This is a genomic window from Rhodoferax sp. P1_F3, from assembly GCF_056405715.1.
In genome coordinates this window covers 1-113231 of the sequence record NZ_JBFUBO010000004.1, presented here as the reverse complement: position 1 = coordinate 113231, position 113231 = coordinate 1, and the positions used below count along the sequence as shown (strand labels likewise).

Here is a 113231-nt window from a genome sequence, read left to right as displayed (position 1 = left end):
AACGAAGGCTATGTGTTCTGCGCAGCCGTGGGCCCAACGGGACCCGCAGAGGCTGCCGCATGAGCCAGTTGCCCGCCTGGCCCCGCACCCTGTTTGGGCGAATGCTGCTGGTGCTGTTTCTGGGCCTGGCGCTGGCCCATGTGCTGACATTTGCGCTGGTGCTGACCGAACGCGGCATGGCCATGCGCCAGATGATGGTGGCCTACCTGGCCAGCGACGTGGCCAGTTCCGTGGCCGTGCTGGAGCGGCTTCCGGCCAGCGAGCGTGCGCAGTGGCTGCCCACGCTGTCCCGGCGTAACTACCGCCTGGTGCTGAACGGACAGGGCAGCACCCTCGCCCACCCCTCGGGCCTAGCTAATGCTGCAGCCACGGCCGTCGCCGCCGCTCTGACACCGCCGCGCGCTGTGCAGGTGCTGGCTTCTGGCCTGCCCGAGGCGCGCCAGCGGCTGCAACTGCAGTTGGTGGACGGCACGCCGTTGGCCGTGGAGCTGGACGAGCCGGGGCTCAACATCTCGCCCTGGGCCTGGGCCGCGCTGGCGCTGCAACTGGTGCTGCTGGCAGTGCTCTGCGCCTGGGCCGTGCGGGCCGCGACCCGGCCGCTGCAAGCCCTGGCGGACGCCGCCGATGCGCTGGAGCCCGCCACCGCAGGCCCACGGCTGGCCGAGGCTGGGCCACGCGAGGTAGTGCGCGCCGCAACCGCATTCAACCGCATGCGCGACCGCATCCAGGCGCATCTACAGGAGCGCATGCAAATCCTGGCTGCCGTGTCGCACGACCTGCAAACCCCCATCACCCGGCTGCGGCTGCGCGCCGACCTGCTGGACGACACGGTGCTGCGCGACAAGCTGCATGCCGATCTCGCCGAGATGCAGGGCTTGGTGGAAGAAGGCATTGCCTACGCACGCTCGGCCCACGCCGCCCGCGAGCCGCTGCGCCGTGTCGACCTGCACGCCCTGCTGGACAGCATTGCGCTGGACTACGCGGACGCGGGCCAGCCCGTGCAGCTGCTGCCCGCCCCCGCCGCCAACTGCAACACCCGGCCACAAGCCCTGCGACGGCTGGTCTGCAACCTGGTGGACAACGCGCTTAAGTTCGCGGGCAGTGCGGACATTGCGCTGAGCGCGGATGCACATGGCGGCTGGCTAGTACAGGTGCTGGACCGCGGCCCCGGAATTCCGGACGCTGCGCTGTCCGAGGTGCTACAACCCTTTGTAAGGCTGGACAACTCGCGCAACCGCGACACCGGCGGCACCGGCCTGGGCCTGGCCATCGCCACCGAGCTAGCCCAGGCACTGGGCGGACAACTGACGCTTGCCGCCCGCGATGGCGGTGGCCTGGATGCCCGAGTACGGCTACCTGCCTAGAATGGACAGCGACAGCATCTCCTCCACAATTTATTGCCAAATAGGCCCCTAGCCCCCATGAACATTGCGCAAGCAGCTACCAAAGATATAGCAATCACCATCGCTGCCGCCCAAAGCACGTCTGTGCCGCTGGACGTGGCAGCCAATGTGCAGGAGCACCTGCGCTTTGTGGAGGCGGCTGCCGACCATGGCGTGCAGTGGCTGGTGTTCCCCGAACTGTCTCTCGCCGGCTATGAGCTAGCCAACATGCCGGGCCTGGTGCTGCACGCCGACCACGCGCTGCTGGCGCCGCTGCGCGAAGCGGTCCGCCGCACCGGCATGGCCATCACCGTGGGCGCGCCGACGATGTCTGACTTCACCCTGCCCTCCATTGGCGCGATCACACTGCGGCCCGATGGGCAACACAGCGTGTACCGCAAGTTCCATCTGCATGATGGGGAAAAGCAATTTGCCGCGCCGGGGCTGGAGCCGGTGCATCTACAAGCCATGGATACGGCGAACATCGCCAGCGCCATCTGTGCAGATACCAATTTCCGGTCGCACGCAGCTAGTGCGGCACAAGCCGGTGCGAACGTCTACGCGGCAGGAATACTGACTTCCGACAACGGCTATGCCGCGGAAGCCCCTCTGTGGGCCAGCTATGCGCGCGACCACCGCATGGTGGTGGTGATCGCCAACCATGGCGGGCCGTCGGGCGGCTATGTGTCTGCGGGTAAGAGTGGGATTTGGGATTCGGAAGGGATACTGGTGGTGGAGGCACTGGGGGCTGGGGATTGGTTGGTGATAGCGAGTGCCGATAAGGACTCACTTTGTGCACCATGCTAGAGCTTGACAGCACGATCAAGGACAGACATGCCGCCTGAACAGACGAACCGGAAGTGGTCTACATTGGTCCTGCACCTTCCCATTCTTCTCACCGCGCTGCGGGCAGCACTCTCGCCCGTGCTGATATTGCTGGCCTTACTGGCGCCGGACCGAATGGCGTTTGGGCTGTGCCTTGTTGCAGGGTTCTTATCAGACGTCTTTGATGGCATAGTCGCCCGTCGGCTGGGCGTAGCCACACCGAACCTGCGACGCTTGGACAGCATGGCGGACAGCCTTTTCTACATTGCCGCTGCGTTTGCCGTATGGCACCTGCAGCCCTCTGCAATTACCGGGCGCCAATGGGAGTTGTGGACTTTGGTGGCCCTGGAACTTGCGCGCTACACGTTTGACTGGATGAAATTTCGCCGCGAGGCGAGTTATCACATGTGGTCATCCAAGCTGTGGGGTATCGCGCTTTTTGCCGCTTTTCTTTCCTTGCTCGGTTTTGGAAGCGATGGTCCTCTGGTCGATCTGATGATCTGCATCGGCATCGTTGCTGATATCGAAGGGCTGGCTATTTCCATGACATTGCGTACTTGGCAAACTGATGTGCCCAGCATCTTCCACGCAGTGCGCCTACGCCGCCAGAAGCAGTCCTAAATCCATCCCAACATCCGCCCCACCCCATGCCCCACTACTGGCTCATGAAAGCCGAACCCGCCGAAGCATCCGTCGACGATGTGCTGGCCATGCCCAATGCTACGGTGCCCTGGACCGGCGTGCGCAACTACCAGGCACGCAACTTCATGCGCGATGGCATGCAGGTAGGCGACGGCGTGCTGTTCTACCACTCCAGCTGTGCCGAGCCTGGCATTGTCGGCATTGCGCGCGTTGCGTCGGGTGCCTACACCGACCCCACGCAGTTCGACCCCAAGTCCCCCTACTTCGACGCCGCGAGCAAGCCCGAGGCGCCGCGCTGGATCCTTGTGGATGTGCAGGTGCTGCGCAAGACGCGCAACCTGACCTTGCCCGAGCTGCGCGCCGACGCCGACTTGCAAGACCTTATCGTGCTGAAGAAGGGCAACCGCCTGTCCATCACGCCGGTGGAGCCCCAGCACTGGCGCACTATCCTGCAGCGGCTTGGTAGTCCGGATTTGTAAGAAAACGACCCCTAGCCCCCGTAGCGATTGCGCTAGCAGCTAGCAAATCAATAGCAACAAGAACGACCAACTCAGGCCTGCTTGCTCTCCAGCAACTTCACCAACGACCACAGCACCCGGTTCGCCGGCGTGGCAATGCCCAGCGCCTGGCCGCGGCGCACTACCAAGCCGTTGAGGTAGTCGATTTCGCTCTTCTTGCCACGTGCCAGGTCTTGCGCGGTGGAGGAAAACTGCCCCGGCATGGTGTCAAAAATCATGCGCACGGCGGCGTCCACGTCGCCTGCCACCTGCACGCCCTCCGCCTTGGCCACCGCCAGGCACTCGTTGACCACGTCGCGCATCACGCCCTGCACGCCCTCGCCCACCGCCGTCTTGCCATACGGTAACTGGGTGATGGCGGAGACGGCGTTGTAGGCGCTGTTGAGGATGAGCTTGAGCCAGAGCGCGCCGCGCACGTTGTCAGACACTTCGGCAGCGATACCCGCAGCCACCAGTGCTGGGGCCACTTGGGCTGCAGAGGGTTCGATGACCAAGTCCCCCCGGCCATGGTGCTTCACATGACCGGGGCCCGCCATCTCGGTCGCAACGTAGACCACGGCTGCGGCCACCGTGTGGTCCGGCAGCACGGTGCGCAGGCGGTCAGCGTTGTCCACACCGTTTTGCAGACACAGCACCAGCGCATGGGGCGCCAGGTGCGGACGAATCAAGGCGCCAGCGGCTTCAGTGTCGGTGGACTTGACGCAAAACAGCACCAGGTCTGCGCCCTGCACGGCGCTGGCTTCCGTGCTGGCCGACAGGCGCACCTGTTCGTCAAAGGTTTTGGTCTCCATGCGCAGGCCATGGGCTTGGATGGCTTGCACATGGGCGGGCCGGGCGATCAGCGTCACGGCATGGCCGGCGCGGGCCAGCATGCCCCCAAAGTAACAGCCGACGGCGCCAGCGCCCATGACGGCAACGCGAAGGGGGGCAGCAGCGGGAGAAGACGGTGGCATAGGGCAACTCGCAGGTGGGTGGGTACGCGCCATTCTAGGCAGCCCCGCCTTCCCCTACACTCGTACCCAACACTCCCAACCCCATCACACCATGACACTCGCAACCGATCTGGAACGCTTGGCTCTACAGGAGCAACGCCTGCAATTCGATGCCTTTGACCATGTCACGGCATGGACACTGGGAAACAACATCAAGGCGCTGTGCGAGGCGGCCGGTGTGGCACTGGCCATCGAAATTCGCCTGGCCAAGGAAACGGTTTTTTACTACGCCATGCCGGGCACCGGCCCCGCCAATGCCGACTGGGCGCGCCGCAAGCGCAACGTGGTGGAACTGCTGCACACCAGCTCCTACGCCGTGGGCCTGAAGCTGGAGCAAGAAAAGAGTTCACTGGAAGAGAAACAGGGCCTGCCCCTGCGTGATTACACGGCGCACGGCGGCAGCTTCCCTATCCGTGTGCGCGGTGTGGGCGTGGTGGGCGTGGTCACTGTGTCCGGCATTCCACAGCGTGAAGACCACGCCATGGTGGTGAAAGCCTTGGCTGCGCTGAGCGGCGTGCCGCTGGCCGAGGTGGCGCTGGGCTAAACCTGCGAAGGCTGCGCTTGGGCCATCAGAAAGGTGGCCTCAAACTCTTCGGCTGGAATGGGTTTGGAATAGAAGTAGCCCTGCAGCAGGTCACAGCCCTGCTGCGTACAAAACTCCAGCTGTGCCTGGGTCTCCACGCCTTCCACCACGATCTGCATGTTCAGTGCCTTGGCAAAGGCAATGATGGCCATGAACAGCTTCTCGCTCTTGCCCCCTTCGCCTACCGATGACACAAAGCCTTTGTCGATCTTGAGGATGCTGATGGGAAACAGTTTGAGATGGTCCAGCGACGAGTAACCGGTACCAAAGTCGTCCAGCGACATGGCGACACCCTGGGCAGAGATTTCGGACAATAGGGACACCGTGTCCGTGGTCACCTCGATCAACATGCTCTCCGTGATTTCCAGCTCCAGCGCATTGGCTGGCAGGCCGCTGTGCGCCAATGCGGATATCACGGTATGCGGCAGTTGCGCCTGCTTGATCTGTACCGCAGACAGATTGATGGCCAGCGTCAGATCAGCCAAGCGGGGCGAATAGCGCTCACGCCATGCCTTGAGTTGGCGGCAGCCCTCATGCAACACCCAGGCACCAATGTCGACGATCAGGCCCGTCTCTTCGGCAATCGCTAAAAAGACCGCCGGTGACAGCACGCCTAGGCGAGGATGGTGCCAGCGCAACAGCGCCTCCATGCCACGCAGGCTGCCATCCGCAGAGCGAATTTGCGGCTGGTAGTAGATTTTGAGTTCGTCTTTCTCCAGCGCCCGCTGCAGATCATTTTTGATGAGCGAGCGAAACTGAACGGCCTCTTGCAAGGACACTGAATAGAAACGACTTTTGTTGCGGCCATCCAGCTTGGCTTGGTACATGGCCAGATCGGCGTACTTGAGCAGGTCGGCAGCGTTGTCGGTGGTGTTGCCCAGTACCGCAATGCCGATGCTGGCGGTGATGGTCTGCTCGCTAGACCCAATAAAGATGGACTCGCGCAATCTGGCATTGATGCGGTCGGCCAGCACGATGGCTTGTTCATCGTGGTCCAAGCTGGTCATCATCACCACAAACTCATCACCCCCCAAACGGCACAGCAGGTCGCCATCGCGTGCAATGAGCGTCAGGCGGCGTGCCACCTCCACCAGCAGCTGGTCCCCAGCGTCGTGCCCCATCGTGTCATTGATGCTTTTGAAATCATCCAGATCTAGCAGCAGAATGGCCAGCCTGCCGTCACTGCGGCGCACCCGGGCCAATTGGGCTTCCAGCGAACGCTCAAAACCGCGGCGGTTCATGAGCCCGGTCAGCGCATCGTGCTCGGACAGGCAGCGCACCTGCTCCAGGCTGTAGCGCAGGCGTTCTTCAATCTGGAAGCGTTGGCGTGCCTGCACCACCACCCGGGTCAGGTGGCGGCTGTTCACTTCGTCTTTCAGCAAGAAGTCTTGCGCGCCCGCCTCCAGGCACTCTTCGGCCAGGCTCTCGTTCTCATACCGGCTGAGCATCACCACGGCCACACTGTCATAGGCACCGCCCCGCAAGGCACGCAGCACTTCCAGTCCATTTTGGTCGGGCAGGCGGTAGTCGAGCAGGATCGCATCGAACTTTCGGTTTGACGCCATCTGCAGCCCTGCAGCAGCTGTCTCCGCATAGCTCACATCGCAGGGTACTGAGCTTTTGCGCAGGGTGCGCGTAATGGCAAGCCGATCCAACTCATCATCGTCAATCAACAGCAGCGAGAGTTCAGCAATCATGTATTCCTTCGTCGCTAAGCGATCAACTCCACCACACGCCAGTAGCCATGCAGCATCTCCATGGCACGCAGGACACCGTCTCCAACCTGACTCTTGATGATGTAACCCGCGATGTTGTGTTGGTAGGCAATGGCCTTGTCCTCCTCGGCTTTGGAGGTAGTCAGCACAAACACCACAGCGCTGGACAATGCCGGGTCCTTGCGGATCTCGGCCAGCACTTCCAAGCCATTCATGCGCGGCAGGTTCAAGTCCAGCAGTACCAGGTAGGGCCGGTGGGACGCGTTGCACTCGCGCAGTTTGGCCAGCCCTTCCATGCCATCTCGCGCACGCACAATAGGATTGGTGATCTGCAGCTTCTTCAGTGCCCGCTGGATGCCCATGACATCCACATCATCGTCATCCACCAGCAGCAGGGTGACATCTTTGTCGGTTTTATTGGCTTGCATTGTGGTTCTCCTCAGTCGGGCTTGATAGGCCAGGTAAAGCGGAACGCGCTGCCCAGCTTTCCGTCAGACTCCAGCGTGACAACACCCCCCACCGTCTCTACCGCCTTCTTCACGATGGCCAGACCCATGCCACTGCCCTCGACTTCGTCACGGGGCTTCAGTGTCTGAAAGATGGTGAACACGCGTTTCTGGTGTTCGGGGGGAATGCCGGGGCCGTCGTCGCGTACCAAAAATTCGTAGCCACCGGCACAGGGCTGTGCCTGCACCCAGATGGTTCCCTGCGGTTTGTCATGGTGCTTGATGGCGTTGTTGATCAGGTTGCGCAACACCAGTTCCAGCGGCACCTTCTGCGTGCGCAATACGGGCAAGTCCTGCGCGGCAACCAGTTGAATATTTTTCTGCGAGGCCGCCAGCTCAAAAATATCGCGCACCAGGTTGCCGGTGTTCACGGCCCCCACCGGATTGTCAGACTGCCCCACGCGCGAGTAGGCCAGCAAGTCGTCCAGCAGCATTTCCATGCGGCCAATGCGGCTGCGCATCAGGCGCAGATGCTCCTGCGTCTCATGGCTCAACGAATCGCCCAGGTCCTCAGCAATCCAGGTGGCAAGCTGATCCACCCCGCGCAGGGGCGACTTCAGGTCGTGCGAGGCCACGTAGGCGAAGTTGTTCAGATCATCATTGCTGCGTGTGAGCTGCCCCACCAGGTTGCTGAGTTGCAGCTCCGACTGTTTGCGGGCCGTGATGTCCACAATGGCGGACAAAACCTTGAGTCCTGTGGCGGTCATGATGGGGTTCAGGCCAATCTCGACCGGGAACTCACTGCCATCCTTGCGCAGGCCATACAGGTCGCGGCCACTGCCCATGGCGCGCGGGCTTGGGTCAGAAAAATACGCCGCGCGGTGGTGGGGGTGGCCTCCGCGAAACCGCGAGGGCAACAGCATGTCGATAGACTGGCCCAACAGCTCGGAACGGGAGTAGCCAAAGATGGCCTCAGCCTGGGAGTTGACCATTTCAATCACGCCTGACTTGTCAATCATGACCATGCCGTTGGGCGCCATTTCCACCACCTGGCGGAACTGTTCCTCTTGCCGCTTGCGCTCTGACAGATCGACGATAGCCGACACCACCTTGATGCCCTCTGCGCTTTTGATGGGGGTGAGACCAATTTCGATGGGGAATTCGCCGCCGTCCTTGCGGCGCCCAAACAGGTCGCGGCCAATGCCCATCAGCCGTGGGCTGGGCTGGGCCACGAAACTCGCCCGGTGGGCCGGGTGCACACGCCGGAAACGCTCGGGTAGCAGCACCTCGATGGCCTGGCCCAGCAGCTCTGTTCGGGAATAGCCAAAAATGGTTTCGGCCTGCCGATTCACCATTTCGATCAGGCCGCTCTCGCCAATCATGACAATGGCATAAGGCGCCATTTCCACAATCTGGCGAAATTGCCCCTCCTGCCCCTGCACCACCGCATCGTCCATGCACCTCCCCCGCTTTTATTAAAAAAGCAATGCAAATAAACCCTGCGCGCGGCGTTGCTCTTTATAAGCTTAAGGCTTTGGCAACATGGTGCCGCGCGTTGGGCTGACTATGGCGGATTCTTGATCTTTGTCAAGACACCAGATGCTGGCCGAGGCGACGCTGGATTAACTAGAGCGCACCGCGGGTGAGCTTGGCGTAATCAGCCTCCAGCTTGGCGCGGTCGACGGTTTTCAGCGCAGCGTCAAAGGCGTTGCGCAGCTCCAGGCCCGCAGGTGTGCGCTTGAAGCACACGTGCAAGGACAGCTCCGCAATCGGCTTGGCACCAAACGCAATTTTGTCGGCACCGCCAGTATGGGACAGGGTGTAGTCCAGCACATTCTTGTCAATGACGATGCCTTTGATCTTCCCGCCGCTGAGCTTGTTGACGTTGATGGCATCGCTGGCCGCCACTTCCACGCGCTGGTGCTTGTCCTTCACCAACTGGTCAAACGCCTCGCCGTTGGAGTAACCATCCACCACGCCCAGGCGGTAGTCGGCCAGGTCATTCAGCACACTCCAGTTGATAGGCGCACTGCGCAAGGATGCAATGCCAAGCACACTCATGCCCATGGGCTGCGACAGATAGCAGGCCTGCTCACGCTCCTTGCTGTAGTACTCGGGAAAGTAACCGTCAAAGTTGGGATCTTTCTCCCCCTTCTCCAAAGTGACCGACCACTCGAAGGATGCGGTCATCAGCCGGTAGCCCGCCGCCTTGGCCACCACCGAGGCCACGCGGGTGGATACCCCCGACTGGGGCAGCAAGGTGCCGGTGTAGGGCGGCCACTCCAGGGTGGACAGACGGATGAGTTTGGTGGTCTGCGCGAACGCGCCCGACGCCATCAGCAAAGACAACCCCAAAGACCAACCCAGGCACCGCATAAGCATTCCCCGATCAGGCCGACAAGCACTTGCCGTAGCCTGAGATGAACCATATCGGCAAGTACCGGATGCAGATTGGCGCAGTGCGACCCGGATTGCCTCAATTGCGACGCGCGATCGCACCCCAAATTGGGGTCCTATTTTGGTGCGTTGTCGCCGAGATACTTTTGGTAAATGGCTTTGAAGTGCCCGCTCTTCTTGATGGCGGCCAAGCCGGCGTTGAAGTCGTCGCGGATCTTCGCATCGCGAAACACCGGGCGGTAGTCCATGGGGTTGAGCTTCACAAAGCTGTGTTCGGTGACCGGCCCCAGCAAAGTACCCTCGGTGCGCTCCACCTGCGCACTGAAGTACTTGAAGATGTTGCGATCACTCAGCACCAGGTCGTAGCGTTTTTTATGCAGGGTCAGCACCTGCAAGGCCTGGTCATTCTGCTCAAAGTAATGCCCCGCAGCCTTCACGGGGTTCAACCAGTCGGGGTAACGCTTTGCAGCCCCCACAAAGGCAATGACGGTGAGGCCACGCAGGTCTTCGGGCTGGCGAATCACCAGCTTGCGCTCTGCCAGGCTGATGAAGACGTTGTCGTAGAACACGCCAGGGGCGCCGTAGAAAGCACCGCTGGGCTGCAAATCCGTGCCGAGGTCTGACATGGCGGCGTCCACCTCACGCAGCTTGAAAGCCACGGGCACCCGCATGAACGGAAAGTACTTGGGCTTGAGCACATGACCTCGGTAGGCCAGGGCCTCACGCATCACGTCCACCTCGATGCCGGAGTTGGTTTCCGGAAAACAAAACGGAGGGATGCGTTCGCCAAACGCCATACTCACCTCGTCTGCCCAGGCGGCGCCTGCCAAACTGCCCCAAAGCACCAGGGTTGCCAGCTTGAAAATGCGCATGGAATGCCTCCCTTTCGGTTTCAGCGGCGCCGTGCGGAGCGCACGCCGCTCAGCTCACCCACAATCTTCAGCACCCGGGCCAGCTTGCCGGACTCGGCCACTTCCACGGTAAATGTCATCCATGCCGTACCTTTGACGGACTGGGTTTGCACGCCGATGACGTTCATCTTCTCCTTGGCAAACACTTCGGAGATATCGCGCAGCAGGCCCTGGCGGTCATGGGCCTCCACAGCTACGTCTACCGGGTAGACATTGCCGTCTTTGCCTTGGGGCACGCCCCACTCCACCTCGATCAGGCGGTCACCACTGCGGTTCACCATGTTGCGCAGGTTGGAGCAGTCCGAGCGGTGCACGCTCACGCCCTTGCCGCGCGTCACAAAGCCGCTAATGAGGTCGGGTGGCGCGGGCTTGCAGCAGCGCGCCAACTGCGTCATCAGAGAATCGATGCCCACCACCAGCACGCCACCCTTGCCGCCGGCCGCGCGCGGCTTCTTGAGCGGCATGTAGTCATCTTGCGTAGCGGCCGGCTCGGGCGGGCGCAGCAGCATCTCGATGTTGCGCAACGAAAACTCGTCCTTGCCCACCACCTCAAACAGCGCGTCGGCGTTGTTGAAGCCCAGTTGGCTGGCCAGGTCGTCCAGCTTGATGGCGGTTTTGCCTTCGCGCTGCAGCAGTTTTTCAACTGCCTCGCGGCCCTTGGCCATGGTCTCGCCCATGGCCAGCGCGTTGAACCAGGCACGCACCTTGGCGCGCGCGCGGTGGCTGACCAGGTAGCCCAGCTCGGGGTTGAGCCAATCGCGCGACGGGCCACCTTCTTTGACCGCCGACACTTCCACGGTCTGGCCATTCTTCAGCGGCGTGTTTAGCGGCACCATGGCACCGTCCACCTTGGCGCCGCGGCAGCGGTGGCCCAGGTTGGTGTGCACGCTGTAGGCAAAGTCCACCGCGGTGGCGCCTTGGGGCAGTTCCACAATGGCTGCGTCGGGCGTCAGCACATAAATGCGGTCTTCAAACATGCCCGCGCCGTCGCCCCCGGCATGCGCACCCGACAAATCACGCTCCCACGCCAGCAGCTGGCGCAGCACGGCGATCTTGGCGTCGTACTCGCCCGCCGCCGTCACACTGCCGCCATAGCCCTTGGCACCGGCCTCTTTGTAGGCCCAGTGCGCGGCTACGCCGTGTTCGGCATGGTCGTGCATGGCCTGGGTGCGAATCTGCACCTCAATCGGCTGTGCCCCCGCATCCCGCACGACGGTGTGCAGCGACTGGTAGCCGTTCGGCTTGGGCCGGGCAATGTAGTCGTCAAACTCGTCGGTCACCGGTACAAACTGGCTATGCACCCAGCTTAAAGCGGCATAGCAGTCGGGCACCGTGGGCACTACGATGCGCAGCGCGCGAATGTCATACACTTGGTCAAACCCCAGCGACTTGCCGCGCATCTTTTTGACAATGCTGTAGATGTGTTTGGGTCGGCCCTGCACCGTGGCCTGGATGCCCTGCGCGGCCAGCTCGTCGGCCAGTTGCTGGCGCAGTTTTTCGATCGAGGCCTCGCGCTCGGCGCGCTTTTCGTCCAGCAACTTGGCGACCTGCTTGTAGGTGTCGGGCTCCAAAAAGCGGAACGACAGGTCTTCGATTTCCCACTTGACTTCCCAAATACCCAGGCGGTTGGCCAGCGGGGCAAACACCTGCAGGGCCTCGGACGCCAGGCCCGGCGGCACGGGCAGCTTGGTGGCCGCAAAGTGGCGCAACGTCTGCAGTCGCGAAGCCAGGCGCAGCATCACCACGCGCAGGTCTTTGGAGAACGCCAGCAGCATCTTGCGTACGCTCTCGGTCTGCGCGGCGGCCGTTTGGGCCATGGGCGCGGCGTTGCCACTGTGGCTGGCCGAGTTTTGCGTCACCCGCGCCATGCGCTGCAGGCGCACCAGCTTGGTGGTCTCCAGCGCCAGGTCGGCAAAGTTGTCGCCAAAGGCCTTGGCAATCACCTCGTGCGGCTTGTTCAGGTGGTCACAAGCGTAGACCAGGTAGCTGGCCGCCTGCATGGCCTCGGACCCGCCGATGGTGCGCAGGATGGCAGCCACGGCATCGGCGTGCAACAGCACGTTTTCACCGGTGTCCAAGGTCTGGGTGGCCAACAGGGGTTCGGCAAAGGCACGCGCACGTGCCAGGGCACCGGCCTGTTCGGGCAGGCTGTCTGCGGTGGCCGCGATGACCTGCGGGGTGGCCGAGGCACTGTGCTCGGCATACAAACTTTTCATGCAACGCTCACATCATCCGGGGAAGCTACCCCAGCAAAAAAGAAGCCACCGCGTCGACCTGGTCGGCCGCGATCAGGGTGGGGGCATGGCCCACACCGGCAAATTCGACCAGCCGCGCCTTCGGGCCGCGCTGGGTCATGGCCTGCGCGGTAGCGGTTGAGAGCAAATCGGAATTGGCGCCGCGCAGCAGCAGCGTTTGCGCGGTCAGGCTGTCGTACAACTGCCAGAGCTGGGCCTCGCCCTGCGCGGCAATCTCTTGCGTCACCGCACCAAACGGTACGGCGATAGCCGGGTCGTAATGCAGGGCCACGCGACCGTCGGTGGCTGGCTTGACCATGTGGCGCGACAGCTCCAACCACTGGGCTGGCGTGTGCGGGCCAAAGCTTTGCGAGATGGCCCACATGGCTTCGGCTGCCTGCTGCAGGCTGTCGAAGGTTTGCGCCTTGCCCAGGTAGGTGCCAATGCGGGCCAGCGCCTCCCACTGGAGGGTCGGGCCTACGTCGTTGAGCACCAAGCGGCGCACCGAAGCACCCACGGTCTGCGCATGGGCGCACACCGCCATGCCGATGAGTCCGCCCATGCTGGTGCCTACCCAGTCCAGTGTGGCGGGTTTCAGGTGGGCCAGCAGGGCTAGCATGTCGGCTGCGTAGCTGGGCAACTGGTAGCCTTGGGGGTCTTTGAGCCAGTCGCTCTGGCCGCGGCCCGCCACATCGGGGCAGACCACGCGCAGCGGCTGCGGGCTGCGCGCCAGCAGCGTCTGGGCCAGCACATCGAAATCGCGCCCCTGGCGCGATAGGCCATGGACGCAGACGATGGTGTGGGTTGCCTCAGGCGCACCCCATTGCCAGTACGCCATGCGGTGCCCACCGTTGGCGTCAGCGCAGGGTACGTAGTTCAGCGTAGGGTCAGCCATGGTGGAATCACTCGTTTGATAATGACCACATCCTAATGGAAACCCCCTACTCTTTTGGAAGGAAGCAGCATGTTGAAAGGTAAAACCGCCATCGTGACCGGATCCACCAGCGGCATCGGTCTGGGCATCGCCAAGGCGCTGGCCGCCCAGGGCGCCAACATCGTGCTGAATGGCTTTGGCGATGTGGACGGCCCCAAGGCCGAAATCGCCACGCTGGGTGCCCAGGTGGGTTACCACGGGGCCGATATGAGCAAGCCCGCCGAGATCGAAGCCATGGTGCAGTACGCCACCACCACCTTTGGCGGTGTGGACATTTTGGTGAACAACGCCGGCATCCAGCATGTGGCGCGGGTAGAGAACTTCCCAGTGGAAAAGTGGGACGCCATCATCGCCATCAACATGAGCAGCGCCTTCCACGCCACGCGCCTGGCGCTGCCCGGCATGCAGGCCAAGAACTGGGGCCGCATCATCAACGTGGCCAGCGTGCACGGGCTGGTGGGCTCGGCCGAAAAGTCGGCCTATGTGGCGGCCAAACACGGTGTAGTGGGCCTGACCAAGGTGACCGCACTGGAGAACGCCACCAGTGGCGTCACCTGCAACGCCATCTGCCCCGGCTGGGTGCTCACGCCCTTGGTGCAAAAGCAGGTGGATGCGAAGGCCGCCGCCCAAGGCATCAGCAATGCCGACGCCACCAAGCAGCTTCTGGGCGAAAAAGAGCCTTCGATGCAGTTCACCACGCCCGAAGAGCTGGGCGCGCTGGCCGTGTTCTTCTGCTCACCAGCAGGCGACAACGTGCGTGGCGTGGCCTGGAATATGGACGGTGGCTGGGCCGCACAATAAGAGCCTTTTAGGCCGCCAGCCCTCGTGCGCTATGCGCCAACAGCTCCTGTTTTTATAGCAGTACAGCCTAACTGGACTGCTTGAATGCCATCACGGCCTGGTTGCGCAGGGTGCGCAGCAGGGCCAGTTCCTTATCGTCCAGCTCTAACGCGCCGCGCACGGCTTTGTCGGCGTAGATCAGGCCAAACGGCGCACCCTTGATCTGCAGCGGCAGCAGCAGGAAGGTGGGCGCGTTGATGTGCAGGCGGTACCAGTCGGGCAGGCGCTGCACGATGCGCGCCTCCGAGGCATCGCTGATCATGGTGTCCGCGCCCTTCACGCTGACCACACCAAACAGGTCGGGGCTATCCGATTTCAGGTGCGTCTTGAACACCTTGACGCAGCGCTCCACGCCCTCCCCCAGGCCAAAGCGGCCCACCATCATCTCGGTCTTGGAGTCGCGCATGCAGAAGATGATGCGGTCGAACTCCATGGCGCGGTACATGGTCTCCAGAATCATGCGCAGCACGTCACTGAGCTTGAAGTCCTCCACCATGGCGTTGGTGATGTCCTGAATACCGGCGGCCAGGGTCTCAGCCACCTGGCGTGCGCGCAGCGATGCGATTTGGTCGGAGTCGGCTGCGGGCGTGGCCTGCAGCTCCAGGCTACCAAACTGTGATTCTTCGGGCTTGCTGGGGCGCAGCATCTCCACAGGCGGCTCGGCGGGTTTGAGCAACTTGGCGGCGGCGGACCCGGGCGCAACCCGAATCTCCATGGCCGCGGCCAGGTCCACCAGCTTCTGGCGTGCCTTGTTGGTGGCGGCCAGCACCTCTTTGGCGCTGACCCCCATGGCGGCCATGTACTTGCGGGTAACCAGCGACAAGCGCGCTTCCCGCTCCTGCGGGTCGCTGTGCAGCAGCACATCGGCCATTTCGTTGGAGGCCAGCGCCACCCAGCGCACGCGTTCGTTGCTGTCGGCCGGTGCGCGCTGGGGTGGCTCACCCGCGGGCTTGCGCATGCAGCGCTGGATGTCTTCTGGCAGGCTCCAGGCCCTGGCAATGCCCAGCCCCAGTGCCTCAAAGCTCAGGCCCAGCACGCTGATGGCCGCGGATATTTCTGACAAGGGCCGACGCGGGTCTTGCATGAGGCCACGCACGCGGGAGGCCTCTTCGGGAAAGTAAAACAGCACCAGCAGTCGTCCCAAGTTCTGGAACATGGCGCCAATAAACGCCTCTTCGCTCTCGCGCACCACAGGGCACAGCTCGCCACCAATGCTGCCCGCCAGCAGGGAGCGCAAAAACTCTTCTTTCAATTGCGCGGCATGGGCCTTGTCCTGCATGTGCTCTAGCAGCACCAGGCTCAGCGCCATGTTGCGAATACCGTTGAAGCCCACCAGCGTGACCGCGCGCGACACCGTGCTGATGGTGCCGCTGCGCCCGTAGTGCGCGCTGTTCACCAGCCGCAGCAGCTTGTTGGTCAGCGCCACGTCCTTGAGAATTTCATTGGTGACACTGCCGACACTTTCCGTCTCGGACGCCGCCATGCTCTGGATGCGCACCACCGAATCGGACATCGCCGGGAAGTCGCTCTTGTGGCGCATGCGCCGCAGCAGAAAGTCCAGCGTGTCGCTGCTGTTGGTGGCTGCGCTGGGTGAGCCGGTCACACTGCCTGCGGTGGACTGCGTCCACTGCTCCAGCTCGGACTGGAACACCCGGGCACTCACAAAACGCTGGCGCGCGTCGTGGGCCAGTGCACGGTTGACGATGGCACGCAAGCGGTCGTCCACGCCCGGCACGGTGTCCTCTGGCAGTAGCAGCTGTTCGTGCATCACGCGGTAGACCGCGCGATACGGGTCGGCCTCGTCGATCAGGCGCTTGCCTGTGAGCAATTCGGCCAACACCGCACCGGCCGAAAAAATATCTGTAGACGGGGACGGTGGGGCACCGTCAGCCGCTTCGGGTGACAGATAGCCAATCGTCCCCCCCACCACCGATGGCTCCGGGCTACTGCTGTCGCGAATGCGGGCGGCAATACCAAAGTCCATCACGCGGGCACGCCCAGCGCCATCGATGAGCACGTTGGAGGGCTTCAGGTCGCGGTGCACCACACCAGCGGCATGGGCCGTGGCCACGGCGTCCAGCACGTCCATCATCCACGCCACCGACTGCGGTACGGGAGGCGCGCCGCGCTCGCGCAGGATTTGTTCCAGCGTCTGGCCGGCCACATACTCGAACACCAGGTAGGGATGCTGTGCGTGGATATCGGCCTCAAAGACCTGAACGATGTTGGGGTGCGTCACGCGCCCGACGCTGCGTGCCTCTTGCAGCCAATGGGCGACGGCCTGCGCGTCAGAGCCTTCACCGGGGCGCATGACCTTGATGGCTACTTCGCGTTCCATGCGGGGGTCAAAGGCCCGCCACACGGTGGACTGTGCGCCCAGCCCCAGCACCTGGCGCAGTTCAAACCGCCCCAACACGCTGCCAACCGACAACGCCTCGGTAGCGGGCAAGTGGCTCTGGGCAAAAGACGGGGATTCAGGCATATCGCTAGCTTCTGGCTGTTATGAAAAGGGCCCAACGACGGTGCCCTCGACGGCAAAACACATGCTGGAGTATGGCACCGCCAGCCTCATTTTTTGAGCTTGAATATCAGCCTACGGCAAACCCTGCCGATGACTGCGCAGCACGCACAAACGCGACAAACTCCGGCAAGGGAATGGGCCTGCTGAACAAGTAGCCCTGGAAGATATGGCAGTCGTGTTCCAACAGAAAATCCCGCTGCCCCTGGGTCTCCACGCCCTCGGCCACCACAGCAAAGCCCAGGCTCTTGCCCAGGGTGATGATGGTGTGGGCAATCGCAGCGTCATTCGGGTCGGCCAGCACATCGCGCACAAAGGACTGGTCGATCTTGATTTGCTCCAGCGGCAGGCGCTTGAGGTAGGTCAGCGACGAATAGCCCGTGCCAAAGTCATCCAAGGAGAAGCTGACCCCAATGGCCCGCAAGGCCTCCATCTTGTGGACGATGTCATCCATGTCTTGCACCAGCATGCTCTCGGTCAGCTCCAGCTTGAGCCGCTGCGGATCGGCCCCCGTCCGCTGAAGCACCGCCTGCACCTGGTCTACAAAGTCCTTCTGGTGAAACTGACGCGCGCTGACATTGACCGACAGGTTGAGCTGAGCCAGCTCGGGCATCTGTGACCAGGTCACCAACTGAACACACGCAGTGCGCAGCACCCAAGCACCCAGCGGAATAATCAGCCCGGTCTGTTCGGCCAGGTCAATGAACTCGCCGGGGCTGATCAATCCCTGCTGCGGGTGCTTCCAGCGCAATAGTGCCTCGGCGCCCAGGACGCGCCCTTCAGACGTCACCTGCGCCTGGTAGACCAGGAAAAACTCTTCGCGGTGGATACCCTTGCGCATGTCCATCTCCAGCCGGCTGGACTCGGCCACATCGGTCACCATGATGTGCACCAGCGCGTACAAGCCCAGCATGGCAAAGGTGGTGTTGGTCCAGGTGCCTGAGATACGGATTTCGTCGGGGATACGGTACGGCGTAGACAAGCCCCACACCGTGCTGGCCACCGCCACATAGGTGAGGAACAGAACACCCACCACGGTATTGCGAATCCAGGGGGATTCATCACGCAACACCAGCATGGAGGCCAATGCCAGCACCAAAAAGTAGTGGTGGGTGGAGCGTGGCGCCACCGAATCGGGGATGTCAAAGACAAAAGAAAACACGCACAGCATGGTGTATATGCCACCCGCCATCAGTGCAAAGGCCAGGCGGGTGCGCTGCTTCACCGTCAGGTAGGCCACCGCCACACCGAGGGACAGCATGCCCAGTTCGATCGCGACAATGGACCAGACACCCCGCAACACAAAGAACACCGACCACACCGCGCCGATGCTGACCATCAACGCCGCCCCCGTAAAGAGCATGCGCCGCACGCGACGGTGGTGCTGGTCCAGGGTATTGGTTGACAGACCCATGGTGTTGCGAACTCAGGCTTGTGCGCTCAGGTAGGCTTCGAACACGTCAACAGGCAATGGCCGGCTGAAGTAGTAGCCCTGGTAGGCGCTGCAGCCGTTCTGGGCCAGAAAATCCCGTTGTGCGGCGGTCTCTACCCCTTCGGCAATGACTGCCAATCCCAGACTGTTGCCCAACGCGACGATGGTGCGGGCGATGGCGGCATCGTTGGGGTCAGTCAGCACGTCCTGCACAAAGGACTGGTCGATCTTGAGCTGGTCCAACGGCAAGCGCTTCAGATACGACAGCGAGGAGTAGCCGGTGCCAAAGTCGTCCAGCGAGAAGCCTACGCCACGGGCACGCAGGGACGTCATTTTGGCAATCACATCGTCCACGTTATCTACCAGCAGGCTCTCGGTCAGCTCCAGCTTGAGCCGCCGCGGATTGGCCCCGGTGTAATCCAACATGGCCAGAATGTGGTCGGCAAAATCCTGCTGCCGGAACTGGCGTGAGCTCACATTGACGGCCAGCACCAGCGGCTCCGTCAGCGGGGTTTTGGCCCACTCGACCAATTGGGCGCAGGCGGTCTCCAGCACCCAACTGCCCAGGGTCAATATCTGTCCGCTCTCTTCGGCCACTGGGATGAATGATGCCGGAGACACCAGGCCCCGCACGGGGTGGAGCCAGCGCAGCAAGGCCTCTGCTCCATACACGCGGCCCTGGGCGTTCACCTGCGGCTGGTAGTACAACAAGAACTGCCCATACAAAATGCCTTGGCGAATGTCGGCCTCCAGCTCTGCGCGCTGGGACACCGCAGCCTGCATCAGGGGGTCAAAAAACCGCAGTCCGTTGCGCCCGGCATTCTTGGCCTGGTACATGGCCAGATCGGCCTGTTTGAGCAGCTCATCAATACCCACCTCGTGGCCGCAGTAAAGCGCCAAGCCTATGCTGGGCGTGCTGTGGTATTCATGGCCGGCCAGGCCAAAGGGTGCATTCAGCGTCGCAATCAGCTTTTCGCCCACGGCAGTGGCCTGTGCGGCCGCCACCTCGCGCACGGCGTCCAGCCCTTCGAGCATCACCACATACTCGTCGCCCCCCAGCCGGGCCACAGTGTCTTCCTCGCGCACGGCCTCCATCAGCCGCTGCGCCACTTGCTGCAGCAGCAAATCACCCTTGTCGTGCCCCAGCGTGTCGTTCAGCGTCTTGAAGTGGTCCAGGTCAATGAACAGCAAAGCCCCACAATCGCCGCTGCGTGCGCTGCTTGCCAGTGCATGCTGCAAGCGGTCCATCAGCATGCGTCGGTTGGGCAGGCCTGTGAGCGGATCGTAAAACGCCAGCTGGCGGATCTGGTCTTCTGCGGCCTTGCGCTGGGTGATGTCGGTGACCGTGGCCACATAGTGGGTCAGCTGCTTGCTCTCATCGGTCACCGCGGTGATGTGCATCCATTGCGGGTACACCTCTCCATTCTTGCGCCGGTTCCACAGCTCGCCTTGCCAGGTGCCGTCACGCGCCAGCGTGGCATTCATCTCGGCATAAAACGCGTTGTCATGCCAGCCGGAGCTGAACAAGGTGGGCGTCTTGCCAATCACCTCATGGTCGTCGTAGCCGCTGATGCGGGTGAATGCCTGGTTCACCCGCAAAATCTCGCGCCGGGCATTGGTGACCAGCATGCCCTCCTGCGCCTCAAACGCCGTGGCGGCTACGCGCAGCTCTTCCTCGGTGCGCTTGCGGTCGGCCAAATCAATGTCAAAACGGAAGAACTCGGCCTGCTCGGCCGGGTTGTGCACCGCCGCATGGCTGGAGAACACTGGCACGTCCTTGCCGTTCTTGTGCATCAAGACCAGCTCTTCGGGGACGATGACGTCGCCCGAACTCGCCATCTCCTGCAGCGCCTCTCGCATGGGCTTGCGCAGCGCATTGGGAACAATGGTCTCAAACAGGTTGCGTCCCACGGCTTCTGCTGTCGTGTAGCCGTACAGGCGCTCTGACGCGTGGTTCCAGTAAGTAATGGTGCCATCCGGCGTGTAGCCCTGTACGGCCACAGAGGGCAGGTTTTGCAGCAAGTTACGAAAGCGTGCCTCCGAAGCCTGCAACTCGCCCTGCGCGGCCGAGCGTTCCGTCACATCGCGCGCCAACAACACCACGGCCCGGCGCTTGTCCAGCCGCTCAGCCAGCGGGTGGGTTCTGCCTTCAAACCGCCGCAGGCCCTGGTGGGTCTGGATTTCATACTCAAACATCTGGGTAGCCTGCAGCTCCAGGGTTTTGAGCACCTGGTCCAACAGGCGGTTGGCCTCCGCCGCTGGTAGCACATCGTGCAGGCGCCGCCCGAGCAATGAGTCCCCGCTGGTAACCCGCAAGTTGCTGCGGCTGGACAGCACCTCGACAAATTTTCCATCCTCGTCCAGCAAAAACAGCAAGTCCGGAATGGCATGCACCGTGGCCTGCAAGCGGGCCTGGTGGGTGTCCAGCGCTATTTCCGTTTCAAAGCGAGAGCGCACGTCTTTGAGGATCAGGCCCATTAAAAGACTGGCCGGGGTAAATACCAGCAGCAAGGGCATGCCCACCGTGGCGATCACCTTGGGCGCCGCATCCGGTGGAAGTTGGAAAAACAGGCTGACTTCTACAAGGTGCACCAACAGTCCAAAGCCCAACAGCGTGGGCCAGCCCAGGTTCACCCAGCTGGCCCGATGGGCGTAGTAGTAGGCGAGGCCCATCGCATAGCTGATGAATACCACGGCCGTGCCCACATTGGCACCGACACCACCCAAGTACCAGCGGTAGCCGCCGGCTATGAGCGCTGCAATGGTTCCCGTCAATGGCCCGCCGAACAGACTGGCCATGCTGATCACCACCGAGCGGGCATCGAAAATAACGCCAGTGGTGATCACCAAGGGCATCATCATCCCGATGACGCAGATGCCGCCAAACAACACGCCGCTGAAAATTTGGCTCAACCGCTCCCGCCCGCGCAGTGCGCGAATGCTTAAGCTGTGCAGCAGGCTCAGCGCCAGCAGAAGGACGACGCCCTTGACCAGCTCTAACACCATAGGGCAAGCCCCCCGCCCGGTACGCAATAGCACGCCAAAGCAAATACCCCTGAAGTATTGTTCAGGGCATTATGGCGTGGGTAAGGCAGTTTGCGGGGCCCCAGTCTCAGTGCCTGGTGGCGGGAGATTCAGGGGCTTTTTTGCTGGGTACGGAGCTGGCGGCGCAGCTCGGCGCGCTCCTCAGCGGTCAGCTGGCGTTCGCTGCTGACTGGTGCTGCGCTGTCTTGCGCTGGCACATTGCGGCGCTGCAGGGCTTCGCGCAGTTCGGCTCGGCGTTGCATCGCACCCTCATTCGCGGCAGGCGCGGTGTGGCCAGTCCCGGCTGCCACCAGCAATGGAAACGCACACAGCAGTAAAGTAACTTTGGAATGGGACATAGTGGATTAACGCGCGACCAGGTGCCGCTGCTGACATTGTGAAAGCCGACCCTGCGCACGCCAGTTGCTTATTTGTAACATAGTGTCAACCCATGCGGGTAGACCACGGTAGTGGCCCGCCAAGCCGCGCAAAATCGGCTTTGTTACAAATTCAGAAAAGGAAAGTGGCCCATGCAACCGACCGGAACCCGCCCCAACAAGATCTTGGTGGTCGATGACGATGCCCGCATCCGGGACCTGCTGCGCCGTTACTTGACGCAGGAAGGCTTTGACGTGCTGATTGCCGAGGACGGCAAGTCGCTGACCCGCATCATGCTGCGCGAAACCGCTGATCTGATCGTGCTGGATCTGATGATGCCTGGCGAAGATGGCCTGTCCATCTGCCGCCGCCTGCGTGCTGCCAATGACCTGACCCCCATCATCATGTTGACCGCCAAGGGCGAGGACATTGACCGCATTGTCGGTCTGGAGGTGGGCGCCGATGACTACCTAGGCAAGCCCTTCAACCCACGCGAACTGCTGGCCCGCATCCACGCCGTGCTGCGCCGCCGCCCGGTGACCGAAGCGCCAGGTGCACCGTCCAGCGACAACGAGGTGGTGAAATTTGGCGCCTTTGTGTTTGACTTGGGTGCCCGCACCCTGAGCAAAAGTGGCCAGGAACTGGCCCTGACTACCGGTGAATTCGCCATGCTCAAGGCCCTGGTGCGCCACCCGCGCATCCCCCTGTCGCGCGAAAAACTGGCCCAACTTTCCCGCGGCCGCGAGTTCGAGCCGTTTGACCGCAGCCTGGACGTACAAGTGTCCCGCCTGCGCAAACTGGTCGAGAGCGACCCCACTACCCCGCGTTTTATCCAGACGGTGTGGGGCGTGGGCTATGTGTTTGTGCCAGACGAAGCGGTTTGACCCCTCCAATAAGCAGTGTCACAAACCAATCCCCCTGACTTTGACCCCAGCGCCGTCGCGGCGCTGTCTGCAGACGAACCCACCGGCATCCACTGGCCGTTTGCGCGGCTCAGCCTGTTCTGGCGCACCTTCTTTCTATTGGCGATTTTGCTGCTAGGCAGCATTCTGGCCTGGTTGCAGACGCTGCGGTCGCTGGAATTTGAGCCACGCGCGCTGCAAACGTCCCAGCAACTGGCCTCCCAGGTCAACCTCAGCCGTGCCGCACTGATCCACGCCGATGCCATTGCCCGCGTCTCGCTGATCAAAACCATGAAGGACGAGGAAGGCCTGCGCATCGTGCCGCGCGAGCCCAATGACGAGTTCAGCCTGCTCGACAGCGACACCCTGAGCCGCCGCGTTGCACAGGACCTGGCCGAGCGCCTGGGCAAAAGCACGGTGGTGGCCAGCCAGGTGAATGGCCAGATGGGCATATGGGTCAGCTTCATGATCGATGGCGACGACTACTGGCTGCAAGCCGACCAGAGCCGGTTTGCGCCTGCGGGAGGCACGACTTGGATGATCTGGCTTTTTGTCGCTGCCGCTTTGTCTTTGGCCGGTGCAGCCTTGATTGCCCGGCTGATCAACCGCCCGCTCAAGGAGCTGTCGTTTGCGGCCAGCCGCGTGCGCGAAGGCAACTTCAGCGCCAGTCAGCTGGACGAGCATGTCAACACCAGCGAGATCCGCGAGGTGAATATCGGCTTCAACCGCATGGCCCAGAAACTGGCCAAGGTGGAACAGGACCGGGCTGTGATGTTGGCTGGTATTTCCCACGATCTGCGCACGCCGCTGGCCCGCTTGCGCCTGGAAACCGAGATGAGCGTGGCCGATGAAAGTGCCCGTGCCCACATGGCGGCCGACATCAGCCAACTCGACGCCATCATTGACAAGTTTCTGGACTACGCCCGCCCCGACCGGGTGGCACTGGCCCCCGTGGTGCTGGGTGATGTGGTGGAGACCTGCGCCTATTCGTTGCAAAAACTGCCCGATGTGCGCATCAAGATCGACATGGAAGAGGATCTGCTGGTGCTGGCCGATGAGGTGGAGTTGGGCCGGGTGCTGTCCAACCTGCTGGAGAACGCCCGGCGTTATGGCAAGTCGGTCAACACCGGCATTGCCATGATCGACATTGCCGCCATTGCGCGTGACAAATGGGTGCTGATCAAGGTGCGCGACCACGGCATTGGCGTGGCGGAAGAGCAGTTACACCAGCTGACCCAGCCGTTTTACCGCGGCGAGGCTGCGCGCACAGCGGCCAATGGTGCAGGCCTGGGCCTGGCGATTGTGGACAAGACCATCCAGCGCATGGGCGGCACGTTCAAGCTGGGCAACTCCAGCACCGGGGGCTTGTCTGCCCAAATCCGGCTGCAGCGCGCTACCCGGCTTTGAACAACAGCACGACGGCGCGGGCCTCCATGGCCCGCCCCTCGCCCACCGGTCCCATTTTTTCGGCCGTCTTGGCCTTCACATTCACCTGCCCCACGTCCACACCCAACACGGCGGCAATGCGCTCGCGCATGGGAACGATATAGGGCGCAAGCTTGGGCGCCTGGGCAATGATGGTGCTGTCCAGATTACCCAGCGTGTAGCCCAGCGCGCGGATATCCGCCGCCACTTTGGCCAGCAGCACCGCCGAGTCCGCACCCTTGTACTGGGCATCGGTGTCCGGGAAATGCTTGCCAATGTCGCCCAGCGCTGCAGCACCCAGCAGCGCATCGGTGATGGCGTGCAGCAGCACATCGGCGTCGGAATGGCCCAGCAGCCCTTTGCTGTAGGGCACCTCCACACCGCCCAGCATGAGCTTGCGCCCTTCTACCAGTTGGTGGGTGTCCCAGCCTTCTCCAATTCGAACATTCATAGTGTTGGGTTCCTGTGTCAGGGGGCTGGGGTCACGGCAAACGTGGTGACCTCCATGCCCGAAATGGAAACTTGCATGGACTGGAACCCCAGTCCGGCCGTGTCTGTCAATTGCTCGCGCACGCGCTGGGTCACCAGCACCTCTCCCGGGCGGGCAATGTCTTCGCCCAGTTTGTAGGCCAGGTTAACTGCGTCGCCAAAGCAGTCCACCTGCTCCAACAACAATATCTCGCCCACATCAATACCCACACTGAACGCCAGCAGTGGCGCCTGGCCCTCCACCACGGCCGCATTCACCATGGCCAGGGCCGCGGCCACCGCATCCGCCACGTCGTCAAACACCGCGAGCAGGTTGTCGGCCTCGTTCTTCACCACCTCGCCATGGTGGGCCAACACCAGCGGCCGGGTGATCTTGTGCATGCGGCGGATCTGGCACAGGTAGGCCAAGATGCCATCGCGCCGTACCGTCAGCGTGAAGCCGCTCATGTCCAACGCCAGCACCGCCTTGCGGCGTTGGAAGGTGTCCAGAATCATCTGTTCCACGCCGGGCTTGCGCGCCTCGGGTGTGGCGATCAGGGTGTCCAGCAGGGCGGCAAAGGCGTGCATGGCGGTTTACTCCGGTGTGCGGGCGGCCAGCACGGCCTGGGCCAGCGCAAAGTCTTGCGGATAGGTCACCTTGAAGTTCTGGGCGCTGCCCTCCACCAGGCGTGGCTGCAAGCCCATGAACTCCATGGCGCTGGACTCGTCGGTCACCGCGTCGCCCGCGGTCTGCAGCGCTTCTTGCAAAGCCCCCAGTCGAAACATCTGCGGCGTCTGGGCCAGCCATTTGTCGGCCCGGTCTACGGTTTGGGCCACGCGGCCACCCTGCTCCTGCTTCAGCGTGTCTGGCAGCTTGAGCGCCAGCAGGCCACCCACGGGGTCATGCTGGCAGGCATCGATCAGTGCATTGATCTGCGCGGGTGTGACGAGGCAGCGCGCGGCGTCGTGTACCAGCACCCAGTCATCCGCCTCCGCACCCTGCTCCCGCAGGGCATTCAGACCATTAAATACGGTTTGAGCCCGCGTAGATCCTCCGCAAGCCGCTACCAAAACCATAGCAATCTGCTGCTCAAAGAACGTATCAGTCTGGCTCACCACCACCATTGTTCCTTCCAACCGGGGAACCGCCGCTAAGGCTGCCAGCGTGTGCAGCACCATGGGCTGACCGGCGATGGGTTGGTACTGCTTGGGGCCAGCGGCGCCCGAGCGACTGCCATTGCCCGCACAGGGAATGAGCGCCCATAGGCGTGGAGAGGTCGCGCCAGAAGTGGAAAGAGTTTGTGGGAGGACGGCATTCATAAGGGTGGCCCATTCTAAAATCGAACCCATCCATGGATTTACCTAAACTGACCTCGGGCAAGCGCTTCACCTTGCCCCGCCCTGCTGGCTCTGCCGACGCCCTGCTCTTGGCCCGCTTGGGCGAACGTGAAAAAGCCGCCGGCCGGCCCATGACCGTGGTGACTGCCAACGCCAGTGACGCCCAGCGCCTACTGGAAGAAATTGCTTTTTTTGCGCCCACGCTGCGCTGCGCGCTGTTCCCCGACTGGGAAACCCTGCCCTACGACACGTTTTCACCGCACCAGGACCTGATTAGCGAGCGACTGGCCACCCTGTGGCGCATCAGCCAGCGCGACAAGGAAACCGGCGCCGACGTAGTCATCGTGCCCGCCACCACAGCGCTGTACCGCTTGGCACCGCCCAGCTTTCTGGCCGGCTACACCTTCGAGTTCAAGGTCAAGCAAAAGCTGGACGAGGCCCGCCTCAAGGCCCAGCTCACGCTGGCCGGCTACAGCCATGTAACGCAGGTGGTGAGCCCGGGTGAATACGCGGTGCGCGGCGGGCTGATTGACCTATTCCCTATGGGCAGCGCCGTGCCCTACCGAGTGGACCTGTTTGACGACGAAATCGACAGCATTCGCACGTTTGACCCCGACAGCCAGCGCAGCCTGTACCCTGTACCCGAAGTGCGCCTGCTGCCCGGGCGCGAGTTCCCCATGGACGACGAGGCACGCACCAAGTTTCGCAGCCGCTGGCGCGAACTGCTGGACGGCGACCCAACCAAGAGCCGCATCTACAAAGACATTGGCAATGGCGTGGCCACCGCCGGCATCGAGTACTACCTGCCCTTGTTCTTTGAAGAGACGGCCACCGTGTTTGACTACGTGGGCGCAGACGCCACCGTGGTGCTGCACGGCGACCTGGAACCGGCCTTCCAGCGCTTTTGGCAAGACACCAAGGACCGCTACCGGCTGGTGCAGGGCGACCCTGACCGCCCCGCCCTACCACCCGAAGCACTGTTTTTAGGCACCGAGCAGTTTTATGCCCGTGCCAACGCGCATGCCCAGCTGGCAATTCGCGCGCCCGGTGAAGGCGACGCGTTTGTGGAGTTTGCGGGGTTGCCGGCCTTGTCAGTCGAGCGCGGCACCGAAGACCCGCTGGCACGCCTGAAGACCCACGCGCGCAACACGCAACACCGTATCCTGGTGCTGGCCGAGAGCGATGGTCGGCGCGAAAGCCTGCTGGACTTCTTACGCGCCAGCGGCATCTCGCCGCCTGCGTTCGATTCGTTGCAAGAGTTTCTGACCAGTGACGAGAAATTTGGCATTGCCACCGCCGGGCTGACCGTGGGCTTTAGCTGGCTGGAATATGGCATTGACCTGGTCACCGAGACCGAGTTGTTTGCCTCCGGCCCCACCACGCGCCGTCGCAAAAAGCAGGAGCAGGTCAGCGATGTGGAAGCGCTGATCAAGGACCTCTCCGAGCTCAATGTGGGCGACCCGGTGGTGCACAGCTCGCACGGCATTGGGCGCTACCGCGGCCTGATCAATATGGACATGGGCAACAAAAACGCTGCGGGCGAGCCCGAGCTGCAGGAGTTTTTGCACCTGGAGTACGCCGACAAGGCTACGCTCTATGTGCCGGTAAGCCAGCTGCAACTCATCAGCCGCTACACCGGCGTCAGCGCCGACGAGGCGCCGTTGCACCGCCTGGGCAGTGGCCAGTGGGAAAAAGCCAAACGCAAGGCCGCCGAACAGGTGCGCGACAGTGCGGCCGAGCTGCTCAACATCTATGCCCGCCGCGCTGCGCGCGAAGGCCATGCCTTCCGCTACAGCCCGGGTGACTACGAAACCTTTGCCAACGACTTTGGCTTTGAGGAAACCGCGGACCAGAAGGCCGCCATCCACTGCGTCATCCAGGACATGATCAGCCCCCGCCCCATGGACCGGCTGGTCTGCGGCGACGTGGGTTTTGGCAAGACCGAAGTCGCCTTGCGCGCGGCCTTTGTGGCGGTGACCGGTGGCAAGCAGGTGGCGTTTTTGGCGCCCACCACGCTCTTGGCGGAGCAGCACTACCAGACGCTGGTGGACCGCTTCGGCAAATGGCCGGTCAAGATTGCCGAGATGAGCCGCTTCCGCAGTGGCAAAGAAATCACCGCCGCACTCAAGGGTGTGGCCGACGGCACGGTGGACATTGTGGTGGGCACGCACAAGCTGCTGAGCCAGGACACCAAGTTCGCCAACCTGGGCCTGCTCATCATCGACGAGGAACACCGCTTTGGCGTACGCCACAAGGAGCAGATGAAAGCGCTGCGCGCCGAGGTGGATGTACTGACCCTGACTGCTACCCCTATCCCCCGCACGCTGGGCATGGCGCTGGAAGGCCTGCGCGACCTGAGCGTGATTGCCACTGCCCCACAGCGTCGCCTGGCCATCAAAACCTTTGTGCGCTCCGAGGGCAATGGCGTGATCCGCGAGGCAGTGTTGCGCGAACTCAAGCGTGGCGGCCAGGTCTACTTTTTGCACAACGAGGTGGAGACCATCGAGAACCGACGCCAGAAGCTCGAAGAGCTGCTGCCCGAAGCCCGCATTGCCGTGGCCCACGGCCAGATGCCCGAGCGTCAGCTCGAAGCCGTGATGCGCGACTTCATCGCCCAGCGCTACAACTTGTTGCTCTGCTCCACGATTATTGAAACCGGTATTGACGTGCCCACGGCCAACACCATCGTCATGAGCCGCGCCGACAAGTTCGGCCTGGCCCAACTGCACCAGCTGCGCGGCCGCGTGGGCCGCAGCCACCACCAAGCCTACGCCTACCTCATGGTGCCCGACATTGAAGGCCTGACCAAGCAGGCCCAGCAGCGGCTGGACGCGATCCAGCAGATGGAGGAATTGGGCAGCGGCTTTTACCTGGCCATGCATGACCTAGAAATCCGCGGTGCCGGCGAGGTGCTGGGCGAAAACCAGAGCGGCAACATGCTGGAAGTCGGCTTCCAGCTCTACAACGAGATGCTGAGCGAGGCCGTGCGCTGCCTCAAGGCCGGTATCGAGCCCGACCTGTTGAGCCCGCTCAACGTCACCACCGAGATCAACCTGCACGCCCCCGCGCTGCTGCCGGATGACTACTGTGGCGACGTGCACCTGCGCCTCTCGTTCTACAAAAAGCTGGCCACGGCCAAGAACACGGACCAGGTGGACGCGTTGCTCGAAGAAATTGTGGACCGCTTCGGCAAGCTGCCGGCCCAGGCGCAAACCCTCATCGACGTGCACCGCTTGCGCGTGATTGCGAAGCCCTACGGCGTGGTCAAGGTGGACGCGGCGCCTGGCGTGATCACCATCACCTTCAAAAAGGACCCGCCGATCGACCCGATGAAGATCATCAGCCTGATCCAGAAGAACAAACACATCAAGCTGGCGGGCAATGAGAAGCTGCGCATTGAGCGCGAGCTGCTAGAGGTGAAGGACCGGGCGCAGATGGTGCGTGACATTCTGCGTAGCCTAGGACAACCTGTGGTGGAAGCGGCGCCCGCTGTGAAATCCGCCTCCTGACGCGCTGCCGATCTCCGAAACCGCTTTTTTCCGGCTACATTTTCGACACAACTTTCATTGGGGAGCCTATGGATCAAGAGAACGCAAGCATCGCAGCCAGCAATGTGCACAGCCTGGGTGGCAAGTCATGGACGGCCTACATAGGAACGGCGATTCTCGCCCTTATTCTGATGGTGCTGGTGGCCATCTTTGGGTACGCCAATATCTTCGGCGGTCTGCTGATTTTCGCACTGGCGCTGCCTCTCATCCTCCTCCGGTTTTTCTCGATCAAAAGCTACCACCTGTACATGAATGACGACGGTGTCTGGGTATTCCGCGGCATCTTTCCCTGGAGCAAGGGGGTGATCGGTGTGAAATGGCGTGACCTGGACGAGGCAACGTTTACCCAGTCCCTGTTCAGCTGGATGTTCAAGTCTTACTCCATTCGCATTGGCCACCGTTACACCAAAACCAGTGAAATACTCCTGAACAGTTGGAACCATGGGGACAAGGCAGTCGTCACCATCAACACCAAACACAAAGAATTGGTCAAGGGCAACGCGCTGAACTAAGCCCTGCGCCCGCACCCTCGCCCCCATCTATGTCCCAAGAAATTGCCCCCGGCCTCGTCGTCCAGCATCTGCCCGCCGCCCTGAAGCTTGCCGACTACAAGCTCATCGCCTTCGACATGGACTCCACGCTCATCAACATCGAGTGTGTCGACGAGATTGCCGACGCCGTGGGACGCAAGGCTGAGGTAGCGGCTATCACCGAAGCGGCCATGCGCGGAGAGATCACCGACTTCAAGGACAGCCTGCGCCGCCGGGTAGCACTGCTCAAGGGTGTGACCGTGGCCGACCTGGAAGCTGTTAAGCGCGAACGCTTACGGCTGAACCCCGGCGCCGCCGAGCTGGTAACGGCGTGCAAGCAGGCCGGGCTCAAGGTGTTGCTGGTCAGCGGCGGCTTCACCTACTTTGCCGAGCATGTGCGGGAGCTGCTGGGCATCGACTACACCCGCTCCAATGTGCTCGAAATCGCCTCCGGCCCCCATTGCGGGGTGCTGACCGGCGGGCTAGTGCAGCAAAGCTGGGGAGACATCTGCGACGGCGCTGAAAAACGCCGCACCCTGCTGGAAGTAGCCTCGCTCTTGGGCATAGAACAGGCTCAGTGCATTGCCATGGGTGATGGCGCCAACGACCTGCCCATGATGGGCTCCGCGGGCCTGTCAGTGGCCTACCACGCAAAACCCGCGGTGCGTGCGCAGGCCCAGGTCGCCATCAACAGTGGCGGTCTGGATCGCCTGCTTGAAGTGCTGACGTAAAGCCGCACTACCCCGGCCGCTCAGGCCTTGTGCACCACCGCCCGTCCCTGCTCCACCGTGAACGCTGCCAACGTCTGCACGTCGGAGTCTGCCCGTGTCACGTCGTCCACCACGCGCAGCGTCACACTAAGCTGCTTGGGTGTGAACTCCGCCACACCGTAGCCACGCCGCTCACGGTCGGCAAATACAAAGTGCGGGTTGTCCTCCAGGGTGTCTGCCATGCCTTCGTTGGTGCCACCGCGTGAAGTGATACTGGTGCCGCAAAATTCCACACCCACGACCGCACTGTCGCGGCGCGCGTAGTCGGCTTTCACATGGCCCACCCAATTGGAATGCACGTCACCGCCCAGAAACACAGGGTTGCTGACCTGATGGCGCTGCAGCGCATCGGTCACACGCGTGCGGGCGGTGCCGTAGCCGTCCCAACCGTCGTTGGACACACTGATCCCATCACCTGGCTTGAAGTCGCGCTGGCCAAACACCGTTTGTTGGCCCAATACGGTCCATTGCCCACCACCCATGGCCAACGACTGGTCGAGCCAGCGCTCCTGCGCGGCGCCCAGTAACGTGCGACGCGGGTCTGCCAGCGCCGCACAGTGGGCCGGGTTCACGGTGCTGGAACCTGGCCCACCACCCTTGGTGCAGGCCTGCGGGTCGCGGTACTGGCGATCGTCCAGCAAGTGCAGGGTCGCCAAGCGCCCAAAAGGCACGCTGTCGTAGAGGCGCAGCTCGCGGTCCTGTCCCCAGACACCATTCAGTGCCCGACCCAATGCTCCGGCCCGCAGCGGCATGTGCTCGTAGTAGGCCTGGTAGGCGCCAGCACGGCGCGCGGCAAAGTCGATGCCCTCCGGGCCACGGTTGCCCGGCGTGATGCCCGCGTAGTCGTTTTGCACCTCATGGTCATCCCAGGTCAGCAGCCAAGGGCAGGCCGCATGCATGCCTTGCAGGTCGGGGTCGCTTTTGTAGAGGGCGTAGCGCGCGCGGTAATCATCCAGGCTAACGGCGGTGCCGCCTGACACGCTGCGCACCGCCTTGCTGCTACCCGCATATTCGTAGATGTAGTCGCCCAAAAACATGAGCGCATCAAGCTGCTCGCCCAGCATATGGCGGTAGGCGCTGTAGTAGCCGTGTTCCCAGTGCTGGCAGGACGCATAGCCCAGGCGCAGCCGCTTGGCGGCCGCGTCTGGCGCGGGGAATGTGCGGGTGCGCCCCACGGTGCTGATCGCGCCTCCAAGCATGAAGCGGTAGTGGTACCAGCGGTCAGACTCCAGGCCCTGCACCTCCACATGCACCGAATGGGCGAGCGACGGCAGCGCCTGCGCTTGGCCGGATTGCACGGGGCGTCGAAACTGTGCGTCATGCGCCACTTCCCATCGCACGGTGACGGGCTCTGCACCCCAGCGCGCCACGGCCTGTAGACCGCCCTGTACCAGCCGGGTCCACAAGACGACGGAATCATGTGTAGGCGAACCGCTGGCCACACCCAATGCAAAAGGATCGCTGTCTAAACGGGTCTGGCTCCAGGCCCTGCGTGGCAGCCATAGCCCCTGGGCACTGCCAACAGCCAGCGCCAGCAGTTGGCGACGGTCCACCGCCATAAGTATCAGCCCATGGCCGCGATTTGGCGCAGGGCCTGCTCGAACACTTCGGGCGGCTGGCCACCGGAAATCAGATGCTGGTCATTGACCACCACAGCGGGCACCGAATGGATACCCTGGTCCAGGTAAAACTGCTCTTGCTCGCGCACCTCATGGGCGTAGTCGCCCGATGCCAGCACGCGCTGGGCATCGTCCACATCCAGGCCCGCAGACTGCACTGCACGCAACAGCACCTCGTGGTTGCTGGGATCTTCGCCGTTGGTGAAATAAGCGGCAAACAGCGCCTTCTTGAGCGAGAGTTGCTGGCCCGACGTCTCAGCCCAGTGCAGCAGACGGTGCGCATCGAAGGTGTTGTAAATGCGGCCACGCTTGTCCATGTTGAAGGTGAAGCCCAGGGCTTCGCCGCGCTGACGGATATTCTCGCGCGCCGCCGCGGCCTGTTCGGGGGTGGATCCATACTTCTTGTGCAGGTGTTCCGTGATGTCTTCGCCCTCAGACACCATCTTGGGGTTCAGCTCAAACGGCTGAAAATGGATGTCGGCCTGGACATCGCCATCCAGCCGGCCCAGCGCGGTTTCCAGGCTTTGCAGGCCAATGGCGCACCAGGGGCACGATACATCCGACACGAAGTCGATTTTTAGAGTCTTCGACATAAAAAATTCCTTGTTTTAAGCGATCACGAACCGCCGCTGCGCCATTATGCTTAGGGTTATCCATTACTGCAGATGGCGGGGTTTCCGCCCCTTTGAGAACGTTTCGTTTCCATGTCAGCGATCCATTTTTTGGTGGCAGATGCCAGCCCTGCGGTGCAAACATTTTTGCGCCAGCTCCTGGAGAGCTACGGTTTTGAGCCCGCATGGATCAAGACCGTCAGCACCCCACAGGTTGCGCTGGAAGTCGCGGCCGTGCACCAACCCCATGTTTTGCTAAGCGACTGCTTTTCAAGGGAAGCGCTGACAGGCTTGGCCTTGCACGCGCAATTGCGACAATACAACCCCCGCTGCCAGTTCGGGCTGATGAGTGCCCACATGGATGCCACCCTGGTCCAGCAGGCCCAAAAGGCCCAGGCGTTGTTTCACCTGCGCAAGCCGTTCACCGCCTCCGAAATCAAAGGCGCCATGGCTAAGGCCATGGAGAAATTGGCAGAAACGCATCCGCCCATCGCCCGCCTGCTGCACCCCACGAGCGCCCAGGCCGCTCGGCAGTTGATGCCGGTCATGCCCAAGTTCAAGGACGGTGACACCGTGATCTACCAGGGGCGCCAGGACACGGTCAAGCACGTAATCTTTCGCCGCGGGGAATTGGTTGTCCAGCTGCGCGGCACCCCCGGCATGGTAGAGGCCTACAAGCTGCAGCGCGCCTAGTTACAGCGCCTGGCCCAGGCGGCCAATGCCTTCTTCGATCTTCGCCACATCGGCCGTGGCAAAGCTCAGGCGCAGGGTACTCAAGTCAGGGTCGTGCGCGTAGAACGGCGCGCCGGGCACAAAGGCCACCAGCTTGTCGATCGCACGCTTGGCAAAGTCGCTGGCATTGCTTTCTTTGCCATTCGCACCCGTGAGGCGCGCCCAGAAGAACATGCCGCCCTTGGGCTGCTCAAACGCAATCGCATCGCCCAGTTCACGTTGCAGGCATTCGGCCATCACGCGGGCCCGTTCGGCGTAGGTGGAGCGCACGGCTTTCAGGGCCGTGGGCAGACGGTTCAGCGTCAGGTAGTGGGCGGCGGTGGCCTGGGTCAGGTTGCTGGTGTGGGCATCGCTGAACTGCTTGCACATGGTGGCGCGGCCCAGCAGAGCCGGTGGCGCAATCAGCCAGCCCACACGCAGGCCGGGGCTCAGCACCTTGCTGAAACTGCCGCAGTGCGCCAGCCAGTCGCGGCTGCCGGGCACGTTGTCGCTCAGCGCCAGCAGGCTGGGTGGCGGGACTTGGTCAAAAAACAACTCGCCATAAGGGTCGTCTTCTACCACCAGGGTTTGGGTGCGCACCGCAATCTCCAGAATGCGCTTGCGCCGCTCCAGGCTCAGCATGGCTCCGCTGGGGTTGCCAAAGGTGGGGATGAGGTAGACCAGCTTGGGTTTGTGCTCTTCAATCAGCGCTTCGAGCTTGTCCACGTCTACACCGTTGGCGTCGATGGGCGCGCCGATGACGTGGGCGCCATAGAGGCGGAAGCATTGGATGGTGGCCAGAAAGGTGGGCGCCTCCATGATGACCTTGTCGCCGGGCGAGATCATGGTCTTGCCAATCAGGTCCAGCGCCTGCTGGCTGCCGGTCGTGACGATCAGGCCTTCGGGCGCCACCGTGGCACCCTTGCTGGCCATGTGGGTGCTGATGCCTTCGCGCAGCGGCTGGTAGCCTTCGGTGGCGCCGTACTGCAGCACCGGGCCGGGGCTGTTCTTCAACACTGCATCGGTGGACTCGCGGATGCCTTCCACATCAAACAGTGCGGGGTCGGGAAAACCACCCGCAAAACTGATGATGCCGGGCTTGCCCAGCAGTTTGAACAGCTCACGGATGGCGGAAGTTTCTACATTGTTCAGGCGATCGGCAAATTGCATGGGCTCTCTTTCGGCAAACGAAGGAAAAAAATAGTCAGCCATGCCGCGCAGATTGCAGCGTGTGCGCATGGCTTTGGGTTAAATTGTCACCGATTGGGTCGCAACTTTTTTGGGAGAAACCATGGCCAACCTCGATTCATTCTTTGAATCCATCAAATTGCCTTCCATGTCCGAGGTCGCGCATGCGCTCATTCAGAGTCTGAATGACGACAACGCCTCAGTCCCCCAGATACGCGATCTGATCGCCAAAGACCCCGCCCTCTCGGCCAAGCTGCTGCGCCTGGCCAACAGCGCCCAGTTTGGCCTGCCGCGCGGCGTGGGCACGCTTGACGACGCCATCACCATGGTGGGCATGTCCAAGGTGCGCACCCTGGCACTGGGCGCTTGCCTGAGCGAATCCTTCCCATCCCTGCCCGACCTGGATCGCACCGAGTTCTGGCGTTCCAGCATGGCCTGTGCCGGCTACGCGCAGTGGCTGGCGGTGCGCCTGGGCATTGACGGCCAACTGGCCTGGCTCACCGGCATGATGCTGCGCCTGGGCGAGCTGCTGATTGCCCAGGCCGACCCAGGCACGCTGCATGAAATCGAAAAGCTGCCCCATATTCCCGGTGTACGCTGGCAGCGCGAGCAGCGGCTTATTGGCTTTACCGAAGGGCAAATCACCGCCGAACTGGCCCGCCGCTGGAACTTTCCTATGCAAATGGTGCAGGCGTTGCAGCGCTCTGCCGACCCCATCACCGACCAGGCCTTCTCGCGCCTGGGTGCCATCGTGCACCTGGCCGGTCTGCTGGCCGAAGAACCCCACCGCGACGCCTCGGCCGTGGACATCCTGCCCACGGAAGTCATCAGCGCGCTGATGCTCGATGTGGACTGGCTGCGCACCAAGTTCCCAGACGAAGCGACCTTTCTGGATGTCAGCACCCAGTGACGCCTGCTGCGATTGAAACCTTTTTTGCCACCCTGAAAGCCGCCAACCCGCACCCGCAGACCGAGCTGGAATTCAGTTCGGTGTTCGAATTGTTGGCGGCGGTGCTGCTGTCTGCCCAGGCGACCGACGTGGGTGTCAACAAGGCCACGCGGCGGCTGTTTGTGGTGGCCAATACCCCGCAAAAAATTCTCGATCTGGGCATTGAAGGCTTGGAGCAGCACATCAAGACCATAGGCCTATACCGTAGCAAGGCCAAGCACCTCATGCAAACCTGCCAGATGCTGGTGGAGCTACACGGCGGCCAGGTGCCGCGCACGCGTGAGGCGCTGGAAGCCTTACCTGGCGTGGGCCGCAAGACCGCCAATGTGGTGCTCAACGTGGCCTTTGGTGAGCCCACCATGGCGGTGGACACGCACCTGTTTCGCCTGGGCAACCGCACCGGATTGGCCCCTGGCAAAACACCGCTGGAAGTGGAGCACAAGCTGCTCAAGCGCATTCCCAGCGCCTATTTGGTGGACGCCCACCACTGGTTGATCCTGCATGGCCGCTATGTGTGCCAAGCGCGCAAACCGCTATGCTGGCAATGTGGTGTGGCCGCGGTCTGCGGCTTTACACTCAAGACTCCCGCACCCCCAAGCTAAGCCCCTCCCCACCACCATGGCGGACATCAACTCTTTCATCCAGACGGTCAAACTGCCCGTCATGCCAGAGGTTGCGCACGCCCTGATCCGCACACTGGAAGATGATGACGCCGATGTGGTCATGGTGCGCGACATCATCGCTAAAGACCCAGCCCTCACCACCACACTGCTGCGCATGGCCAACAGCGCCATGTTTGGCCTGTCGCGTTCGGTCACTTCGCTGGACAACGCGGTCACCGTGGTCGGTATGGCGCAGATCCGCGCGCGCGCGCTGGGCATCTGCATGGCGCAGGGTTTTGCCCTGCCCCCATCCATCAACCGCCAGGAGTTTTGGCGCTACAGCATGGTGTGCGCGGGCTATGCCAAATGGCTGGCCAGCCAGACCGGGCTGGACGAGGCCCAGGCCTGGCTCACCGGCATGATGTTGCGCTTGGGTGAACTGGTCATTGCGCTGCACAACCCTTCGTTGATCGCACTGGTGGATACGCAGCCCTGCCCGGCTGGCGAACGCTGGCGGCGCGAGCACCTGGTGCTGGGCTTTGACGAGGGGCAGATCACTGCCCTGGTGGCCATGCGCTGGGATTTTCCCGACGACGTGGTGCAAGCCCTGGGCCACTGTACCGACGCCACAGCCGCGGTACGGGTGTCGCGCCTGTGCGCGGTAGTGCACCTAGCGGGCTATCTGGCCGATCAGGCCAGCAGCCTGGCTACGGTACAAGACGGGCTGCGCCAGGCGCCGGCTGGCGTTCTGGGCTTTCTAAAATTACCCGTGGAGCGTCTTGTAGTGCAGTTGCCCGACCCAGAAGGCTTCAGCGATATTTCCAGTTTGTTTGCCTGAGCGGCGCCGTGAAGAGAGTGATTCTTTGAAGCTGGACATTCGCACCATTCTGTTCATGGCCGCCTTCATGGGGCCGCTCATGGCCTTCGTACTCCTCTCACTGCGGCGCAACTACCCCGTCAGCGTGCGCGGCCTGGGCTGGTGGGCAGGCGGCACGCTGGTGATTTTTGTCGGCATTGTGCTGGTGGCGCTGCGCGGCATATTACCCCTGATGGCGACGGTGTGGGGCGGCAACACCCTGTTGGTAAGCGGCACCCTGATGTGGCTGCTGGGCACGGAGAAGTTTCTGGGCCTGCCCTCCAGCCTAAAAACCGTGGGCGCGCTGGTGGCTCTGGCATCGCTGCTACTGGCCTATTTTGTGGAAGTGCAACCGGTATACGAAGCCCGTGTGGCCGTGATTGACGCCACCATGGTGATGCTGGTGGTGGTGCACAGTCACCGCCTGGTGCAGCACAACCGCTTCGATTTTTCAGGGCGCTTTTTGGTGCTGTCGCTCATGGCCACGGCCTGCGCCTGGGTGGTTCAGGGCGCGGGGGCGCTGTCGGGCTACACCGAAGGCAACGCCATGGTGTCCAACAACTTCAACGCCGTGATCAGCGCGGTGCTGACCTGCTGCACCCTGCTCACGCTGATCGGCTTTGTGCTGCTGGCCAGTGAGCGCGTGCGCGATGAGTTTGAGCGCCTGGCCACCAAAGATTCGCTGACCGGCGCACTCATGCGCCGGGCCTGGGACACCGCCGCCCAACTGGAGATGGACCGCTGCCGCCGCCATGGCCGCGACCTGTCGCTGATCGCCATGGACCTGGACCATTTCAAACAGATCAACGACACCTACGGCCATTTGGCTGGCGACAAGGCGCTGATCGATTTTGTGGTCCGGGTCAACACCCACTTGCGCCGCCAGGACCAACTGGGCCGCCTGGGTGGCGAAGAGTTTGTGCTGCTGTTGCCTGAGACTTCGCAGGACGAAGCGGCGGTGGTGGCCGAGCGCATACGCGCTGCTACTGCCAGCTCGCCCGCCCACCCGCGCTACACGGTCAGCATGGGCGTAGCGACCTTGCAGCCCAGTGACATGTCGCTGCAACACCTGATGTCGCGGGCCGATGCCGCCATGTACCGCGCCAAAGATCTGGGCCGCAACCAGGTGGTCAAGCAATGAGCCACCGCCCCGCCCACGGACCGAAAAGGCCGACTGCCTGAGAATGCCAGTCCATGGAGTGCGCATTGGCGCTGCTGCTGAGCAGCTGTGGCGGCGGTAGCGGTGGGACGGCCCAGGCCCAATCCAGCGGCAGCATACCGGCGACCAAAGACCTCTCAACCTTCGTCAATACCTACTGGTACGTACCCACCACCTACCTTCCGGCGCAAAAGTACGTCAGCATCCCCAGCCCTTCCGTGACCCAGGTAAATGACCAGACCGTCTGGCACGGCGGGCCTGACCCACTGGGCATACATGTTGCCGATTACCTCGACGGATGCTAACTGGAGCAGCCTGCCAGGAACTAGTGGCCAAAGCGTCCCCACCGCGACCGCGGCGGGGTGCTGACATCAGCCCAAGGGCTTACCAACACACACCCATTCGCCAAAAGCCGGTGCACCACTCGGCCACTGCGCCGCCATAAGGATGTGGCGCTGGCCCTGGGCCAACAAGCTGGAGGCCCGCGCCACGCCGGCATGGGTGACCCACACTTGGTCAGTGTCCAACGATGGTGTTTTGTGGCAGGCATCCCACACCAGGGCGATCCGCGTCATGAACTCGGACACTGATTCCTTGCCGCCAAAGCGATGCGTCCAGAAATTGGCCGTCCAGGCGTCCATCGCCTCTTTGGGGATGTCGGTCCACGCCACACCCTCATAAGCTCCGAAGTCCATTTCCACCAAACGTGGTTCGTGTTTGAGTAACAAATCGGGCCGTAGCCCGCATAGATATTGCGCAAGCAGCTCACATCTTTGTAGCACGGAGGTATGCACCACAGCGCCTTGCGGCAGCACGGTGGCCAGACTTTCGGCGACCTGTCGGCTGGCTTGCGCGTCAGCTGGCACGTCCAGCGCGCCATAGCAAATGCCGGGCGCAATCAGAGGCTGTGCATGGCGCACCACCCACAGCGTCATGCCAGACCACCGCGCGGCAACCCGCCCCAAGCCAGCGCCAGACCCAGGTAGAACGCCAGCTCGCACACCTGCTGCGTGGCGCCCAGGCAGTCGCCGGTGAAGCCCTGCAGGCGGCGCGCAAACCAGCGCAGCATACCCAGCCACACCATGCCGCTGGCCAACACACCGGCAGCCAGCCACAGGAGTACGGTGGACCAATACAACCCGGGCACTACAAAAACCATAGCTGCTTGCGCAATAAACACGAGGGCTAGAGCACTAAAAGACCAAAAACCTGCCGCCCACAGGCAGCCCAAGCTGATCTGGTCCGCCAACGGTTTGGATTTGGAAGCGGCCGCATCGCCCACATGCGGCAGCAGGCGAATCGTCAGCAGCGGCCAGAAGCGCGACACCACATGGCCCGTGAACAGCGCCACACACAACACAGCACCGTGCAGCGAGCCCAGCAGCGCCAGCAGACTCACCTTGGCCAGCAACGCCAGCACTACGGCAATGGCGCCAAACGCGCCTACGCGCGAGTCCTTCATGATCTCCAGCGCACGCTCCCGGCTCTGCGTGCCACCCAAGCCGTCGGCCACATCGGCCAGGCCGTCTTCATGGAACGCGCCAGTGATGAACACACTGAGCACCGTACCCAGCACCGCGGCCACCAAGGGCGCAAAAGGGGTGGCGGGCAACAGTACCAGCAACAGCCAGGTCCCCAACGCCACCGCTCCGCCCACCAGCCAGCCCACCCCTGGCAAATGCGCCGCACTGGCGCGCAGCATGGCGGGGCTGAAGCCCACCCAGTCCGCCAGCCGGCCGGTCACCGGCACGCGCGTGAAGAACTGCAGCGACAGCAGGTAGTGGCGCAGGAAGCGGGCCATGGCACCCTGGCTCAGTGCGTGGTGACCGGGTCGGCCGACTTTTTTTCGGACACACCGGCCGAGGCAAAACTCGCCATATCCCGCAAGATGGTGCAAGCCGACTGCAGCAGCGGCCAGGCCAGCGCCGCGCCCGAGCCCTCGCCCAGGCGCAGACCCAGGTCCAGCAGCGCCTGCACGCCCAGGTGCTGCAGCATGAATTCGTGGCCACGTTCGCCCGAGCGGTGCGCAAACACGCAGCGCTGCAACACCAGCGGCTGCAGCGCATGCGCCACCAGCACCGCACTGGTGGCAATGAAACCGTCCACCACGATGACGCGGCGTTCGTGTGCAGCCTGCAGCACCGCACCCACCATGGTCGCAATCTCAAAGCCCCCCAAGGCCGCCAGTGCGTCCAGCGGCGCGGTGGCGTTAGCATGCAGCGCCAACACCTCACGCAGCACCTCGGTCTTGCGCTGCACCGCGGGGGCGTCCAAGCCAGTGCCAGCACCGGTGCACACAGCAATGTCCAGGCCCGCCAGACGCGACAGCAGCAGCGACGCGGCCGAGGTATTGCCAATACCCATTTCACCCAGCAGCAGCGCATTGCCCGGCAACCCCTTCACCAGGTCCATGCCGTGTTGCAGCGCTTCGTCGCGCTGCGCGGCCGTCATGGCGGCCTGGGCTGACGAATCTGCGGTGCCCAGTTCCGCGCCTTGGGCCTTGCGCACCTGCAAACCGGGGCGTGTACTGCCTGCGGGCAAACCGGCCAGAAAATCGCGCTTCACGCCACAGTCCACCACCGTCAGCGCAATGCCGTTCTGCTTGGCCAGCACGCTGACCGCCGCACCACCGGCCAGAAAGTTTTCCACCATCTGCCAGGTCACATCGCTAGGAAAAGCCGAGATGCCGCGCGCCGTGAGCCCATGGTCACCCGCAAACACCACCATCTGCGGCTGGTCCAGCACCGGCGCGGTGCTACCCAGGATCTGGCCGATCTTGAGCGCCACGTCTTCCAGACGGCCCAGGGAACCCAGGGGCTTGGTTTTGTTGTTGATCGTCGCCTGCAGCGCTTCGGTGAGCGTGGCGTTGGAAATGTCGGCAAGGGTGGGTAAAGAAGTGGTCATGGCAATCGCTTTCAAAAATCAGTTCAACAAATCCTGCAGCACACCCTCAGAAAAGTGCACTGCGATGTAGTCCGCCAGCCCGTCAAACACGGTCTCCAGCGTGGGCACGGTGCCACCCAGTTGCACGCCAAACAGGGCTTGCAACACGGCGGCGTCTTCAAACAGGCCGTGCAGGTACAGACCCAGCACATTGCCTTTGGCGTTGCACCAACCCAGCCCGTTGGGCAACACGGCGTGGGCCAGGTCGCCGGCGGCGGCCATGGCGGCGTGCTGGGCGGTCTGTCCGTGGTGGATCTCGTAGCCAGCAACAGACACGCCTGCCAATGCGCCCCAGGGTACCAGCGCACCAGAACCCACGCTGTTGGGGCCCAGGCCGGGGGCCGATTTCTGCGCGTTTGGCAGTATGAGGCCCCCGGCCTGGGCCCCAGCGGCGTGCGATCGCCAATCCGCGACAAATGAAGTCCGCGTATGACGCACCGTCTTGTCCTCAGCAAACACCGTCACCAGCGGCAACAACCCCAGGCCGGGTGCATTGCCATCAATGCCATGCGGATCAATCAACGCCTCGCCCAGCATCTGCAGCCCGCCGCACACGCCCAGCACCGCACCGCCCTGCCCCGCATGCCGCGCGATCGCCGCGTCCAGCCCTTGGGAGCGCAGCCAGGCCAGGTCGCCACTGGTGTGCTTGGAGCCCGGCAGGATGACCCAGTCGGCAGGCGTGAGCCCCGCCAGCTCCGACGGACTGCGCACCCACTGCAGACGCAGGCCAGGAATGTTCTTCAGTGGCTGGAACTCGTCCAGATTGCTGATACGCGGATAGGCGACTACGGCCACCGTCAGATTCACCGCGCCCTTGGCCACACTGCGGTCGTCAAACACACCGTCTTCTTCCGGCAGGCCGTGCTGCCACCACATGGGCAAGGTGGCCACGGTGGGAATGCCGGTCAGGTCCTGCAGCATCTGCGGCGCGGGTGCCAGCAGCGTGGCGTCTCCGCGAAACTTGTTGAGCACAAAGCCTTTGATGAGGTGGCGCTGGTCTTCGGGCAGCAGCGCCCAGGTGCCGTACAGGTGGGCGAATGCGCCGCCGCGGTCGATGTCCGTCACCAGCAAACAGGCCGCGTCGCCATGCTGGGCCACACGCATGTTCACCACATCGCTGGCTGCCAGGTTGATTTCAGCCGGAGAGCCCGCGCCCTCGATCACCACCACATCGTTCTCTGCACGTAAATCGTCCAACGCCTGCGCAATTTGCGGCCAGACCTTGAGGCTACGGCCGCGCCAGGGCATGGCGCTCAGTTCCGCACTCACCTGTCCCATGAGCACCACCTGGCTGTGCGTGTCGCGCTCAGGTTTCAGCAACAACGGGTTCATGCGCACATCGGGCACGGCATTGGCGGCCAGCGCCTGGAAGTACTGGGCCGAGCCAATTTCACCCTGACCGTTGTCAGAGGCCACCACCCTCGCGTTATTGCTCATGTTCTGCGCTTTGAACGGGGCTACTTTCAGCCCCTGGCGCGCGTAGTAGCGGCACAACGCGGTAGTAAGCCAGCTTTTGCCGGCGCCGCTGGTGGTGCCCAGCACCATGATGCATTTGGCGGTCATGGAAGTGCGCGTATCCACTGCAACACCTGGGATGCAGCCACGTCCGGCGTGCCCATATGGTCGGCCTCCACCGCCAGATACTGGCTGGCCGGATGCGCCGGTGCCTTGCTGTAGGCATAGTCGGGCCCCATGGCGGACAGCGGATCCTGGGTGCCTGCCACCCACAGCAGGGGCACCGGGTGTTTGAAGCGCGCAGCCGTGCTCGGCATATAGCCCAGGCCCTGCGGGTCAAAGTAGCTCAGCAGCACGTCTGCGCGCATGCGCACCATGCGTGTCTTTCCCTGGTTGAGATCTTCCATGTCCAGGGTTTCTGCACCCTTGCCTTCGGCAACCCAGACCCGCGCCTGGTCCACAGCCGCCTTGCCGAGGCCGCGCCGGTAGATGAACTCGGGCGAATGGCCCGGCGCCAACGCAATCAGGCCATCCACATCGCCCACCTCTGCCATATACGCCAGCACACTATTGGCGCCAAGGCTATGCCCCGCGAGCAGCACCCGGGTGTATCCCTTGCCTCGCAGGGCGCGGACTTCTGCGGCCACCTCCTGCAGGGCTACGGGGTAAGTCTGGTCGTAGTTGCGTCGGCGCGACCAGGGCATCTCCAGCAATTTGGTATCGCACACCGCATCCAGCTGTCGGCCCAAACCCGCCAGGTTGCTGGGCTGCCCCCACTTGCCGTGCATGAGCAGCACCGCGCACGGTTTGCCTTGCGCATTGGCGGGCAGCGAGAGGCTGCACAGCCCCAACAGTACAAGCCATACGGCAACGGCACAGACCCTGGTGCGAAGAAAGACGGTTGGCATGGTCAGCTCCTAGCGGTTCAAGATATTGAGCAAATGGTCTTGCGCTACTGGCGACAACACCCCCAGCCGCACCCAACCCGGTAGCCCAAACGAAGTGGCATCGCGCAGCTTGACGCCTTGCGCGCGCAGCGTGGCGCACAGGGCCACGGCGTCCACCCCGATCGGGGGCCGGGCGCAGAAAAATGGCGTATCGCTAGCCTGCAAGGTCCAACCGGCGTGGTGCAGCAAATCGATCTGGCGCTGCTTCCACGTAGCCAGTGTTTGCAGGCTGGCCAGCAGCCAGGCCTGGGTGTTGGCCTGCGTCCAGGCCATCAACAGGGCGACGCCATGCGCGCCCAACACCCACGAAGGCGCCAGCGCTTCCAGTTGCTGCACCGCGGCGTGCGCCTCGAGTGGCGCGATAGCGTAGGCCGCACGCACGCCGGTCAGCCCCAGCGCCTTGTTGGGCGAAAACAGCTGCCAGAGCTGCTGGCGCTGGCTGTCGCCCAGGCTGGGCTGCCCCTCCAGGCGCAGCGTCGCGTAGGCGCTATCCAGCACCACGGTGCCACGCAGACTGGCCAGCGCCGGGCTGTGCGCCTGGCCCAGCGGGCTGGAAGGCTCACACGCCCAGACCAGCGACGCCGCGTTGGCATCGGCCACCACGGGCAGGTGCCAAGCCTGCGCCGCATGCGCGTAGTCGCCATAGGCGTGCGTGGGCAGGCAAACGCTGCGTGCGCCCTGCTGCACGGCCCAGGCCGTGATGCGAAAAATAAACTCGCTGGCGCTGCCCGCCAGTGCGATGCGCCAGGCCTCCACACCGTGGAAAGCGGCCAGTGCGGCGCGCACGGCGGTGTAGCCCGCATCGGGGTAGCGCGTGGCGTCCGCCGCCTGCACCGCGGCCAGCGCCTGCGGACACGGACCACAGGCGTTGCTGTTGGTGGAAAAGTCGTACAGCGGCGCGCCCAAGGCATCGGGCCCACCATGGATGCGGGGATTCTGGCTCATTGCCCCGCCCCCATCACTATAAAAACCATAGCTGCCAGCGCAATAACGACGAGGGCTAGAAGTGCTTTTGATGCACAAACCAGAGCAAAAGCAGTATCCACGGCCCCCGCAGCCCTACCCTGCGCGTTGAGCACATAAACGCCAGGTTTGCGCAGCGCCACGCCCAGGTTCAGTGCCATGGCAGCCATGGGCCAGCCGCTGTTGGGCGATGGGGTTTGCCGCGCCTCGGCCCGCAGACGACGCGCCAGCACGGCGCCGCGCACACCGGCCACCAGCAGCAACAGCGCGGCGGTGATACGGGCGGGCACATAGCTCAGCCCGTCATCCACGCGCGCAGCCCATTTGCCGGCCCACTGCCAGTTGCCGCCCTGGTAGACACCGGGGTAGCCCCACATGGCGTCGGCCGTGTTGGCAAAGCGGTACAGCGCCGCGCCCGGCAGGCCCAGCAACACAAACCAGAAAATGGGCGCCACCACCGAGTCGTTCAGGTTCTCGGCCAGCGTCTCGATGGCGCTTTCGCGCACCTGCGTGTCGCTGAGCTGGGCCACATCGCGGCTCACCAGCCAGCGCAGGCGTTCGCGGCCCGCATCCAGCGATTGGCCCAGGGCTGCCTCCACCGCGCGCACCTCGCTCTGCAGCATGGCCCAGGCCAGCAAAGGCTTGAGCAACAGGCCCAGCAACAGCCCCTGCCCCCACCACGGCAAGCCATGCACTGCCCATTGCAACGCAGCAGCCGCTCCTGAAACCATAGCTGCCCCCGCAGACCAGACGAGGGCTGCGAGCCAAAATGCCTTGTAATCGGCAGCGCCGGGCTGCTGCCGGGTGTGGCGCTGCAGCCAGCGGCCCACGGCGCCCAGGTAGTGGCCCATCCACACCACCGGGTGCAGGCGCACGGGCGGCTCGCCCCACCAGTGGTCCACCGCCAGCGCGACCCAAATGGCTACATTGATTGCCAGAAGGCTCATGGTGTGGGCACCGTGGATGTGCCATATGGGGCGCCAGCTTCCGCCCCCAAGGCCTGGCCCCAGGCGTTTTCAAACAGCAGGTCATCCAGGGCACAGCGCTTCGCCCAACGCTCCTTTTGCAGCATGGGCTCTTCGTAAAAGGCGTGTACAGGTCCGATGCACAGCAGCGCGATGGGCTCGGCGCCCGCCGGCATGTGCAGAAGTGCGGCGACCGCAGACGGGTCAAACAGGGACACCCATCCCACACCCAATCCCTCGGCACGGGCGGCCAGCCAGAGGTTTTGGATGGCGCAGGCGGCCGACGCCAGATCCATCTGCGGCAAGGTGCGGCGCCCGAATACATGGGCCTCCCGGCCGTCAGCCAGCGCCACAGCCCACAGCTCGGCGGCATCACGCATGCCCTCCACCTTCAGGCGCATGAATGCATCTTGGCGTTCTCCCAGGGCTTGGGCGGTTTTCACGCGCTCCTGCTCGACCAAGGCATGCAAATCCGCGCGCACGTTGGCATCTGAAATACGCACAAACCGCCAGGGCTGCATGAAACCCACGCTGGGCGCATGGTGCGCCGCCGTCAGCAGCCGCCGCATCACCTCGGGCGCGACGGATCCACCGGCAAAGTGGCGCATATCGCGCCGCTCGAAAATGGCCCGGTACACCGCCTTGCATTCGGGCTCAGAAAAACCCGAGGCAGCGGCTTCGGGGGGCGTGGGCGTTACCGCCATAGGTGGCGAGCCCTCAATCTGCACGGTAGTCCGGGCTCAGTTGCACCGTCTCGCCAATAATTAGCAAGCCGGGCTGCGGGCCATAGGCTGGCGCAAGCGCCACCAGGTTGCGCAGACTGGTGGCAATCACCGTTTGCGTGGGGCGCGTGCCATCGCGCACGATGGCCGCGGGCGTGTCGGGCGACAGGCCGTGGCTGATGAGCTGATGCGCAATCTGGCTCAACCGCTGCACACCCATGTAGAACACGCGCGTTTGCCCCGGACGCGCCAAAGCGGCCCAGTCGTGCGTGGCGTCGTCATCGGCCAGGTGGCCGGGCAGGAACACACAGCTGCCCGCCAGGTCGCGGTGCGTGAGCGGAATGCCCGCGGCGGCCGAGCAGCCGCTGGCCGCTGTCACGCCCGGCACCACCTCAAAGGCAATGCCCGCGGCCTGCAGGGCCTGCACCTCTTCGCCCCCGCGGCCAAACACATAGGGGTCACCGCCTTTGAGGCGCACCACGCGCCGGCCCTGGCGCGCATGCGCCACCAGCAGGTCGTGGATACCCTCTTGCGGCACCGCATGGTTGCCAAGCGCCTTGCCCACGTAGACGCGCTGCGCGGCGGCCGGAATCAGCGCCAGCACCTCGGGCGAGATCAACCGGTCGTGCACCACCACTTCGGCCTGTTGCAGCCGGTCCAGCGCACGCAGCGTCATCAGGTCGGCCGGGCCGGGGCCTGCACCGACGATGGACACAAAACCCGTCACACCGCTCACTGCGAGGCTTGCACCGCGCCCGCGGCAGGCGCATCCGCACGCTGCAACACCGCCAGCAAGGCTGGGCGCACCCAGCGCTGGAAGCTCAGGCCGCCCACCAGGCCCAGGCTGGCCCAAAACGACAGCGCCACCCAGGTGGTTGCCCAGATGAACTGCACACCGAGCTGCTCCAGCGCGGCATGGGCCTCAGGGCCAAAACCGGCCTGGGGATCACCCTGCAGCTTGGGTGCCCCCACCACAAACGGCAGTGCCAGCAAGGCAGCCGCCACCAGCCAGCGCCAAGAGGCGCGGGCAAAGCCGGCCACCGCGCAAGCACCTGCTGCGCTGCCTACTGCCAGCACCCACCACACCTGGCGGGCCTGCAAGGGCGCGGCTTCCATGCCGGGTACTTCAGCGTGCAAGCCCAGCGATGGCCACAGGTGAAAGCTCAGAAAACCCGCAGCCGTGACCACGCTGGCAAGGCGCAACGATGGCACGGCAGCGCCGCGCTGGTACAGCCACACCCCCATCACCGCGAACGCCAGCAGCGTCATGCTGAGAGCGTGCAGGATGTTGGCCACCCAGGTCCAGCCAATGCGCTCGGCACCGTTCTCGGGTTCCCATTCCTTGGCTGCGCCGTGCTCGTGGTCATGCGCTGCGACACCCTCGGCATGGGTGTGGGTGGCTGTTGCGGCGTCGGCCACAGGTGCCGCAGTTTCGGCTTTTTGCTCTTCATAGACCTCGGCCGCCAAAATCAGTGGGGCGGCCTGCCAGCGTTGCACGCCGGTTTGCACACTGCCCACCACCACGGCGGTGGCCAGTGCCGCCCAGATCAGTCGTTGAAAAATCATGGGGTTCTCCCGTTAAAAAGGCCAACTCAGTGGCAGGGTTTGACGGTGATGTGGCGCACGTCGTGCGCAGCGTTGTGGGCCAGCGGGCTTTCCGCAAACGCCACGCCGTAGAGCACCACCAGGCCCAGCGCCGCAGCGCCCAGCAAGGGGCGCAGCACGGCCAGGGCGGGGTTGTGGGTGGCAGCGGGGCTGTGGGTCAACGTTGTCGGTTCAGTCATAGCAATCTCCTTGGGGTGGGTGGGTAAAAAAATCAAACGTAATGGATTCGGCCGCTCATGTCGAGCCGGGGGCGCTCAGACCTACGGGGGGCAATCGGGCAAGGATACCGCTGCGCAGGCGCTCAGGACGGCTGTTGCGGGCCAAGTTGCCGTCCGCGCTGTGCTTGTGCAGCTGGGCGCAGGCAATCACCTGGGCCGCGGTTTCGTCATCAGAGGCCAGGTCGCCAAAGTAATAAGTGAACTTGCCCTGGGCTTGCAGCGTCACGGTGCAGGCACGAGCGCAACCGCTCATGCAGGCCAGGCCGTGCAGTTTCAGTCCTGTGTGCTGGCCCGTGTCCAGCTCGCAGTTCAGCAGCGCGTCCTGCACGGCTTCAAACAGGGCCAGACCCGCAGCCGGCAGCTCGCGCGAGGCGCCGGGCGGGCGGCAGGTGGTGCAAACAATGATTTCGGTGTCAGACATCGGTAACTTGTGTTTCAGAAAGTTGGGGCCAGGTGGTGCTCGGCACCCCAGCGTGCGGCCCAGGCAGCGCAGCGACCCAGGTTCTTTTTCGGGTCATCAAAATCGACGATCACTAGGTGTTGCGGCGTTTGCGGCGCCTGGGGTTGCTCCAGCGTGCGGCCATCGGTTAACAGCCACAGCCAGCATTCGATCAGGCCCTTTGAGCTGTTCGTGCGCAGCGTGCGCTGCAGCAAGCGGTCGGCCTGGACCAGGGCTTCGGCCAGCGGCGTGCCACCGCCACCGCCCACGGGTCGCAAACGCTGGCTACCCGAGGCGCGCGCGCGGCCCGGGGGCAACAACAGTTCCACGCCCTGCCCGCCAAAACGCAACAGCGCCACATCATCACCCTGGCGCGCGGCCTGTTCGATCATGAAGGCCGCATGGCCCTTGGCCAAGGCGAGGCGGCCACGCTGGCGCATGGAGCCTGAGGTATCGAGCACGATGCAATGCAAGCGGCCAGCGCGCAGCGCAACCAGCTGGTGGCGCAGGTGCGTGCGCTGCAGCGGCGCCGGGCCCTTGGCGACTACGGTGGGCAACCATGCAATGGCGGCGCTGCGCTGCCGTACGTTGGGCGTTGCGGCGGTTGAAGAAAAACTATGGGGTGGTGGAGGCCACCGCCAGCTGCCAGTCCCGTTGCGCGGGCGGCGGCTGGGATGGCCTAGGCTTTTTTTGGCGGCCACCCGGCTATTTTTTGAACCTTGGTGGTGCCTTCGGGCTGGGCGGGCATAGCGCCCCAGTCGCCTTGAGAGGTGGATGCCGTGGGCTTCTGACCCTGCGGGCGCTCAGGGTTTTGTTGTGGTTGCTGGGGTGCGCTCGCGTTGCTGGGCGCTTGCGCTGCACTGCCCTCGGGTCGGCGATGCGCCAGCGCCAGTTCCGCAACAGCGTCCACGTCCGCCACGGTCACTTCACTGCGCCCTTCCAGCGCGGCCAGCGCCCGTGCGGCGCGCAGCATCACCAGATCGGCGCGCATGCCGTCTACACCCGCCGCAATGGCGCAGGCCGCTGCATGGTGCAACACTTCGTCCGACCAGCTCAGGCGCGGTAAGGCTTCGCGTGCGGCGACCAGGGCGGCGCTCAAGGCCCGTTGTTGTTCGGCATGCTGAGCATCCAGCGCAGTGGGGTTTTCATCAAAGCCCAGCCGCGCCCGCAAGATGGCTGTGCGCTGTGCGGCATCTACGGGGTTGGCCAGCGCCACCGAAAGGCCAAAACGGTCCAGCAGCTGCGGGCGCAGCTCACCCTCCTCCGGGTTCATGGTGCCCACCAACACAAAGCGGGCGGCGTGCTGCTGCGAAATCCCATCGCGCTCGACCGTGTTCACCCCGCTGGCGGCCACATCCAGCAGCGCATCCACCAGTGCGTCGGGCAGCAGATTCACCTCGTCCACATAGAGCACACCACCATGGGCACGCGCCACCAGGCCGGGCGCCAGGCGCACCTGGCCGTCGCGCAACACGTCTTCCACATTGAGCGTGCCCACCAGTTGCTCCAGGCTGGCGGCAAGGGGCAAAGTGACGAAGGGCGCACCGGGCAACAGCGCGGCCAGCGCACGCGCCGCCGTGGACTTGGCCGTGCCGCGCGGACCGCTGATCAACACGCCACCAATGCCGGGGTCGATGGCTGCAAGTTGCAATGCGCGCTGCAATTGCGGTTGGCCCACCAGTGCGGTGAACGGAAAGGCCGCACGCGTGGCGGGTTCCAGAGAAATGTTGTCTGTAGAAGTTTTCATACCAAAGGTCCTTCTCCGTGTTCTTCAATGCGGCGCTCCAGCGCCAGCAAATGGTCTTCAATGCGTTCGCGCTGGTCGCCCGGCGCCTCCCACAGGCCGCGCTGCATGGCTTCCAGCAGGCGCTCGCCAATGCTGCGCAGCGCGCCGGGGTTGTGCTGTTGCAGGAACGCGCGATTGGTGTCGTCATGCAAATAGGCGTCAGCCACCAGCGCGTACTGGTGGTCGCCCACCACGCCTGTGGTCGCGTCAAACGCAAACAAATAGTCCACCGTGGCGGCCATCTCAAACGCGCCCTTGTAGCCGTGGCGGCGCACGCCCTCCAGCCACTTGGGGTTGACGGCACGCGAACGCACCACACGCGCCACCTCTTCGCCCAGCGTGCGGATGCGTGGCGCACCCGGCACGCTGAAGTCGCCGTGGTACAGCGCGGCGGGCTCGCCGGTCAGCGCTTCGACCGCCACCGCCATGCCGCCCTGGAACTGGTAGTAGTCGTCCGAATCGAGCACGTCGTGCTCGCGGTTGTCCTGGTTGTGCAGCACCGCGTCCAGCCCGGCGACGCGCTGCTCAAAGCTGCCGCGCGCGGCCACGCCGTGTTCGCCCTGCCCGTAGGCAAAGGCTCCGGCGCGCAAATACGCCTGGGCCAGGTCCGCACCGTCGTTCCAGCGGCCGCTGGCCATGAGTTCTTGCAGACCAGCTCCATAACCACCGGGGCGCGGGCCAAACACGCGCCATGTGGCTTCGCGCTCCGCCGCCTCGGCGCTCAAGCCTTTGGCCTGCGCATCCAACGCCTCGCGCCGCACGCGGGCGCGGATCGGGTTCACCTCGTCGGGTTCATCCTCTTCGCTGATCGCGGCCACCGTGCGCACGGCAGTGTCGAACAAGTCGATCACATTGGGAAACGCATCGCGGAAGAAGCCCGACACGCGCAGTGTCACGTCCACACGCGGCCGGCCCTTCAGGCTCATGGGCAGCACCTCAATGTCCACCACCCGGCTGCTGCCATCGGCCCACTTGGGCCGCACGCCCAGCAGCGCAAAGGCCTGGGCAATGTCCTCGCCGCCCGTGCGCATGGTGCTGGTGCCCCAGACCGACAGGCCCACCTGGCCCGGCATGCAACCATGGTCCTGCAGGTGGCGCTCGATCACGCGCTCGGCCGCAGCCGCACCCATGGCATAGGCGGTTTGTGTGGGCACAGCGCGCGTGTCCACCGAGTAGAAGTTGCGCCCCGTGGGCAGCACATCAGGCCGGCCGCGCGACGGAGCGCCGCTGGGTCCAGCGGGAACGAACTGGCCCGACAAGCCGCGCAGGCATTGCAAAATTTCTTGCGGGCCGCAGGCGTCCAGGCGCGGGCGCAACACGTCGCGCATGCGCTGCAACACTGGGGCGGTGTGCGGCCAAGCTTCGGTAGCGAATGGTTCGTTAGCCACAACATGGTCGATGACCAGTTGCTGCGCCAGCAACTCCAGCCGCTCCCGCGTGTGCCCCGCATGGCGCCAAGCCTCGACACTCACAGCCTGCAAGACGGCGGGGAACGGGCCACTCCAAGGCGCAGCCCACTCCGGGCTCAGCGCGCTAAAGCCGTCCACACCCTCCAGCTGCAAGTCTTTCGCCAAGGCCACCAGCAGGCTACGCTGCCCCGCCGCCGTGCCACCGGGAAAACGTGCCAGAGCCACCAGCGTGTCGATTTGTTGGCGGCCTTGTGGCGAGCTACCGAGGATGTGCAGGCCGTCGCGGATTTGCGATTCCTTGATCTCGCACAGATACGCGTCCAACCGCTGCAGCAGTGCCTCGCGGCCGGCGTCATCGGCGGGTTTGGCAAAGCCCAGGTCGGTGTGCAGGTTCTCCGTCAACACGCGGTCCAGAATGTCCACCCGCAGCCGCTGGGCGCGGCGTGGATCCAAGGAGATGGCCTCGTAGTACTCGTCCATCTGCCGCTCCAGCTTTTGCAGCGAGCCGTAGGTTTCGGCGCGGGTCAGGGCCGGCATCAGGTGGTCGATGATGACGGCCTGGGTGCGGCGCTTGGCCTGGCTGCCCTCGCCGGGGTCGTTGACGATGAAGGGGTACAGGTGCGGCAGCGGGCCCAGGATGGCATCGGGCCAGCAGTTGGCACCCAGCGCCACACTTTTGCCAGGCAGCCACTCCAGATTGCCATGTTTGCCCACATGCACCACGGCATCCACAGCAAACTGGCGGCGCAGCCAGAAGTAGAACGCCAGGTAGTTGTGCGTGGGTACCAGATCGGCGTCGTGGTAGCTGGCCACCAAATCCAGATCACGCCCGCGCGCGGGCTGGTTGCCCACAAATACGTTGCCGTAGCGATGGCCGGACACCATGAAGCGGCCGCTGCGTACCATGGGGTCTTGCTCGGGCGCGCCCCACAGTGCATTCACCGCGTCGCGGTTGGCGGGGTCCAGACGGTTGAAGTCCGCCAGGTAGTCGGCCATGGCCAGGCTCTGGCTGGCGGGACGCATGTCGTTGGCGTCCAGGTTGTTGGTCACGCCGGCCACCAGCGCGGCCATCAGCGTGTCGCTGCTTTCGGGCAAGGCGCCCGTCGCGTAGCCCTCGCCCTGCATGGCGTGCAGCAAGGCCACCGTGGAGGCCGGCGTGTCCAGGCCCACACCGTTGGCCAGGCGGGAATCGTCATTCGGGTAGTTGGCCAGGACCAGCGCCACGCGTTTGTCGGCATTCGGCTTGTCACGCAGCACGCACCAGCGGCGCGCCAACTCGGCCACAAAGGCCATGCGCTCGGGCTCGGGCTGGTAGCGCACCACGTCTACCTCGGTGCGCTCACAGCGCCAGGCCAGGCCCTTGAAGCTAATGGCGCGTGTGCCGATGCGGCCATCCACCTCGGGCAGCACCACCTGCATGGCCAGGTCGCGTGGTGCCAGGCCGTGCGGATCGGCTGCCCATTGCTCTTGTGCGCAACCGGCGGTGATGAGTTGCAGCACCGGGGCATCGCCGGCCAGCCGTTCCATCTGTGCGCCATCCACGCTGTCCACGTCGTCGCCATCGAGGGCAGTGATCGCGAAGCTGGTGGCGTTCAACACCACGCCCACACTGTGCTGCGCAGCCAGGGACTGCAACAGCGCCAGGCTGGCGGGGTTCTTGAGCGAATCTACGGCCACAGCCACAGTGTTGAGCCCCACTGCGTTGAGTGCGGCCAGCATCGCGTCAAACACCGCCGTGTTACCAGCCTGCAGATGGGCGCGATAGAACACCAGCAGCGCGGCGGGGGCTCCGTCCAGCCAGGCTTGGGGCGCAGGCGGCTGGTAAACCATGGCCGGTGGCAGCGCAACAGGCGGCGCAGGCCGAGCCCCCAAGCCAAACGCGCTTTGACCTATCAATTCAAAAAAGTTACGCGCATTGTCACGGCCACCTTCGCGCAGGCAGCGCCAGAGCTGACGGCAGTCCTCGTGCGGGGCGGTGCTGCGCAACAGCAGTTGCAGGTCTTCACTCGCGTCACCCGAGAACAGGGCCAACCACTGGCCACGCTCGCGCGCCAGTTCGCGCACACGCTCCACCACATAGGCCCAGTCGCTGGCGGCACCCAGGTGGTCAATCACCACCACGCGCGCATGCTGCAGCACCTCGTCCACATACATATCCGCCGACGCGGGCTGGCGCAGCCACATGAGGTTCGCCAGGCGGACCGTGGGAAAGCCTTCGGGCAATACACCCGCTGCATCGGCCAGCAAAGACAGCGTGGTGTCTGCCGCGCTGAGCACGACGATGTCACCCGGCGTTTGCTCCACGCGCACCACGCCCTGGCCACCGTCTTCAACGTGGCCGCCGGGGCGGGTGGAGAGCAAATGCATGGTTAACTTTCGCGATAGTTATGCGGCAACGGGAGTTGACAATGCAGCACTGAGTTCAGCCTGCAACACAGCCGCATCGAGCTCGGAGCCAATCAGCACCAGACGCGATTGGCGCGCTTCATCGGCGCGCCAGGCGCGGTCAAAGTAACTGTCAAAACGGCTGCCCACGCCCTGCACCACCAGGCGCATGGCCACGCCGGGCAAGGCCACGAAGCCCTTGGCGCGGTAGATCTCATGGCGGCCCACCACATCGCGCAGCGCAGCCAGCAACGCATCGCGGCTGGTCACATCCAACGCCACCTGCACCGAGTCAAAGGCGTCGTGGTCGTGGTCTTCTTCCTCGTCGTGGTGGGTCTTGCGCTGGTCGATCTGGTCTTCCACTGCGCGCTGCAGGCCCAGCAACACACCAATGTCGATGCGGCCATGCTGTGCATGTACCAGCTTCACGCCGGGCAAGGTCTCGGCGCGGATGGCGGCTTCCACGCCCACCAATTCTTCGGCCGTCAGACCATCCGTCTTGTGCACGATCACCAGGTCGGCCGTGGCCAACTGGTCTTCAAACAGCTCATGCAGCGGCGAGTCGTGGTCCAGGTTGTCATCCGCGCGGCGCTGGGCGTCCACGGCCACGGGGTCGTCGGCAAAGTCACCAGCCGCCACGGCGGGTGCGTCCACCACGGTCACCACCGCATCCACGGTGAAGGTGTTGCGCAGCGCGGGCCACTGGAAGGCCTGCACCAGCGGCTTGGGCAGCGCCAAGCCCGAGGTTTCGATGATCAGGTGGTCGATCTGGTCGCGGCGCTTGGCCAACTGCTCCATCACGGGCGCGAACTCTTCCTGCACCGTGCAACACAGGCAGCCGTTGGCCAGTTCGTACAACTGGCCGTTTTCTTCACCGTTCTCGTCGCAGCCAATGCCACAGCCGCGCAGCAGTTCGCCGTCGATGCCGAGCTCGCCAAACTCGTTGACGATGACCGCGATGCGGCGGCCTTGTGCGTTAGCCAACAGGTGGCGCAAGAGCGTGGTCTTGCCGCTGCCCAGGAAGCCGGTGACGATGGTGGCGGGGATTTTTCGGGTTTGCATTCGAGGGTCCTTCAAGAAAATTTAACGGGGCGGCAGTGCTTTGAGGCACTCCACCAGCATTTGCGCGGCCTCACCCAGGCGCGGGCCAGGGCGTGACAGCAGGTCCATACGTTCGGTATCCAGCAGGCACAGCTGCTGCTGGCGCACGGCCGGCAACGCACTCCAGCCAGGGCGGTCCGTCAGGTTGGCCAACGTGGCGCGCGGGCCAATGATCAGGTCGGGCGGGCGGCGGAGCAGCAGTTCGGGGTTGACCTTGGGGAACAAGCCCAACTCACCGCTCACCACATTAACCAAACCCAGCTTGGCCACAGTCTCGCCAATAAAACTTTTCTCGCTCGCAGCGGACGCCCCCGCCCCCACTTCTACATAGACGGTGCGCCCACGCAAGGCAGCGGGCATCCGGCCCGCGGCGGCATCCAGCTCGCCATCGATGCGAGCAATAAGCTCGGTAGCGCGGGCGGGTTCACCCAGCGTCTCACCCAGTTTCACCAGCATGCGTTTCAAGTCGGCATGGGTGCGCGCGTCCAGCATCATCACCGGCACACCCAGCGCCTGCAGGCGCTCTCCCGCACGGCTGCGCGGCCCGAGCAAAACCAGGTTGGGCCGCAGCGTCACGATGCGCTCGATCTGCGCGTCTTCCAAGCCGCCCACCTTGGGCAGCGCCAGCACAGAAGCGGGCCAGGTGGAGTGCCGATCGGTGCCCACCAACTGCGCGCAGTGGCCCAGCGCGCACACCGCCTCGGTCAGCGAGGGGGCGAGCGTGACGATGCGAAACACGGGCTGCGCTTGCGCCATGGCTACGCTGGATATAAAACCCAGCACCGCAGCAAGAAGGACAAAAAATGCGCGCAAAGCTTCAGTCCTCAATGCCACGCTGTGCAGGCACGCCCGCTTTGAAATGGTGCTTGACCAGCGTCATCTCGGTCACCGTATCCGCCAGGTCCACCAGCTCGCCCGGTGCATTGCGGCCAGTCAACACCACATGCACATGCGGCGGGCGCTCGCGCAGGCAGGTGAGGATGGTCTCCAGCGGAATCCAGCCGTAGCGCAGCGGGTACATGATTTCGTCCAGCACTACCATGAAGTGTTCACCCGCGCGAATCGTCGCCTCGGCCTTGGCCCAGCCGTCCAGCGCCAGTTGCGCGGAATGGTCCAGGTCCTTGCTCTTCCAGCTGAAACCATCGCCCAGGCCTTCGATGGGAATGCCCAGTTGCTCAAACAAGCGGTGTTCGCCAAAGCGTGCGCTGGGCACCTTCATGAACTGGTAGACCTTGACGGCCTTGCCGCGGCCATGTGCGCGCAGGGCCAGGCCAAATGCGGCCGTGCTTTTGCCCTTGCCGTGGCCGGTGTTGACCATGATGAGGCCGCGGCGTTCCGCCGTGGGGACGACACGTTCGTAATCGACGGGTGGAGTTTCAATTTGCATGGGAGCCCTCTTGGGGGGTTGGGTAACTTTGGGCAGCGCAATCCACTGCCCCTGTACGGGGTGGACGGCAATACGTCCGTCGAATACATCTTCCATGGCGCGGTGCGTGGCCAGGTCGGAGCAGGCGCCTTGGTGGGTCACGCGGCCTGCGGCCATGACGACCATAGAGTCGGCCTGCAGCGCCATGGTGATCTCATGCAACACGCTGACCACGGTTTTGCCCTCGGCCACCAGTGCACGCACCACGTCCAGCCAGTCGGCTTGGTGCGGCGGGTCCAGGTTGGCCAGCGGTTCGTCCATCAGCAGCACCTGGGCCTGCACCGCCAAGGCCCGGGCCAGCAACACGCGCTGGCGTTCGCCGCCGGACAATTGACCGAGCGCTCGCTGGCGCCAGTCCCAGGCGCGGGTGGCGCGCAGGGCTTGTTCTACGGCCGCATGGTCGGCCGCACTGGGCGGTGCCAGCCAGGCCTGGTGCGGCAGGCGGCCCAGCATGGCCACGTCCCACACGGTTAAATCGTCGGCCGAAGTTTCGTTTTGGCCCAACCAGGCCAGTTGCCGCGCGCGCTCGCGGTGCGGCAGGCTCAACAGCGGCTGGCCCAGCAAACTGACGCTGCCGCTGTGCGGCAACACGCCGGCCAGGCACTTGAGCAAAGTGGACTTGCCCGCGCCGTTGGGCCCCACGATGCTGGTCCACTGCCCGGCCGCAAGGTCCAGGCTGATACCGTGCAGGATGGGCTGTTTTTGCAAGCCATTTCCGAGGCTAGCCCCTATGGAATCTGCGCGAATAGCTATGGTTTTAGTAGCGATCGTCATGCCGCACGCCCTCCACCCAGGCTGCTGCTGCGGTGCATCAGCCACAGCAAGTAGCCGCCCCCCAGCACCGCGGTGAGCATGCCCACGGGCAACTCCTGCGGTGCAATCAGCCCGCGCGCCAGCGTGTCGGCTGCCATCAGTAGCACGCCCCCCATGAGGCTAGAGAGCAGCATCAGGTGCGCATGGGTGGTCTTCACCACCGAGCGCACCAAGTGCGGCGCGGCCAGACCTACAAAGGCAATGAGCCCGGTTTGCGCCACTGCGGTGCCCGTGGCCAGCGCCAGCACCACCACCAGCGCCGCGCGCATGGGCGCCACGGGTAGCCCCAGGCTAATGGCGGTGGCGTCGCCCAAACTCAAACCATCGAGCACGCGCGCCAGCAGCCAGGCCGCCAACACACACACGGCCCACACGCTGGCCATGAGCACACACGAGGTCCAGCCCACAAAGGCCGTGGAACCCAGCATGAAGGCCTGCATGGCCTGTAGCGATTCGGGCGAGAACAGCAGCACCAGGTGCGTCATGGCGCCCAGCACCACGCCCACCACCACACCAGCCAGCAGCAGGCGCAGCGTGTGGCCCACGCCGCGCGACAGCACCAGCGTAAGCATCACCGCGAACACCGCGCCTAGAAACGCCGCACCGGTGAGCCCCAGGCGCACCCACAGGCTGCTGGAGAACACGCTGACCGCCACGCCACCGCTCATCATGCTTCCGCCCAGCATGCCGGCGCCGCCACCCAACGCGGCCAGCGCGAGCGCCACACCCAGCGAGGCGCCCGAGGCGCTGCCCAACAAATACGGATCAGCCAGCGGATTGCGAAACAAGCCCTGTGCTACCGCACCGGCCAGGCCCAGCAAGGCGCCTGCTGCCCAGGCCCCCAGCGTGCGCGGCAGGCGAATCTGCCAGACGATCTGCTGTGCCATGGCGGTTTGCTGCGGGTCCTGCGCAGGGTTGAGCAGCGGCCCGAGCAGGTTCTCCAGCCCGGCGCTGCCTACGCAAATACCGAGTGCAACCAAAGCCACTGCGCCCAGCACGCCCGCCCAGACCAACCAGAAGACGCGCCTTGGCATCATGGTTTGGCTCCTGGGGCTTTTGTGCTCAAGCACTTCGCCATCAGGCGTGCACCTTCGGCCATGCGTGGACCGGGGCGTACCAGCATGTCGGCCTCATCGGGCGGGAAGATGCAGACCCGCTGCTCACGCAGTGCCCGAATGCTCTGCCAGCCCGGCCGAGTCGTCAGGCCGTCGGCGCTGCGCTGGCCGATCATGATGAGGTCAGGGTTGGCGCGCACGATGTACTCGGGGTTGAGTTTGGGGAAGGGGCCGAGGTTGGCGGGGACGATGTTTTTGGCGCCCAGGCGCGTCAACGTTTCGCCGATGAATGACGACTCGCCCGCCGCATACGGCCCCTGGTTCACTTCAAAGTAGACCTTCACAGTGCGCACGCTGGTAGGCAGCGACTGGGCCGCGGCCGCGACGCCCGCATCAATCGCACGCCAGATACGTGCGGCATCGGGCACCTCCAGCAACTGACCCAGCTTGAGCATCACGCGCTGCACATCGGCATGGCGCTTGGGTTCCAGCGCGATGACTTTGATGCCCAGCGCCTGCAGCCGCTCGCCCGCGCGCGACGAGGTGGCCATCAGCACCACATCGGGCTTGAGGGCGACGATCATCTCGATGTTCGGGTCCAGCCCACCACCAACCTGCGGCAGCTTTTGCACGCTGGCCGGGAAGTTGGAATAGCGGTCCACGCCGACCAGACGATGGCACTGGCCGAGTTCACACACGGTCGTTTTGCTCCGTGTCCCCCGCCCGCTTTGCGGGCTCCTCCTTGACCTGCGCAAAACGCAGTGGCGCTTCGCCGCTTCGCAGTGCGCGACGTCGAAAGAGGTTGGCAAGTGGGTGCTGCGTCATGGCGCATCCTTCAACGTCAGTGGGAGGCCCGCTGCCATCAGCGTCACGCGCTGACACGCGGCGGCCACATCCTGGTTCAATTTGCCCAGCGTATCCACAAAGGCGCGCACCTCACGCCCCATGGGGATCACTCCCAGGCCAATCTCGTTGCCCACCAGCACCACGGGGCCTGGGGCTTGAGAAATTGCTATCAAAAGAGAAGCTGCTAGCGCACTGTTTACGGGGGGTAGAGGCCTATCTTCTTCAGAATCCGCAGGCATCAGCCGGTTGGTCAGCCACAGCGTGAGGCAGTCCACCACCACCAAGGTGTCAGGCTGGCTTTGCATTTGAATCGCCTCGGCCAGCGCCAACGGCTCCTCCACCGTGGCCATCCCCGGCACGCGTTCAGCACGGTCTGCCTGATGGCGGGCGATGCGCTGGCGCATCTCGTCGTCCCAGGGCTGGGCGGTGGCAATCAGCACGGCGCGGTGGCCCAATCTCTGGTCCAGCCATTCGCGCGCGAGCAGCTCGGCGCGGCGCGACTTGCCACTTTTCTGGCCGCCCAGGATCAGCTCACTTTTCGCAATCGTCATCGTGCTCATGGCTGGAATGCTCCGGCTTGGTCTGCGTCCATCCATTGCAGGATGATCTGGTGCATCTTGGCCACGCCATCGGTCAGCGCGGCGGGGCCGGGTTGCAGGATGTCGGGGGACTTGATCTCGAACAACTGGTTGTGGTGCACGGCGTTGACCACGCCCCATCCCTCACGCGCCACCACGTTCTCGGGCCGAAATTTCTTTCCGCACCAGGAACCCAGAATGATGTCGGGGTTGCGACGGACGATCTCGGCACCGTCCGTAATGATGCGGTTCTTGCCCAGCGACTCTTGCGCCAGCTCGGGAAAACAATCGTCGCCCCCCGCAATGCCCATCAGCTCCGACACCCAGCGGATGGCGCTGATGTGGGGCGTGTCCCACTCTTCAAAAAACACCTTGGGCCGCCGCGCACCGCTAGCCACCTTGGCGGCAACCGCTGCCTGCATGGCACGCAAGTCCGCTTGCATCTGTGCAATGCGCTGTACGCCCTGCTCCGCCGCGCCCACCATGGCGGCCAGCTGGAACAGCATGGAAAAAATCTCCACCACGCTGCGCTGGTTGAAAACGGTGACCTGCACGCCACGCTTGACCAGGTCGGCCGCAATGTCGGCCTGCAGATCGGAGAAGCCCAACACGCAGTCAGGCTGCAGCTCCATGATCTTGTCCAGCTTGGCACTCAGAAAGGCGCTGACACGCGGCTTCTCGTCCCGCGCACGCTTGGGCCGGACGGTGTAGCCCGAGATACCCACAATGCGCGCCTCCTGGCCCAGCAGGTACAGCCACTCGGTGGTCTCCTCGGTCAGGCAGACGATGCGCTGGGGACCGGGCTGAAAGTGCAGTAGGTCCGTCATGCAGCCACCTCTACGGATGCAGTGAACAGCTCCACCACCGCGTCGTGGCAGGACGGGAACCAAGCGTGGAAGTAGCTGGCGCGCACGCTACCCATTTGCCACACTGCTTCACCGGCATCGTCAGACGGCTCCATGTTCGGGCGCGAGGTACGAACCATGGCCTGCAGCGGCGTGGCAGTGGTCGAGTAATGGAAGGTATGGCCGCGCAATGTGCCGCCTTCCATCGCCAACTGCTGCGGCCCCAGGCCCGCCAGCAGCTTTTGCATGGTTACCTCGCCAGGCAGCACACCCCACTGCGCATGGCGCTCGCCGTCCAGCGTGACCAGCGTGTCAAACAGCGCCATCATGCCGCCGCATTCCGCCCAAACAGGCTTGCCCGCGGCGATGTGCGCGGCCAGGCTGTTCTTGAAGTCGGTGTTAGCGGCAATCGTCTCCGCATGCAACTCAGGGTAACCGCCGGGAATCCACAGGGCGTCGCACGCAGGCAGCGCCACGTCGGCCAGCGGCGAGAAAAACACCAGCTCGGCCCCAAGCGCGCGCAGCGTGTCGAGGTTGGCCGCGTAGATAAAACAGAAGGCAGCGTCGCGTGCAACCGCAACCGTCTTGCCATGCAACGTAGGGCGTTGGGGAGGCAGAGCGTTCTGCGCAGGTAAAGGAGGAGACCGCAAAGCGGTCGGGGGACACGGAGCAGAACGCTCTGCCTCCCCGGCGCCTTGCCCATGCTCTGGTGCCGCAAACTCCACCGCCCAACGCTGCAAGTCTTCCAAGCTCATCTGGCCCAGTGGCGTAGTGGCCAGCGCATCGGCGGCCGCATCCAGCCGCTCCATGCCATCCACCACTTCAGTCGCCACCGTCAGGCCCAAGTGGCGCTTGGGCAAAGCCAAGGCCGCATTGCGCAACACCGCACCCAACCATTGGTCCTCTGCCACGCTAGCCTGCAACATGCCCGCATGGCGCGCATTGGCCACGCGATTCGCCAGCACACCGGCCCAGGGCATGTGGGGCCGATAGTGCTGCAAACCAAAGGCCAGCGCGCCAAAAGTGCCCACCATGCCTGAGGCATCCACCACCGCCAGCACCGGCAGACCAAAGCGCTGCGCCAGATCGGCCGCGCTGGGCTCGCCGTCAAACAGACCCATCACGCCTTCCACAATGATCAGGTCCGCCTCCAGCGCCGCCGCATGCAGGCGCGCACGGCAATCGGCCTCACCGGTCATCCACAAATCCATCTGGTACACCGGCGCGCCGCTGGCCAGCGCGTGCCAGCAGGGGTCCAGAAAGTCCGGCCCGCACTTGAACACCCGCACGCGCCGCCCCTGGCGCGTGTGCAGCCGCGCCAGCGCCGACGTAACCGTCGTCTTGCCCTGCCCGGAGGCGGGCGCGGCAATCAGAATGGCGGGGCAAGTGGCGGTGGCGTGCATAGGTGTCAGGGCGCCCACTTCAGGCCCACATAGAGGGTGCGGCCGGCAGTGGCATAGGTGTCAGCGAGTTGGTATTTGGTATCCGTCGCATTGTCCATCCTCACCAGTACCGACCACTCGCGCGACATCGGCCGCTGGGCCGACAGGTTCAGCAGCACGTAACCCGGCAGCACGGTGGCATTGGCCGCATCGTCAAAGCGCATAGACGACAGCTGCAACTCCGCACCGAGCGACCAGCTTTGCACATGGGTATCCAAGCCCACCACCGCATGGTGGGTGGCGCGGCGGGGCAACAATTTTCCAGTCACGCTGTCCCGCGGGTCCTGCAAGTCCAGAGAACCCCATAGCCGCCCCCACTCCAGCGCACGCTGCGCACTGAAGCCCACGCCTTGGTATTGGGCCTGGGCCGTGTTGGCGTAGCAACCGGTGGCCGGCACAGGGCAGCCCGCTGCCGGCGCGCCCGATAGAAAACTCAGCAGGTTCGTCAGCGTGTTGCGGTACACCACGACCCCAAAGGCATTGGCGCCCTCGGTGTAGTGCAGGCCCAGCTCCACATTGCGGCCGGACTCAGGCACCAGGGTAGACACACCGTATTTGCTGAAGCGCTGGTACAGCGTCGGCACCCGGAACGAGCTGGCCGTGCTGGCCGACGCGCGCCACTGCGGCGTGACAGCGTAGGCATAGGCGGCGGACGTCGTGGTCTGGCCGCCAAACTCGCTGTCGTTGTCATTGCGGGCGCTGAACTGCAAGGTGTGCACCTCGCCCGACCAGGCATAGCCCACGCCGGCCCCCGCCTGGGATTTGCCACGGTCGATGCGTGGCGCGCCCGAGAGCTGAAAGGCATCGTTACGCTGTTCCAGCGTGGCGCTGAAGGCCTGCGGGCCCAGGCGGTATTCGTTGAACCATAGCGCGCTGTCGATCTGCGTGCGGTTGTTGGTATCTGCGGGCAGGTCACGCCCCTGGTCCAGGCCCTGGCTCAGGCTCAGCTTGGTGGCGTAGCGCTCGGTCCACTGCGAGCTCCATTGCAGGCTTTGCGTGGAGTTGCTATTGATGCTGCGGTAGTCCTTGGTCAGACCGCCGTCGTACTGCGCATCCATGCGGCTTTGCAATACCGTCAACTCCAGGCGCTGGTCCGGGCTGAATTGCAGGCCCAGGCGCACGTTGCCGCTGTTGCTCAAGTAGCCATCCGCATCGGGGTTCTGGGTGCTGACGGTGCGGATGTTGAATCCGTCGCTGATCGCACCGGAGATGCCGAAGGAGTAGTCCACCACACCCGAGCCGCCGCTGGCCGAAAAGTCCAGCGTTTGCGTGTTGTTGCTGCCGTAGCCCAGCCCAATCGAAGGCACAAAGCCGCCCTCGCCTTTTTTGGTAAAGATCTGGATCACCCCGGCGACCGCGTCCGAGCCATAGACCGCGCTGGTGGGGCCGCGCACGATTTCGATGTGGTCAATTTGCGAAAGCGGGATGGTGTTCCAGTTGGCACCGCCGCTGACGTTTTGCGAGTCCAGTCGCACGCCATCGACCAGCACCGCGGTGTGCTTGCTTTCCCCGCCGCGTACAAACACCGAGGTGGCGTTGCCAATCCCGCCAGTGCGGGCAATTTCGAGCCCCGGCACACGGGCCAGCACGTCGGCCAGGCCGACCGGGCCGGCACGCTCCAGCGTTGCACGGTCAATGATGGTGACATCCGCCACCACATCACCTACCGGCCGTGCCATGCGCGTTGCGGTCACCACCACTTCTTTGAGAGGCACGGCCGACTCCAGCTGCGCTTGCGCAGCAGTGCCAGCCCACAGGGCGAGCAGGAGCGCCGAACATCGCACTCCAGAAATACACCATGTCATGAAACAAGAACCCGAACTGGAACCCTCCCCGGCTTCCCCGCCAGGGCATGGGCGTCACGGAGACGCGCCAGGCGCACCTCCACCGTGTTGGCCGGTATCCGGGCTGGTGGATGCAACCTCCATCGCCTTCCCAAGCGTGTGTTCAATACGCTCAGTGGCCGTGATGGAAGCGGAGTACAAGGACTCGTCCACTTACCGTTGCGGGGGCAGCGCAGGTTAGGCTTGCTGTTACCAGCGACGCCCTCCTGCTTCCCGTTGAACTGCGGCGTGTGAACCACACCGCGAGCACCAACCCGCGCATTTTACGCTGCCCCAGCTTTCGCTCACCCTACAATGCGGCTTCTATGTCGAACCAGACCCCCATCGACCAAATTGCCGAGCGCGTGGAACGCCTGCTGGTGCGCTACGAGGAGCTACGGCGCACCAACGCCCTGCTGGCAGCCCAGGTGGAAACGCTGACCACTGAGCGGGATGCTCTGAAGTCCCGCCTGGGCGCCGCGCGTGCCCGCGTGGATGCCCTGCTGGAACGGCTGCCCGACACCCTGGCCACGCAAAAAGACGCGACATGAAACAGCTAGAAGTTCAAATCATGGGGCAGAGCTACCTGCTGGGCTGCCCGGAAGGTGGCGATGCCCGCCTGCTGGAAGCCGTGGAACGTGTAGACACCGCGATGTGCAAAATTCGCGACGCAGGCAAGGTGCGCGCACGGGACCGCATTGCCGTGCTGGCCGCGCTGAACCTGGCCTTTGACCTGTCGGAACGCCCTGCAGCTGCGGCGGTTGCCGCAGCTGCCACATCACCCAGCCCTGCGGCCACTTCGGCCGACCATGCGGGTGACGGCCAACTGCTGCTCAGCTCCCTGCTGGAACGCCTGGACGCCGCACTCGGCGAAGACGGCCGTTTGCTCTAAACCGGGCCGCCAAGGCCTACAATTGCAACTGTCTGCGGTGCTGCCGGGCTTTATATTTCCTGAACCAATGCTCATTGAGCCCGGGCTTGGAACATTGCCTTGCTAGCGTGATCATCTCGCGTCAGATGAACCCAAAGCCGGTGCTGACCTCGCCCACCTAAACTTCGGTTTAGGGTGACGGTCTGGTGGATCACACCGCAGACACCTTATTCATCCCGCTCAAAAGCCCAGGGCGCCCAGCTTGGGCGGCGGCGTCAGCTGTGCAGCCAAGGCTTCAAATTCAGCCACAGGCAAGCCCGGTGAGCACAAAAACCCTTGGAACGATGCGCACTGCAGTGCACTCAGGTACTCGCGCTGCGCCTCGGTCTCCACCCCTTCCGCCACCACCGAAAGCTTGAGCGCCCGTGCCATGGCCACTGTGGCGCCCACAATGGCGCGGTCACTCTCGTCTTCGGGCAGGCCCATGACGAAGGTGCGGTCGATCTTGAGCTTGGAAATAGGGAATTTCTTCAGGTAGGCCAAGCTGGAATAGCCGGTGCCAAAGTCGTCAATCGCCAGACTCACGCCCAGCCCGGCCAGTGCATGCAGGCGGGTCAGCGCCTCGTTGGCGTCTTGCACCAGGATGGATTCGGTCAGCTCCAACTCCAGCAGCGCAGGGTTCAGTTCCGCATCGGCAATGCAGCCTGCCACACGCTCCACAAAATCGGGCTGCTGGAACTGCAGGGCCGACACGTTGACCGACACCACCAGCGGCCGGCCCGCGCGCTGCCATTTCGCGGCTTGGCGCACGGCCTCCTGCATGACCCAGCTGCCAATGGCGATGATGAACCCGGACTCTTCGGCCAGCGGAATGAAGGTACCGGGCGAGACATTGCCGAGCTCCGGGTCGGTCCAGCGCACCAGGGCTTCAGCGCCCAGCAGACGGCCATCATCCAGCGCCACCTGGGGCTGGTAGTGCAGGCGGTACAGGCCCGACTCCATGGCGCGGCGCATGGCATGGTCCAGCTTCATGCGTGACAGCAGGTCCACATTCATTTGCGGCTGGTAGAAGCGGAAGTTGCCGCGGCCGCGCTCTTTCACGCGGTACATGGCCGTGTCGGCACACTTAATCAGGTCGTCCAGCGAGCGGCCATCGGCCGGGTACATGGCAATGCCAATACTGCAGCCCAGCGAGAAGTTCATCTCGTCCACCAAAAACGGCTGGGCCATCGCGTCCAGAATGCGGCGTGCGGCCACCTCGGCGCCCAGCGCATCGGCATCCTGCAAAAACGCTACGAACTCGTCACCCCCCATGCGACTCAGCGTGTCCACATCGCGCATGCAGCGCAGGATGCGCTCGGCCACCTCGATCAGCACACGGTCGCCAAACGCATGACCCAGCGAATCGTTGATGTTCTTAAAGCGGTCCAGATCAATGAACATCACGGCAAAGGTGCCGCCGCCGCGCTCGGCCAAGCGCAGCGAAAAATCCACACGCTGGGCCAGCAACAGGCGATTCGGCAGGCCCGTCAGCACGTCGCGGTAGGCCAGTTTTTCGATACGGCGCTGTGCTTCCAGGCGCTCCGTCATGTCCTTGAAATGCCCAACGGTGTTGACGATGGCGCCCTGCGCATCCGTCAGTGCCACCCACGACACTTCCACGGCGACCGAGGCATCGCCCACCGTGCGCCAGACCTCACCGGTCCACATGCCGTGGGCCAGCAGCGCCATGTTGATATCTGCAAACAGCTCGGGACGCTCGGGGTCATGGAACAGCAGTTGGGCAGACGTGCCCAGCAAATACCCCGTGTAGGCTCCGGTTAACTGAAGGCAGCGCGGGTTGGCCTGCACCACGGCAAACGCCGCGTCGGTGATGAACACCGCATCGGGGCTGGACTCGAACACCTTGGCCGCCAGGCGCAGCTGCCCTTCAGCAGCCACGCGGGCGGAAATATCGCGAAACGAGTACACCTGCCCTTGCACCTGGTGGTGGCTAGTCTGCGGCACGCTGACGCGCTCCAGCGTCTTGCCATCGGTCAGGCGCAGCACGTCCGCCCGCCCGGTGCCGCCATTGACCGGCAAGGGCTGCACAACGCCAGTGTCCTGAAGCATCTGCGCCATGTGGCTGTCCAGGGCTTGTGGGTCGGCCGTCTCCTGCAGTGCCACAGGCAGGCGCCAAAGTTCAGCAAAGCGGCGGTTGTAGTTGCGCACCTGGCCTTGCAGGTCGGTCACCAGAATGCCGTCGCCGGTGGACTCCAGCGTGGCGCGCAACTCGGCCAGGCGCCGTTCCAGTTCGTCTTCGGCATGCTTTTGGGGGCGCATGTCGCGCAGGCCCACCACGTACACCGGCTCATCGTCCTGCAGCCACACACGGCTGACCTTGCGCTCTACGGGAATAGCGTCGCCATCGGCACCGCGCAGCAGCGTGTTGGAATGGATGTTGTGGGCCACGCCGGCGGCCACGTCTTCCCAGAAAAACATGTCTTCGGGGGTGGCGGTCAGGTCAATGGCTGGCAGCCCCACGAGAGAAGCGACAGGCAGGCCCACCAACGAAGCCGCAGTCTGGTTGACTGCCAGAATGCGCAGGCTCTTGGGGTCGACCAACCAGACCGCTTCGAGCATGCCCTCCAACAAGCTTGCCCAAGCGTGGACTGTCATGCAGTCGGTTCCGGTGATTCGGGGTCCGTCGCCTGTTCAAAGAAATAGCAGATGCGCTGCCGCGGTGCCAGGTAGTCCTGCGCCGACGCGGGCAAAGCCGAGGGCTTGAGGCTGCGGCGGATGCCCAGGTGGGGCGCGTGCTCCAGGTCCAGGATCAGCGCCTCTTGCTTGGGCACGCTGGGGTCGTGCACGATAACGCGTGGCTTCAGCGGCCGCGCCGAGTTGACCGACACCACGATGGCATAGCGATCATCAATCAGCTGCACCACCGAACCCGGCGGGTACACGCCCATCATGCGGATAAAAGCGCTCAGCGCAGCAGCATCAAACCGGGTTTTCAGCTGCGCAAAAATCAGGGACAGCGCTTCGTGTGGCGTGAGCGCGGCACCCGGGCGGCTGGGGTTGCAAAGGTTGTCGTAGCGGTTGACCAATGCCAGGATGCGCCCGGCCACGGACATGGCATCGCCCTTGATGCGGGCCGGAAAACCACTGCCGTCCACCAGCTCGTGGTGCTGCACCATGGCGTTTTGGGCACCTGGGCTCAGCTCCATGGCCTTGGCCAGCAAGGCGCCCTGGGCCACGTGCTCCTGGTACATACGGTACTCGACGGACGAGAAGTTCTCTTCCACCCAACGCACGCGGTCCGGCACTTTGACCTTGCCAATGTCATGCAAAAACGCGGCCAGGCCCAAGTCCAGCATGTCACTGTGCGGCAGGCCCATGGCCTTGCCCAGCAGCAAGCAGACAATGGTCACGTTGACTGGGTGCATGGACGATTTGTCGCCCGCGGCCTCGGACAGCAGGCGGATCGACGCCTCCCCGTCTTCGAGCAGCTCGGTGACATAGGAATTGACCATGGCGTGGCACTGCTCGGCCATCACTTTGGGCTGGGTCTGCACCTGGTCCAGCGCCTTGCGGTATAGGCGCACGGATTCGCCAAACCGGCGCTCGCACACCACCAGGCTGCGCTCTTGGGCCGAGACGGCAAGGGCACGCAAGCGGCGTTGCTCCTTGTCACGCAATGCCGCTTGCAAGCGCTCTTCGGTAGCCGCCGACAGGGCGGCAGCCGCGGCGGTGGGGGTTCCATTGAAGCCAGCGAGTGCTTCAGGATCGCTCTTAGAAGGCACATAGCGCACGCGCACTTGCCCCAGTTCCCGGATGGTGTCGATTTGCTTTTGTGAAGAAATCTTGAAGCTACCCGTGGGAAACGGATGCGACATCCAGCCCACGTCCAGCTCGACATACAAGCCGACGCGCAGCAGTTTGGTATCTACCCAAACGGACTCTTCTGTGTTCATATTGTGTTGGTTGCTATCGCCTTGGGCCCGTCAGCCCCACGTTGGTGACAGGCCGGATCCGCACTGCGGACCCACTTTCTTGACAGCGGTCAAGCTGACTCGAGCATACCCCACGCCAGGAGGGAGAACCGTCACAGGGGAATGCGGTTTTGGCATATCCACCACAGTGAAACACATCCACGCTAGAGATAGGCACCTAAGCCGCCATCAGGATGCAAAAGAGCCCGCTTCTGCGGGCTCTTTTGCATCGCCGGCACAGGGCCGGCAACAACGGGCATCAGCCCATGTGCAGACCACCATTGACCGAGAAGTCGGCACCAGTGGCATAACCACCTTCTTCCGATGCCAGCCAGGCAATGATGGAGGCGATCTCGGAGGGTTCACCCAAGCGCTTGACGGGCACGGTGGCCACAATCTTGGCCAACACATCTTCTCGGATGGCCTTGACCATGTCGGTGCCGATGTAGCCGGGGCTGACGGTGTTCACCGTCACGCCTTTGGTGGCCAGCTCTTGGGCCAGGGCCATGGAGAAACCGTGCATGCCGGCTTTGGCCGCCGAGTAGTTGGTTTGACCGGCCTGGCCTTTTTCACCATTCACCGACGAGATATTGATGATGCGGCCCCAGCCTTTTTCAACCATGTCGGCCACCACTTGCTTGGTGACGTTGAACATGGAGTTGAGGTTGGTTTCGATCACCGAATCCCAGTCTTCGCGCGTCATCTTCAGGAACATGCGGTCCTTGGTGATACCGGCGTTGTTCACCAGTACGTCAATCGTGCCGTGTTCGGCCTTGGTCTTGCTGAACGCTTCGACGGTGGACTCCCACGCGCCCACATTGCCCACCGAAGCGTAGAAGGTGTAGCCCAGCGCCTTTTGCTCATCCAGCCACTTGGTGAAATCGCGCGTGGGGCCGCAGCCGGCGATAACCTTGAAGCCTTCTTTGTGCAGGCGCTGGCAGATGGCGGTTCCGATGCCGCCCATGCCGCCGGTGACGTACGCTACTTTTTGTGTCATTTTTGTGTCCTCTTTTTAAATTCAACTGCTATAAAAACAAGAGCTGCCAGCGCATATTCCATGCCAGCTAGCAGCCTAAAACCTATTTAACGCTCGACCGCCAGGGCGACGCCCATGCCGCCACCAATGCACAGCGAGGCCACGCCCTTCTTGGCGCCGCTGCGCTGCATTTCGTGCAGCAGCGTCACCAGGATGCGGGCACCGGACGCGCCGATGGGGTGACCGATGGCGATGGCGCCACCGTTCACGTTCACCTTGGCAGGGTCGATGTCCAGCAGCTTGTTGACGGCGCAGGCCTGCGCGGCAAACGCTTCGTTCAGTTCAAACAGGTCCACGTCCTGCGCCTTCCAACCGGCGCGGGCCAAGGCACGCTGGGTGGCGGACACGGGGCCCAGGCCCATGAGGGCGGGGTCCAGACCGGTGGTGCCAAAGCTGACGATGCGGGCCAAGGGTGTCAGGCCCAGAGCCGCGGCCTTCTTGGCCGTCATGACCACCACGCCGGCAGCACCGTCGTTGATGCCAGAGGCATTGCCCGCGGTCACGCTGCCTGCCTTGTCAAACGCAGGACGCAGGCCAGCCAAGGCCTCGGCATTGGTTTTCTTGTTGATGAACTCATCCGCATCGAACACGATGGGGTCGCCCTTGCGCTGGGGGATGGAGACCGGAACAATTTCGGTCTTGAACTTGCCAGCCTCTTGTGCCGCGGCGGCCTTTTGCTGGCTGCCCAGCGCCAGCGCATCCTGCTGTTCGCGGGTGATGCCATTGGCCTTGGCCACGTTCTCAGCGGTGATGCCCATGTGGTACTGGTTGTACACGTCCCACAGGCCGTCGGTGATCATGGTGTCGACCATCTTCCAGTCGCCCATGCGCTGGCCGTCGCGGCTGCCCAGCAGCACGTGGGGCGAAGCGCTCATGTTTTCCTGGCCACCGGCAATCACAATCTCGCTGTCGCCCCAAGCCACGGACTGGGCTGCCAGCATCACGGCCTTGAGACCGGAGCCGCACACGGCGTTGATGGTCAGCGCGGGGGTTTCCTTGGCGAGGCCGGACTTGATGCCGGCCTGGCGCGCGGGGTTCTGGCCCACACCGGCAGCCAGCACCTGGCCCAGGATCACTTCGCCCACGGCGTCCACGGGCAGGCCGCTGCGCTCCAGCAGGCTCTTGATGACGATGCTGCCCAACTCGGTGGCGGGAGTTTTGGCGAGAGAGCCACCAAATTTGCCTACGGCGGTGCGAGCTGCAGCAACGATAACGATGTCTTCCATAAGGTGTCTCCTTTATTTAATCAACCAGAAATTCTCAAGCCTTGGCTTGAACGTAGCGCCCGGGAGCTGCCTCGATGGCTTTGTACTTGCCTTTGCCATAGGTTTTGGGCGCAGCAATTTGCTTGCCAGCATGGCCCTTGAGCCACTGGGACCAGTCGGTCCACCAGCTGCCGGCATGCTCGGTTGCACCCTCCAGCCACTGCGCATGCGTCTTGGGCAATTTGCCGTCGGCACGTATCCAGTGGCTGCGTTTGTTCTTGGACGGCGGGTTGATCACGCCGGCAATGTGGCCCGACGCACCCTGCACAAAACGCTTCTTGCCGGGCAACACCTGGGTGGAGGCATAGGCCCCGCCAATCGGCACGATGTGGTCTTCGCGCGAGCCGTAGATGTAGACCGGAATATCCAACTGGCGCAGGTCCAGCTTCTCGCCACAGACGGTGAGCTTGCCAGGCTTGACCAGGTTGTTTTCCAGGTAGGTGTTGCGCAGGTACCAGGCATACCAGGGGCCCGGCAGGTTGGTGCTGTCGCTGTTCCAGTACAGCAGGTCAAACGGCGGTGGGGTTTCGCCTTTCAGGTAGTTGCCCACCACGTAATTCCACACCAGGTCGTTGGGGCGCAAAAAGCTGAAAGTACTGGCCAAGTCCTGGCCCTTCATCAGGCCGCCCTTGCCGAATTCGCCTTCGCGGTATTTGACGAAAGCCTCGTCAATGAACACGTCCAGAATGCCGGTGTCCGAAAAATCGAGGAAGGTGGTGAGGAAGGTGGCGCTATCCACAGGCTTTTCGCCCCGCGCAGCCAGCACGCCCAGCGCGGTGCCCAGCATGGTGCCGCCCACGCAAAAGCCCAGCGCGTTGATGGTGGGCGAGCCGCTGATGTCTTTGGCCACGCCAATGGCGCGGATCACCGCATGCTCGATGTAGTCGTCCCAGGTCTTGTTGGCCAGCGTAGTGTCGGGGTTGCGCCAGCTCACCACAAAGGTGCGATGGCCCTGATCCACCGCGTAGCGGATCAGCGAGTTCTCGGGCTGCAGGTCCAGGATGTAGAACTTGTTGATGCACGGGGGCACCAGCAAAAATGGCTTCTCATACACCTTGGCAGTCAGCGGCTTGTATTCAATGAGCTGGAACAGCTCGTTCTCAAACACCACCGCGCCTTCGGTGGTGGCCACGTTCTTGCCGACCTCGAACAGGCTTTCGTCCGTCATGGACACATGGCCCTGCTGGATGTCGTGCACCAGGTTCTTCATGCCTTTGGCAATGCTCTCGCCCTTGGTCTCGATGGCTTTTTTCTGCGCCTCGGCATTGAAGGCCAAAAAGTTGCTGGGCGCGGCGGCGGCCATCCACTGCTCTATCGCAAAGCGGATGCGGCTCTTGGTCTTGGCATCAGCGTCCACGGCCTCGGCTAAGCCCATGAGCGTGCGGGCGTTCAGCAGGTAGACCGCCGCGGCGTAGGCGGCCACGGGGTTGTCACCCCAGGCGGGCGCGGCAAAGCGGCGGTCGGTGTTGGCGGGGGCCTGGGTGGGGTGGGCCAGCCCCTGGCTGAACAAGCCCATGGCATCTTGCAGGTACTGCTGTTGCAGTTCCTGCAGTTTTTCGGGGGCAAAGTGGATTTCGGGTGCTTTCTCGGCCATGGCGGGAAAGCCCGCGCCAGCGGATCCCAGGTCCATGCCCTGGAAGGATTCCAGCGCCTTGGACCAGCTCTGGGTAAATGCCTGCTGAAATTGTTGCGTTGCCTGGGCCAAAAAGTCGGAATTGGGTTGGGTCACGCCGTCACCTCGGGTTTTAGTGTCTCTAGTCTAACGCCCAAGTATGGCAGTCCTGCGGCTGCGTTATCCTGACATAACGCAAATTGAAACTCTATGTACATCGTTCCCATCGCCTGGCTCTATGTCGCCCTCATGATGAGCGTGGCCGAAGCCACCAATACCACCGGCACCGTGCTGGGCGCCATCGTCACCTTCATCCTCTACGGCCTGCTGCCTACGACGCTGATGGTGTATTTCATGGGCACGCCCGCGCGCAATCGCAAGCGCCGGACCCGGGAGATGGCCGAACGCGAGGCGGCTATCGCCGCCCACGCAGCGGCGGCAGCCGCAGCAGCGTCAGCCCAGCCAGACGCAGGCAGCGAAACGCCCGCTAACGCGGTCGCGCCGGTGCGAAAAGAAGCGTGAGGGATTGCTGACGGTGCACCAGGGCTGGCTGCCGTCGTTGCCATAGACCGCTTTCACACCCGCTACCTGCAGCCGCTGGCGCGCCAGGGCCGACAGGTTGGCCAGCCATTTACCCCCGCCCAAGGCCTGGAAATATTCGGACGCCTGGGCATGCGTATCCACAAACGCCTGACGCACCTCATCGCCCACCTCAAACGCCGTGGGACCGATGCACGGCCCCAGCCATGCTATGGTTTCAGGAGCTGCTGGCGCATATTCCACGGGGGCTAGAGCACTTTTTTGTGCATAAACTGCAGCCCGCGTGCTCTCTACCACGCCCACACCGCCCTGCCCGGCCAAACCCCGCCAGCCCGCGTGGGCTGCTGCCACCCAACTTCCGCTGGCGTCACACAGCAAGATGGGCAGGCAGTCCGCCACCATGATGGTGCAGGCTATGCCGGGTTGCATGGTCAGGCAGGCGTCGGCGTGGGTTCCATCGGTGGTATGGGTTGCCAACACTTGCACCTGCGTGCCATGCACCTGTTCCAGAAACACCGGCCGCACGCCCAGCGCGCGCTGCAGCACGGTGCGGTTGGCCAGCACATCCGCCAGGTCGTCACCCACGTGCGTGCCCAGGTTCAGCTGGTCATAGGGCGGGCGGGACTGCCCGCCACTGCGCGTGGTGCACAACGCCTTCACCCCGGCAGGCGCAGGCCAGTCAGGCACCAGCCAATCGGCTGGCAGGTTCATGGCGTGAAGTCCGGGCAACGGCTGGGCTGGGCTGCGTCAAACGCGGGCAGCGCCATGCAGGCGTCAAACGCGGCCATGGTCTTGGGCAGGCCGCTCAGGTCGGTGTCAAAGCGGCGGGCGTTGAAGATTTGTGGCACCAGCAGGCAGTCGGCCAGCGTGGGCGCATCGCCATAGCAAAAGGCCGTGGGGCGCAGGCCCTGGGCGTCCAGTGCGTCCAGTTGGCGCTCAAACGCCAGCAGGCCCTGGCGCACCCAGTGGCGGTACCAGGTGGTTTTTTCGTCCTCGTCGCACTGCAGGGTGCCCGTCAGGTACTTGAGCACGCGCAGGTTGTTGAGTGGGTGGATCTCGCAGGCAATGGTCTGGGCCAGCGCACGCACGTGGGCGCGGCCCAGCGCGCTGGCGGGCAGCAGCGGTGGCTTGGGGCGGGTTTCTTCCAAATAGTCGATGATGGCCATGGACTGGCTGAGCGTGTGGCCATCCACCTCCAGCACCGGCACTAGCGCGTCGGGCGAGCGGGCGCGGTGCGCATCCTGCAGCTGCTCGCCGCGCACCAGGTGCACGGGGATGTAGTCAAACGGCAGGCCCTTGAGGTTGAGCGCGATGCGCACCCGGAACGAGGCGGACGATCGGCAGTAGTTGTACAGCTTCATGCCCGTGAGGATAAACCCGAAGCCGTTACCATTGGAGACCCTCACCCTGACATTTCCCCGCCTGGAGCCCCCATGATTCTGGAACTTGCCGATATCCGCATCCACCCCGGCCAAAACGCCGCCTTTGACGAAGCCATTGCCCGCGGCCTGCGCGACGTCATCTCCAAGGCCAAGGGTTTCCAGGGCTACAAAGTGAACAAGGGTATCGAGAGCCCCGAACGCTACATCCTGCAAATCTTCTGGAGCACGCTGGAAGACCACACCATCGGCTTCCGCGAAGGCGAGCTGTTTCCCCAGTGGCGCGCTATCGTGGGCCCTTTCTTTGCCACACCGCCCGTGGTGGAGCACTTTGACCTGGTGGTGAAGTCGGTTTAAGAGGACACGCGCCATGAGCTTTGTTGTCACGCCTCCCGCCATTTCCTCCATCCCCGTGGTGGGCGAGTCGGCACGCTTCCCCATCCACCGCATGTACTGCGTGGGCCGCAACTACGAAGAGCACGCCAAGGAAATGGGCCACACCGGCCGTGAGGCGCCCTTCTTCTTCATGAAGCCGGCCGACGCGGCCCTGGTAGCCGAAGCTGGCCAGACCGTGGCCATGCCCTACCCCACGCTGACCAACAACCTGCACCACGAGGTGGAACTGGTGGTGGCCATTGGCAAGGGCGGCGCCAACATTGCCGCGGCCGACGCACACCAGCACATTTACGGCTACGCCGTGGGCCTGGACATGACACGGCGCGACCTGCAAAACGAGATGAAGAAACAGGGCCGCCCCTGGTGCATTGGCAAGGGCTTTGACTTCTCCGCGCCCATCGGCCCCATCACCCCTGCGGCCCAGGTGCCCGCCATCCACAGCGCGGCCATTGCGCTGCAGGTGAATGGGCAAGACCGCCAGCGCAGCACCATTGCCAAGCTGATCTGGAACATTGCCGAGACCATCGAGCAACTGTCCGCCGCCTGGACGCTGCAGCCCGGCGACCTGATCTTCACCGGCACACCCGAAGGCGTGGGCGCCGTGGTACGCGGCGATGTATTGCTGGCCAGCGTGGAGGGGCTGCAGCCCCTGCACGTGCAGCTGGTCTGAGCTGCCTCATGCTGCGCCCCCCCATCCAACATTGCAAACAATGCGGCACTGCGGTGGTCTACCGCGTGCCCGATGACGGCGACACCAAAGAGCGCGCCGTCTGCCCGGCCTGCAGCACCATCCACTACGAGAACCCGCTGAACGTGGTGGGCACAGTGCCGCACTGGGGCGACCAAGTGCTGCTGTGCAAGCGCAATATCGAACCTCGCTTTGGCAAGTGGACGCTGCCCGCGGGCTTTATGGAACTCAACGAGACCACGGCCGAAGGTGCCGCGCGCGAAACCGATGAAGAAGCCGGTGCGCAGTTTGAGATGGAAGGCCTGTTCACGCTGCTGAACGTGGCGCGTGTGGGGCAAGTGCACCTGTTCTACCGCGCCCGACTGACCAGCGACCAGTTCAACCCCGGCACCGAGACCATCGAGGCCCGGCTGTTTACCGAGGACGAAATTCCCTGGGATGAGATCGCCTTTCGCACCGTCAAGGAAACGCTGGAACGCTACTTTGCCGACCGGCGCACCGGCCACTACGGCATCCACACGGTCGACATCGTCTAGCCTGCCATGCTGCCCTGCTTTGTCATGCTGGACCTGGAAACGACCGGGGGCAGCGCGGTGCACGACCGCATCACCGAGATTGCCGCAGTGCGCGTGGAGGGGGGCGTGGAAGTGGCGCGCTGGAGCACGCTGGTGAACCCCGGCGTTTCCATCCCCTCCTTCATCCAGAGCCTGACCGGCATCACCGATGCCATGGTGGAAGACGCGCCCACGTTTGCCCAAGTGGCCCCCCGGCTGCTGGAGTTGTTGGACGGCGCCGTGTTCGTGGCCCATAACGTGGGTTTTGACCACGGCTTTGTGGTGCACGAACTGGCCCGGCTGGAGAAGCCGCTCAAGGTCAAGACGCTGTGCACCGTGCGCCTGTCGCGCCGGCTGTACCCACAGCACAAGAGCCACGGGCTGGATGCCATCATGCAGCGCCACGGCCTGCGCACGCTGGCCCGGCACCGCGCCATGGGTGATGTGGAGGTGGTGCTGCAATGGCTGCAACTGGCAGAGAGTGAACTGGGCGCTGACGTGGTGCAACGCGAAGCCACCGCCCTGCTGATGGGCGGCACCAGCGTGCCACCGCAGCTGGAAACACCGGTGGAAGACATCCCCGACACTCCCGGCGTCTACCTGTTCTACGGCGAAGGCCGCACGCCGCTGTATGTGGGCAAGAGCGTGAACATGCGTACCCGCGTGCTGGCCCACTTCCAGAGCGCGGCCAAGGTGGCGCGCGAGGCGCGCATTGCGCAAGAGATTCGCCGCATCGAATGGCATGACACCGCCGGTGAGCTGGGTGCCCTGCTGCTGCAAACGCGCCTGGTCAAGGAACTCAAGCCGCTGCACAACCGCAAGTCCAGCAAAAAGGCCCAGGTAGAACTGGTGCAGCAAACCCTGCAAGGCTGGCCGCACACGGGGCGCATCGGTATCCGCGAGCACCACGCACGCACCGGCCGCACCGATGTCCATGTGTTTGACCAGTGGTGCCATGTGGCCACCGTGCACTCTGCCGAGGACCTGGACGATGTGCGCCAGAGCCGGCAAGCGCTGGCGTTTGACCTGGAAACCTACCGCGTGCTGGCCAAACGCCTGGCCCCCCCCATGGGCCGCGACAGCACGGTCTTCCCCCTGGAGAATGCCCATGGCTAAACGCAGCCTGCCCTTGCGCGCGCAGATGGCCGACGCCATTCTGGAGCTGGTGGTGCAGGTGCCCGCCAGCGACGAGCCCACGCAGCAGCACCCCGCCGAGCGCGCCCATGCCATTGCCCGGGCCACCGCGCGCAAGGCCAGCCTGCTGGCGGGCTCGCTCTCGCTGCCGCCCGGCTGGCTGGGCTGGGTCACCGTACTGCCTGAAATGGTGGGCGTGTGGAGGCTACAGGCGCAGATGGTGGCCGACATCGCCGCGGTCTACGGCCAGCACCACACCCTGGGGCGCGAACACCTGCTGTACTGCCTGTTCAAGCAGCTGTCGGCCCAGCTGTTTCGCGACATCGCGGTGCGCATGGGCGAGCGCGTGGTGGTACGCCCCACCACCGTCAAGGTGCTGCAGACCCTGGCGCAAAAGCTGGGCGGCATGCTGGCCGTGGCGGCGCTGCGCAAGGGCGCATCGCGCTTTGTGCCACTGCTGGGCGCGGTCAGTGTGGGCGCGTATGCCTATTACGACACGCTGCAGGTCGCACAGAACGCCGTCGCCTTATTTGAGGATAAAACAGGGGCCTAGCCCCCGTGGACATTGCGCAAGAAGCTATAAAAATAGGAGCAAACTTGGATTTTCTACACAACCTGCAGTGGGTGCTGCCGCTGCGCAGCCCTGCCCTCACCCAGCTCGCTCTTGGGTTGTCATGGCTGGGCTATGCCACCTTTCTCATGTTCTTCATGTCGATTGGCTATTGGGTCTGGAACAAGGAGCGGTTCTTTCGCCTGCTGATTTTGGTGACGGCCAACGCCCTGCTCAACGCCTACGTCAAAGACCTGTTCCAGGACCCACGCCCACCGCTGGAGTTGCGCCTGGACGACCTGGTGGGAGCCAGCTATGGCCTGCCCAGTGCCCATGCGCAATTGGCAGTCACGTTGTGGCTCTGGCTGGCCTGGGAGGTACGACGCGCCTGGGTGTGGGGACTGTGCATCGCCATCGCGCTGGGCGTGATCCTGAGTCGCCTGTACCTAGGCGTGCATGATCTGGAGGATGTGCTGGTAGGCGCCGGGCTGGGCGGCACCAGCTTGCTGGTGTTTGAATGGGTGCGCCATCGCCATACACGCCTGCACACCTCCTTGCCGGTGCAATTGGGTGTTATCGCCGCTGTTGCAGGCTTGGCCCTGCTGACCTGGCCAGGCGGCCAGCCTCCCGACTACGTACCCATGCTGGCCACTTGGCTGGCCACCGCTTCGGCCTGCCTGCACTGGGACCGGCAGCACCTGCGCTTTGCCGCCCCCATCGGCCCGGTGCGTGTGGTTGCCGCCGCCCTGCTGGGCGCTGCGCTGTTCTGGGGCGAGCAGAAACTGCTCAAAACCCTAGGCCTGCTGCTGCCTCTGGGGCCCCTGCCATGGGCTGCGATCAAGGGCTGGGCAGGTGGCCTGTTTGTGGCCCTGGTGGTACCGTGGTTACTGCGCCAAGCACGCCTGACCCCGGCCCGCACCGCCTGACTTTTCCACTGCGCTCCATGGCAAAACTCTTCTTTCGCTACTCGGCAATGAATGCCGGCAAATCCACCTCTTTGCTGCAAATCGCCTACAACTACGAAGAGCAAGGCCAGACCGTGCAGCTCTTCACCGCCGGCATTGACGACCGCAGTGGCAAGGGCCGAATCGCGTCGCGCCTGGGCCTGCAGCGGCAAGCCGATGTATTTGACGAGAACACCGATTTTTTGGCGTTGCTACGCGACCGAAAAGACCTGGCCTGCGTGCTGATCGACGAATCGCAGTTTCTGCAACCCGCCCAGGTGCGCCAATTGCACCAACTGGCCCACACCGCCGGTATTCCCACCATCTGCTTCGGCCTGCGCTCCGACTTTCAGGGCAACCCGTTCCCCGGCGCCGCACACCTGCTCACGCTGGCCGACGACATCGAGGAAATCAAAACCATCTGCGCCTGCGGCCGCAAGGCCACCATGAACATCCGCATGGACGACCACGGCCACCGCGTGCGCGAAGGCGAACAGGTGGAGATCGGCGGCAACAACCGCTATTTGCAGGTCTGTGCGCGCTGTTTCTACAGCGAGCCTGTGCGCGCCAAATTCGCTCTCGCAAGCGCCAAGAAAAATGCCGCTCACCAGTAATGGTGAGTGGCTTTTTAATAGGGAGAAGGTGGGCGGCAGACCTAGCCTAGCAGATGCCCCTACCAATTCAGAGCAAAAGTGACTGGGAGAAGAATAGATGCTGAACGATGACATAGAGGGCAATTTCCGCCGCAACCTGTTGGTATATTGCACAGTCATACTGGCGGGAAATTTTCTGCAGCTACCGGTGGAAAAGCTGATGCAGAAACTGCTGGGCATTGAGCCGGGGCAGTTGGATCCGGTAAGAGTGTTTGTAGTGCAGCTATTGGTGTTTTTATATCTCAGCCACAGGCACTATTTTTCTAAGGCCGGCAGGGCATCTTGGGCCAACATCAAAGCCAAGCAGAACGAGCTGTTGCGAGAGAAAGTACGAATCGTTGCAACCAACTTGGTGGAATACTCAAACCGCGAACAAGGCCCTTGGAGCAACGACATAAAGCAGCCACGGCATGGTGTGCTTGAGGACTTCATCATTCAACGGTCCATAAACGGCCAAGCCTCACTTGGACCTGAATACAAGTATGTCACTATGGAATTGGTGGGGCATCTTAATGACTGGACTTTGATCATCAATACCAAAGTGGACGCCCGAAAAGACCCGACTGTGCCATGGAGCGCTGGAGATCCGGAAGTGTTCTCCATGGGGCAAGTGCATTTCGAGTATCCCGAATTTATGCGAAACAGCACTTCTAGTGCAGCACTGCGAAAGGCTGTAACCATGAGTGGCGAAGCCACCGAGATTGTGGTACTAGGCCTTGTCACAAGCGCAACTGCGGCCCTGTTTGTATGGAAGTTTATTCAGCTAGTTCTTTAAAAAAGAACTGGTTCGATCCGTCTGCAATCAGTGTGTGTAGATCTGCTTCAGATTGCGCCGCTGTTTCCGAGATTTTGTTGCCTCCAATTCCGGCCAGCCGGTTAGCTTTTCGGCATAGGAGTCCAGCTTCTTTGCGCTGACCCGCCTGGGGTAGCAAGGCTCAATTTCCTCTGAGCTCAAATACTTCTTCGCGGTGTTGTGTGCCAGGCCTGTACGCCTGGAAATCTCGCGGATGGACATTTGTTCCCGTAGTGCCCAACGTCAGATCAGTTTTCAACGGGGAGCAAACCCGTTGTTCCCCCAACTTGTGTCGGAAGTTCGCACACCGCATCGGATGAATGCGGAAGCCAAATTCACTCGAGATGTTGATTTAACAAAGAAAAAGGCCGTTTGCTGGAAGCCAGCAAACGGCCTTGGTCTTGGGAGTGGTGGAGCTGGGGGGATTTGAACCCCCGTCCACAAGCCTTCTTCGAACAGTTCTACATGTGTAGCCATCTGGTTTGGATCTCGCTCCCTACATCGCGCAGTGGCACGCTATGCAAGACGCCAGCAACCTATTTTCTTGACCCACCCTAAGTTACCCAAGGCAGGCCCAGCCGAATGAAATTAGCCCACAGCCTGGACGGCTTGCGCCACCCTTGCCCAGCCTATCGGCTTGCTGTTGTGAGCCTCACTAGCAATTAAGCAGCGAGTGCGAAACGTTCGTCGTTTGCAGTTAGTTTGTTTGAATCTGTTTTACGAGCGCATTCAGCTCGACATGCCCTGCTGCGCGTCCGAACCCGTGTCGAAACCAGTGCAGCCCCTGAAACTCTATTTTAGGTGGCTTCTGCAAATTGCAAGCCCCCACAAAGACAAAAGGGTTAGCTGGAATTTCCAGCTAACCCTCGTCAATTTTGGTCGGTGTGAAAGGATTCGAACCTTCGACCCCTTGCACCCCATGCAAGTGCGCTACCAGGCTGCGCCACACACCGATCGAGCCTCAAATTATAACCCGGCTTACAGGTGTTTCTCAGGCTGCCTCGGCAAGAAGTTCACGAATTTCAAATAATTCGCGCTTGAGTTGAATCAGTTCCATTGCGGGCACATCCAGGCTGTCCATGCTCTGGCTGTCTTCAAAGTCTTCGAGGTCCATGTCGTCGACTTCGACAACCTCTAAACCTTCCAGCATGACCTCGCCATTGCGCTTCTTGTCGCGCTCGCTTTGGAGCAGCTCCTGCATTTTGTTGCGCGCGCCGCTGATGGTGAAGCCCTGGTCGTACAGCAAATCGCGGATCCGGCGGATCATCAACACCTCGTGGTGCTGGTAGTAGCGGCGGTTGCCACGGCGCTTCATAGGGCGCAGCTGCGTGAATTCTTGCTCCCAATACCGTAGCACGTGGGGTTTTACGCCGCACAAATCCCCCACCTCACCGATGGTGAAATAGCGTTTGGCGGGGATGGGGGGGAGCGTTTTCTCCATTGAAATCAATGCTGTACGAGGCAAAGCGCAGAGGTTACTCTAACTTTCCCTAACGTGCAAAGCCCAAATGGATACCGCCACAAAATAAGGCGGGACTGTGGCTTAAATCACGGGTGTGACTTTGTTCTCGTCCTGGATTTGCTCTTTGAGCTTGTGGCTGGCGTGGAAGGTCACCACGCGGCGTGCCTGGATCGGAATCGCCTCTCCCGTGCGCGGGTTGCGACCTGGCCGGGGCGCCTTGGTGCGGATCTGAAAGTTGCCAAAGCCGGATATCTTCACGTCGGTGCCATCCACCAGGCTGGCCGCGATCAGGTCAAAAAACGCGTCGATCATGTCCTTGGACTCGCGCTTGTTCAACCCGATTTGCTCGAACAGCATGTCGGCCAACTGGGCTTTGGTCAGCGCGGGCGTTTCCAGGCTTTCAACAGAAAAATCCATGGTGGCTAGAACCTTCTCTGGGGGATGGGTCAGGTCAAACGCGCTGGCGGGCAGCAACCGCCGCAACCAGTTGGTCCACCACGGCTTTCACCGCGGTTTCAATTTGCTCTTCGGTCAGAGTGGCTTCATCGCTGTTCAGCGTCAGGCGCACGGCCAGGCTGCGGTCGGTTGCACCGTCTGCGGCCACCACATCCTTGGCAAGCTTGGGGCGGTACACGTCGAACAACTGCGCGTCGCGCAGCAGGCCCGACGTAGGCGCAGCCCACACGGCGGCCATCAGGGCGGCATGGGTCACGCTGTCGCCCACCACCACGGCGATGTCGCGTTGCACGGCCTGGAACTTGGCCACCGGCTTGAATTCGGGCACGGGGCGGGCCAACACGGCCTCAAGCCCCAACTCAAACACCACGGGTGCCGTCGCCAGCTCATACGACTGGCGCCACTTGGGGTGCAATTCCCCCACATGGCCAATCACCTTGCCGTCCAGCATCACCTGGGCGCACCGGCCCGGGTGCATGGCGGGGTGGGTACCGGGCGCAAACTCGGCCTTCAACGGGGCCAGCAAGGCTTCCACATCGCCCTTGGCGTCGAAGAAATCCACGCCCTGCTCTTTGCGGCCCCACTGCAGCGCATCGGCACTGCCACCTGCCAGGCCTGCGATGCGCATGGGCTGGTCAAAGCCTTCGACGGTGCTGTCGGTGCTCTTGACCGACGCGTCGCGCAAGAACACGCGGCCCAGTTCAAACACACGCACGCGCGGTGCCTTGCGGGCGGCGTTGAAGCGCAACACCTGCAGCAGCGAACCGATCAGCGAGGAGCGCATCACGCTCATCTGGCTGGCAATCGGGTTCAGCAGCTTGATGGGATTGGGGTTGCCGGCGAGCTCATGCTCCCAGCGCTCTTCCACAAAGCTGAAGTTGATGGTTTCCTGGTAACCCAGGGCGGCCAGCGCGCGGCGCACGGCAAACGGGCTGCGCTGCGCTTCCGCACGAATCTTGGTTGTGATGGGGGCCAGCGGCGGTGTGTGCGGCAGGTTGTTGTAGCCCACCATGCGGGCCACTTCCTCGATCAGGTCTTCTTCAATCTGCAGGTCGAATCGGTAGGACGGGGGGGTCACGGTGACCGTGCCCTCGCCTTCCGTCACGGGCAAGCCCAGACGCTTCAAGGCATCAGTGCATTGCGCCTGCGTCAACGGCATGCCAATGACCTTGACGGCACGTGCCACGCGCAAAGTAACCGGTACCGGTGTGGGCACGTTGGCTTTTTGGTCATCCACCGGGCCGCAGGTGGTGACTGGGGTGCCGCAAATGTCAATGATCAGCTGCGTGACGCGCTCGATGTGCTCCACGGTCAACGCAGGGTCCACACCACGCTCAAAGCGATGACCGGCGTCGGTGGAGAAGTTGAAGCGGCGCGAACGACCGGCAATCGACTTGGGCCACCAGAATGCGGCTTCCACATAAATGTGCTGCGTGTCATCAGACACGGCGGTGGCGTCACCGCCCATGATGCCAGCCAGCGACTCCACTTGGGAATCGTCGGCAATCACACCCACCTTGTCGTCCACCGTGACGGTGTTGCCATTGAGCAGCTTGAGCTGTTCGCCGGGCTTGCCCCAGCGCACGTCCAGACCGCCATGGATCTTGTCCAGGTCGAAGATGTGGGATGGGCGGCCCAGTTCGAACATCACGTAGTTGGAAATGTCCACCAACGGGGTCACACTGCGCTGGCCGCAACGGGCCAGGCGGTCCACCATCCACTGGGGTGTCTTGGCCTTGGTGTTAACGTTCCGCACCACGCGGCCAGAGAAGCGGCCGCACAGATCGGGCGCGCTGATCTTCACAGCCACCTTGTCCTGGTTGGTCACGGCAACAGGGGCAATGGGTGCGGTGATCAGCGGCGCGCCGGTCAGGGCCGCCACTTCGCGCGCCACGCCATAAATGCTCAGGCAATGCGCGAGGTTGGGCGTGAGCTTGAGGGTGAACAGGGTGTCATCCAGGTCCAGGTACTGGCGGATGTTCTGGCCCAAGGGCGCGTCCAGTGGCAGCTCCAGCAGGCCGCCATGGTCTTCGGACAGCTTGAGTTCACGCGCAGAGCACAACATGCCCTGGCTTTCCACGCCGCGCAGTTTCCCGACCTTGATCAGAAAAGGCTTGCCATCCTCACCGGGCGGCAACTCGGCCCCCACCAGGGCGCAGGGAATGCGAATGCCCACGCGGGCATTGGGTGCGCCGCAAACGATATTCAGCAGCTCGGGCTGGCCCACGTCCACCTTGCAGACGCGCAGGCGGTCGGCGTTGGGATGCTGCTCGGCTTCCTTGATCTCACCGACCACGATCTTGGTGAACGGGGGCGCGACGGGCTTGAGTTCTTCGACCTCAAGCCCGGCCATGGTGAGCGTCTCCGCCAGCTCGGCGGTGGAGATGGAAGGATTGCAGAAGGTACGCAGCCAGGATTCAGAAAATTGCATGGTCAGTCAGGCGAGGTATTTGGCGGTGGGCAGTGGCAGGTGCTTGTCGGTTTACTGAAACTGGGACAAGAAACGGATGTCACCGTCAAAGAACAGGCGCAGGTCGTTCACGCCGTAGCGCAGCATGGTCAGGCGGTCCGGGCCCATGCCGAAGGCAAAGCCAGTGTATTTCTCAGGGTCCAGGCCCATGTTGCGGATCACATTGGGGTGCACCTGGCCAGAACCGGCCACCTCCAGCCAGCGGCCCGCCAGCGGGCCGGTCTGGAACTGGATATCGATCTCGGCACTGGGCTCGGTGAAGGGGAAGAAGCTGGGGCGGAACCGCAGCACCAGGTCGTCCGACTCAAAGAAGGTGCGGCAGAAATCGGTGAAGACGAACTTCAGGTCCTTAAAGCTGACGTTCTCGCCCACCCACAGGCCTTCGCACTGGTGGAACATGGGGGAATGCGTGGCGTCGCTGTCCACACGGTAGGTACGGCCGGGGGCAATCACACGGATTTCGGGCATATCGCCGGAGAACAGACCTTCGGAGGAAGCACCGGCAGCTGCGCGGTGCGTTTTGACGTGCTGCACCGCATAGCGAATCTGCATGGGGCTGGTGTGGGTGCGCAACAGGTTGGGCGCGGTTTCCGAGCCACCTTCCACATAGAAAGTGTCGTGCATGGAGCGCGCGGGGTGGTCTTCAGGCGTATTGAGCGCGGTGAAGTTGAACCAGTCGGACTCGATTTCGGGGCCCTGGGCCACTTCAAAACCCATGGAGCCGAAAATGGCCTCGATGCGTTCCAACGTCAGCGACACGGGGTGCAAACCGCCCTGCCCGCGCTGGCGGCCTGGCAGGGTCACGTCCAGCGCTTCGGCCTGCAGTTGCGCCTGCAACTCGGCATCGGCCAGCGCCTGGCGGCGCTCGGTCAGGGCCGCCTCAATCGCTTGTTTTGCCACGTTGATCGCAGCACCGGTTGACTTTTTCTCTTCCACGCTGAGTGCGGCCATGCCTTTCATCAGCTCGGTCATGCGGCCGGACTTGCCCAAAAACAGGGCTTTGGCATTTTCCAGATCGGCGGGCGTCACGGCTTGGGCAAAAGCCGCTTTGGCGGTGTCAACGATGGCGTTCAACTCGGTCATAAATTCTTGTGTGACTGTTTATGTCATTGAAAAAGGGCTAGTGCTTTTTCAAGCGCTAGCCCTTGTTTCTGGTGCGCCGAGTGCTACAAAATCAGTAGCAATCAGCCGCGAACTCAAGCAGCCAGTTTGGCTTTCACTTGTTCCACGATGCCAGCAAAAGCAGCCATGTCATGGATCGCGATATCGGACAGAACCTTACGGTCGATCTCGATGTTCGCTTTCTTCAGACCATTGGCAAACTGGCTGTATGTCAGACCGCATTGGCGGGCCGCAGCGTTGATACGCGCGATCCACAACTGACGGAACACACGTTTCTTGGTACGACGGTCACGGTAGGCATATTGCCCAGCCTTCATTACCGCTTCTTTGGCGATACGGAAGACATTACCGCGGCGACCGCGAAAACCTTTTGCAAGGGCCAGAACTTTTTTATGGCGGGCGCGAGCCGTTACACCACGTTTGACGCGAGGCATGTGATTACTCCTTGTTCGTCGTTAATTAAATACCACGACCGGGCAGCATCTGTGCCATGTGACCCATATTGGTCTCATGAACTCCAGTGGAGCCGCGCAAGTGGCGTTTATTTTTGGTGGTCTTCTTGGTCAAGATGTGACGTTTGAAGGCTTGACCGCGCTTGACGGTTCCACCTGGACGGACGCGGAAGCGTTTCTTCGCCGCGCTCTTGGTCTTCATTTTGGGCATGTTCATGCTCCTTTTCATTTGTGCTCGTGAGGCGTCCGGAAAACTACTTCCAGCCTTGTTGGCCCCGAGCCACTTTTTAAGTGGTGCGTTTTACCGCCCCACTGGTTGGCGAACCCTAAGATTCGCCGTTCACCCCGGCAGGTGACCAGACCTGCCGAGAGAATTTATGCCGCAGATTCCGCTGCGGGCTTCGGTGTGCCACCACCAGGCTTTTTACGGCCTGGGGCGATCATCATGATCATCTGGCGACCTTCCAGCTTCGGGAATTGCTCCACGAGGATGGTGTCACCCAGTTCGTCGCGCATGCGCTGCAACATCGCCAAACCAATTTCCTGGTGGGTGATTTCGCGACCCCGGAAGCGTAAAGTGATCTTGCACTTGTCGCCTTCGGCCAAGAAACGCCGGATGTTGCGCATCTTGATGTTGTAGTCACCGTCATCCGTACCCGGGCGGAACTTGATTTCCTTGATCTCAATGACCGTCTGCTTGGCTTTCGCTTCCGCCGCTTTTTTCTGTTCTTGGTACTTGAACTTGCCGTAGTCCATCAACCGGCACACAGGCGGGTTGGCAGTTGCCGCAATTTCAACCAGATCCACGTCCAGCTCGCCTGCCATACGCAGGGCTTCCATCAGGCTGACGACACCAAGAGGCTCATTTTCGGGGCCAGAGAGGCGAACCTCTGGGGCCATGATTTCCCGGTTAAGACGGTGTTTGCGTTCTTCACGCTGACGGCGGTCACGAAATTCAGTAGCGATGGCTCAATCCTTCACAATTTTTGCTACACAAATAGTAGCGATTGCCGCACAGCACACGCCGTCAAACCGGGTTTTCTTGGGTAGAACCTCAAGCCGCTGATTTGTTGGCAATGTCACTCGTGATTCTTTGAACAAAGGCATCAAGGGACATTGCACCGAGGTCTTGACCACCCCGGGCGCGCACTGCGACAGCGCCTGCTGCCATCTCTTTGTCGCCAATGACGACCAAGTACGGCAGCTTTTGCATCGAATGCTCCCGTATTTTATAGGTTATTTTCTCGTTGCGCAGATCTAAATTGACCCTAAGCCCTTGATTTTGCAGCGTTTTGGCCACGGAACGGCAGTAATCGGCCTGCGCATCGGTGATATTGAGCACTGCCACCTGCACCGGTGCCAGCCAAGCTGGCAAGGCGCCAGCGCTGCCTTCAATCAAGATTCCGATGAAACGCTCCAGGCTGCCCACAATGGCGCGGTGCAGCATGATGGGGCGGTGGCGCGCGCCGTCTTCGCCTACAAATTCGGCGTCCAGTCGCTCCGGCATGTTGGGATCGATCTGGATCGTGCCGCACTGCCATGGGCGGCCCAACGCGTCTTTCAGCGTGTACTCGATCTTGGGGCCGTAGAAAGCGCCCTCGCCCGGCAGGTACTCAAACTCACAACCGGAGGCACGCAAGCCTTCGGCCAAGGCTGCCTCGGCGCGATCCCAGCTTTCTTCGGTGCCGATGCGCTGTGCGGGGCGGGTCGCAATCTTGTAGATGATGTTGTGAAAGCCGAAGTCTGCGTAGACCTTTTGCAGCAAGGTCGTGAAGTTCGTCACTTCTTCCTGGATCTGGTCTTCGGTACAAAAGATGTGGCCGTCGTCCTGCGTGAAGGCGCGCACGCGCATGATGCCGTGCAGGCCACCGGACGGCTCATTGCGGTGGCAGTTGCCAAACTCGCCAAAGCGCAGCGGCAGGTCGCGGTAGCTTTTGATGCCCTGCTTATAGATCAGGATGTGGCCCGGACAGTTCATGGGCTTCAAGGCGTAGTCGCGCTTTTCGGACTCCGTGACGAACATGTTTTCGCGGTACTTGTCCCAGTGGCCCGTCTTCTCCCACAGACCCTGGTCCAGGATTTGTGGGCCCTTGACCTCTAGATAGCCGTTGTCCTGGTAGACCTTGCGCATGTACTGCTCCACGCCTTGCCACAGCGTCCAGCCCTTGGGGTGCCAGAACACGGTACCTGGCGAGTGTTCGTCGATATGGAACAGGTCCAGCTCACGGCCCAGCTTGCGGTGGTCGCGCTTTTCGGCCTCTTCCAGCATCGTCAAATGCTGCTGCAACTCGTCTTTCGTCGCCCAGGCCGTACCGTAGATGCGCTGCAGCATCTCGTTTTTGTGGTCTCCGCGCCAGTAGGCACCCGCCACCTTCATGAGCTTGAAATGCTTGAGCTTGCCCGTGCTGGGCACGTGGGGGCCGCGGCACAAGTCTTCGAACTTGCCTTCGCGGTACAACGATACGTCTTGGTCCGCCGGAATGCTTTCAATGATCTCGGCCTTGTAGTGCTCGCCCAGGCTCTTGAAATAGGCCACGGCTTCGTCGCGCGGCAGTACACGGCGTGTGACCGGCTCATCCAGAGACGCCAATTGCGTCATCTTCTTTTCAATGGCAGCCAGGTCTTCCGGGGTAAAGGGGCGCTTGTAGGAGAAGTCGTAGAAGAAGCCGTGCTCAATCACCGGGCCGATCGTCACCTGCGCATCGGGGAACAATTCTTTGACCGCATAGGCCAGCAAGTGGGCGGTGGAATGGCGAATGACTTCCAGACCGTCCGCGTCCTTGGCGGTGATGATGGACAGCGCGCTGTCGACTTGCATTTGGAAGCTGGTGTCGACGACTTTGCCATCGACCTTGCCAGCCAGTGCCGCTTTGGCCAAACCTGCACCAATCGAGGCGGCGGCTTCGGCAACTGTTACCGGGCCGGGGAATTCGCGTTTAGAACCGTCGGGGAGCGTGATGTTGATCATGGTGAATACCGAAAAAGAGTGAATCAGAAAAGCAAAAAGCGCGGAGAGGTCCGCGCTTTACTATGAATTTGGTAGCTGGCAGCGCACAAGGCGCGCGGACTACGGCCTTATTCGCTAATGAATGTCGCCGGTGTAGTTCGCGGTGTCATAACCAAACTGCCTTTCTCGCTCTTATACAAATGTGGAGCCCGCATTTTACCCAATAAAAAAGGCCGGGCGCCTTGTGGGCAGCCCGACCTTCATTCCACAGCGGGTCGCTTAGTGGAATTGCTCTTCTTCGGTAGAACCGGTCAGCGCCTTCACGGAGGAAGAACCGCCCTGGATCACGGTGGTCACGTCGTCGAAGTAACCGGCGCCCACTTCCTGCTGGTGCGACACGAAGGTGTAACCCTTGTCACGTGCTGCAAATTCAGGCTCTTGCACCATGTTGACGTAGTGCTTCATGCCTTCGCCATTGGCGTAAGCGTGGGCAAACTGGAAGGTATTGAACCAGTTGATGTGGATACCGGCCAGTGTGATGAACTGGTACTTGTAGCCCAATGCCGACAGGTCTTCCTGGAAGGAAGCGATCTGCTTGTCGTTGAGGTTTTTCTTCCAGTTGAAGGAAGGCGAGCAGTTGTACGACAGCAGCTTGCCGGGGCAGGCAGCGTGCACGGCTTGGGCGAACTCACGGGCAAAGCCGATGTCGGGCACGCCAGTTTCGCACCACACCAGATCGGCGTAAGGTGCGTAGGCCACGCCACGGCTGATGGCTTGCTCCAGGCCGTTCTTGACGCGGTAGAAACCTTCTTGGGTGCGCTCACCGGTCAGGAAAGGCTTGTCGTTGGCATCGTGGTCCGACGTGATCAGGTTAGCGGCTTCAGCGTCGGTACGGGCCAGCACGATGGTGGGCACGCCCATCACGTCGGCGGCGAAGCGGGCGGAGATCAGCTTTTCCACGGCTTCTTGCGTGGGCACCAACACCTTGCCGCCCATGTGGCCGCATTTCTTCACGGCAGCCAGCTGGTCTTCAAAGTGCACACCAGCAGCGCCGGAGGCAATCATGTTCTTCATCAGCTCAAACGCATTCAACACACCGCCAAAACCGGCTTCCGCATCGGCCACGATGGGCAAGAAATAGTCGATGAATTCCTTGTCGCCAGGGTTGACGCCGCGGCCCCACTGGATTTCATCCGCGCGCTTGAAGGTGTTGTTGATGCGGCGCACCATGCTGGGCACCGAGTCGTAGGCGTACAGCGACTGGTCGGGGTACATGGTTTCGGACGTGTTGCCGTCGGCGGCGACTTGCCAGCCCGACAGGTACACGGCTTCCAGGCCAGCCTTGGCCTGTTGCATGGCTTGGCCGGCAGAGATGGCGCCGAAAGCGTTGACGTAGCCCTTCTTGGCGCCGCCGTTGATCTTGTCCCACAGCTTCTCGGCACCACGCTTGGCCAGCGTGTGCTCGATAGGCAGCGAACCGCGCAGGCGCACCACGTCGGCAGCGCTGTAACCGCGTTTCACACCCTTCCAGCGGGGGTTGGTGGCCCAGTCTTTTTCCAGTGCGGCGATTTGTTGTTCGCGGCTCAATTGCTCGTTGATGGATTGCGGCATGAGAACACTCCTAGGTTGGTTAAACGTTGCGGCCTGGTTTTGTCATGCAATTCCGGTGCCGATGGATGAATTCTAAGTCTTATATAAGACATATTTTTAATCTTATGTCTTATATAAGACTTAAATTTACTTGTTTAAATTCAATGACTTAGAGAGTGCATATTGAATAGTGAAATCATGGACGTGTATGTGAAATACATGGACAGCTTTTACCCACGTTTGAGTTCACTATGCGAAATGATGCAACGTATCGCAAAAAGACAGCCACGTGGCCCCCTACGCACGCACCGAACGTGGGCCATCGCACGGCACGGTCACGTCTCAGATCAGGACAACATGGAATGAAAATGGGCTCCAGCCCTCGCAGAATATGCGCGAGCAGCTATGAAAAAGAGAGCACCTCGTTAACCAGAGGGCACCTTCACACGGGGCTGTCGATGCGAATCCAGGTGGTTTTGGTCTCGGTGTACTTGTCCATGGCGTGCAGAGACTTGTCGCGTCCTACCCCGCTCTGCTTGTAGCCACCAAAGGGGACGGTGATGTCATCCTCGTCATACTGGTTCACGTGCACGGTACCGGCACGCAGGGCACGCGCCACGCCATGGGCTTTGTTAATGTCGCGCGTCCAAACCCCTGCTTGCAGGCCATAGATGCTGTCGTTGGCCTGGCGCACGACTTCGGCCGCATCGATGAACGACGAGACGGCCAGCACCGGCCCAAAGATCTCCTCGCGCGCAATCGTCATGTCGGGGCGTACACCGTCAAAAATGGTGGGCTGCACATAGCAGCCGCCACTGGACTGCAGCACCTGCTCGCCGCCGGCGATCAGCGCGGCGCCCTGCTGCTTGCCGCTGTCGATGTAGCGCAGCACGTTCTCCATTTGTACCTTGTCGACCAAGGCGCCCATCACCGTCTCCGGCAGCAAAGGGTTGGCCGGCGCATAGCCGGGCACCAGGGCCAGGGCTTTCTCCAGAAACTGGTCCTTGATGCTGGCTTCCACAAACAGGCGCGACGGCGCATTGCAGCTCTCGCCCTGGTTGAAGAAGATGCTGCCGACGGCGGCCTGCACCGCGCGGTCCAGGTCCGGGCAGTCGGCAAACACGATGTTGGGCGACTTGCCACCCAGCTCGGTCCAGGCACGCTTGATGTTGCTTTGCCCTGCCATCACATGGATCTGCTTGCCCACGCGCGTGGAGCCGGTAAAGGCAATGCAGTCCACATCCATATGCAGGGCCAGCGGCGAGCCCGCCTCCGGGCCAAAGCCAGGCACCACGTTCAACACGCCAGCGGGAATTCCCGCTTCCAGCGCCAGATCGCCCAGGCGCAGCGCCGTGAGGGGCGATTTTTCACTGGGCTTGAGCACCACGGAGTTGCCCGCAGCCAGCGCCGGTGCAATCTTCCAGGCCGCCATGATCATGGGGTAGTTCCACGGCACGATGACGCCTACCACCCCAACGGGCTCACGCGTGATCAGGGCCAGCGCGGTGTCGGGCGTGGGGGCGATCTCGTCGTACACCTTGTCCACCGCCTCGCCATACCAGCGCAGGCAGTTAGAGGCACTGTTCACATCCACCCCGCGCGCGTACTTCACAGGCTTGCCCATGTCCCACGCTTCTGTGACCGCCAGCTCATCAGCATGGGCCAACACCAAATCGGCAAAGCGGATCAGCACGCGCTTGCGTTGCGCCGGAGCCAAGCCGCGCCAGCGCTTGTCGTCAAACGCTGCGCGGGCGTTCTGCACTGCCAGGTCGATATCCGCTTCCGCACAGCGCGCCACCTGCGTCAGGATGCTGCCATCCACGGGCGAAATGCAATCGAACAGCGCACCACTCTGGGCGCCCACGCGCGCACCGTTGATCAATGCACGCCCGTCAAAAGTCAACTCACGCATAGCAAATTCCTTGTGGTGTGCGGCCAGAGGCGGCGCAGCAGTTCAAACCGGATTCAGCGCGGCAACTTCCGCACGGGCGGCGGCCGCAATCTCGCGCTCACGCTTGCGTGACTGGCGTGCCACCCAGACGCTGTAGCCCACGATGACACAGGTCACCGTGGTGATCAGCAAGGTGGCAGCCGCGTAAATGGTCGGGTTGATACCGCGACGCGCGTAGCTGAAAATCACCTGCGGCAAGGTGCTGACACCGGGGCCGGACAGAAATTCAGAAATGACCACGTCGTCAAACGACAGCGTGAACGACAACAAAAAGGCTGCAAAGATGGCCTGCGCAATCTGAGGCAGTGTGATCAACAAGAACACCTGGTGGGGGCGCGCGCCCAAGTCCATGGCGGCTTCTTCGATAGAGCGGTTCATTTCCAGCAGGCGCGACTGGATCACCACCATGCCATAGGCCATGCCTAGCAGCGTGTGGCCCAACACAATGGTCAGCATGCCACGCTCGGGCCAGCCCAGGAAGTTTTGGGCGCCCACCATCAGCAATAGCAATGAAAGTCCGATCACCACCTCCGGCATCACCAGCGGCGCATTCACCATGCCGGAAAACACAGTGCGGCCAATGAAGCGGCGGTAGCGCACCAGCACAAAGGCCGCAAACGTGCCCAGTACGGCCGACAGCACACCGGTGATGGTGGCTACTTTGACCGACAGCCAGAAACCCTCCACGATCTTGGTGTCGCGCGTGAGCGCGTCGTACCAGCGCAGCGAGAAGCCGGTGAAGTTGGCATCCTGCCGTGTGCTGTTGAACGAAAACACGACCATGAACAGCAGAGGCACGTACAGGAACACATACACCGCCGTCAGCCACAGCTTGCCAAAGTTCTTTTCCACAAATGCTTTCATCGTGCGGCCCTCAATGACGCCCGCCGGACTGTTCGGAAGCCTCGCCGGTGTAGTGGTAGTACATGGCCAGCGGCACGATGATGATGGCGATCATCACCACCGCCAGCGCCGTGGCGCGCGGCCAGTTGTTGGCGGTGAACATCTCGTCCCACACCACGCGGCCGATCATGATGTTCTCCGGCCCGCCCAGCAGCGAGGGGATCACAAACTCACCCACCGCGGGAATGAATACGAGCATGAAGCCCGCCACGATGCCCGCCTTGGACAGCGGCACGGTCACCAGCCAGAACGCGTTGAACGGAGAAGTGCCCAGGTCATAGGCCGCCTCCAGCAGGCGGAAGTCCATCTTCACCAAGTTGGCATACAGCGGCAGCACCATGAAGGGCAGGTACACATAGGTCATGCCCACCAGCATGGAGACATTGGTGTACAGCATCTGGATGGGTTCATCGATGATGCCCAGGTACATCAAGGCCTGATTCACCACACCCTGATCGGCCAGGATGCCTTTCCACGCATAGACGCGCAGCAAAAACGAAGTCCAGAACGGTAGCATCACCATCATCAGCAAGGCTGGGCGCACCGTGGGTTTGGAGCGCGCAATGAAATAGGCAAACGGGTAACCAATGCCCAGGCACAGCAGCGCGGTGCACAGCGCATACCAGAGCGAGCGCAGGTAGGCCTCGATATAGAGCGTGCGGAACAGGCCGCCCTCCTCCCCGTTGCGGAAGATGGACCAGTAGTTCTCGTACTTGAGCTTGAGCAGACCGGTCTGCGTGTCCCAGATGGGCTTGAAGGGGTGGATGTCCCCCGCCATGTCCACAAAGCTGATGTAGGCCAGGATGAGGAACGGCAGCAGGAAGAACACGGTCAACCAGGTGAACGGCACGCCGATCACAAAACGCCGGCCGAGCATGGGGAAGCGGGATGTAGGCTGCATGTCAGCCCCTAGTCGCGCAGCACGATGCCGGAGCGGTCGCCCCACCAGAAGAAGACGTTGTCTTCCCAAGTGATGTCGCTAAGTTCCTGGCGCCGGGTGTTGGCTTCCATGATCTTCACCTTGGTGCCGTCCGTGGCGACCACGATGTAGGTGTTGTACGAGCCGAAGTAGGCAATCTCCTTGACCTGGCCGGTGAACACGTTGTGCGTCACATTGGGTCGCGTCTTGCTAATCTCGATTTTCTCGGGCCGCACAGCAATGCCCACAGGCATATTCAGTGTGCCGCTGACCCCGTGGCCCACCTGAATTTCACCAATGCCGGTGACGGCGGCGCATCGGTCATGCTCGTCCACGCTCAGGTGGCCATCAAAAATGTTCACGTTGCCAATGAAGTCGGCCACAAAGCGGTTGGCCGGGTGCTCGTACACCTCTTCGGGTGAGCCCACCTGCAGCACACGGCCCTTGCTCATTACCGCAATGCGGTTGGCCATGGTCATGGCCTCTTCCTGGTCGTGGGTCACCATCACACAGGTCACACCCACTTTCTCGATGATGTTGACTAACTCAAACTGGGTCTGCTCGCGCAGCTTCTTGTCCAGCGCCCCCAGCGGCTCGTCCAGCAACAACAGCTTGGGCCGCTTGGCCAGGCTGCGCGCCAGCGCCACACGCTGCTGTTGCCCACCCGAGAGCTGGTGCGGCTTGCGCTTGGCATAGGCGCCCAGTTGCACCAGGTCCAACATCTCACCCACACGCTGTTTCACTTCGTCCCGCGGCAAGCCTTCGCGCTTCAAGCCAAAGGCCACGTTTTCCCAAATATCCAGGTGCGGAAACAGCGCGTAGGACTGGAACATCATGTTGATGGGACGGTCATACGGACGCAGCTTGGCCACGTCCTGGCCACCCAACAAAATGCGGCCCGAGGTGGGCGACTCGAAGCCGGCCAGCATGCGCAGCAAGGTGGACTTGCCGCAACCCGAGCTTCCCAGCAGGGCAAAAATCTCACCCTGAGCGATGGAGAGGGATACCTCGTCCACCGCCAGCGCTTCATCAAAGCGCTTGACCAGTTTTTCGGTCACCAAGTAACCCGCGTTGTCCGCTTGTGCTGTCATCAATTGATCCCTGCTGAATAAGACCGCGCCATGAAAAAGGGCTGTTCATACACACGTACAAACAGCCCCTGTTGGCGTTTACACCAAAACCTTACTTGCCTTTTTTGAACGCGTTGTAAGCGTTGGCCAGTGCCTCACGGGCTTCGTTGCTGAAGCTGCTAGGAGGAACCATTTTCGCCAGATAGTCAGCGTCCACAAAGATGGTCTTGTTGCTGGCGATCTCAGGCTTGACCTTGTCCACAGCAGCTTTGTTGCCGGTGTTGTAGGTCATTTCATTCGCCATTTGCGCTGCATTCTCAGGGCGCAGATAGAAGTCGATAAACGCCTGTGCGTTGTTGGGGTGCTTGGCATCCTTGGTCAGCGCGATGGAGTCAATGAAGATCAGCGCGCCGGTGCTGGGCAACAGGGCTTCGATCACGTCCTTGGAACCGTTGTCCTTGGCACGGCCAGCGGCGATGTTGATGTCACCTGCCCAGCCGATGGCTGCGCACGCCTTACCGCCCGCGATGTCGTCGATCATGGTGGCGCTGAACAGGCGCACATCCTTGCGGACCTTGGCCAACATAGCGGTCGCAGCCTTGTAGTCTTCCGCGTTGTTGGAGTACGCATCCTTGCCGATGTAGTGCAGGGCTGCGGGCAGGATTTCGGTAGGCGAATCCAGGTAGGCAATGCCGCAGGACTTCAGCTTGGCCGTGTACTTGGGGTTGAACACCAGGTCCCAGGCGTTTTCAGGCATGGGCATGCCGCCCAGCGCCTTCTCGACCTTGGTTTTGTTGATGCCCACGGTGGTGAAGCTCCAGGCCCATGGCACCAAATGCTTGTTTTCGGGGTCAGCCTTGGTCATGACAGCCAGCAGGGCGGGGTCCAGGTTGGCCAGGTTCTTGATCTTGGACTTGTCCAGAGGCTGCAACAGGCCGCCTTCGATTTGCCCCTTGGCAAACACGGTGCCGGGCACCACGATGTCGTAGCCAGTATTGCCAGCCACCAGCTTGGCTTGCAGGGCTTCGTTGGTTTCAAAGGTGTCGTAGTTCACCTTGATGCCGGATTCCTTCTCGAAAGCCGCCACCATGCCTTCGGGGATGTAGTCAGGCCAGTTGTAGATATTCAGCACTTTTTCTTCCGCGTTGGCTGCGGGAGCGGGCGCGCTAGCCACTGCAGCGGGCGCGGGAGTAGCCGCTACGGGCTCCTCTTTTTTGCCACAAGCCGTCAAAACCAGCGCCGCTACGGCGACGGAACACAGGGTGTACTTCATGTTGGAGCTCTCCGTTACAAAAATAGAGGAAGAAAAGTCAGAAATATGCGAAGCAAAAAACAGACCAAAAGATTATAGAAGTGCTTAGACCAGCCCACGGGCCTTCAGATCCACCAAAGTGCGGTCCAAAGCCAGATGGATCAGGCGCATCAGCTCGTCAATATCGGTTTTGGTCATCACCAGCGGCGGTGCAATAATCATCCGGTCGCCCACAGCCCGCATGATGAGGCCATTGCCAAAGCAGTGACCGCGGCAGACCATGCCCACGCCGTCATCAGCGTGGAAGCGCTCCAGGGTTTTCTTGTTCTTCACCAGCACCAGGCCGCCCACAAAGCCGCAGGTCTCGGCGTGCGCCACCAGCGGGTGCTCGTTCAACTCGGCATAGCGCTGCGCAAAATAGGCGCCGATCTCTCCGCGCACTTTCTGGGGCAGCTGCTCGGCCTCCATGATGTCCAGGTTGGCCATGGCCACCGCGCAGGCCACGGGGTGGCCGCTGTAGGTGTAGCCATGGTTGAACTCGCCGCCCTGCTCTATCAGCACCTGGGCCACGCGGTTGCCCACCATCACACCGCCCAGAGGCACATAGCCACTGGTCACGGCCTTGGCAAAGGTCACCAGATCGGGCTTGTAGCCAAACTTCTCATAGCCAAACCAGTGGCCCAGGCGGCCAAAGGCGCAAATCACCTCGTCGCTGATGAGCAGGATGCCGTACTTGTCCACAATGCGCTGGATCTCGGGCCAGTAGGTGCTGGGCGGAATGATGACTCCGCCCGCGCCCTGCAGCGGTTCGGCAATGAAGGCAGCGACCTTGTCAGGCCCCACTTCCAGAATTTTGGCATCCAGCCAACCCGCCGCACGCACGCCAAACTCTTCGCGCAACTCACCTGCAATCGCGTTCTCAAAGAAATACGGCTGCTCGATGTGGGTGATATTGGGAATCGGCAAATCGCCCTGCGCATGCATGCCGCTCATACCGCCCAGCGAAGCACCTGCCATGGTGCTGCCGTGGTAACCATTGATGCGGCCAATAATGACCTTGCGCTGCGGCTGGCCCAGCAAGTCCCAGTAGCGGCGCACCATGCGCACGTTGGAGTCATTGCTCTCGCTGCCACTGCTGGAATAAAACACGTGCGAAAAGCTGCGGTCGCCCACAGAAGGCGCCAGGGACGCCAGGCGCGCCGCCAGCTGCACCGCCGGCACATTGGTGGTCTGGAAGAAGCTGTTGTAGTAGGGCAGCGTCATCATCTGCGCATGGGCAGCATCCGCCAGCGCCTTGCGACCATAGCCCACGTTCACACACCACAGGCCGCTCATGGCGTCCAGGATCTGGTGGCCTTCAGAGTCCCACACATAGATGCCTTCGGCGCGCGTGATCACGCGGGCGCCGCGGCTGGCGAGGTCCTTGAAATCGGTGAACGGGTGCAAAAAATGCGCGCTGTCCAGCGACTGAATGAGGTCGGTATCGACAGGGGTATTCATGGCAGTCTTTTCAGATTGAATGAGGGGCTCAGACGTGGAGCAACAAATGCTCCCGCTCCCACGGCGAAATCACTTTCATGAACTCGTCAAACTCCAGCTCCTTGATCTCGGTGTACACCGTCACAAACTCCTTGCCCAAGATCTCGTGCAGGTCCGATTCCTTGCGCAACCAGTCCAGCGCCTCGCCCAAGCTGCGCGGCAGCGCGTAGGGCGACAGGTAAGCGTCACCGCGCATTTGAGGCTTGGGCTTGATCTTGTTTTTCAGCCCCAGGTAGCCGCAGGCCAGTGTCATGGCCATTGCCACATAGGGGTTGGCATCGGCACCGATCACCCGGTTCTCCACGCGGCGCGCAGCGGGAGACGAAATGGGCGAGCGAATGCCCACCGTGCGGTTGTCATAGCCCCATTCGATGTTGATGGGCGCCGCCGTGTTGCGTGACAGGCGGCGGTAACTGTTCACATAGGGCGCCACCAGCACCATGGCTGCGGGGATATAGCGTTGCAGCCCACCGATGTAGTGGAAGAAAGCCTCGGACGGCGTGCCGTCTTCGTTGCTGAACACATTCTTGCCGGTCTGCACATTCAAGAGGCTTTGGTGCACGTGCATGGCGCTACCGGGCTCGCCCGCAATCGGCTTGGCCATGAAGGTGGCATACATGTCGTGGCGCAGTGCCGCTTCGCGCACGGTGCGTTTGAAGAAGAACACTTCGTCGGCCAGGCCCAAGGGCTTGTTGTGGAAGAAGTTGATTTCCATCTGCCCCGCGCCCACTTCATGGATCAGCGTGTCCACATTGAGCTCCATCTTGTCGGAGTAGTCGTAGATCTCTTCAAACAGTGGGTCGAATTCGTTTACCGCGTCGATGCTGTACGCTTGGCGCGAGGTCTCGGCGCGGCCGCTGCGGCCAATGGGTGCGCGCAACAGCGTGTTGGGGTCAGTGTTGCGGGCTGTGAGGTAGAACTCCAGCTCAGGCGCCACTATGGGTTGCAAGCCCTCTGCTGCAAACAGGTCACACACGCGACGCAACACGCTGCGTGGGGCGAATGGCACCAGCTTGCCTTCGTGGTCAAAACAGTCGTGAATCACCTGTGCCGTAGGGTCAGTCGCCCAGGGAACAATGCGCACCGACGAGGGGTCGGGCCGCAGCTGCATGTCTTTGTCAGTGGGGTCGACCACGTCGTAATAGGGGCCGCTCTCAGGAAATTCGCCCGTCACCCCCATGGCCACGATGCCTTGCGGCAAGCGCATGCCGCGGTCTTCGGTGAACTTGGCACGGGGCAAGATTTTTCCCCGCGCGACGCCCGTCAAGTCGGGCACCAGGCATTCCACCTCCGTCACTCGCCGTTCATTGAGCCATTGCTCCAGATCGTTGAAGTTCATTGGTTTGTTTTCACTCATTCCCTACTCCTTGCTGTATGCACCGCAAGAGGCGTGCCCATCGCGGGTGGCAACGCGGTGCTGGCTTGGCTACCAAGAGCCTGATGCCATTGTGCTGCATAAATGCACCAGCCAAGTGCATGGCCCCACCCTCACCAAGGCCGCGTGTTGCATGGTGTATCGTCGTGCGCTTGTTTCTCACCCTGCGCCCCACTGTATGACCCATACGCCCGCTGTCCTCGCCCATCCGCCACGCTGGATCGCCTACAGTTTTCTGGCGCTTAGCATGGCGCTGGTCGGTAGCTACGTGGCACTGTCCAAGCCGTTGGTCGCAGCCCTCCCCGTTTTTCTATTGGCCTGGTTGCGCTTCGGCATTGGCGGGCTGGCGATGGTGCACTGGCTCAAGCGCCCGGCATCTGAACTGCCCATGACGCCCGCGACACGCAAGCTGGTGTTTCTGGAGTCTCTGCTCGGCAACTTCTTGTTTTCCATTTGCATGCTGTTTGGCGTGAGCATGACCACGGCGGTGTCTGCCGGTGTGATCATGGCGTCCATTCCTGCCGTGGTAGCACTCATGAGCTGGGCGTTCCTGAAAGAGCGCATCGGCCTGCGCACCTGGGCCGCCGTGGCCTGCAGTGCGCTGGGAATCGGTTTGCTGGCGCTATCAAAAGGAGAGCTATCCGCGCACAGTTCATCGGGGCCAGAAGGCGATTTGGCACACGAGCAAGTGCTGTTGGGCAACCTGCTGGTGTTTGGCGCCGTGCTATGCGAAGCCGCCTACGCCGTGATCGGCAAAAAACTCACGGGCGCCTTATCGCCCAAGCGCATCACCGCATTGATCAACCTCTGGGGCTTTGCCCTGATGACGCCCATGGGCCTGTACATGGCATGGCGCTTCAACTTTGCGTCGGTGGCCACAGGCTCCTGGGTGCTGCTGGTCTTCTATGCGCTAGCCGCCAGCGTCTGGACCGTCTGGCTGTGGATGACGGGCCTGAAGACCGTGCCCGCAGCCCGCGCCGGTGTCTTCACGGTCATGCTGCCCATCTCGGCCGCCTTGGTCGGCGTGCTGGTGCTGGGTGAAAGTCTGGGTGGCATGCAACTGCTGGCGTTTGGCATTGCACTCCTGGGCGTGGTGCTGGCCACCCTGCCCTCGCGCGCTGCGGTGACTACACCAGCGGCGTAGCCGACACCACGATGCCGTCCTCGTCGGCATAAAGCCAATCACCCGGCCGCACCCACACCCCCTGCAGCTGGACCGCCACATTGGCCTGGCCCTGGTTGCGTTTCTCGGTGGGCAGTGGCACGGGCGCCAGCGCGCGGATGCCCACGGCCTGCGTGGCCAGTTCGGCAGTGTCGCGCACGCAGCCGTCGATCACCACACCGGCCCAGCCATTGCGCGCCGCGGCCGCACCCAGGTTGCCGCCCAGCAGGGCTTTGCGCAACGAACCACCGCCATCTATGACCAACACCTGGGCCACGCGGCCATCAGGTGTGTCCACCCAACCCTGCGAATCCACTGCGGCTTTCACCAGCGTGTTGTCCTCAAAACACTTCACCGTGACCACGGGGCCCGCAAACTTCAGCACCTGGCCAAAGTCGCGAAACACCGGTGGCAGCACCCGAAAGGCACCCGAAGTGTCGCCCTTGTGGGCATCGCAAAGGTCACAGGTTGTAAATGGCTGGGGCATCAAGGGCACTCCTTTTCAGTGTTGCGGGCTATTCTCCAATGGAAAAAACAACATTCCCCAATGAAAATTGCAGTTTCTCCCTTGGAAACGCGCTTTTTTGCCATTAGCATCCGGGTTACCAGTGAAGAAGCAGTTTTTTGCTGGTGATTAATCAATCTTCTAGAAGGACAATCAATCATGGCAACTGCGAAAAAAGCACCGGCAAAAAAAGCCGCACCCGCAAAGAAAGCGGCTCCTGCAAAGAAAGCAGCAGCACCAGCGAAGAAAGTCGCTGTGAAAGCTGCTCCAGCAAAGAAGGCGGCTCCCGCCAAGAAAGCTGCTCCCGCTAAAAAGGTTGCAGCCAAGAAGGCCCCCGCCAAAAAGCGCACCGTGAACGCCGCATTCATGAAGGCACTGACCCCCAGCGCCGCATTGGCTGCCGTGGTGGGCGCTGCGGCTCTGCCCCGCACTGAAGTGGTGAGCAAGCTGTGGACGTACATCAAGAAGAACAAGCTGCAAGACGCAGTGAACAAGCGCAACATCAACGCCGACGCCAAGCTGAAGGAAATCTTCGGCAAAGCCCAGGTCACTATGTTTGAGTTGGCTGGCCTGATCGGCAAGCACCTCAAGTAAGTCACACTTGCAAAGCGCTAAAAGGCCGGCTAACCCCCGGCCTTTTTTTGTTGGCATCAGCATTGCTAGTCACTTCGGCGACTGGTAACCAACCTCATAAGGGAAACTCACTAGTCGTTATTGGCCCGGATCAACACTCTGCACTGCAGTGCACGCCTAGAATTCGCCCCTTCATGCTGCGCTTCCTACTTACCCGATTGAGCCTCGTCATTCCCACGTTCTTTGGGATGACTCTGCTCGCTTTCTTTCTGATCCGCCTGGTTCCAGGCGACCCTATTGAAACCTTGGCGGGCGAGCGCGGCATTGATGCCACGCGCCACGCGGTACTCCTCAAGGAATATGGCCTGGATCAGCCCGTAATGGTGCAATACGGCATCTACATCGGCAAGGTGCTCAAGGGGGATCTGGGCAAATCGATCATCACGCAAGAGCGTGTGCTCACCGAATTTGCAACCTTGTTTCCTGCCACCATCGAACTGGCAACCTGCGCCATCCTCTTCGCTTTACTCATAGGTGTTCCAGCCGGGATTTTGGCGGCGGTCAAACGCAACTCCATCCTGGACCATGGTGTCATGGGCGTGTCGCTGGCGGGCTATTCCATGCCCGTCTTCTGGTGGGGCTTGTTGCTGATCCTGCTGTTCTCTGTGCAGCTGGACTTGACGCCCGTGTCGGGCCGGATCAGCGTGCAGTACTTTATTGAGCCCACCACGGGCTTCTTGCTGATAGACAGCCTGCTCTCCAACGACAAGGGGGCCTTTCTGTCGGCGCTGTCACACCTGATCCTGCCCACCATCGTGCTGGGCACCATCCCGCTTGCGGTCATTGCGCGCATGACACGCTCGGCCATGCTTGAGGTGATGGGTGAAGACTACATCCGTACCGCCAAAGCCAAGGGGCTGACTGGCCTGCGCGTAGTGGCGGTGCACGCCCTTCGCAATGCCCTGATTCCCGTCATCACGGTCATCGGGCTGCAGGTTGGCCAATTATTCACTGGCGCCATCCTCACCGAAACGATTTTTTCCTGGCCCGGTGTGGGCAAATGGCTGATTGAAGCCATCAGCCGGCGTGACTATCCTGTGCTGCAGGGCGGCATGCTGCTGCTTGGTGTGGTCGTCATGACCGTGAACCTGTTGGTGGACATCACCTACGGCATCATCAACCCCCGCATTCGCCACCAAAAGTAATGACTACTACCGCTATTCATACGCCGGTGGCGTTGCAACCCGCCCCACCGTTGCAAGAGTTCTGGCGCTACTTCAGAGTCAACAAGGGCGCCATGGCAGGGCTCGCCATCGTGACCTTCGTGCTGCTGATGGCACTGTTTGCCCCCTGGCTGGCACCCTACGCGCCGGACCTGACCAACAACGCGGCCTTTCTGAAGCCCCCGGCTTGGCAAGATGGCGGTTCCTCTGCCCACCTGCTGGGGACCGACGCTATCGGGCGCGACATTCTCTCTCGCCTCATGTATGGTGCCCGCCTCTCCCTGGTCATCGGCATTGCCGTGGTGTCCATTTCGGTGATCGTCGGCACCGTGTTGGGCCTGGTTGCAGGTTACTTCAAGGGCCTGCTGGAAATCGCCATCATGCGGGCCATGGACATCATCCTCACGCTGCCCAGCCTGCTGCTGGCCATCGTGATCGTGGCGATCCTCGGGCCTGGCCTGGTGAATGCCATGCTGGCGGTGGCCATTGTGGTGCTGCCGCACTATGTGCGCATCACGCGCGCCGCCGTGATCGCCGAAACCTCGCGCGACTACGTGACAGCTGCGCGCATGACCGGCGCCAGCCACCTGCGCCTGATGTTCAGCGAGGTACTGCCCAACTGCACCGCCCCGCTGATTGTGCAAGCCTCCATGGGCATTTCCACCGCCATTCTGGATGCGGCCGCACTGGGCTTTCTGGGCCTGGGTGCGCAGCCCCCCTCCCCCGAGTGGGGCACCATGCTGGCCGATGCACGCGAATTCGTGCTGCGCGCCTGGTGGGTCGTCACTCTTCCCGGCATGGCCATTTTGATCACGGTGCTGGCGTTCAACTTGCTTGGGGATGGACTGCGCGATGCGCTAGACCCCAAACTCAAACGTTAAGCCGAAAAGAGAACAACGCCTATGGCATTGCTTGAAATTGAAAACCTGTCCGTCGAGTTCCCGTCGCACAACGGCGTGATGCATGCGGTACAGGATGTCAGCCTCACACTCGAGGCTGGAGAAGTGTTGGGTGTGGTGGGTGAGTCCGGTTCTGGCAAAAGCGTCACCATGATGGCGCTCATGGGCCTGGTGGCTTTTCCGGGCCGCGTACAGGCCAAGACGCTGCGTTTTGATGGCCACGACCTGCTGGGCCTGAGTGACCGTGAACGCCGCCGCTTCACCGGCAAAGACATGGCCATGATTTTTCAGGACCCCACCACCAGCCTGAACCCCTGTTTCACCGTGGGCTACCAGCTGGCCGAAACGCTGAAGCTGCATCTGGGCATGGACCGCAAGGCCGCCCACAAGCGCTCCATCGAGCTGCTCGAACAGGTCGGCATTCCGGCTCCCGAGAGTCGGCTCAAGGTCTACCCACACCAGCTCTCAGGCGGCATGAGCCAGCGCGTGATGATTGCCATGGCGATTGCCTGCAACCCCAAGCTGCTGATTGCGGATGAGCCCACCACCGCGCTGGACGTGACGATCCAGGCGCAAATTTTGGACCTGCTCAAGACGCTGCAAAAAGACCGCGGCATGGGCCTGGTGCTGATCACCCACAACATGGGTGTGGTGTCCGACATGGCGCAGCGCGTGGCCGTGATGTATGCCGGCCAGGTGATGGAAGAGCGCAGTGCCGACGCACTGTTTGCCGCGCCAGCCCACCCTTACACCGAGGCGCTGCTGGCCGCTATGCCCGAGCGCAGCGTGCACCAGAGCCGTTTGAACACGATTCCCGGCATGGTGCCTGGCCTGCATGACCGCCCCAATGGTTGCCTGTTCATGCCACGTTGCCGCCATTCGCGCGAAGGAGCCTGCGACCAGCGCCCCGCCTTGACTCCCTGGCCGGGCGGCCAGGTGCGCTGCCACTTTGCCCTAGATGCCGAACAGGTGGCTGCATGAGCGCGCCCACTATGCCTCCCGTGGCGCCTGTCGTGCAGGCACAGGGCCTGCGGCAGGTTTACACCATTCGTCGCGGTTTTCTGCGTGCGCCCGACCATCTGCAGGCTGTAGCCGGAGTCTCCTTCTCGGTGCAGCCAGGCCACACCCTCGCCGTGGTGGGCGAGTCGGGCTGTGGCAAGTCCACGCTAGCCCGCATGGTGTCGCTGATCGAATCGCCCACCGAGGGGCAACTGATGCTAGCCGGTGTGGACACGGCCCAAGCCGATGCCGCGCAGAAAAAGCTGCTGCGCCAAAAAGTGCAATTGGTGTTCCAGAACCCCTATGGCTCCCTGAACCCGCGCAAACGCATTGGCCAGATTCTGGAAGGTCCGCTGGAAATCAACACAGCAATGACCGCCACCCAGCGACAAGAAAAAGCCCGCGCCATGCTGGCCAAAGTAGGCCTGCGGCCTGAGCATTACGACCGCTACCCTCATATGTTCTCGGGCGGTCAGCGCCAACGCATCGCGATTGCGCGTGCGTTGATGCTGGACCCCGCGCTGGTGGTGGCCGATGAACCGGTGTCAGCGCTGGATGTGTCTATCCAGGCCCAGGTTCTGAACCTGCTAGCCGACCTGCAAAGCGAGCTGGGCCTGGCCTACCTGTTCATCTCGCACGACCTGGGTGTGGTGCGCCACATTGCCCACGACGTGTTGGTGATGTACCTTGGCCAGGTGGTGGAGCAAGGCGACAAAACCACGTTGTTTGAGCGCCCGCTGCACCCCTATACCCGCGCCCTCATGGCCTCCACACCCGGCATGCACGCGCGGGGCGCGGCCAGCCAGCGCATCGTGCTCAAGGGCGAACTGCCTTCCCCACTGAACCCACCTGCAGGCTGCGTGTTTTCCACACGCTGCCCGCATGCCAACGCGCGCTGCCACAGCGAGCGTCCGGAACTGCAAACGCTGGATGGCAGGCTAGTTGCTTGTCATGAAGCGCTAACCCTTAGCCAACTCGCTGCATAGGCAGCATTAACCCCCAGAGGAGTAACTTCCATGAACCTGAACCCAAAGAAAGCCGTCGCGACACGCCGCACCAAAAGTGCGCTGCTGTGCGCATTGGCGTTGCCCGCTGCTCTGGCACTCGCGCCGGTCGCAGCCAAAACCTTGGTGTACTGCTCAGAAGGTAGTCCTGAGAACTTCTACCCAGGCGTCAACACCACCGGCACCTCGTTCGATGTGACGGAACAGATTTACGACAATCTGGTGCACTTTGAGCGTGGCGGCACCAAAGTCGGCCCCGCTCTGGCTGAAAGCTGGACCATCTCCAAAGATGGCCTGGAGTACACGTTCAAGCTCCGCAAGGGTGTGAAATGGCAGTCGAACAAAAACTTCCAGCCAAGCCGTGACTTCAATGCCGACGACGTGATGTTCATGATTGAACGCCAGTGGAAGGAGAACGATCCCTACTTCAAGGTCACCAGCCCCAACCATGCGTACTTTGGCGATATGGGCATGCCCAAACTCCTGAAGTCTGTGGACAAAGTGGACGAGTACACCGTCAAGATCACGCTGAACAACCCTGAAGCCCCCTTCTTGGCCAACTTGGCCATGCAGTTTGCTGGCGTGCAGTCCAAGGAATATGCGATTGCCATGCTGAAGGCAGGCACCCCCGAGAAGATCGACCAGGACCCACTGGGCACCGGCCCCTTCCAGGTAGTGCAATACCAAAAGGATGCGCTGATCCGCTTCAAGGCGTTCCCTCAGTACTGGGCGGGCAAGGCCAAGATCGATGACCTGATTTTTTCTATCACGCCAGATGCTTCCGTGCGTTGGGCCAAGCTGCAAAAGGGCGAATGCCATGTGATGCCCTACCCCAACCCGGCCGACTTGGACGCCATGCGCAAGGACACCAATGTCACGGTGATGGAGCAACCCGGCCTGAACATTGGCTACCTGGCCTACAACACGACCAAGAAGCCGTTTGACGATGTGCGCGTGCGCAAAGCCATCAACATGGCAATCGACAAAAAGGCCATCGTCTCCGCCGTGTACCTGAGCACCGGTGTGGCTGCAACCAATCCGATTCCTCCAGGCCAGTGGTCTTACAACAAGGCCCTGAAGGACGACGCCTTCAACCCTGCCGAAGCGAAGAAGTTGCTGGCCGCGGCGGGATACCCCAACGGCTTCACCACCGACCTGTGGGCCATGCCCGTGCAGCGCCCTTACAACCCCAATGCCAAGCGCATTGCCGAGTTGATGCAAGCCGACCTGGCCAAGGTGGGCGTGACTGCAGAGATCAAGAGCTTTGAATGGGGCGAGTACCGCAAGCGCATGCAAAACGGCGAGCACCAAATGGGCATGTTGGGTTGGACGGGCGACAACGGTGACCCCGACAACTTCTTGAACACCCTGTTGGGCTGCGCTTCGGCCAAGAGCAATGGCTCCAACGTGGCCAAGTTCTGCTACCAGCCGTTTGAAGACTTGGTGCAAAAAGCCAAGGTGGTGTCCAACCCCGCTGAGCGCACCAAGCTGTACGAAAAAGCCCAGGTGATTTTCAAGGAACAAGCGCCCTGGTTCACCATTGCCCACGCGGTGCAGTTGGCTCCCGTGCGCAAAGAAGTGCTGGATTACAAGTTGAGCCCCTTTGCTCGGCACACCTTCTACGGTGTGGACATCAAGTAAACCCCACTCACGCTGCTAGTCCCAAGGGCCGGTTTTCACCGGCCCTTTTTCTGCCTGCGTAATTCCCAGCAAAGGCAGCAATGGCCTTATCGCTTACTGCCAGTTGGCCGCAATCACTGGGCTAAGGTTGGTCGCGTAATTGGCCGGCAAAGTTGTTTGCCCCGCAGCAGGTGGAGAGAAGGACGCCATCGCATCCACCAGGTTCTGCACCTGACTATCCAGCAGAACATGCCCGTCGCTGGTCTTGAACTGCTCCACGTGGTACTGGTTACCCAGATACCAGTTGGTCAGCGTTGCCTTATCCGTGGTCCCAATGATGCTGACCTCCAGGTTGTTGGAGACTTTGCTGAACCACAGCTGATCAGTCGCGATTCCACTCAGGAACTGCATCACGTCGGTGTTGCCGGCCGTTGCATCGTTCTCTTGCACGGTGTCAAACTCATAACCTCGACCCATGAGATAGGTGTCGTTACCTGTGCCTCCAATCAAGATATCCGCACCTGCCGCGCCGTCGAGCGTGTCATTACCCGCAGCACCGCTCAAGGTATTGGCAGCACTATTCCCCGTGATGATGTTGGCTGAAGCATTGCCCGTTCCGTTGATCGCCGTGCTGCCTGTCAGCGTGAGGTTTTCAATCTCCGCGACCAAGGTGTAGCTCACACTGGACTGCACCGTATCCGTCCCGGCGTTGGCCACTTCGTACAGCAGGTCCCCCACGTTGTCGACAATGTAGGTGTCGTTGCCGGCACCTCCCACCAGTACGTCTGCCCCTGCTCCACCATCCAGGCGGTTGTCCGCTGCATTGCCGCGCAAGGTGTTGGCCCCTGCGTTTCCATACCCATCAATGGCGGATGAACCGGCCAGTTGAAGGTCTTCCACATTGTTGGCCAGTGTGTAGGTCACCAACGCCTGCACGGTATCAAAACCACCGTCTGCGGCCTCCTGCACCACATCCGACACGTTGTCCACCACATATTGGTCGTTGCCAAAGCCTCCAATCAGGGTGTCGGCACCGGCCCCTCCGTCCAGTTTGTCATTGCCGTTGACGCCAAACCTGGCAGCGCCGTTGGAGTTGATCGAGCCAAACCACAGCGAGGTATTGAGCCAATCTCGGGCAGCGGCACCGACGCCGTAGTCCGCAATGGCGTTGGACCCTGTTGCAACGATGGTGCGGCCGTTCAGCACGATCTGGCTGAGGTACAGGTTTCTGTCCTCACCGCCTCCGGCCGCATCGTTGCCAAACACCACGTCGATGTTCTTGGCCAACATGCCAAGCGGGGCCGTGATGGTGTAGGCCAGGTAGTCTGTGGTGTTGACGGTGAAGGTCTGCACTTTGACGCCTTCAATCCAGATTTCCATAGTGGGCCAGCCACCGGCATACACACTGCCTTTGGCATAGACCACCAGAGTGTTCACCAACTCTGCAGCGCCAGCTTCACCTGCGGCGTCCCCGGTCAGGATGTTGTTTTCGGCATTGCCGACCAGCGTATTGCTCAATATGTTGCCATTGCCATTGATAGCCGCAGCCCCCGTCAAAGCCAGGTTTTCCACGTTGGAAGTCAGGGTATAAGAGATGCTGGATTGCACCTGATCCGCGCCCTCGTTAGCCGCCTCGGCTACAACATCTCCTGCGTTCTCCACAATATAAATATCGTTTCCAGTACCACCGATCATGGTGTCTGCTGCGCCTCCACCGTTAAGAACGTCGTTTCCGGCACCACCGGTGAGCACGTTTGCGGCACTGTTGCCATACAAATAGTTATCCAGGTTATTCCCGCTACCGTTGATAGCGGAAGAGCCTGTCAATGTGAGGTTCTCCAAGTTGTTGCCTAGTGTCCAAGTCACAGATGACTGCACTGTGTCCGTGCCTTCATTGAGGTTCTCTACGACTATGTCCGAAACGACATCTACGATATATGTGTCGTTGCCGGCGCCGCCAACCAAAATATCGGAGCCAGCGCCACCATTCAGTGTGTTGGCAGAGAGATTGCCAATCATGGTGTTGTTGGTTGCATTGCCCGTGCCATTGATGGAAGCAGTGCCAATCAACGACAGGTTTTCCAGGTTTGCGCCCAGTGTGTAAGTAATGGTGGAGTAAACCGAGTCCGCCCCTTCATTAGCGTTTTCGATAACAACATCCCCAGCCGCATCAACGTAGTAAGCGTCATCACCTACACCACCAGTCATGGTGTCGTTGCCCTGGCCGCCATCCAGGCGATCGTGGCCTGCCAGTCCAATCAAGGTATCGTTTCCATCCAGGCCCTTTATGTAGTCGGAATTGGCAGTACCCGTAAGAGTCTCTGCTGCGGTAGTCCCCACAAGATCCGTAAGCAGTCCGGCAGCGACACGGGCGGAATCCCAGACCGTGCCGTCGAAGAATTGCACTTGCTCAATCTGCTGGTAACCGTTGCCATTCACAAACCAGTTTTTGACCGTAATCTGGTCACCCACCGTGCCGACCTTGAAGACCAGGTCCACCCCAGAGCGCACCGGAGTCACGTCCGTGGGCAAGATGCCCGCTCCGAACTTGATCACATCGGTGTTGGTGTAGCCCGCACTGTTGTCGCTGATGGTGTCCTGCCCATCGCCCAGGTTGAAGACGTAGGTGTCAGCCGCCAAGGTACCCGTCATCGTGTCGTTGCCCTTGCCTCCGATGTAGGTCGTGCCAGCACCGTACAGCTCGCCGCTGACGTTCAGAACGTCATCGCCATCCCCGCCGTCCAGCGTGTCACCCGCCCCCACCGACGTCAACGTGTCGTTGCCCGCCCCTGCGTGCAGTACGTCTGCAAAGGCGTTGACGCCACTCAGACTGTCGGCACCTGCGGTGCCGAACACTTCCAGCGCCCRGGTGTTGACCTGCGCATTGGTCCAGATGGTTCCATCGATAAATTGAATTTGTTCTAGCTGGTATCTCGTGTCCTCAGCAAACCAGCGCTTCACCGTGATTTGATCTGTGCCACCAGCAAGATGGAAGACCAAGTCCAACCCCGAGCGCAACGGTGTCACGTCCGTGGGCAAGATGCCCGCTCCAAACTTGATCACGTCAGTGCTGTTGTAGCCAACACCGTTGTCCACGATGGTGTCTTGCCCATCGCCCAGGTTGAAGACGTAGGTGTCAGCCGCCAAGGTGCCCGTCATCGTGTCGTTGCCCTGGCCTCCGATGTAGGTCGTGCCAGCACCGTACAGCTCGCCGCTGACGTTCAGAACGTCATCGCCATCTCCGCCGTCCAGGGTGTCTCCATTGCCTACCGCTGTCAACGTGTCGTTACCCGCGCCTCCGTGCATCACGTCTGCAAAATTAGCAATACCCGTCATCGTGTCATTGCCCGCTGTACCGAACACTTCCAACGCACGGGCACTAACCTGCGCATTGGTCCAGGTGGTGYTGTCCGCAAACTGRATCTGYTCAATCTGGTTGCGCTTGGAGGCATCGTTGAACCAGTTCTTGATGGTGATCTGGTCTCCCCCCGTACCCACGTTAAGAATCAGGTCCAACCCAGAGCGCACCGGTGTCACGTCCGTAGGCAGAACTCCTGCTCCGAACTTGATCACGTCAGTGCCGTTGTAGCCAACGCCGTCATCCGCGATGGTGTCCGCCCCGTCTCCCACGTTGAAGACGTAGGTGTCAGCCGCCAAGGTACCCGTCATCGTGTCGTTGCCCTTGCCGCCAATGTAGGTCGTGCCAGCACCGTACAGCTCGCCGCTGACGTTCAGAACGTCATCACCATCCCCGCCGTCCAGCGTGTCACCCGCCCCCACCGACGTCAACGTGTCGTTGCCCGCCCCTCCATGCAACACGTCTGTACCACCACCACCCACCAAGACATTTGCCAAATCATTGGCCAGGACAATTTGCCCAGCCGTATTGGTCACGGTGTAGTTTGTACCGGTAGCACCCAGCGAAACAATCCGCTCCGACGTCAGCAAGGTTTGCATTTCCGTAGTGATCGTGGTGGTCTCCAGCAGATGTTCCATCGTCTGATAGACATCCCACCCCACCGAAGATACGGATGCCGTTGCATAGCGCTTTAGCTCCACCAGATCGAGAACCGTGTTGTAGCCATCGGCAGCAGCACGGTTCAAAACCAGCGCCTCTGCGGGCGCCGTATCAAAGCGAACTCCGGCTTCGTCAATCACCAAACCCACGGCATCCAGGTACGGCTTCAACCGCGTCTGCACCACCAGCGCGCTGTACACCGACTGCCGCAAGGACTCATACGCATGCAACAAGATGGTGGCTTGGTTGGCCAGCACGTTGTAGGTTGTGCCCACTGGCGCCTGCATGCCCGCATCGGTCACGCTCATGCCGTTGAATACTTCCAGGACGGGTATACAGGCCTGGAGTTTTTCGCTGGTTGCGGCATCACCCGCTACGACATAGAACGGACCATTGATGCTGACAAAGTTTGCATACCCGACGCCCGGCCATACAAAATTAGTGGCAGACCACATACCAATGACGTCATCCAGCAGCGCCATCTGCGCTTCTTTGGTGGTGGCCTGCGCAAACTCTGCCACCTTGTTGGCCAAGGCAGTGCTATATGCATCGCCCAGGCTCATCGCCTCTCTCAAATCCCGCACCCAGCCACTGCCGTGCATGTCCGGCAAGCCTTGTGCCTGTGTGCTCAGCACAACCGTGTCGGTGAAATCCCGGTAAAACGGGTTGGAGCCCAATTGCAGGTTGGCCGCAGTCGTGTCTGCGGCCACGCCCACGGTTTCGGCCAGGGTTGTGGTGCCATTGGTGCGGGTGACGGTGGCGGTGCCACTGACCACGTTGCCATTACCCAGGTTCTGCGTGGTGGTGCTCGCGTTCAGGCTGATGCTGGCGATGTTCTTTTGCGCCAGGGTGAAGAGTTCGTTGCCTTGGCTCACCCCGTCCTGATTAGTGTCTTGCCAGATGCGTACTTGGCCAAAGGCTGTGTCTGCGGCATTGAAGACGTTGTCGCCATTGCTGTCCAGGGCTTTGAGGGCTTCAAAGCCGGTGGTGGCGTACGCGGCATCCACACCTGGGGTGCCAGAGAGTACGGTGTCGGCACCAAAGAGTTCACGGCCGGAATCAATCAGGCCATTGCCGTCAATATCCAGCGCCAGCCAGCCGTCATCCCCTGCGACCCA

The 113231-nt window shown here is 62.3% G+C and carries 102 protein-coding genes, 1 tRNA gene, 1 other RNA gene, 3 pseudogenes and 1 riboswitch (1 of these 108 running past the window's edge); of the genes and pseudogenes, 36 read left to right on the top strand and 71 right to left on the bottom strand.

What is annotated here, in order from left to right:
• The 5 genes in view from AC1DZ5_RS08290 to AC1DZ5_RS08270 are tightly spaced (at most 57 nt apart) and all read left to right on the top strand, a layout consistent with a single transcriptional unit that may run on beyond the window.
• A protein-coding gene (locus AC1DZ5_RS08290) for a response regulator (RefSeq protein WP_477887936.1) crosses the window boundary here: on the top strand, positions 1-63 show its 3' portion. It extends 687 nt beyond the left edge of the window; 63 of the gene's 750 nt are visible here — the last part of the coding sequence; its start codon lies beyond the left edge, outside the window; it ends in the stop codon at positions 61-63.
• Positions 60-1364, top strand: a complete 1305-nt coding sequence (locus tag AC1DZ5_RS08285) for an ATP-binding protein (protein WP_477887934.1) — start codon at positions 60-62, stop codon at positions 1362-1364. The genes AC1DZ5_RS08290 and AC1DZ5_RS08285 overlap by 4 nt, the downstream gene beginning before the upstream one ends.
• A gap of 57 nt (positions 1365-1421) precedes the next feature.
• Positions 1422-2189 (top strand): carbon-nitrogen hydrolase family protein, encoded by a 768-nt coding sequence (locus AC1DZ5_RS08280; RefSeq protein ID WP_477887932.1) that lies wholly within the window; start codon positions 1422-1424, stop codon positions 2187-2189.
• Between the two features lie 27 nt (positions 2190-2216).
• On the top strand, positions 2217-2828 hold the full coding sequence (locus tag AC1DZ5_RS08275; protein WP_477887930.1) for a CDP-alcohol phosphatidyltransferase family protein: 612 nt from the start codon (positions 2217-2219) through the stop codon (positions 2826-2828).
• Between the two features lie 26 nt (positions 2829-2854).
• The gene (locus tag AC1DZ5_RS08270) at positions 2855-3328 is read left to right on the top strand and encodes an EVE domain-containing protein (protein ID WP_477887928.1); all 474 of its coding nucleotides are present in this window, start codon (positions 2855-2857) and stop codon (positions 3326-3328) included.
• Between the two features lie 71 nt (positions 3329-3399).
• On the opposite strand, the gene AC1DZ5_RS08265 is transcribed toward AC1DZ5_RS08270, so the two are convergent.
• Positions 3400-4320, bottom strand: coding sequence for a ketopantoate reductase family protein (locus tag AC1DZ5_RS08265; protein ID WP_477887926.1), 921 nt, complete (start codon positions 4318-4320; stop codon positions 3400-3402).
• Positions 4321-4411: 91 nt separating this feature from the next.
• Between AC1DZ5_RS08265 and AC1DZ5_RS08260 the strand changes: the two genes are divergently transcribed.
• Entirely contained in the window at positions 4412-4903 is a 492-nt protein-coding gene (locus AC1DZ5_RS08260; protein ID WP_477887924.1) for a heme-degrading domain-containing protein, read from the top strand.
• Here the strand turns inward: AC1DZ5_RS08260 and AC1DZ5_RS08255 are convergent.
• The 7 genes from AC1DZ5_RS08255 to AC1DZ5_RS08225 form a co-directional block, all read right to left on the bottom strand.
• Positions 4900-6639, bottom strand: coding sequence for a putative bifunctional diguanylate cyclase/phosphodiesterase (locus AC1DZ5_RS08255; RefSeq protein ID WP_477887922.1), 1740 nt, complete (start codon positions 6637-6639; stop codon positions 4900-4902). The two genes, AC1DZ5_RS08260 and AC1DZ5_RS08255, sit on opposite strands and share 4 nt — an antisense overlap.
• Positions 6640-6653: 14 nt before the next feature.
• Positions 6654-7085 (bottom strand): response regulator, encoded by a 432-nt coding sequence (locus AC1DZ5_RS08250; protein ID WP_310339328.1) that lies wholly within the window; start codon positions 7083-7085, stop codon positions 6654-6656.
• 11 nt (positions 7086-7096) lie between these two features.
• Positions 7097-8560 (bottom strand): sensor histidine kinase, encoded by a 1464-nt coding sequence (locus AC1DZ5_RS08245; RefSeq protein WP_477887919.1) that lies wholly within the window; start codon positions 8558-8560, stop codon positions 7097-7099.
• A 169-nt stretch (positions 8561-8729) separates the two neighbouring features.
• The gene (locus tag AC1DZ5_RS08240; RefSeq protein WP_477887917.1) at positions 8730-9479 is read right to left on the bottom strand and encodes a substrate-binding periplasmic protein; all 750 of its coding nucleotides are present in this window, start codon (positions 9477-9479) and stop codon (positions 8730-8732) included.
• Between the two features lie 137 nt (positions 9480-9616).
• Positions 9617-10372 carry a substrate-binding periplasmic protein gene (locus tag AC1DZ5_RS08235; RefSeq protein WP_477887915.1) on the bottom strand — a complete coding sequence of 252 codons (756 nt, stop codon included), beginning with the start codon at positions 10370-10372 and terminating at the stop codon, positions 9617-9619.
• Between the two features lie 20 nt (positions 10373-10392).
• The gene (locus AC1DZ5_RS08230) at positions 10393-12627 is read right to left on the bottom strand and encodes a RelA/SpoT family protein (protein ID WP_477887913.1); all 2235 of its coding nucleotides are present in this window, start codon (positions 12625-12627) and stop codon (positions 10393-10395) included.
• Positions 12628-12652: 25 nt separating this feature from the next.
• A complete protein-coding gene (locus tag AC1DZ5_RS08225; protein ID WP_477887911.1) occupies positions 12653-13540 on the bottom strand; it encodes an alpha/beta fold hydrolase in 888 nt (295 codons plus the stop codon).
• Between the two features lie 69 nt (positions 13541-13609).
• On the opposite strand from AC1DZ5_RS08225, the gene AC1DZ5_RS08220 reads away from it, so the two are divergent.
• Positions 13610-14380: a 3-hydroxybutyrate dehydrogenase gene (locus AC1DZ5_RS08220; protein ID WP_477887909.1), complete on the top strand. Its 771-nt coding sequence runs from the start codon at positions 13610-13612 to the stop codon at positions 14378-14380.
• Positions 14381-14447: 67 nt separating this feature from the next.
• Here the strand turns inward: AC1DZ5_RS08220 and AC1DZ5_RS08215 are convergent, their stop codons facing one another.
• From AC1DZ5_RS08215 to AC1DZ5_RS08200, 4 genes are all read right to left on the bottom strand, one after another.
• Positions 14448-16901, bottom strand: a complete 2454-nt coding sequence (locus tag AC1DZ5_RS08215) for a protein kinase domain-containing protein (protein WP_477887907.1) — start codon at positions 16899-16901, stop codon at positions 14448-14450.
• Positions 16902-17007: 106 nt separating this feature from the next.
• A complete protein-coding gene (locus tag AC1DZ5_RS08210; RefSeq protein ID WP_477887905.1) occupies positions 17008-18351 on the bottom strand; it encodes a putative bifunctional diguanylate cyclase/phosphodiesterase in 1344 nt (447 codons plus the stop codon).
• A gap of 12 nt (positions 18352-18363) precedes the next feature.
• Positions 18364-21375, bottom strand: coding sequence for an EAL domain-containing protein (locus tag AC1DZ5_RS08205; RefSeq protein WP_477887903.1), 3012 nt, complete (start codon positions 21373-21375; stop codon positions 18364-18366).
• Between the two features lie 128 nt (positions 21376-21503).
• The gene (locus tag AC1DZ5_RS08200; protein WP_477887901.1) at positions 21504-21752 is read right to left on the bottom strand and encodes a hypothetical protein; all 249 of its coding nucleotides are present in this window, start codon (positions 21750-21752) and stop codon (positions 21504-21506) included.
• 171 nt (positions 21753-21923) lie between these two features.
• Between AC1DZ5_RS08200 and ompR the strand changes: the two genes are divergently transcribed.
• Both ompR and AC1DZ5_RS08190 read left to right on the top strand, forming a co-directional pair.
• Positions 21924-22655, top strand: coding sequence for an osmolarity response regulator transcription factor OmpR (ompR, locus tag AC1DZ5_RS08195; protein ID WP_310339345.1), 732 nt, complete (start codon positions 21924-21926; stop codon positions 22653-22655).
• A gap of 63 nt (positions 22656-22718) precedes the next feature.
• Positions 22719-24080, top strand: coding sequence for an ATP-binding protein (locus tag AC1DZ5_RS08190; RefSeq protein ID WP_310339697.1), 1362 nt, complete (start codon positions 22719-22721; stop codon positions 24078-24080).
• Here AC1DZ5_RS08190 and ispF read toward each other — a convergent pair.
• From ispF to ispD, 3 genes are read right to left on the bottom strand one after another with little or no spacing between them, the layout of a single operon-like run.
• Positions 24067-24549 carry a 2-C-methyl-D-erythritol 2,4-cyclodiphosphate synthase gene (ispF, locus tag AC1DZ5_RS08185; protein ID WP_477887898.1) on the bottom strand — a complete coding sequence of 161 codons (483 nt, stop codon included), beginning with the start codon at positions 24547-24549 and terminating at the stop codon, positions 24067-24069. The two genes, AC1DZ5_RS08190 and ispF, sit on opposite strands and share 14 nt — an antisense overlap.
• A gap of 17 nt (positions 24550-24566) precedes the next feature.
• Entirely contained in the window at positions 24567-25154 is a 588-nt protein-coding gene (locus tag AC1DZ5_RS08180) for a hypothetical protein (RefSeq protein WP_477887896.1), read from the bottom strand.
• A 6-nt stretch (positions 25155-25160) separates the two neighbouring features.
• A complete protein-coding gene (gene ispD, locus AC1DZ5_RS08175) occupies positions 25161-25886 on the bottom strand; it encodes a 2-C-methyl-D-erythritol 4-phosphate cytidylyltransferase (protein ID WP_477887894.1) in 726 nt (241 codons plus the stop codon).
• 32 nt (positions 25887-25918) lie between these two features.
• Here ispD and mfd point away from each other — a divergent pair, with 32 nt between their 5' ends.
• The 3 genes from mfd (at position 25919) to serB (ending at position 30713) form a co-directional block, all read left to right on the top strand.
• Positions 25919-29413: a transcription-repair coupling factor gene (mfd, locus tag AC1DZ5_RS08170; protein ID WP_477887892.1), complete on the top strand. Its 3495-nt coding sequence runs from the start codon at positions 25919-25921 to the stop codon at positions 29411-29413.
• A 68-nt stretch (positions 29414-29481) separates the two neighbouring features.
• Complete coding sequence (locus AC1DZ5_RS08165; protein WP_477887890.1) at positions 29482-29964, top strand: hypothetical protein; 483 nt, start codon at positions 29482-29484, stop codon at positions 29962-29964.
• 29 nt (positions 29965-29993) lie between these two features.
• Positions 29994-30713 (top strand): phosphoserine phosphatase SerB, encoded by a 720-nt coding sequence (serB, locus tag AC1DZ5_RS08160; RefSeq protein WP_477887888.1) that lies wholly within the window; start codon positions 29994-29996, stop codon positions 30711-30713.
• 20 nt (positions 30714-30733) lie between these two features.
• Here serB and AC1DZ5_RS08155 read toward each other — a convergent pair whose 3' ends face one another.
• A complete protein-coding gene (locus AC1DZ5_RS08155) occupies positions 30734-32311 on the bottom strand; it encodes an alkaline phosphatase D family protein (protein WP_477887886.1) in 1578 nt (525 codons plus the stop codon).
• Between the two features lie 5 nt (positions 32312-32316).
• Positions 32317-32964: a DsbA family oxidoreductase gene (locus AC1DZ5_RS08150; RefSeq protein WP_477887884.1), complete on the bottom strand. Its 648-nt coding sequence runs from the start codon at positions 32962-32964 to the stop codon at positions 32317-32319.
• A gap of 111 nt (positions 32965-33075) precedes the next feature.
• On the opposite strand from AC1DZ5_RS08150, the gene AC1DZ5_RS08145 reads away from it, so the two are divergent.
• On the top strand, positions 33076-33675 hold the full coding sequence (locus AC1DZ5_RS08145; RefSeq protein WP_477887881.1) for a response regulator: 600 nt from the start codon (positions 33076-33078) through the stop codon (positions 33673-33675).
• Here the strand turns inward: AC1DZ5_RS08145 and AC1DZ5_RS08140 are convergent, their stop codons facing one another.
• Positions 33676-34863: an aminotransferase-like domain-containing protein gene (locus tag AC1DZ5_RS08140; protein ID WP_477887879.1), complete on the bottom strand. Its 1188-nt coding sequence runs from the start codon at positions 34861-34863 to the stop codon at positions 33676-33678.
• 121 nt (positions 34864-34984) lie between these two features.
• Here AC1DZ5_RS08140 and AC1DZ5_RS08135 point away from each other — a divergent pair, with 121 nt between their 5' ends.
• The 5 genes from AC1DZ5_RS08135 to AC1DZ5_RS08115 are packed head-to-tail and all read left to right on the top strand — an operon-like array spanning position 34985 to position 38752.
• Positions 34985-35791, top strand: coding sequence for an HDOD domain-containing protein (locus AC1DZ5_RS08135; RefSeq protein WP_477887877.1), 807 nt, complete (start codon positions 34985-34987; stop codon positions 35789-35791).
• Positions 35788-36432, top strand: a complete 645-nt coding sequence (gene nth / locus AC1DZ5_RS08130) for an endonuclease III (protein ID WP_477887875.1) — start codon at positions 35788-35790, stop codon at positions 36430-36432. The genes AC1DZ5_RS08135 and nth overlap by 4 nt, the downstream gene beginning before the upstream one ends.
• 16 nt (positions 36433-36448) lie before the next feature.
• Entirely contained in the window at positions 36449-37270 is an 822-nt protein-coding gene (locus AC1DZ5_RS08125; protein ID WP_477887873.1) for an HDOD domain-containing protein, read from the top strand.
• Positions 37271-37295: 25 nt separating this feature from the next.
• Positions 37296-38429, top strand: coding sequence for a GGDEF domain-containing protein (locus AC1DZ5_RS08120; protein ID WP_477887871.1), 1134 nt, complete (start codon positions 37296-37298; stop codon positions 38427-38429).
• Positions 38430-38482: 53 nt separating this feature from the next.
• The gene (locus AC1DZ5_RS08115; protein WP_477887869.1) at positions 38483-38752 is read left to right on the top strand and encodes a hypothetical protein; all 270 of its coding nucleotides are present in this window, start codon (positions 38483-38485) and stop codon (positions 38750-38752) included.
• Between the two features lie 66 nt (positions 38753-38818).
• Here AC1DZ5_RS08115 and AC1DZ5_RS08110 read toward each other — a convergent pair whose 3' ends face one another.
• The 25 genes and pseudogenes from AC1DZ5_RS08110 to AC1DZ5_RS07990 form a co-directional block, all read right to left on the bottom strand.
• On the bottom strand, positions 38819-39382 hold the full coding sequence (locus AC1DZ5_RS08110; RefSeq protein WP_477887867.1) for a histidine phosphatase family protein: 564 nt from the start codon (positions 39380-39382) through the stop codon (positions 38819-38821).
• Entirely contained in the window at positions 39379-40248 is an 870-nt protein-coding gene (locus AC1DZ5_RS08105) for an adenosylcobinamide-GDP ribazoletransferase (protein ID WP_477887865.1), read from the bottom strand. The genes AC1DZ5_RS08110 and AC1DZ5_RS08105 overlap by 4 nt, the downstream gene beginning before the upstream one ends.
• 11 nt (positions 40249-40259) lie before the next feature.
• Positions 40260-41351, bottom strand: coding sequence for a nicotinate-nucleotide--dimethylbenzimidazole phosphoribosyltransferase (cobT, locus tag AC1DZ5_RS08100; RefSeq protein ID WP_477887863.1), 1092 nt, complete (start codon positions 41349-41351; stop codon positions 40260-40262).
• Between the two features lie 18 nt (positions 41352-41369).
• Positions 41370-42953: a cobyric acid synthase gene (locus AC1DZ5_RS08095; protein ID WP_477887861.1), complete on the bottom strand. Its 1584-nt coding sequence runs from the start codon at positions 42951-42953 to the stop codon at positions 41370-41372.
• The gene (locus AC1DZ5_RS08090) at positions 42950-43753 is read right to left on the bottom strand and encodes an alpha/beta fold hydrolase (protein ID WP_477887859.1); all 804 of its coding nucleotides are present in this window, start codon (positions 43751-43753) and stop codon (positions 42950-42952) included. The genes AC1DZ5_RS08095 and AC1DZ5_RS08090 overlap by 4 nt, the downstream gene beginning before the upstream one ends.
• A 9-nt stretch (positions 43754-43762) precedes the next feature.
• The gene (locus AC1DZ5_RS08085) at positions 43763-44737 is read right to left on the bottom strand and encodes an aminotransferase class I/II-fold pyridoxal phosphate-dependent enzyme (protein WP_477887857.1); all 975 of its coding nucleotides are present in this window, start codon (positions 44735-44737) and stop codon (positions 43763-43765) included.
• On the bottom strand, positions 44734-45702 hold the full coding sequence (gene cbiB / locus AC1DZ5_RS08080; protein ID WP_477887855.1) for an adenosylcobinamide-phosphate synthase CbiB: 969 nt from the start codon (positions 45700-45702) through the stop codon (positions 44734-44736). The genes AC1DZ5_RS08085 and cbiB overlap by 4 nt, the downstream gene beginning before the upstream one ends.
• Positions 45699-46424, bottom strand: a complete 726-nt coding sequence (bluB, locus tag AC1DZ5_RS08075; RefSeq protein WP_477887852.1) for a 5,6-dimethylbenzimidazole synthase — start codon at positions 46422-46424, stop codon at positions 45699-45701. Before bluB ends, cbiB begins: the two co-directional genes overlap by 4 nt.
• Before the next feature lie 13 nt (positions 46425-46437).
• Positions 46438-47169 (bottom strand): uroporphyrinogen-III C-methyltransferase, encoded by a 732-nt coding sequence (cobA, locus tag AC1DZ5_RS08070; RefSeq protein WP_477887850.1) that lies wholly within the window; start codon positions 47167-47169, stop codon positions 46438-46440.
• A gap of 5 nt (positions 47170-47174) precedes the next feature.
• Positions 47175-48008, bottom strand: coding sequence for a CbtA family protein (locus AC1DZ5_RS08065; protein ID WP_477887848.1), 834 nt, complete (start codon positions 48006-48008; stop codon positions 47175-47177).
• Between the two features lie 26 nt (positions 48009-48034).
• Positions 48035-48226 (bottom strand): CbtB domain-containing protein, encoded by a 192-nt coding sequence (locus AC1DZ5_RS08060; protein WP_477887846.1) that lies wholly within the window; start codon positions 48224-48226, stop codon positions 48035-48037.
• Between the two features lie 55 nt (positions 48227-48281).
• Positions 48282-48686, bottom strand: a complete 405-nt coding sequence (locus tag AC1DZ5_RS08055) for a DUF1636 family protein (RefSeq protein ID WP_477887844.1) — start codon at positions 48684-48686, stop codon at positions 48282-48284.
• Positions 48687-48700: 14 nt separating this feature from the next.
• On the bottom strand, positions 48701-49261 hold the full coding sequence (locus AC1DZ5_RS08050; RefSeq protein WP_477887842.1) for a vWA domain-containing protein: 561 nt from the start codon (positions 49259-49261) through the stop codon (positions 48701-48703).
• A 122-nt stretch (positions 49262-49383) separates the two neighbouring features.
• Positions 49384-50451, bottom strand: coding sequence for a magnesium chelatase ATPase subunit I (locus tag AC1DZ5_RS08045; RefSeq protein ID WP_477887840.1), 1068 nt, complete (start codon positions 50449-50451; stop codon positions 49384-49386).
• A complete protein-coding gene (cobN, locus tag AC1DZ5_RS08040) occupies positions 50448-54266 on the bottom strand; it encodes a cobaltochelatase subunit CobN (protein WP_477887837.1) in 3819 nt (1272 codons plus the stop codon). Before cobN ends, AC1DZ5_RS08045 begins: the two co-directional genes overlap by 4 nt.
• Positions 54267-54284: 18 nt before the next feature.
• The gene (gene cobW / locus AC1DZ5_RS08035; protein WP_477887835.1) at positions 54285-55346 is read right to left on the bottom strand and encodes a cobalamin biosynthesis protein CobW; all 1062 of its coding nucleotides are present in this window, start codon (positions 55344-55346) and stop codon (positions 54285-54287) included.
• Between the two features lie 21 nt (positions 55347-55367).
• Positions 55368-56198, bottom strand: coding sequence for an ABC transporter substrate-binding protein (locus AC1DZ5_RS08030; RefSeq protein WP_477887833.1), 831 nt, complete (start codon positions 56196-56198; stop codon positions 55368-55370).
• 4 nt (positions 56199-56202) lie between these two features.
• Entirely contained in the window at positions 56203-56772 is a 570-nt protein-coding gene (gene cobO / locus AC1DZ5_RS08025) for a cob(I)yrinic acid a,c-diamide adenosyltransferase (protein ID WP_477888336.1), read from the bottom strand.
• Between the two features lie 24 nt (positions 56773-56796).
• Positions 56797-57585 (bottom strand): annotated as a pseudogene (locus AC1DZ5_RS08020) (ABC transporter ATP-binding protein); the annotation flags it as partial.
• Positions 57582-58661, bottom strand: a complete 1080-nt coding sequence (locus tag AC1DZ5_RS08015; protein WP_477887831.1) for a FecCD family ABC transporter permease — start codon at positions 58659-58661, stop codon at positions 57582-57584. The pseudogene AC1DZ5_RS08020 and the gene AC1DZ5_RS08015, both read right to left, overlap by 4 nt.
• Positions 58658-59380: pseudogene (locus AC1DZ5_RS08010) on the bottom strand (ABC transporter substrate-binding protein); the annotation flags it as partial. The pseudogene AC1DZ5_RS08010 and the gene AC1DZ5_RS08015, both read right to left, overlap by 4 nt.
• 120 nt (positions 59381-59500) lie before the next feature.
• Entirely contained in the window at positions 59501-60085 is a 585-nt protein-coding gene (locus tag AC1DZ5_RS08005) for a bifunctional adenosylcobinamide kinase/adenosylcobinamide-phosphate guanylyltransferase (RefSeq protein ID WP_477887829.1), read from the bottom strand.
• Complete coding sequence (locus AC1DZ5_RS08000) at positions 60082-60930, bottom strand: ABC transporter substrate-binding protein (protein ID WP_477887827.1); 849 nt, start codon at positions 60928-60930, stop codon at positions 60082-60084. Before AC1DZ5_RS08000 ends, AC1DZ5_RS08005 begins: the two co-directional genes overlap by 4 nt.
• Positions 60927-62351, bottom strand: coding sequence for a cobyrinate a,c-diamide synthase (locus AC1DZ5_RS07995; RefSeq protein WP_477887825.1), 1425 nt, complete (start codon positions 62349-62351; stop codon positions 60927-60929). Before AC1DZ5_RS07995 ends, AC1DZ5_RS08000 begins: the two co-directional genes overlap by 4 nt.
• A gap of 5 nt (positions 62352-62356) precedes the next feature.
• Positions 62357-64105, bottom strand: a complete 1749-nt coding sequence (locus tag AC1DZ5_RS07990) for a TonB-dependent receptor domain-containing protein (RefSeq protein ID WP_477887823.1) — start codon at positions 64103-64105, stop codon at positions 62357-62359.
• Positions 64106-64267: 162 nt separating this feature from the next.
• Positions 64268-64502: riboswitch (cobalamin riboswitch) on the bottom strand.
• Between the two features lie 37 nt (positions 64503-64539).
• On the opposite strand from AC1DZ5_RS07990, the gene AC1DZ5_RS07985 reads away from it, so the two are divergent.
• On the top strand, positions 64540-64764 hold the full coding sequence (locus AC1DZ5_RS07985) for a DUF904 domain-containing protein (RefSeq protein ID WP_477887821.1): 225 nt from the start codon (positions 64540-64542) through the stop codon (positions 64762-64764).
• The gene (locus AC1DZ5_RS07980; protein WP_310339409.1) at positions 64761-65105 is read left to right on the top strand and encodes a cell division protein ZapA; all 345 of its coding nucleotides are present in this window, start codon (positions 64761-64763) and stop codon (positions 65103-65105) included. The genes AC1DZ5_RS07985 and AC1DZ5_RS07980 overlap by 4 nt, the downstream gene beginning before the upstream one ends.
• Positions 65106-65324: 219 nt before the next feature.
• On the opposite strand, the gene AC1DZ5_RS07975 is transcribed toward AC1DZ5_RS07980, so the two are convergent.
• The 5 genes from AC1DZ5_RS07975 to phaC all read right to left on the bottom strand — a co-directional run bounded on the left by AC1DZ5_RS07975 (position 65325) and on the right by phaC (position 73088).
• Entirely contained in the window at positions 65325-67742 is a 2418-nt protein-coding gene (locus AC1DZ5_RS07975) for a putative bifunctional diguanylate cyclase/phosphodiesterase (protein WP_477887818.1), read from the bottom strand.
• Positions 67739-69040, bottom strand: coding sequence for an HD-GYP domain-containing protein (locus tag AC1DZ5_RS07970; RefSeq protein ID WP_477887816.1), 1302 nt, complete (start codon positions 69038-69040; stop codon positions 67739-67741). The genes AC1DZ5_RS07975 and AC1DZ5_RS07970 overlap by 4 nt, the downstream gene beginning before the upstream one ends.
• 277 nt (positions 69041-69317) lie before the next feature.
• Positions 69318-70055, bottom strand: a complete 738-nt coding sequence (phbB, locus tag AC1DZ5_RS07965) for an acetoacetyl-CoA reductase (RefSeq protein WP_477887814.1) — start codon at positions 70053-70055, stop codon at positions 69318-69320.
• Positions 70056-70141: 86 nt separating this feature from the next.
• Positions 70142-71320, bottom strand: a complete 1179-nt coding sequence (locus AC1DZ5_RS07960; RefSeq protein WP_477887812.1) for an acetyl-CoA C-acetyltransferase — start codon at positions 71318-71320, stop codon at positions 70142-70144.
• A 34-nt stretch (positions 71321-71354) separates the two neighbouring features.
• On the bottom strand, positions 71355-73088 hold the full coding sequence (gene phaC, locus AC1DZ5_RS07955) for a class I poly(R)-hydroxyalkanoic acid synthase (protein ID WP_477887810.1): 1734 nt from the start codon (positions 73086-73088) through the stop codon (positions 71355-71357).
• A gap of 93 nt (positions 73089-73181) precedes the next feature.
• Between phaC and AC1DZ5_RS07950 the strand changes: the two genes are divergently transcribed.
• Positions 73182-73493, top strand: a complete 312-nt coding sequence (locus AC1DZ5_RS07950; protein WP_477887808.1) for a hypothetical protein — start codon at positions 73182-73184, stop codon at positions 73491-73493.
• Here AC1DZ5_RS07950 and pgeF read toward each other — a convergent pair.
• Together pgeF and maiA are read right to left on the bottom strand one after the other, a co-directional pair.
• Complete coding sequence (gene pgeF, locus AC1DZ5_RS07945) at positions 73425-74222, bottom strand: peptidoglycan editing factor PgeF (RefSeq protein ID WP_477887806.1); 798 nt, start codon at positions 74220-74222, stop codon at positions 73425-73427. The two genes, AC1DZ5_RS07950 and pgeF, sit on opposite strands and share 69 nt — an antisense overlap.
• A complete protein-coding gene (gene maiA / locus AC1DZ5_RS07940; protein WP_477887804.1) occupies positions 74219-74872 on the bottom strand; it encodes a maleylacetoacetate isomerase in 654 nt (217 codons plus the stop codon). Before maiA ends, pgeF begins: the two co-directional genes overlap by 4 nt.
• Before the next feature lie 72 nt (positions 74873-74944).
• Between maiA and AC1DZ5_RS07935 the strand changes: the two genes are divergently transcribed.
• The 8 genes from AC1DZ5_RS07935 (at position 74945) to AC1DZ5_RS07900 (ending at position 80584) form a co-directional block, all read left to right on the top strand.
• Complete coding sequence (locus tag AC1DZ5_RS07935; RefSeq protein WP_477887802.1) at positions 74945-75247, top strand: antibiotic biosynthesis monooxygenase family protein; 303 nt, start codon at positions 74945-74947, stop codon at positions 75245-75247.
• 13 nt (positions 75248-75260) lie between these two features.
• On the top strand, positions 75261-75956 hold the full coding sequence (locus tag AC1DZ5_RS07930) for a fumarylacetoacetate hydrolase family protein (RefSeq protein WP_477887800.1): 696 nt from the start codon (positions 75261-75263) through the stop codon (positions 75954-75956).
• An 8-nt stretch (positions 75957-75964) separates the two neighbouring features.
• Entirely contained in the window at positions 75965-76510 is a 546-nt protein-coding gene (locus AC1DZ5_RS07925) for an NUDIX hydrolase (protein ID WP_477887798.1), read from the top strand.
• A gap of 6 nt (positions 76511-76516) precedes the next feature.
• On the top strand, positions 76517-77644 hold the full coding sequence (locus AC1DZ5_RS07920) for an exonuclease domain-containing protein (RefSeq protein ID WP_477887796.1): 1128 nt from the start codon (positions 76517-76519) through the stop codon (positions 77642-77644).
• Entirely contained in the window at positions 77637-78215 is a 579-nt protein-coding gene (locus tag AC1DZ5_RS07915; protein WP_477887794.1) for a hypothetical protein, read from the top strand. Before AC1DZ5_RS07920 ends, AC1DZ5_RS07915 begins: the two co-directional genes overlap by 8 nt.
• A 44-nt stretch (positions 78216-78259) precedes the next feature.
• Entirely contained in the window at positions 78260-79138 is an 879-nt protein-coding gene (locus tag AC1DZ5_RS07910; protein ID WP_477887792.1) for a phosphatase PAP2 family protein, read from the top strand.
• Between the two features lie 17 nt (positions 79139-79155).
• A complete protein-coding gene (locus tag AC1DZ5_RS07905) occupies positions 79156-79770 on the top strand; it encodes a thymidine kinase (protein WP_477887790.1) in 615 nt (204 codons plus the stop codon).
• A 97-nt stretch (positions 79771-79867) separates the two neighbouring features.
• Positions 79868-80584, top strand: coding sequence for a hypothetical protein (locus AC1DZ5_RS07900; RefSeq protein ID WP_477887788.1), 717 nt, complete (start codon positions 79868-79870; stop codon positions 80582-80584).
• Between the two features lie 36 nt (positions 80585-80620).
• Here the strand turns inward: AC1DZ5_RS07900 and AC1DZ5_RS07895 are convergent.
• From AC1DZ5_RS07895 to AC1DZ5_RS07805, 19 genes and pseudogenes are all read right to left on the bottom strand, one after another.
• Positions 80621-80824, bottom strand: a pseudogene (locus tag AC1DZ5_RS07895) (IS21 family transposase); the annotation flags it as partial.
• A 186-nt stretch (positions 80825-81010) separates the two neighbouring features.
• Positions 81011-81387: a transfer-messenger RNA gene (ssrA, locus tag AC1DZ5_RS07890) on the bottom strand.
• A 91-nt stretch (positions 81388-81478) separates the two neighbouring features.
• Positions 81479-81555 (bottom strand) — tRNA-Pro (locus AC1DZ5_RS07885).
• Between the two features lie 38 nt (positions 81556-81593).
• Complete coding sequence (locus AC1DZ5_RS07880; RefSeq protein ID WP_477887786.1) at positions 81594-82043, bottom strand: MerR family transcriptional regulator; 450 nt, start codon at positions 82041-82043, stop codon at positions 81594-81596.
• 102 nt (positions 82044-82145) lie between these two features.
• On the bottom strand, positions 82146-82481 hold the full coding sequence (locus AC1DZ5_RS07875) for an integration host factor subunit alpha (protein ID WP_477887784.1): 336 nt from the start codon (positions 82479-82481) through the stop codon (positions 82146-82148).
• 34 nt (positions 82482-82515) lie between these two features.
• A complete protein-coding gene (gene pheT, locus AC1DZ5_RS07870) occupies positions 82516-84951 on the bottom strand; it encodes a phenylalanine--tRNA ligase subunit beta (RefSeq protein ID WP_477887782.1) in 2436 nt (811 codons plus the stop codon).
• A 51-nt stretch (positions 84952-85002) separates the two neighbouring features.
• On the bottom strand, positions 85003-86073 hold the full coding sequence (gene pheS, locus AC1DZ5_RS07865; protein WP_477887780.1) for a phenylalanine--tRNA ligase subunit alpha: 1071 nt from the start codon (positions 86071-86073) through the stop codon (positions 85003-85005).
• A gap of 113 nt (positions 86074-86186) precedes the next feature.
• Positions 86187-86546: a 50S ribosomal protein L20 gene (gene rplT, locus AC1DZ5_RS07860; protein ID WP_087494119.1), complete on the bottom strand. Its 360-nt coding sequence runs from the start codon at positions 86544-86546 to the stop codon at positions 86187-86189.
• Between the two features lie 25 nt (positions 86547-86571).
• Positions 86572-86775: a 50S ribosomal protein L35 gene (gene rpmI, locus AC1DZ5_RS07855; protein ID WP_094481090.1), complete on the bottom strand. Its 204-nt coding sequence runs from the start codon at positions 86773-86775 to the stop codon at positions 86572-86574.
• A 164-nt stretch (positions 86776-86939) separates the two neighbouring features.
• Positions 86940-87530 (bottom strand): translation initiation factor IF-3, encoded by a 591-nt coding sequence (gene infC / locus AC1DZ5_RS07850; RefSeq protein ID WP_310339704.1) that lies wholly within the window; start codon positions 87528-87530, stop codon positions 86940-86942.
• An 88-nt stretch (positions 87531-87618) separates the two neighbouring features.
• On the bottom strand, positions 87619-89532 hold the full coding sequence (gene thrS, locus AC1DZ5_RS07845) for a threonine--tRNA ligase (RefSeq protein ID WP_477887777.1): 1914 nt from the start codon (positions 89530-89532) through the stop codon (positions 87619-87621).
• 258 nt (positions 89533-89790) lie between these two features.
• On the bottom strand, positions 89791-91122 hold the full coding sequence (aceA, locus tag AC1DZ5_RS07840) for an isocitrate lyase (protein ID WP_477887775.1): 1332 nt from the start codon (positions 91120-91122) through the stop codon (positions 89791-89793).
• 421 nt (positions 91123-91543) lie between these two features.
• Positions 91544-93013: an aldehyde dehydrogenase gene (locus tag AC1DZ5_RS07835; protein WP_477887773.1), complete on the bottom strand. Its 1470-nt coding sequence runs from the start codon at positions 93011-93013 to the stop codon at positions 91544-91546.
• 42 nt (positions 93014-93055) lie between these two features.
• Positions 93056-93916, bottom strand: a complete 861-nt coding sequence (locus AC1DZ5_RS07830; protein WP_477887771.1) for an ABC transporter permease — start codon at positions 93914-93916, stop codon at positions 93056-93058.
• A gap of 10 nt (positions 93917-93926) precedes the next feature.
• Complete coding sequence (locus tag AC1DZ5_RS07825) at positions 93927-94856, bottom strand: ABC transporter permease (protein WP_477887769.1); 930 nt, start codon at positions 94854-94856, stop codon at positions 93927-93929.
• A gap of 8 nt (positions 94857-94864) precedes the next feature.
• Positions 94865-95965: an ABC transporter ATP-binding protein gene (locus tag AC1DZ5_RS07820; RefSeq protein ID WP_477887767.1), complete on the bottom strand. Its 1101-nt coding sequence runs from the start codon at positions 95963-95965 to the stop codon at positions 94865-94867.
• A gap of 91 nt (positions 95966-96056) precedes the next feature.
• A complete protein-coding gene (locus AC1DZ5_RS07815) occupies positions 96057-97217 on the bottom strand; it encodes an extracellular solute-binding protein (protein WP_477887765.1) in 1161 nt (386 codons plus the stop codon).
• Positions 97218-97301: 84 nt separating this feature from the next.
• Positions 97302-98696: an aspartate aminotransferase family protein gene (locus AC1DZ5_RS07810; RefSeq protein ID WP_477887763.1), complete on the bottom strand. Its 1395-nt coding sequence runs from the start codon at positions 98694-98696 to the stop codon at positions 97302-97304.
• A 28-nt stretch (positions 98697-98724) separates the two neighbouring features.
• Positions 98725-100092, bottom strand: coding sequence for a glutamine synthetase family protein (locus AC1DZ5_RS07805; RefSeq protein WP_477887761.1), 1368 nt, complete (start codon positions 100090-100092; stop codon positions 98725-98727).
• Positions 100093-100288: 196 nt separating this feature from the next.
• Here AC1DZ5_RS07805 and AC1DZ5_RS07800 point away from each other — a divergent pair, with 196 nt between their 5' ends.
• Complete coding sequence (locus AC1DZ5_RS07800) at positions 100289-101254, top strand: DMT family transporter (protein WP_477887759.1); 966 nt, start codon at positions 100289-100291, stop codon at positions 101252-101254.
• Here the strand turns inward: AC1DZ5_RS07800 and rraA are convergent.
• Positions 101238-101759: a ribonuclease E activity regulator RraA gene (gene rraA / locus AC1DZ5_RS07795; protein WP_477887757.1), complete on the bottom strand. Its 522-nt coding sequence runs from the start codon at positions 101757-101759 to the stop codon at positions 101238-101240. The genes AC1DZ5_RS07800 and rraA overlap by 17 nt on opposite strands.
• A gap of 177 nt (positions 101760-101936) precedes the next feature.
• Between rraA and AC1DZ5_RS07790 the strand changes: the two genes are divergently transcribed.
• The 6 genes from AC1DZ5_RS07790 to AC1DZ5_RS07765 all read left to right on the top strand — a co-directional run bounded on the left by AC1DZ5_RS07790 (position 101937) and on the right by AC1DZ5_RS07765 (position 108116).
• Entirely contained in the window at positions 101937-102371 is a 435-nt protein-coding gene (locus AC1DZ5_RS07790; RefSeq protein WP_310339459.1) for an SWIB/MDM2 domain-containing protein, read from the top strand.
• 173 nt (positions 102372-102544) lie between these two features.
• The gene (locus AC1DZ5_RS07785; protein ID WP_477887754.1) at positions 102545-103555 is read left to right on the top strand and encodes an ABC transporter permease subunit; all 1011 of its coding nucleotides are present in this window, start codon (positions 102545-102547) and stop codon (positions 103553-103555) included.
• Entirely contained in the window at positions 103555-104454 is a 900-nt protein-coding gene (locus AC1DZ5_RS07780) for an ABC transporter permease subunit (RefSeq protein ID WP_477887752.1), read from the top strand. Before AC1DZ5_RS07785 ends, AC1DZ5_RS07780 begins: the two co-directional genes overlap by 1 nt.
• Positions 104455-104475: 21 nt before the next feature.
• Complete coding sequence (locus AC1DZ5_RS07775) at positions 104476-105453, top strand: ABC transporter ATP-binding protein (protein WP_477887750.1); 978 nt, start codon at positions 104476-104478, stop codon at positions 105451-105453.
• The gene (locus AC1DZ5_RS07770; RefSeq protein ID WP_477887748.1) at positions 105450-106457 is read left to right on the top strand and encodes a dipeptide ABC transporter ATP-binding protein; all 1008 of its coding nucleotides are present in this window, start codon (positions 105450-105452) and stop codon (positions 106455-106457) included. Before AC1DZ5_RS07775 ends, AC1DZ5_RS07770 begins: the two co-directional genes overlap by 4 nt.
• Positions 106458-106487: 30 nt before the next feature.
• On the top strand, positions 106488-108116 hold the full coding sequence (locus AC1DZ5_RS07765; protein WP_310339467.1) for an ABC transporter substrate-binding protein: 1629 nt from the start codon (positions 106488-106490) through the stop codon (positions 108114-108116).
• 93 nt (positions 108117-108209) lie between these two features.
• Here AC1DZ5_RS07765 and AC1DZ5_RS07760 read toward each other — a convergent pair.
• A partial coding sequence (locus AC1DZ5_RS07760; RefSeq protein WP_477887746.1) for a beta strand repeat-containing protein occupies positions 108210-113231 on the bottom strand: 5022 nt, incomplete at its 5' end.

Excerpts from the sequence above, each read along its gene's own strand:
- AC1DZ5_RS08285 (WP_477887934.1), top strand. The coding sequence starts at position 60 with ATGAGCCAGTTGCCCGCCTGGCCCCGCACCCTGTTTGGGCGAATGCTG.
- AC1DZ5_RS08280 (WP_477887932.1), top strand. The coding sequence starts at position 1,422 with ATGAACATTGCGCAAGCAGCTACCAAAGATATAGCAATCACCATCGCT.
- AC1DZ5_RS08275 (WP_477887930.1), top strand. The coding sequence starts at position 2,217 with ATGCCGCCTGAACAGACGAACCGGAAGTGGTCTACATTGGTCCTGCAC.
- AC1DZ5_RS08270 (WP_477887928.1), top strand. The coding sequence starts at position 2,855 with ATGCCCCACTACTGGCTCATGAAAGCCGAACCCGCCGAAGCATCCGTC.
- AC1DZ5_RS08265 (WP_477887926.1), bottom strand. The coding sequence starts at position 4,320 with ATGCCACCGTCTTCTCCCGCTGCTGCCCCCCTTCGCGTTGCCGTCATG.
- AC1DZ5_RS08260 (WP_477887924.1), top strand. The coding sequence starts at position 4,412 with ATGACACTCGCAACCGATCTGGAACGCTTGGCTCTACAGGAGCAACGC.
- AC1DZ5_RS08255 (WP_477887922.1), bottom strand. The coding sequence starts at position 6,639 with ATGATTGCTGAACTCTCGCTGCTGTTGATTGACGATGATGAGTTGGAT.
- AC1DZ5_RS08250 (WP_310339328.1), bottom strand. The coding sequence starts at position 7,085 with ATGCAAGCCAATAAAACCGACAAAGATGTCACCCTGCTGCTGGTGGAT.
- AC1DZ5_RS08245 (WP_477887919.1), bottom strand. The coding sequence starts at position 8,560 with ATGGACGATGCGGTGGTGCAGGGGCAGGAGGGGCAATTTCGCCAGATT.
- AC1DZ5_RS08240 (WP_477887917.1), bottom strand. The coding sequence starts at position 9,479 with ATGCGGTGCCTGGGTTGGTCTTTGGGGTTGTCTTTGCTGATGGCGTCG.
- AC1DZ5_RS08235 (WP_477887915.1), bottom strand. The coding sequence starts at position 10,372 with ATGCGCATTTTCAAGCTGGCAACCCTGGTGCTTTGGGGCAGTTTGGCA.
- AC1DZ5_RS08230 (WP_477887913.1), bottom strand. The coding sequence starts at position 12,627 with ATGAAAAGTTTGTATGCCGAGCACAGTGCCTCGGCCACCCCGCAGGTC.
- AC1DZ5_RS08225 (WP_477887911.1), bottom strand. The coding sequence starts at position 13,540 with ATGGCTGACCCTACGCTGAACTACGTACCCTGCGCTGACGCCAACGGT.
- AC1DZ5_RS08220 (WP_477887909.1), top strand. The coding sequence starts at position 13,610 with ATGTTGAAAGGTAAAACCGCCATCGTGACCGGATCCACCAGCGGCATC.
- AC1DZ5_RS08215 (WP_477887907.1), bottom strand. The coding sequence starts at position 16,901 with ATGCCTGAATCCCCGTCTTTTGCCCAGAGCCACTTGCCCGCTACCGAG.
- AC1DZ5_RS08210 (WP_477887905.1), bottom strand. The coding sequence starts at position 18,351 with ATGGGTCTGTCAACCAATACCCTGGACCAGCACCACCGTCGCGTGCGG.
- AC1DZ5_RS08205 (WP_477887903.1), bottom strand. The coding sequence starts at position 21,375 with ATGGTGTTAGAGCTGGTCAAGGGCGTCGTCCTTCTGCTGGCGCTGAGC.
- AC1DZ5_RS08200 (WP_477887901.1), bottom strand. The coding sequence starts at position 21,752 with ATGTCCCATTCCAAAGTTACTTTACTGCTGTGTGCGTTTCCATTGCTG.
- ompR (WP_310339345.1), top strand. The coding sequence starts at position 21,924 with ATGCAACCGACCGGAACCCGCCCCAACAAGATCTTGGTGGTCGATGAC.
- ispF (WP_477887898.1), bottom strand. The coding sequence starts at position 24,549 with ATGAATGTTCGAATTGGAGAAGGCTGGGACACCCACCAACTGGTAGAA.
- AC1DZ5_RS08180 (WP_477887896.1), bottom strand. The coding sequence starts at position 25,154 with ATGCACGCCTTTGCCGCCCTGCTGGACACCCTGATCGCCACACCCGAG.
- ispD (WP_477887894.1), bottom strand. The coding sequence starts at position 25,886 with ATGAATGCCGTCCTCCCACAAACTCTTTCCACTTCTGGCGCGACCTCT.
- mfd (WP_477887892.1), top strand. The coding sequence starts at position 25,919 with ATGGATTTACCTAAACTGACCTCGGGCAAGCGCTTCACCTTGCCCCGC.
- AC1DZ5_RS08165 (WP_477887890.1), top strand. The coding sequence starts at position 29,482 with ATGGATCAAGAGAACGCAAGCATCGCAGCCAGCAATGTGCACAGCCTG.
- serB (WP_477887888.1), top strand. The coding sequence starts at position 29,994 with ATGTCCCAAGAAATTGCCCCCGGCCTCGTCGTCCAGCATCTGCCCGCC.
- AC1DZ5_RS08155 (WP_477887886.1), bottom strand. The coding sequence starts at position 32,311 with ATGGCGGTGGACCGTCGCCAACTGCTGGCGCTGGCTGTTGGCAGTGCC.
- AC1DZ5_RS08150 (WP_477887884.1), bottom strand. The coding sequence starts at position 32,964 with ATGTCGAAGACTCTAAAAATCGACTTCGTGTCGGATGTATCGTGCCCC.
- AC1DZ5_RS08145 (WP_477887881.1), top strand. The coding sequence starts at position 33,076 with ATGTCAGCGATCCATTTTTTGGTGGCAGATGCCAGCCCTGCGGTGCAA.
- AC1DZ5_RS08140 (WP_477887879.1), bottom strand. The coding sequence starts at position 34,863 with ATGCAATTTGCCGATCGCCTGAACAATGTAGAAACTTCCGCCATCCGT.
- AC1DZ5_RS08135 (WP_477887877.1), top strand. The coding sequence starts at position 34,985 with ATGGCCAACCTCGATTCATTCTTTGAATCCATCAAATTGCCTTCCATG.
- AC1DZ5_RS08125 (WP_477887873.1), top strand. The coding sequence starts at position 36,449 with ATGGCGGACATCAACTCTTTCATCCAGACGGTCAAACTGCCCGTCATG.
- AC1DZ5_RS08115 (WP_477887869.1), top strand. The coding sequence starts at position 38,483 with ATGGAGTGCGCATTGGCGCTGCTGCTGAGCAGCTGTGGCGGCGGTAGC.
- AC1DZ5_RS08110 (WP_477887867.1), bottom strand. The coding sequence starts at position 39,382 with ATGACGCTGTGGGTGGTGCGCCATGCACAGCCTCTGATTGCGCCCGGC.
- AC1DZ5_RS08105 (WP_477887865.1), bottom strand. The coding sequence starts at position 40,248 with ATGGCCCGCTTCCTGCGCCACTACCTGCTGTCGCTGCAGTTCTTCACG.
- cobT (WP_477887863.1), bottom strand. The coding sequence starts at position 41,351 with ATGACCACTTCTTTACCCACCCTTGCCGACATTTCCAACGCCACGCTC.
- AC1DZ5_RS08095 (WP_477887861.1), bottom strand. The coding sequence starts at position 42,953 with ATGACCGCCAAATGCATCATGGTGCTGGGCACCACCAGCGGCGCCGGC.
- AC1DZ5_RS08090 (WP_477887859.1), bottom strand. The coding sequence starts at position 43,753 with ATGCCAACCGTCTTTCTTCGCACCAGGGTCTGTGCCGTTGCCGTATGG.
- AC1DZ5_RS08085 (WP_477887857.1), bottom strand. The coding sequence starts at position 44,737 with ATGAGCCAGAATCCCCGCATCCATGGTGGGCCCGATGCCTTGGGCGCG.
- cbiB (WP_477887855.1), bottom strand. The coding sequence starts at position 45,702 with ATGAGCCTTCTGGCAATCAATGTAGCCATTTGGGTCGCGCTGGCGGTG.
- bluB (WP_477887852.1), bottom strand. The coding sequence starts at position 46,424 with ATGGCGGTAACGCCCACGCCCCCCGAAGCCGCTGCCTCGGGTTTTTCT.
- AC1DZ5_RS08065 (WP_477887848.1), bottom strand. The coding sequence starts at position 48,008 with ATGATTTTTCAACGACTGATCTGGGCGGCACTGGCCACCGCCGTGGTG.
- AC1DZ5_RS08060 (WP_477887846.1), bottom strand. The coding sequence starts at position 48,226 with ATGACTGAACCGACAACGTTGACCCACAGCCCCGCTGCCACCCACAAC.
- AC1DZ5_RS08055 (WP_477887844.1), bottom strand. The coding sequence starts at position 48,686 with ATGTCTGACACCGAAATCATTGTTTGCACCACCTGCCGCCCGCCCGGC.
- AC1DZ5_RS08045 (WP_477887840.1), bottom strand. The coding sequence starts at position 50,451 with ATGAAAACTTCTACAGACAACATTTCTCTGGAACCCGCCACGCGTGCG.
- cobN (WP_477887837.1), bottom strand. The coding sequence starts at position 54,266 with ATGCATTTGCTCTCCACCCGCCCCGGCGGCCACGTTGAAGACGGTGGC.
- cobW (WP_477887835.1), bottom strand. The coding sequence starts at position 55,346 with ATGCAAACCCGAAAAATCCCCGCCACCATCGTCACCGGCTTCCTGGGC.
- cobO (WP_477888336.1), bottom strand. The coding sequence starts at position 56,772 with ATGCAAATTGAAACTCCACCCGTCGATTACGAACGTGTCGTCCCCACG.
- AC1DZ5_RS08015 (WP_477887831.1), bottom strand. The coding sequence starts at position 58,661 with ATGATGCCAAGGCGCGTCTTCTGGTTGGTCTGGGCGGGCGTGCTGGGC.
- AC1DZ5_RS08005 (WP_477887829.1), bottom strand. The coding sequence starts at position 60,085 with ATGAGCACGATGACGATTGCGAAAAGTGAGCTGATCCTGGGCGGCCAG.
- AC1DZ5_RS08000 (WP_477887827.1), bottom strand. The coding sequence starts at position 60,930 with ATGACGGACCTACTGCACTTTCAGCCCGGTCCCCAGCGCATCGTCTGC.
- AC1DZ5_RS07995 (WP_477887825.1), bottom strand. The coding sequence starts at position 62,351 with ATGCACGCCACCGCCACTTGCCCCGCCATTCTGATTGCCGCGCCCGCC.
- AC1DZ5_RS07985 (WP_477887821.1), top strand. The coding sequence starts at position 64,540 with ATGTCGAACCAGACCCCCATCGACCAAATTGCCGAGCGCGTGGAACGC.
- AC1DZ5_RS07980 (WP_310339409.1), top strand. The coding sequence starts at position 64,761 with ATGAAACAGCTAGAAGTTCAAATCATGGGGCAGAGCTACCTGCTGGGC.
- AC1DZ5_RS07975 (WP_477887818.1), bottom strand. The coding sequence starts at position 67,742 with ATGACAGTCCACGCTTGGGCAAGCTTGTTGGAGGGCATGCTCGAAGCG.
- AC1DZ5_RS07970 (WP_477887816.1), bottom strand. The coding sequence starts at position 69,040 with ATGAACACAGAAGAGTCCGTTTGGGTAGATACCAAACTGCTGCGCGTC.
- phbB (WP_477887814.1), bottom strand. The coding sequence starts at position 70,055 with ATGACACAAAAAGTAGCGTACGTCACCGGCGGCATGGGCGGCATCGGA.
- AC1DZ5_RS07960 (WP_477887812.1), bottom strand. The coding sequence starts at position 71,320 with ATGGAAGACATCGTTATCGTTGCTGCAGCTCGCACCGCCGTAGGCAAA.
- AC1DZ5_RS07950 (WP_477887808.1), top strand. The coding sequence starts at position 73,182 with ATGTACATCGTTCCCATCGCCTGGCTCTATGTCGCCCTCATGATGAGC.
- pgeF (WP_477887806.1), bottom strand. The coding sequence starts at position 74,222 with ATGAACCTGCCAGCCGATTGGCTGGTGCCTGACTGGCCTGCGCCTGCC.
- maiA (WP_477887804.1), bottom strand. The coding sequence starts at position 74,872 with ATGAAGCTGTACAACTACTGCCGATCGTCCGCCTCGTTCCGGGTGCGC.
- AC1DZ5_RS07935 (WP_477887802.1), top strand. The coding sequence starts at position 74,945 with ATGATTCTGGAACTTGCCGATATCCGCATCCACCCCGGCCAAAACGCC.
- AC1DZ5_RS07930 (WP_477887800.1), top strand. The coding sequence starts at position 75,261 with ATGAGCTTTGTTGTCACGCCTCCCGCCATTTCCTCCATCCCCGTGGTG.
- AC1DZ5_RS07925 (WP_477887798.1), top strand. The coding sequence starts at position 75,965 with ATGCTGCGCCCCCCCATCCAACATTGCAAACAATGCGGCACTGCGGTG.
- AC1DZ5_RS07920 (WP_477887796.1), top strand. The coding sequence starts at position 76,517 with ATGCTGCCCTGCTTTGTCATGCTGGACCTGGAAACGACCGGGGGCAGC.
- AC1DZ5_RS07915 (WP_477887794.1), top strand. The coding sequence starts at position 77,637 with ATGGCTAAACGCAGCCTGCCCTTGCGCGCGCAGATGGCCGACGCCATT.
- AC1DZ5_RS07905 (WP_477887790.1), top strand. The coding sequence starts at position 79,156 with ATGGCAAAACTCTTCTTTCGCTACTCGGCAATGAATGCCGGCAAATCC.
- AC1DZ5_RS07900 (WP_477887788.1), top strand. The coding sequence starts at position 79,868 with ATGCTGAACGATGACATAGAGGGCAATTTCCGCCGCAACCTGTTGGTA.
- AC1DZ5_RS07880 (WP_477887786.1), bottom strand. The coding sequence starts at position 82,043 with ATGGAGAAAACGCTCCCCCCCATCCCCGCCAAACGCTATTTCACCATC.
- AC1DZ5_RS07875 (WP_477887784.1), bottom strand. The coding sequence starts at position 82,481 with ATGGATTTTTCTGTTGAAAGCCTGGAAACGCCCGCGCTGACCAAAGCC.
- pheT (WP_477887782.1), bottom strand. The coding sequence starts at position 84,951 with ATGCAATTTTCTGAATCCTGGCTGCGTACCTTCTGCAATCCTTCCATC.
- pheS (WP_477887780.1), bottom strand. The coding sequence starts at position 86,073 with ATGACCGAGTTGAACGCCATCGTTGACACCGCCAAAGCGGCTTTTGCC.
- rplT (WP_087494119.1), bottom strand. The coding sequence starts at position 86,546 with ATGCCTCGCGTCAAACGTGGTGTAACGGCTCGCGCCCGCCATAAAAAA.
- rpmI (WP_094481090.1), bottom strand. The coding sequence starts at position 86,775 with ATGCCCAAAATGAAGACCAAGAGCGCGGCGAAGAAACGCTTCCGCGTC.
- thrS (WP_477887777.1), bottom strand. The coding sequence starts at position 89,532 with ATGATCAACATCACGCTCCCCGACGGTTCTAAACGCGAATTCCCCGGC.
- aceA (WP_477887775.1), bottom strand. The coding sequence starts at position 91,122 with ATGCCGCAATCCATCAACGAGCAATTGAGCCGCGAACAACAAATCGCC.
- AC1DZ5_RS07835 (WP_477887773.1), bottom strand. The coding sequence starts at position 93,013 with ATGCGTGAGTTGACTTTTGACGGGCGTGCATTGATCAACGGTGCGCGC.
- AC1DZ5_RS07830 (WP_477887771.1), bottom strand. The coding sequence starts at position 93,916 with ATGAAAGCATTTGTGGAAAAGAACTTTGGCAAGCTGTGGCTGACGGCG.
- AC1DZ5_RS07825 (WP_477887769.1), bottom strand. The coding sequence starts at position 94,856 with ATGCAGCCTACATCCCGCTTCCCCATGCTCGGCCGGCGTTTTGTGATC.
- AC1DZ5_RS07820 (WP_477887767.1), bottom strand. The coding sequence starts at position 95,965 with ATGACAGCACAAGCGGACAACGCGGGTTACTTGGTGACCGAAAAACTG.
- AC1DZ5_RS07815 (WP_477887765.1), bottom strand. The coding sequence starts at position 97,217 with ATGAAGTACACCCTGTGTTCCGTCGCCGTAGCGGCGCTGGTTTTGACG.
- AC1DZ5_RS07810 (WP_477887763.1), bottom strand. The coding sequence starts at position 98,696 with ATGAATACCCCTGTCGATACCGACCTCATTCAGTCGCTGGACAGCGCG.
- AC1DZ5_RS07805 (WP_477887761.1), bottom strand. The coding sequence starts at position 100,092 with ATGAGTGAAAACAAACCAATGAACTTCAACGATCTGGAGCAATGGCTC.
- AC1DZ5_RS07800 (WP_477887759.1), top strand. The coding sequence starts at position 100,289 with ATGACCCATACGCCCGCTGTCCTCGCCCATCCGCCACGCTGGATCGCC.
- rraA (WP_477887757.1), bottom strand. The coding sequence starts at position 101,759 with ATGCCCCAGCCATTTACAACCTGTGACCTTTGCGATGCCCACAAGGGC.
- AC1DZ5_RS07790 (WP_310339459.1), top strand. The coding sequence starts at position 101,937 with ATGGCAACTGCGAAAAAAGCACCGGCAAAAAAAGCCGCACCCGCAAAG.
- AC1DZ5_RS07785 (WP_477887754.1), top strand. The coding sequence starts at position 102,545 with ATGCTGCGCTTCCTACTTACCCGATTGAGCCTCGTCATTCCCACGTTC.
- AC1DZ5_RS07780 (WP_477887752.1), top strand. The coding sequence starts at position 103,555 with ATGACTACTACCGCTATTCATACGCCGGTGGCGTTGCAACCCGCCCCA.
- AC1DZ5_RS07775 (WP_477887750.1), top strand. The coding sequence starts at position 104,476 with ATGGCATTGCTTGAAATTGAAAACCTGTCCGTCGAGTTCCCGTCGCAC.
- AC1DZ5_RS07770 (WP_477887748.1), top strand. The coding sequence starts at position 105,450 with ATGAGCGCGCCCACTATGCCTCCCGTGGCGCCTGTCGTGCAGGCACAG.
- AC1DZ5_RS07765 (WP_310339467.1), top strand. The coding sequence starts at position 106,488 with ATGAACCTGAACCCAAAGAAAGCCGTCGCGACACGCCGCACCAAAAGT.